69 protein-coding genes (2 of these 69 only partly in view) are annotated in these 115,343 nt (G+C 64.6%); 15 read left to right on the plus strand and 54 right to left on the minus strand.

Annotated features, from left to right (window positions below; translation table 11 throughout):
• From glgC to JMY24_RS08910, 5 genes are all read left to right on the plus strand, one after another.
• On the plus strand, window positions 1-634 hold the 3' portion of the coding sequence (gene glgC, locus JMY24_RS08890) for a glucose-1-phosphate adenylyltransferase (protein WP_128589869.1). Its footprint begins 632 nt before the window's first position; 634 of the gene's 1,266 nt are visible here — the last part of the coding sequence; its start codon lies beyond the left edge, outside the window; the stop codon is at window positions 632-634.
• Between the two features lie 103 nt (window positions 635-737).
• On the plus strand, window positions 738-2,198 hold the full coding sequence (gene glgA, locus JMY24_RS08895) for a glycogen synthase GlgA (protein WP_201701862.1): 1,461 nt from the start codon (window positions 738-740) through the stop codon (window positions 2,196-2,198).
• Between the two features lie 358 nt (window positions 2,199-2,556).
• Complete coding sequence (pdxY, locus tag JMY24_RS08900) at window positions 2,557-3,423, plus strand: pyridoxal kinase PdxY (protein WP_128594793.1); 867 nt, start codon at window positions 2,557-2,559, stop codon at window positions 3,421-3,423.
• 156 nt (window positions 3,424-3,579) lie between these two features.
• On the plus strand, window positions 3,580-4,041 hold the full coding sequence (locus tag JMY24_RS08905; RefSeq protein WP_128585726.1) for a hypothetical protein: 462 nt from the start codon (window positions 3,580-3,582) through the stop codon (window positions 4,039-4,041).
• A gap of 413 nt (window positions 4,042-4,454) precedes the next feature.
• The gene (locus tag JMY24_RS08910) at window positions 4,455-5,606 is read left to right on the plus strand and encodes a branched-chain amino acid ABC transporter substrate-binding protein (protein ID WP_128585727.1); all 1,152 of its coding nucleotides are present in this window, start codon (window positions 4,455-4,457) and stop codon (window positions 5,604-5,606) included.
• Window positions 5,607-5,614: 8 nt separating this feature from the next.
• Here the strand turns inward: JMY24_RS08910 and JMY24_RS08915 are convergent, their stop codons facing one another.
• The 10 genes from JMY24_RS08915 to JMY24_RS08960 form a co-directional block, all read right to left on the minus strand.
• Window positions 5,615-7,540, minus strand: coding sequence for a DUF3857 domain-containing transglutaminase family protein (locus JMY24_RS08915; RefSeq protein ID WP_201701863.1), 1,926 nt, complete (start codon window positions 7,538-7,540; stop codon window positions 5,615-5,617).
• A gap of 24 nt (window positions 7,541-7,564) precedes the next feature.
• Window positions 7,565-8,230: a hypothetical protein gene (locus JMY24_RS08920; protein WP_128585729.1), complete on the minus strand. Its 666-nt coding sequence runs from the start codon at window positions 8,228-8,230 to the stop codon at window positions 7,565-7,567.
• Between the two features lie 763 nt (window positions 8,231-8,993).
• The gene (gene hutG / locus JMY24_RS08925) at window positions 8,994-9,806 is read right to left on the minus strand and encodes an N-formylglutamate deformylase (RefSeq protein ID WP_128594791.1); all 813 of its coding nucleotides are present in this window, start codon (window positions 9,804-9,806) and stop codon (window positions 8,994-8,996) included.
• Between the two features lie 66 nt (window positions 9,807-9,872).
• On the minus strand, window positions 9,873-11,270 hold the full coding sequence (locus JMY24_RS08930) for a formimidoylglutamate deiminase (RefSeq protein WP_128594790.1): 1,398 nt from the start codon (window positions 11,268-11,270) through the stop codon (window positions 9,873-9,875).
• A gap of 15 nt (window positions 11,271-11,285) precedes the next feature.
• Window positions 11,286-12,515, minus strand: a complete 1,230-nt coding sequence (hutI, locus tag JMY24_RS08935; protein ID WP_128594789.1) for an imidazolonepropionase — start codon at window positions 12,513-12,515, stop codon at window positions 11,286-11,288.
• An 84-nt stretch (window positions 12,516-12,599) separates the two neighbouring features.
• Window positions 12,600-13,268 carry a HutD/Ves family protein gene (locus tag JMY24_RS08940; protein WP_128594788.1) on the minus strand — a complete coding sequence of 223 codons (669 nt, stop codon included), beginning with the start codon at window positions 13,266-13,268 and terminating at the stop codon, window positions 12,600-12,602.
• Between the two features lie 2 nt (window positions 13,269-13,270).
• On the minus strand, window positions 13,271-14,959 hold the full coding sequence (gene hutU, locus JMY24_RS08945; RefSeq protein ID WP_128594787.1) for a urocanate hydratase: 1,689 nt from the start codon (window positions 14,957-14,959) through the stop codon (window positions 13,271-13,273).
• Between the two features lie 65 nt (window positions 14,960-15,024).
• Window positions 15,025-15,720 carry a histidine utilization repressor gene (gene hutC, locus JMY24_RS08950; RefSeq protein WP_087753145.1) on the minus strand — a complete coding sequence of 232 codons (696 nt, stop codon included), beginning with the start codon at window positions 15,718-15,720 and terminating at the stop codon, window positions 15,025-15,027.
• 92 nt (window positions 15,721-15,812) lie between these two features.
• Window positions 15,813-17,336 carry a histidine ammonia-lyase gene (gene hutH / locus JMY24_RS08955; RefSeq protein WP_128594786.1) on the minus strand — a complete coding sequence of 508 codons (1,524 nt, stop codon included), beginning with the start codon at window positions 17,334-17,336 and terminating at the stop codon, window positions 15,813-15,815.
• Between the two features lie 353 nt (window positions 17,337-17,689).
• Entirely contained in the window at window positions 17,690-18,604 is a 915-nt protein-coding gene (locus JMY24_RS08960) for a LysR family transcriptional regulator (RefSeq protein ID WP_128594785.1), read from the minus strand.
• 105 nt (window positions 18,605-18,709) lie between these two features.
• On the opposite strand from JMY24_RS08960, the gene JMY24_RS08965 reads away from it, so the two are divergent.
• Window positions 18,710-19,621, plus strand: a complete 912-nt coding sequence (locus tag JMY24_RS08965) for an NAD-dependent epimerase/dehydratase family protein (RefSeq protein WP_128594784.1) — start codon at window positions 18,710-18,712, stop codon at window positions 19,619-19,621.
• A gap of 129 nt (window positions 19,622-19,750) precedes the next feature.
• Entirely contained in the window at window positions 19,751-19,933 is a 183-nt protein-coding gene (locus JMY24_RS08970) for a hypothetical protein (protein WP_128594783.1), read from the plus strand.
• A 36-nt stretch (window positions 19,934-19,969) separates the two neighbouring features.
• On the opposite strand, the gene JMY24_RS08975 is transcribed toward JMY24_RS08970, so the two are convergent.
• The 3 genes from JMY24_RS08975 to JMY24_RS08985 all read right to left on the minus strand — a co-directional run bounded on the left by JMY24_RS08975 (window position 19,970) and on the right by JMY24_RS08985 (window position 22,899).
• Window positions 19,970-20,740: a DUF899 domain-containing protein gene (locus tag JMY24_RS08975; protein ID WP_236597364.1), complete on the minus strand. Its 771-nt coding sequence runs from the start codon at window positions 20,738-20,740 to the stop codon at window positions 19,970-19,972.
• A 99-nt stretch (window positions 20,741-20,839) separates the two neighbouring features.
• On the minus strand, window positions 20,840-21,265 hold the full coding sequence (locus JMY24_RS08980; RefSeq protein ID WP_128594781.1) for an ArsR/SmtB family transcription factor: 426 nt from the start codon (window positions 21,263-21,265) through the stop codon (window positions 20,840-20,842).
• A 251-nt stretch (window positions 21,266-21,516) separates the two neighbouring features.
• A complete protein-coding gene (locus JMY24_RS08985; RefSeq protein WP_201701865.1) occupies window positions 21,517-22,899 on the minus strand; it encodes an NCS2 family permease in 1,383 nt (460 codons plus the stop codon).
• A gap of 476 nt (window positions 22,900-23,375) precedes the next feature.
• Between JMY24_RS08985 and JMY24_RS08990 the strand changes: the two genes are divergently transcribed.
• Both JMY24_RS08990 and JMY24_RS08995 read left to right on the plus strand, forming a co-directional pair.
• A complete protein-coding gene (locus JMY24_RS08990; protein ID WP_201701867.1) occupies window positions 23,376-24,362 on the plus strand; it encodes a PRC-barrel domain-containing protein in 987 nt (328 codons plus the stop codon).
• On the plus strand, window positions 24,359-25,615 hold the full coding sequence (locus JMY24_RS08995; protein WP_201701869.1) for an MFS transporter: 1,257 nt from the start codon (window positions 24,359-24,361) through the stop codon (window positions 25,613-25,615). The genes JMY24_RS08990 and JMY24_RS08995 overlap by 4 nt, the downstream gene beginning before the upstream one ends.
• Window positions 25,616-25,725: 110 nt before the next feature.
• Here JMY24_RS08995 and JMY24_RS09000 read toward each other — a convergent pair whose 3' ends face one another.
• A complete protein-coding gene (locus JMY24_RS09000) occupies window positions 25,726-26,619 on the minus strand; it encodes a LysR family transcriptional regulator ArgP (protein WP_128591921.1) in 894 nt (297 codons plus the stop codon).
• A gap of 97 nt (window positions 26,620-26,716) precedes the next feature.
• Between JMY24_RS09000 and JMY24_RS09005 the strand changes: the two genes are divergently transcribed.
• Window positions 26,717-27,337 carry a LysE/ArgO family amino acid transporter gene (locus JMY24_RS09005; RefSeq protein WP_128594780.1) on the plus strand — a complete coding sequence of 207 codons (621 nt, stop codon included), beginning with the start codon at window positions 26,717-26,719 and terminating at the stop codon, window positions 27,335-27,337.
• A gap of 20 nt (window positions 27,338-27,357) precedes the next feature.
• Here JMY24_RS09005 and JMY24_RS09010 read toward each other — a convergent pair whose 3' ends face one another.
• The 8 genes from JMY24_RS09010 to JMY24_RS09045 all read right to left on the minus strand — a co-directional run bounded on the left by JMY24_RS09010 (window position 27,358) and on the right by JMY24_RS09045 (window position 41,262).
• On the minus strand, window positions 27,358-28,260 hold the full coding sequence (locus JMY24_RS09010) for an endo alpha-1,4 polygalactosaminidase (RefSeq protein ID WP_201701871.1): 903 nt from the start codon (window positions 28,258-28,260) through the stop codon (window positions 27,358-27,360).
• A 13-nt stretch (window positions 28,261-28,273) separates the two neighbouring features.
• On the minus strand, window positions 28,274-29,647 hold the full coding sequence (gene pelG / locus JMY24_RS09015; RefSeq protein ID WP_128594778.1) for an exopolysaccharide Pel transporter PelG: 1,374 nt from the start codon (window positions 29,645-29,647) through the stop codon (window positions 28,274-28,276).
• The gene (gene pelF, locus JMY24_RS09020) at window positions 29,647-31,335 is read right to left on the minus strand and encodes a GT4 family glycosyltransferase PelF (protein ID WP_236597351.1); all 1,689 of its coding nucleotides are present in this window, start codon (window positions 31,333-31,335) and stop codon (window positions 29,647-29,649) included. Before pelF ends, pelG begins: the two co-directional genes overlap by 1 nt.
• Window positions 31,332-32,381 carry a hypothetical protein gene (locus JMY24_RS09025; protein WP_193425021.1) on the minus strand — a complete coding sequence of 350 codons (1,050 nt, stop codon included), beginning with the start codon at window positions 32,379-32,381 and terminating at the stop codon, window positions 31,332-31,334. The genes pelF and JMY24_RS09025 overlap by 4 nt, the downstream gene beginning before the upstream one ends.
• A complete protein-coding gene (locus JMY24_RS09030; RefSeq protein WP_201701873.1) occupies window positions 32,374-33,777 on the minus strand; it encodes a PelD GGDEF domain-containing protein in 1,404 nt (467 codons plus the stop codon). Before JMY24_RS09030 ends, JMY24_RS09025 begins: the two co-directional genes overlap by 8 nt.
• 112 nt (window positions 33,778-33,889) lie before the next feature.
• Window positions 33,890-34,441: a penicillin-binding protein activator LpoB gene (locus JMY24_RS09035; RefSeq protein WP_128594776.1), complete on the minus strand. Its 552-nt coding sequence runs from the start codon at window positions 34,439-34,441 to the stop codon at window positions 33,890-33,892.
• A 76-nt stretch (window positions 34,442-34,517) separates the two neighbouring features.
• Window positions 34,518-38,396, minus strand: coding sequence for a tetratricopeptide repeat protein (locus JMY24_RS09040; RefSeq protein ID WP_201701946.1), 3,879 nt, complete (start codon window positions 38,394-38,396; stop codon window positions 34,518-34,520).
• 37 nt (window positions 38,397-38,433) lie between these two features.
• Window positions 38,434-41,262 carry a sugar ABC transporter gene (locus JMY24_RS09045; protein ID WP_413231238.1) on the minus strand — a complete coding sequence of 943 codons (2,829 nt, stop codon included), beginning with the start codon at window positions 41,260-41,262 and terminating at the stop codon, window positions 38,434-38,436.
• Window positions 41,263-42,515: 1,253 nt separating this feature from the next.
• Here JMY24_RS09045 and JMY24_RS09050 point away from each other — a divergent pair.
• Window positions 42,516-42,677 carry a DUF1328 domain-containing protein gene (locus JMY24_RS09050; protein ID WP_006051149.1) on the plus strand — a complete coding sequence of 54 codons (162 nt, stop codon included), beginning with the start codon at window positions 42,516-42,518 and terminating at the stop codon, window positions 42,675-42,677.
• 194 nt (window positions 42,678-42,871) lie between these two features.
• Here JMY24_RS09050 and JMY24_RS09055 read toward each other — a convergent pair whose 3' ends face one another.
• Complete coding sequence (locus JMY24_RS09055; RefSeq protein WP_201701948.1) at window positions 42,872-43,774, minus strand: LysR substrate-binding domain-containing protein; 903 nt, start codon at window positions 43,772-43,774, stop codon at window positions 42,872-42,874.
• A 98-nt stretch (window positions 43,775-43,872) separates the two neighbouring features.
• Here JMY24_RS09055 and JMY24_RS09060 point away from each other — a divergent pair, with 98 nt between their 5' ends.
• A complete protein-coding gene (locus JMY24_RS09060) occupies window positions 43,873-44,766 on the plus strand; it encodes an EamA family transporter (protein WP_201701877.1) in 894 nt (297 codons plus the stop codon).
• A 115-nt stretch (window positions 44,767-44,881) separates the two neighbouring features.
• On the opposite strand, the gene rfbC is transcribed toward JMY24_RS09060, so the two are convergent.
• The 15 genes from rfbC to JMY24_RS09135 all read right to left on the minus strand — a co-directional run bounded on the left by rfbC (window position 44,882) and on the right by JMY24_RS09135 (window position 68,970).
• Window positions 44,882-45,433 (minus strand): dTDP-4-dehydrorhamnose 3,5-epimerase, encoded by a 552-nt coding sequence (gene rfbC, locus JMY24_RS09065; protein WP_128591132.1) that lies wholly within the window; start codon window positions 45,431-45,433, stop codon window positions 44,882-44,884.
• A 101-nt stretch (window positions 45,434-45,534) separates the two neighbouring features.
• Window positions 45,535-46,530: a GlxA family transcriptional regulator gene (locus JMY24_RS09070; protein WP_027804932.1), complete on the minus strand. Its 996-nt coding sequence runs from the start codon at window positions 46,528-46,530 to the stop codon at window positions 45,535-45,537.
• A gap of 711 nt (window positions 46,531-47,241) precedes the next feature.
• A complete protein-coding gene (locus JMY24_RS09075; RefSeq protein WP_201701878.1) occupies window positions 47,242-48,603 on the minus strand; it encodes a metallopeptidase TldD-related protein in 1,362 nt (453 codons plus the stop codon).
• Window positions 48,603-50,039 (minus strand): TldD/PmbA family protein, encoded by a 1,437-nt coding sequence (locus JMY24_RS09080; RefSeq protein WP_201701879.1) that lies wholly within the window; start codon window positions 50,037-50,039, stop codon window positions 48,603-48,605. Before JMY24_RS09080 ends, JMY24_RS09075 begins: the two co-directional genes overlap by 1 nt.
• The gene (locus JMY24_RS09085; protein WP_128594772.1) at window positions 50,032-51,690 is read right to left on the minus strand and encodes an ABC transporter ATP-binding protein; all 1,659 of its coding nucleotides are present in this window, start codon (window positions 51,688-51,690) and stop codon (window positions 50,032-50,034) included. Before JMY24_RS09085 ends, JMY24_RS09080 begins: the two co-directional genes overlap by 8 nt.
• The gene (locus tag JMY24_RS09090) at window positions 51,687-52,802 is read right to left on the minus strand and encodes an ABC transporter permease (protein ID WP_128594771.1); all 1,116 of its coding nucleotides are present in this window, start codon (window positions 52,800-52,802) and stop codon (window positions 51,687-51,689) included. Before JMY24_RS09090 ends, JMY24_RS09085 begins: the two co-directional genes overlap by 4 nt.
• On the minus strand, window positions 52,756-53,808 hold the full coding sequence (locus JMY24_RS09095) for a microcin C ABC transporter permease YejB (protein ID WP_128594770.1): 1,053 nt from the start codon (window positions 53,806-53,808) through the stop codon (window positions 52,756-52,758). Before JMY24_RS09095 ends, JMY24_RS09090 begins: the two co-directional genes overlap by 47 nt.
• Before the next feature lie 17 nt (window positions 53,809-53,825).
• Window positions 53,826-55,721 carry an extracellular solute-binding protein gene (locus JMY24_RS09100; protein WP_128594769.1) on the minus strand — a complete coding sequence of 632 codons (1,896 nt, stop codon included), beginning with the start codon at window positions 55,719-55,721 and terminating at the stop codon, window positions 53,826-53,828.
• A gap of 115 nt (window positions 55,722-55,836) precedes the next feature.
• Window positions 55,837-56,607 carry an energy transducer TonB gene (locus JMY24_RS09105; protein WP_201701880.1) on the minus strand — a complete coding sequence of 257 codons (771 nt, stop codon included), beginning with the start codon at window positions 56,605-56,607 and terminating at the stop codon, window positions 55,837-55,839.
• Entirely contained in the window at window positions 56,604-57,023 is a 420-nt protein-coding gene (locus tag JMY24_RS09110; RefSeq protein ID WP_006051605.1) for an ExbD/TolR family protein, read from the minus strand. The genes JMY24_RS09105 and JMY24_RS09110 overlap by 4 nt, the downstream gene beginning before the upstream one ends.
• 25 nt (window positions 57,024-57,048) lie before the next feature.
• Window positions 57,049-57,660 carry a MotA/TolQ/ExbB proton channel family protein gene (locus tag JMY24_RS09115; protein WP_020069917.1) on the minus strand — a complete coding sequence of 204 codons (612 nt, stop codon included), beginning with the start codon at window positions 57,658-57,660 and terminating at the stop codon, window positions 57,049-57,051.
• Window positions 57,661-57,772: 112 nt separating this feature from the next.
• Complete coding sequence (locus JMY24_RS09120; RefSeq protein WP_128594768.1) at window positions 57,773-60,475, minus strand: TonB-dependent receptor plug domain-containing protein; 2,703 nt, start codon at window positions 60,473-60,475, stop codon at window positions 57,773-57,775.
• 1,057 nt (window positions 60,476-61,532) lie between these two features.
• Entirely contained in the window at window positions 61,533-67,448 is a 5,916-nt protein-coding gene (uvrA, locus tag JMY24_RS09125) for an excinuclease ABC subunit UvrA (protein ID WP_201701881.1), read from the minus strand.
• A gap of 229 nt (window positions 67,449-67,677) precedes the next feature.
• Window positions 67,678-67,995 (minus strand): single-stranded DNA-binding protein, encoded by a 318-nt coding sequence (locus tag JMY24_RS09130; RefSeq protein ID WP_128594766.1) that lies wholly within the window; start codon window positions 67,993-67,995, stop codon window positions 67,678-67,680.
• Between the two features lie 78 nt (window positions 67,996-68,073).
• Window positions 68,074-68,970 carry a LysR family transcriptional regulator gene (locus tag JMY24_RS09135; RefSeq protein ID WP_128594765.1) on the minus strand — a complete coding sequence of 299 codons (897 nt, stop codon included), beginning with the start codon at window positions 68,968-68,970 and terminating at the stop codon, window positions 68,074-68,076.
• A 115-nt stretch (window positions 68,971-69,085) separates the two neighbouring features.
• Here JMY24_RS09135 and JMY24_RS09140 point away from each other — a divergent pair, with 115 nt between their 5' ends.
• Complete coding sequence (locus JMY24_RS09140) at window positions 69,086-69,829, plus strand: SDR family oxidoreductase (protein WP_128594764.1); 744 nt, start codon at window positions 69,086-69,088, stop codon at window positions 69,827-69,829.
• A gap of 135 nt (window positions 69,830-69,964) precedes the next feature.
• Here the strand turns inward: JMY24_RS09140 and JMY24_RS09145 are convergent, their stop codons facing one another.
• The 3 genes from JMY24_RS09145 to JMY24_RS09155 form a co-directional block, all read right to left on the minus strand.
• A complete protein-coding gene (locus JMY24_RS09145) occupies window positions 69,965-70,990 on the minus strand; it encodes an aldo/keto reductase (RefSeq protein ID WP_201701882.1) in 1,026 nt (341 codons plus the stop codon).
• Window positions 70,991-71,030: 40 nt separating this feature from the next.
• Complete coding sequence (locus tag JMY24_RS09150; RefSeq protein ID WP_201701883.1) at window positions 71,031-72,755, minus strand: tetratricopeptide repeat protein; 1,725 nt, start codon at window positions 72,753-72,755, stop codon at window positions 71,031-71,033.
• A gap of 67 nt (window positions 72,756-72,822) precedes the next feature.
• On the minus strand, window positions 72,823-73,386 hold the full coding sequence (locus tag JMY24_RS09155; RefSeq protein WP_201701885.1) for a DUF4142 domain-containing protein: 564 nt from the start codon (window positions 73,384-73,386) through the stop codon (window positions 72,823-72,825).
• Between the two features lie 316 nt (window positions 73,387-73,702).
• Between JMY24_RS09155 and JMY24_RS09160 the strand changes: the two genes are divergently transcribed.
• Window positions 73,703-74,677, plus strand: a complete 975-nt coding sequence (locus JMY24_RS09160; protein ID WP_020069926.1) for a chemotaxis protein CheV — start codon at window positions 73,703-73,705, stop codon at window positions 74,675-74,677.
• A 39-nt stretch (window positions 74,678-74,716) separates the two neighbouring features.
• On the opposite strand, the gene JMY24_RS09165 is transcribed toward JMY24_RS09160, so the two are convergent.
• The 6 genes from JMY24_RS09165 to JMY24_RS09190 form a co-directional block, all read right to left on the minus strand.
• Entirely contained in the window at window positions 74,717-75,805 is a 1,089-nt protein-coding gene (locus JMY24_RS09165) for an asparaginase (RefSeq protein WP_128594763.1), read from the minus strand.
• Window positions 75,806-75,928: 123 nt separating this feature from the next.
• On the minus strand, window positions 75,929-77,176 hold the full coding sequence (locus tag JMY24_RS09170) for a metal-dependent hydrolase family protein (RefSeq protein ID WP_128594762.1): 1,248 nt from the start codon (window positions 77,174-77,176) through the stop codon (window positions 75,929-75,931).
• A gap of 73 nt (window positions 77,177-77,249) precedes the next feature.
• Window positions 77,250-78,551: an MFS transporter gene (locus tag JMY24_RS09175; protein WP_128594761.1), complete on the minus strand. Its 1,302-nt coding sequence runs from the start codon at window positions 78,549-78,551 to the stop codon at window positions 77,250-77,252.
• A gap of 163 nt (window positions 78,552-78,714) precedes the next feature.
• Window positions 78,715-79,632: a LysR substrate-binding domain-containing protein gene (locus tag JMY24_RS09180; RefSeq protein WP_020069930.1), complete on the minus strand. Its 918-nt coding sequence runs from the start codon at window positions 79,630-79,632 to the stop codon at window positions 78,715-78,717.
• Window positions 79,633-79,720: 88 nt separating this feature from the next.
• Window positions 79,721-80,365, minus strand: coding sequence for a pyridoxamine 5'-phosphate oxidase family protein (locus tag JMY24_RS09185; protein ID WP_201701887.1), 645 nt, complete (start codon window positions 80,363-80,365; stop codon window positions 79,721-79,723).
• A gap of 120 nt (window positions 80,366-80,485) precedes the next feature.
• Window positions 80,486-81,766 (minus strand): MFS transporter, encoded by a 1,281-nt coding sequence (locus JMY24_RS09190; RefSeq protein WP_201701889.1) that lies wholly within the window; start codon window positions 81,764-81,766, stop codon window positions 80,486-80,488.
• 375 nt (window positions 81,767-82,141) lie between these two features.
• On the opposite strand from JMY24_RS09190, the gene JMY24_RS09195 reads away from it, so the two are divergent.
• Complete coding sequence (locus JMY24_RS09195) at window positions 82,142-84,202, plus strand: TonB-dependent siderophore receptor (RefSeq protein ID WP_236597366.1); 2,061 nt, start codon at window positions 82,142-82,144, stop codon at window positions 84,200-84,202.
• A gap of 128 nt (window positions 84,203-84,330) precedes the next feature.
• Here the strand turns inward: JMY24_RS09195 and fhuB are convergent, their stop codons facing one another.
• From fhuB to JMY24_RS09240, 7 genes are all read right to left on the minus strand, one after another.
• Complete coding sequence (gene fhuB / locus JMY24_RS09200) at window positions 84,331-86,322, minus strand: Fe(3+)-hydroxamate ABC transporter permease FhuB (protein ID WP_201701891.1); 1,992 nt, start codon at window positions 86,320-86,322, stop codon at window positions 84,331-84,333.
• On the minus strand, window positions 86,319-87,242 hold the full coding sequence (locus JMY24_RS09205) for an ABC transporter substrate-binding protein (protein WP_201701893.1): 924 nt from the start codon (window positions 87,240-87,242) through the stop codon (window positions 86,319-86,321). Before JMY24_RS09205 ends, fhuB begins: the two co-directional genes overlap by 4 nt.
• 46 nt (window positions 87,243-87,288) lie before the next feature.
• Window positions 87,289-89,481, minus strand: a complete 2,193-nt coding sequence (locus JMY24_RS09210) for a TonB-dependent siderophore receptor (protein WP_128598735.1) — start codon at window positions 89,479-89,481, stop codon at window positions 87,289-87,291.
• 206 nt (window positions 89,482-89,687) lie between these two features.
• Window positions 89,688-96,017 carry a condensation domain-containing protein gene (locus JMY24_RS09215; RefSeq protein ID WP_201701895.1) on the minus strand — a complete coding sequence of 2,110 codons (6,330 nt, stop codon included), beginning with the start codon at window positions 96,015-96,017 and terminating at the stop codon, window positions 89,688-89,690.
• 56 nt (window positions 96,018-96,073) lie between these two features.
• On the minus strand, window positions 96,074-110,371 hold the full coding sequence (locus JMY24_RS38330; RefSeq protein ID WP_413231230.1) for an amino acid adenylation domain-containing protein: 14,298 nt from the start codon (window positions 110,369-110,371) through the stop codon (window positions 96,074-96,076).
• Window positions 110,372-110,462: 91 nt separating this feature from the next.
• Complete coding sequence (locus tag JMY24_RS09235) at window positions 110,463-114,371, minus strand: condensation domain-containing protein (protein ID WP_236597354.1); 3,909 nt, start codon at window positions 114,369-114,371, stop codon at window positions 110,463-110,465.
• A 225-nt stretch (window positions 114,372-114,596) separates the two neighbouring features.
• Window positions 114,597-115,343: the 3' portion of an ATP-binding cassette domain-containing protein gene (locus JMY24_RS09240; protein ID WP_128598291.1), read on the minus strand. Its footprint extends 72 nt past the window's final position; only the last 747 of its 819 coding nucleotides appear in the window; its start codon lies beyond the right edge, outside the window; the stop codon is at window positions 114,597-114,599.

A 115,343-nucleotide genomic window follows, 5' to 3' on the forward strand; every position in this document is an offset into this window, starting at 1 on the left:
GTTCAACGCCGACTACCTGTACTCGCTGCTGGAGGAAAACATCTCGACCGTGGATACCGATCACGACTTCGGCAAGGACATCCTGCCGCGCGTCGTCACGCAAGGCACGGCGATCGCGCATCCGTTCGGCATGTCGTGCGTATCGTCGGACCCGAACGTGGAGCCGTACTGGCGCGACGTCGGCACCATCGACGCCTATTGGGCCGCCAATCTCGATCTCGCTTCCACGATCCCGACGCTCGACCTTTATGACCGCAGCTGGCCGATCTGGACATATCAGGAACAATTGCCGCCCGCCAAGTTCGTGCGTGACCTGAAGGGTCTGCAAGGTTCCGGCAACAATCTGCTCGCATGCGGCGGCTGCGTGATCTCCGGTTCGCAGATTTCGCGCTCGGTGTTGTCGTCGAATGTGAAAGTGAGTTCGTTCTGTAACATCAATGAGGCAGTCTTGTTGCCGCAGGTCACGGTCGGCGCGAGTTGCCGCTTGCAGAAAGTGGTCGTGGACCGCGGCTGCGCGATCCCGGACGGCACGGTGATCGGCGAAGATCCGGTAGCCGACGCCGAACGTTTCTATCGCACCGACGACGGCGTCGTCCTAGTCACGCCTGAAGCGCTGCGGCAGGACCCGACCTGAGTCCCACCGGCTACGCGCCGCTTGCCGTGGCTTCGCCCGGCGCGGCGCGCGGCCAGTATTGCGAGCATTCCCCGGCCATCATTCAAGGAACGAGACCGAGCCTATGACGATTCGCGCCCTGCACGTCGCAAGCGAGCTGTATCCCCTCCTGAAAACAGGCGGTCTCGCCGACGTCGCGGGCGCATTGCCGTCCGCGCTGGTCGAGCGCGGCGCCGACGTCCGCGTGCTGCTGCCCGGCTTTCCCTCGGTGGCTGCCGGCTTGCGCGACGTGCGTCCGGTCGCGCAACTGGGCCGCCGTTTCGGTGCGCCGGGCGTCACGCTCGAACAGGGCACGCTCCCGTCGAACGGACTTATCGTCTACATGATCCGCGCCGCGACGCTGTACGACCGGCCCGGCAACCCCTATCTGAACGACGAGCACGTGCCGTACGGCGACAACGCACAGCGCTTCGCGCTGCTCGGCTGGGTCGCCGCGCAACTCGCGCAACAGCTCGACCCGGCCTGGTCGCCGCAAATCGTCCACGCGCACGACTGGCATGCTGGACTCGCCGCCGCCTATCTGAAGGCGGCCGAACGGCAGCATGGCCGGGCACCGGCGCGCAGCGTCTTTACGGTGCACAACCTCGCGTACCAGGGCGTTTTTCCCGCGCACCAGTTCGGCCAGCTCGGCCTGCCCGACGATTTCTTCAGCATGTACGGCGTCGAATTCTATGGGCAGCTGTCGTTTCTGAAGGCAGGGCTTTACTACAGCGACCGCATCACGACCGTGAGCCCGACCTACGCCCGCGAAATTCAGACGCTCGCTCAAGGCGGCGGACTCGACGCTCTTTTACGCAACCGCTCGCACGACCTGTGCGGCATTCTGAACGGCGTCGACTATACGGTGTGGAACCCGGCCAGCGACGCGCTCCTCGAAAATCGCTACACCGCCACGCGGCTCGCCGGGAAACTGGCGTGCAAGGAGGCGTTGCAAAAACGCTTCGGTCTCGCGCAGAAAACCGACGCGCTGCTGTTCGGCGTGGTGAGCCGCCTCACCGAGCAAAAAGGCCTCGACCTGCTGCTCGAAACCGTACCGGAGATCGTCAAACGCGGCGGGCAGCTGGTCGTGTTCGGCACCGGCGACCCGGCGCTCGAGAACGGCCTGAAACGCGTCGCGCAGACGCATCCCGAATCGGTCGCGGTGGAGCTTGGCTTCGACGAACAGCTCGCACATACGATCATCGCGGGCAGCGACGTGGTCGCCGTGCCGTCGCGTTTCGAGCCCTGCGGGCTGACGCAGCTCTACGCGCTTGCCTACGGTTCGCTGCCGCTCGTGCATTCCGTCGGCGGTCTCGCGGACACCGTGGTGGACGCATCGCTGGAAAATCTCGTCGAAGATCTCGCCACCGGTTTCGTCTTCGAGCACTTCCAGCCGCGCGGTCTTACCGCCGCGATTCGCCGGGCGTTCGCGCTCTATGGCCGGCGCACCGAATGGAAAGCGGCGCAGCGGCGCGCGATGCGCCAGGACTTCGGCTGGGGCGCTTCCGCGGACCGCTACCTGGCGCTGTATCGCGAGCTTGTCTGAGTTGGCGCCCGCCTGAGTTCGTGCCTGCCTGAGTTGGTGCCTGCCTGAGTTGGTGCCTGCCTGAGTTGGTGCCTGCCTGAGTTGGTGCTTGCCTGAGTTGGCGCCCGCCTGAGTTGCCCGGCCGCAAACAGCGCGGCGCCGCGCATCTTTGGTGATGGTTCGGCGCAACAACACGGGGACGGATCAACTGCCTTGCGGCAAACTCATGTATTGTTTCCTGACGATGCAAACCGAGCATTATTCTTGCGTCGTCTGAAGCAGTGCTGCGCGCGAGGCATTCGGCTCATGCCGAAACACCGTCACCGCGCATTCCTCCCGTTTTCACCGATCGCGCACGAACGGCTGCGCGAGCCATACCATGACGAAGAACGTTCTGAGCATCCAGTCACATGTCGTTTTCGGGCACGCGGGTAACAGCGCCGCCGTGTTCCCGATGCGCAGGCTTGGCGTGAACGTGTGGCCACTGAACACGGTGCAGTTCTCGAACCACACGCAGTACGGCCATTGGACCGGCACGGCGATCAATGCCGCGCAGATGGAAGAGCTCGCCGAAGGCATCGGCGCAATCGGCATGCTGCCGCGCTGCGACGCCGTGCTCTCGGGTTACCTCGGCACGCCGGAGCAGGCGCAATCGGTACTGGAAATCGTCAAGGCCGTTAAGGCCGCTAATCCGCGTGCGTGGTACTTCTGCGATCCGGTAATGGGCGCCGCGAGCGGCTGCAAGGTCGAGCCGGGCATCCAGGAATTTCTCGTGAACACCATGCCGGAGATGGCCGACGCGATGGCGCCGAACCATACGGAGTTGCAGCGGCTCGTGGGCCGCGAGATCGAGACACTCGAAGAAGCCGTCACCGCGTGCCGCGAGATCATCGCGCGCGGGCCGAAGCTCGTGCTGGTCAAACATCTGCTCGACCGCAACAGTCCCGCCAACCGCTTCAACATGCTGGTCGTCACCGAACGCGAAGCGTGGATGGGCCAGCGCCCGCTCTATCCGTTCGCGCGGCAACCGGTTGGCGTCGGCGATCTGACGAGCGCAGTGTTCGTCGCACGCACGCTGCTGGGCGATACGATTCGCGCGGCGTTCGAGCACACGCTCGCGGCGGTCAACGCCGTCGTCAAGCTGACCTGGCAAGCCGGGCGCTACGAGCTCGAACTGGTGGCCGCGCAGAACGAAATCGCGCAGCCCCGCGAGTGGTTCGACGCGTGGGTGGCGGAGACCGCATAGCGGCTTCGCTTGCCGCGGGCGGCAACGCGGCGCCGTGCGCCGCACGGAACCTTGGCGGCCTGCCGGTCGTCCTATAATGCGTGCCGCGTGCGGGAAGCAACGACTCACGCGCGCGGCAAACTTTCAGGCACCCGGCATTCAGCAGACGAGGCATCGATGGACGGTTATATCCGCAGCGAGCGGGAAGAGTATTTTGAGCAGTTGTGCATCAGCGTCGACGCGGACGAGGTGCACGAACAGGAAGCCATCGAGTTCTTCGAGAACCAGTTCGACCAGGCCGACTTCGATCCCACGCAGTGGCTCGACATCGCGCTCTACTACTCACCGGCGGTGGCGCGCGGCATCATCGACATGGTGACGCCCGACGACAAGGCGCGCAGCAACATTGCCGAAGTAATCGCCGACAACCTCGACATCTCCTACGGCGAGGACGAGTGCCAGCAGTTTGCCGAGACCATCGAATTCGCGCTGAACAACGGCGTGCCGGTGGATCTCGACCTCGTGCTCGACGGCTGCCAGCGCGCGATCGACGACCTCGACACATGGGCTGACGACGAAACCAAGGCGCCGCTCTTGCGTCTGCGCGAAGAAGTGATGCGCCAGCAAGGCGAGCGCTAGAAACCGGCGCGTCGCTCCGGGCGCAAGCATTGCGTTGCATTGCATTGCTCTTTGCTTACTGCCATTCCTTGCCGCCCAGACGCGGCATCACGCCCGCACATGCCTTAAACGTCCCCCTGTACGTTGCTTGAAGCATGTGCGGTAATCCGCATCCCCGCCCCGCCCCCCGGCATGCGGCCCGCCCACGCGCGCGCGGCTTATGCCGAAATTCTCATTCAAAGCGCAGCGAACTGCCAAGACGGCGGCATATTGGCTTTCTATATTCGCCGCACATGACCAGCGTGCAAACGCGAGTGCGCGTATTCCAGCATTGTGTATCGCGAGCCATTTTCCTTAGTCTCTCGTTGCACGCAGGACCCGCGTCGCAGCCTTGCCGCTTTCATAACCTGGAACTGTCGAAGTAAGGAGAGACCATGAGTCTTAACAACACGCTCAAACCGCTTGCTTTGTTCGTTGGCGCCATGATCGCAGCGGCGCCGCTCGCCAGTTTCGCCGACGACCTGCCGGTCAAGATCGGTTTCGCCGCGCCCATGACCGGGGCCAACGCCGGCTACGGCAAGGATCTCGAGAACGGTGTGCGGCTCGCTATCGAGGAAGCCAACGCGCAGAAGCTCAAGATCGGCGACAAGGTCGCGCAGTTCCAGATCGTCTCGCAGGACGACCAGGCGGACCCGCGCATCGGCGTGCAGGTCGCGCAGAAGCTGGTGGATGCGGGCGTTTCGGTGGTGGTCGGCCACTTCAACTCGGGCACGACGATTCCCGCCTCGCAGGTCTATGAGCAGGCCGGCATTCCGGTGATCGACCCCGCCGCGACGAACCCGATCATTACCGGCCGCGGCTTCGCGAACACCTTCATGGTGATCTCCACGGACGCGCAAAATGCCGGCAACGCAGGCGTATACGCGGTCGAGGTGACGAAGGCGAAACGCATTGCGATCATCGACGACCGCACCGCATTCGGCCAGGGCGAAGCCGACGAGTTCGAGAAGGCCGTCAAGGCGCATGGCGGCAACATCGTCGCGCGCGAATACACCGACAATCACGCGGTCGACTTCAGCACGCAGATCACCAAGATCAAGGCGGCGAACGCGGACCTGATTTTCTTCGGTGGGCTCGACACGCAGGCAGCGGGTTTCGCGAGGCGCATGAAGCAACTCGGCGTGACGGCGCAACTGGTGGGCGGCGGCGGCGTGGAGGACCCCGAGTTCATCAAGCTTGCGGGCGACTCGGCCGAAGGCGTAATGGCCTGGGAATACGGCCGCCCGCTCGCGCAACTGCCGGGCGGCAAGGACTTCTCCGCGAAGTTCAAGAAGCGCTTTGGCGGCGAGATCCTGTCGTATGCGCCGTTCGGCTATGACGGCGCGTGGGCCGCCATCAAGGCCATGCAGCAGGCCAAATCGACTTCGCCCGCCGATTACCGGCCGGCTCTCAAGGCGATCGACTTCGAAGGCGTGACCGGCAAGATTTCGTTCGACAACACCGGCGCGCTGAAAAGCGGCGCGTCGACGCTCTATCAGGTCAAGAACGGCGCGTGGGTTCCGGTCGTGACCAAGAGCGGCTCCTGAGCGCGGCGCTACTTCGCGCTCGCGGCCCCCGCCAGCCTCGCGGCCTTGACGACGATTTGCGCGTCGAGGTCGCGCTCGATCCGCACGAGATCGTCGTTGATCGCGGCAAACTCTGCGGGGGTGCACATCTGGTGTCCGAAGGCGGCGTGCAGTTGCCGCCTGATCTGCAACACGCGCGCTCCTCGGTCGAACACATAGCGCGACGAGAAAGTCAGATACCGGTTCTGCACGTCGGTATCGGCGGGCGTGTCGGTCACCTTTGCGAAGCGCGGCAGCGTGATTTCCAGTGTCTCGTCGAAGTCCCCCCCGATGCACGCCCACGGCTGCGTGCGCACCGGCTCCGCAAGCCACGCCTGCACCTGCGAGCCCATGCCGCCGGAGAAGCTCGTGAGCGTGGGCATTGCCGTCGTGCCGTCGGTCCATACGAAGTGCTCGACCTTGCCTTGCATCCACGTCGCGAACGGCCCGTCGGTTACCGCAACTTCGCCGGTACGTAACTGCGCGGTGCCATGCAGGCCGGTCTGCAACAGACGGTTGCCGGCAATCTGTTGCGTGCGCTGGCGCGACGCGCGTCGAAAGACGTTGCGTTCGATCTCGGCGGTAAAGCCCGCGTCTTCGACCCGGTACGCGTAGTCCGCGGTGCCGCTTTCGTCGACGTCGATCTGCACGCGCGCGCGCCGCTCGCGCGCCTGTGCGGCCGGCGTGCGCGACAGCACGCCTTCGCCGACCAGCAGCACCGGCCTGTCCATCACCGCCGCCGGCAGATAACCGAAGCCCACGCCGCCCGCCGTCGTGTCCGCGTACAGCGATAGATCAGGAATCCATACGATCGCGTGATTGATCGCGCTCGCGCCATAGCCCGGCACGTCCGGCAAGCTGTAGTAGGGCCCGAGATTGAGCAGCACGGCCTCGCTGCGAATGCCGACGGCGGCCAGCAACGCGCTATAAAGCGCGACGTGGTCCTTGCAGTCGCCATAACGGTTACGAAGGATGTCAACCGCCTTGTGCGGAATCGCCGCCGTCTCGCCCAGAAAAAGCGCGACGTAGCGGACATTCATGCGTACCCAGTCGTAAAGGATGTGCGCCTTCTCGCGCGGATCGGCGGCACGCGCGGTGAGCGACTGCGCAAGCTGCACGATTGCCGGATCGTTGAAGGTGGGGTCGGCCGCGGGTCCGCGGTAACGTGCGGCGAAGCTCGCGAAGTCGGGCACGGTCGACACCATCAGACGATCGCCCCAATTCGCGTAGCCGACCGCGCCCGCCTCCAGCCGCGCATACGGCCCGTGCCGGTATTCGAATTCATAGCGTGTGCGGCCGTTCGCCGTGACCGGCGGCAACGCGGTATAGCCGCGCGCGTCGGCGTAAAGCGGCACGTCGGCGGGAAGATCGAAGATCAGGCGCTGTTCCTCGACGGGTTCGCTCGTCGGTTCTACGAGGTAGGCGAAGGTGCCCGCCTGCAACGGCTTTGCGCGCGTCTTGCGAAACGTGAGATGCACGCGGGAACCAGGCTCCACGCCCGGGAAAATCACCGTGCGCAACACGCCGTCCTGAAAGCTCGGCGCGCCCGCCGAGCGCGGCTCCTGAATGTCGCGGATCGCTTCGGGACCGACCGTGTGCGTCGCGCCATCGGCGTCGATCGTTTCGGCCGCGAGCAATTGAACCTGCTCGATGTCCTTGTTGAACCACACATAGCGTTGCGCGATGTCGTCGACGCCGCTCGTCGTGTTCGCGCGCAATACGCTGTCGTCGTGTTCCTCGATCGAACCGTCTTTCTGGATCGTGAAGAGATGGACGTCGCGCTCAGTCGTGTAGGGCGCACGCTCGTCGCCGGATGGGTCCGATACCGATAGCGTGCCTTCAGCAAACGCGGTGGCGGCTGCCGCGCACAATGCGAACGCGGCGGCGATCCGCAGGCACGCCCTGTAGCGCGTCATGAATAATGTTCTCCGCGCCGCCGCTCAATCACCTTCGCCAAGCTGCCCGAGCAAGGCCTGCAGTCTCTCGACATGCCTGAGCAGCAGATGCCGATGCTTCTCGATCTGTTCGAGCCGCCCGGCAAGATCCGCCTGGATCGGATCGTCCGCATCGGCGGCGGCGATCACGTCTTCCACTCTCGATCGCAACGACGCGAGTTCAACCGGCGCATGCACGATATGCCGCTCGAAGCGCCGAACCTCTTGTACCGCGAGTTCACGGACCTTGCGAAAATACGCCTGGCGCCGATGCGCTTCGGCGTCGATGCTTTCGTCCTCGACGCGCCTGGCAGGCGACGCCTGGCCAAAAATCGGCTCAGGCGGCCGCAGCACGGTCTTCTTCCGCACGGGATGCGCGGTGCCGCGAAAGCGCGCGAGGGGCTGCTCGTTGTCAATCGCCTCGCGCGCGTTGGCCGGGATCTCGGCTTCGGTGTGTGGCGTATTCATCCAGCCATTCGGCAAACCCGTCACCGCTTCTATGCCACGCACGAACTCCTCGCTGAATTCGCGCTGGCCGGACAACATCAACTTCAGATAGCTCGCGGAGAAAGTCATCATGCGTGCGAGGCGACTGGCCGCCCCGACCTCGCGCGTCAACAGCACGAGATTCGCGCGCCAGACCGGGAGCAGCAATTCGTCGGAATCTTCCATCGCTGGGTCTTCCATCTTTTGCCCGATGTAAAGACGACGCCGTTGCGAGCGTCATCGTTTTGAAAGGGTAGCCGTTGCAGGGCCTCACTGGCAAGCGGCGCACTCGGTCGCACACGAGGCCATGCATCGACTCTGCTCGCGTCGCTCAACCTCAATGCACATAGCCATTTGCGCCCTTCGCCGCTCTATTCGACACGTTGCATCGGGACGACGTTCCTCCGCCCCGCGCGCCGATGTGGCATGCTTGCGAACCGTGCGGCATAGGTCGTGCTGCACTGCGAGTTTCCCAACACTGATTAAGGGTTTTGTAATGAAGAAAATTGTTCTGGCCATTGCCGCAGCCGCCGCTGCTCTCAGCGCAATCGCTCCCGCACAAGCTTATGAGCATCATCACCACCAGGTGTGCCATAAGGTGCACGTGCATCATCACTGGGAACGCCACTGCCGCTAATCGTTGCCCTCACATCGAGGGAAACGACGGCCGCCGCGAACGCCGTGCGTCGCGCGCATCGCAAGGCCCCGCTACTTGCGGGGCTTTTTTTATCGACCGACTCGCGCGGTGCCAACGGATACGTGAGATGCGGACGCCCATAACGCCATACGTTGTGCGCGAAAGGCGCGGCGCGCAATCGCGGACACACGCTGTTACACCTTCGCGGTGTGAGCCGACGCGAGGGAGCTGTGCGAGATTTACGGCAGCTCCGCGAACCGCGTGGAATTGATGGAAGAGGTATGAAAAAACAACAGGGTTGCGAGGTCGCGGTCAAACGGCCTTGACACGCTCCAGCGCCGTCGCGACCAGTCGCTCGAGCAGCGGCTCGACCTCCGCCGCAAGCGCTTCATCGTACGCGTAAGGCGGCTGTTCCTGCATATAGGTGATCTGCGACAACTCCAACTGCACCCCGTGCACGCCTTGCGAAGGCTGACCATAATGCCGTGTGATGTAGCCGCCCTTGAAGCGCCCATTGGCGACAGCCGAATAGTCGCCATGTCGCTCGACCACAGCCGCCAGTTCCTCGCCCAAACCCGCCACCGCGCTTGCGCCGTTCGAAGTGCCGAAATTGAAATCCGGCAAGCGTCCCTCGAAGAAACGCGGTACATGTGAGCGGATCGAATGCGCCTCCCATAGCAGCGCCTTGCCATGTTGCGCTTTGAGCGCGGCAAGTTCGCCCGCCAGAGCGTCGTGATATGGCATCCAGTATGCATCACGACGGCGGGCCACTTCGGCCTCGTCCGGCAGATGGCCTTCCAGGTACAACGGCTCCTTGTCAAAAGTATCGACGGGCAAGAGTCCCGTTGTATCCTGGCCCGGATAGAGGTTCGCTCCGTCAGGCGGGCGGTTCAGATCGATCACATAGCGCGCGTAAGTGGGTGCGAGAATCGACGCGCCCATGCGTTTCGCAAACGCATAGAGCCGGTCGAGATGCCAGTCGCAGTCGTCGGTGCGAACCGCCACGGGGGTCATCGTCGCGGCGATGTCGGCGGGTATCTGGGTGCCCACATGCGGGATCGAGATCAGCAACGGCAGGCTTCCTCGATGCAGCGTGAAAACCGGCGGAGTATTCGAAGCAGTCATGTCAGTTCTCTTTCGCAGGATCTTTGCAGTAACGCAGGCACGCAATGCACGATGCGCTGCTTTACATCATTTGAGCAGGTCGGCGAGCGCCACGCGATAGCGCGCGTAAGCGCCCTCTTCGTCTCGATGCCGGCGATTGTCGACTACCTTGTCGCCGCCTGCATACACATCGCGGATGGGCGTCTCGCCATGCTCGCAGAATACAACGCCCGAGAGCCACGCGTTCGGCGCATGCTCGGCAATGCTCGCATGATTCGGGTCGAGCACCAGCCAGTCCGCACGATGGCCCGCTTGCAATGAGCCCGTCGCGCGACCCGTTGCGTGCGCGCCGCCTTCGAGCGCCGCATCGAAAAGACGGTCTGCCACATACGGCGTTTGCGCGGACGCGAGCACGTTGCGCTGCCGGCGCGTCAAACGCTGCCCGTATTCGAGCAGGCGCAATTCCGCGCGCCAGTCCACGCCGATATGACTGTCCGAGCCGACGCCAATGCGTCCTTTCGCGTCGAGATACTCCTGCGCGGGGAAAAGGCCGTCGCCGAGATTCGCTTCGGTGGTCAAACACAAACCGGCCACTGCGCCGCTCTTCGCGAGCGCAAGCGTCTCGTTGGCATCGACATGCGTGGCGTGGACGAGGCACCACCGGCTGTCGACGTCGAAACGCTCCAGCAGCCATTGGACCGGACGCGCGCCCTCCGTTTCCACGCAGGCTTCGACTTCGGCAGTCTGTTCCGCGATATGGATGTGAACCGGCGCACTGCCGTCCAGCCCGCCGAGCAGCTCGCGCAACGATTGCTCCGAGACGGCGCGCAACGAGTGCGGCGCCACACCGTAGCGCAGCGCCGCATTTTCAGGCCGCGCGGCGCGCAATGCGTCGAGCAGTTCGAGCAGGCTCCCGGGCGTATTGATGAAGCGCCGCTGGTCGTCGCGCGGCGCGCGCGCGCCAAAGCCGCTGTATTGATAGAGCACCGGCAACATCGTCATGCCGATGCCGCTCGCCGATGCGGCATCCACCACGCGTTGCGCGAGTTCCGCCGGGTTGCCATAACGGCCGCCGTCCGGCGTGTGATGCACGTAATGGAACTCGCACACCGACGTGTAGCCCGCCTTCAGCATCTCGATGTAGAGCCATTGCGCGACGCTAGCCAGCCCCTCGGGCGTGATACGCGCGGCAAAGCGATACATCAGATCGCGCCAGCTCCAGAAGTTGTCGATGGCGCCTGTAGCCGATGCCGCGCGATATTCGGTAAGGCCGGCCATTGCGCGCTGAAACGCATGCGAATGAAGATTCGGCATGCCAGGCATTATCGGGCCCGCCGCTCTGCCCACGGACGCAGGCACGTCGCGCGTGTCGGGCTCGACCCTCGTCAGCATGCCGTTGACGTCCCATTCCAGCAGTACGTCGCGGCGCCAGCCGCCCGGCAGGTACGCGTGCTCAGCGAATAGCGATTGTTTTGCTTGTGTCATATCTCAGGTCCTGCCTCAATTCGCGCCGCGTATCGAAGGGCGATAAACCGTCTCGCCCGCGCGCACGACCCGCGCGCACAACGGACGCCCAATCCAGTAAGCCAATTCCGCGAGCGAATCGACCGACCATACCGCGAAGTCGGCCGCGCGGCCTGCTTCCAGCGAGCCGTGCCGGTCCGCCTTGCCGAGCGCGCGCGCCGCATGCGAGGTCACGCCCTTCAGTACTTCGGGCACGGTCATGCGGAACAGCGTGCTCGCCATGTTCATCATCAGCAGCAACGAGGTGGTGGGTGAAGTACCGGGATTGCTGTCGGTGGAAATGGCAATTGGCACCTCGTAACGCCGTAGCAGATCGAGCGGCGGCAACTGCGTCTCGCGAATGAAGTAATACGCGCCCGGCAGCAACACGGCCACCGTGCCGGCTTCTTTCATTGCGGCGACGCCGGCTTCGTCGAGAAACTCCAGGTGATCCGCGGACAGCGCCCGATGGCGCGCCGCGAGCGCCGTGCCGCCGCCGTTGGACAACTGCTCGGCATGCATTTTTACCGGCAGCTTGTAGCGCGCGGCGGCGTTGAACACGCGCTCGCTCTGCTCGAGCGAAAAGCCTATGCGCTCGCAAAACACGTCGACCGCGTCGACCAGACCTTCGTCTGCGAGCGCGGGTAGCATGTTGTTGCAGACTTCGTCGATATACGCGTCGGCGCGGCCCGCGAATTCGGGCGGCAATGCGTGCGCGCCGAGGAACGTCGTGTACACCGTCACCGGATAACGTTCGCCCAGCTGGCGTGCGACGCGTAACATCTTGCGCTCGCTGTCCAGATCCAGTCCGTAACCGGATTTGATTTCGACAGCCGTCACGCCTTCGGTAAGCAAGGGTTCGAGTCGCGCGGCCGATTGCCGGAACAACTCTTCTTCGGTCGCGGCACGCGTTGCGCGCACCGTGGAAACGATGCCGCCGCCCTGCCGCGCAATCTCTTCATAGCTGACGCCCGCGAGGCGCTGCGCGAATTCATCGGCACGTTGCCCGCCGTACACAAGATGCGTGTGGCATTCGACGAGCCCCGGCGTCACCCACGCGCCATGCAGATTTTCGCGCGGCCACGCCGCGTATTCCGCGGGCAATCCGGCGGCCGCGCCGAGCCACACGATGTTGCCGTCTTCAACCGCTATCGCGGCATCGGGCAGCGTATGTTCGGGATCGCCCTGAGGGCACAAGTTCAGTTGATGCCAGACGGTTTGCTTCATCGCGTGCTCTTGCAGCTCGTTGCGTGTGTATGGAGGTTCCCGCGCATGCGCTGCCGTGCGACGTCACGCACGCGCGAACCATGGTCATCGTTGCGTGTAGCGGATGCTGATTGCGAGCAGCGCGCCCGCGCCTTCCATGTTGCATGGCAGCGCATTCGGCGTGTCGATGCGCAACGCGTCGCCAGTTTGCAGCCACTGCGCGTGTGCGTTGCCGTGCGCGTCGGCTAACGTGACGGCAAGCGGTCCATTTGCGCAGTAGAGCAGCACGACGTCGGCGGACAACGTTCGTTCGTGCTGCGTCTCGTGCTGGGCCGCGCGCCACACTTCGAGCTCGCCCTGCGCCGACTCGCGACGCACCATCAGGTTGAAGTCGCGCGTCGCACCGTCGACGAGCCGCGCGTCGATCGCCGTCTCACCGCTGAAGCGCGCGATATCGAGCGGCCGTGTCAACGCGTGGGTCTTCACCGTGTGGTCCGGTTGGGCTTCATCGAGCAACATGCCCGCGCCGGACAACAGCACGAGCGTGCGATCGATGCCCGCGAATCGCGAGAACGGCCCCGCTTGCGCGACATCCGCCACACTCACGCGCCACACGAACGTGTCGAGCCCCGCGTCCGCAGGAAACGCCGTCACTTCGCGCGTGAGCCCGCCGCCGTTTTTCCACCGTACGGCTACGAGCTCCGCGCCACGGATCAACGTAACGGCGCGCGCCGAGCCGCTCGCCACAGCGCCTGTGCTGTCCGCAGACGTCATGCTCAGCGGCCCAGCATCGGCAGATTGAGGCCCGCTTCGCGCGCCGTTTGCTGCGCGAGTTCATAGCCCGCGTCCGCGTGACGCATCACGCCCGTCGCCGGATCGTTGAACAACACGCGGCCGAGGCGTTCTTTCGCGGCGTCTGTGCCGTCCGCGACGATCACGACGCCCGAATGCTGGCTGAAGCCCATGCCGACACCGCCGCCATGATGCAGCGACACCCACGACGCGCCGCCTGCCGTATTCAGCAACGCGTTGAGCAACGGCCAGTCGCTGACTGCGTCCGAGCCGTCTTTCATCGACTCGGTCTCGCGATTCGGGCTCGCCACCGAACCGGTATCGAGGTGATCGCGGCCGATGACGATCGGCGCCTTCAGTTCGCCGCTCTTCACCATCTCGTTGAACGCCTGGCCCAAACGGTAACGATCCTTCACGCCGACCCAGCAGATACGCGCCGGCAATCCCTGGAACGCGATGCGTTCGCGCGCCATGTCGAGCCAGTTATGCAGATGCGGATCGTCCGGAATGAGTTCCTTGACCTTCGCGTCCGTCTTATAGATGTCCTCGGGATCGCCAGACAGCGCGACCCAGCGGAACGGCCCCTTGCCTTCGCAGAACAGCGGGCGGATGTACGCCGGCACGAAGCCCGGAAAATCGAAGGCGTTTTTCACGCCCATTTCGAGCGCCATCTGACGAATGTTGTTGCCGTAATCGAGCGTGGCGGCACCGCGTTCCTGCAGCGTCAACATGGCTTGCACCTGCTTGGCCATAGACTGCTTTGCCGGGACGACGATCGAATCCGGCGCGGTCTTCTGACGCTCGCGCCAGTCTTCGAGCTTCCAGCCTTGCGGCAGGTAGCCGTGAATCGGATCGTGCGCGCTCGTCTGATCGGTCACGCAGTCCGGCGTGATGCCGCGCGTCACGCAATCGGCGAACACGTCGGCGGCGTTGCCGAGCAAACCGATAGACACGGCCTTGCCCGCCTGCTTCGCTTCTTCGAGCATGGCGAGCGCTTCGTCGAGCGTCTTCGCTTTCTTGTCCACGTAACGGGTCTTCAGACGGAAGTCGATGCGCGTCTCGTCGCATTCGACTGCGATCATCGAGAAGCCGGCCATCGTCGCGGCGAGCGGCTGCGCGCCACCCATGCCGCCCAGACCGCCCGTCAGGATCCAGCGGCCCGCCGGATCGCCGTTGAAATGCTGGTTGGCCACCGAGAAGAACGTCTCGTACGTACCCTGCACGATGCCCTGGCTACCGATGTAGATCCAGCTGCCCGCCGTCATCTGGCCGTACATCATCAGGCCCTTGCGATCGAGTTCGTGAAAATGCTCCCACGTCGCCCAATGCGGGACCAGGTTCGAATTCGCGAGCAGCACGCGCGGTGCGTCGGCATGCGTGCGGAAAACGCCGACAGGCTTACCCGATTGAATCAGCAGCGTCTCGTCTTCGTTCAGATCCTTGAGCGAAGTAAGGATCTGGTCGAAGCAATCCCAGTTGCGCGCCGCACGGCCGATGCCGCCATACACCACGAGCGCGTGAGGATGCTCGGCTACTTCGGGGTCCAGATTATTCTGGATCATCCGGTACGCGGCTTCCGCGATCCAGGTCTTGCAGGTCTTCTCTGCACCACGGGGCGCGCGGATCGTGCGAGTGGGATCAAGACGCGGGTCGATGTGTTTCGGGTTGTTCATGGTGGCCCTCGGAATGCCTGAAGATGATCGGGAAATGTCAGGGAAAAATCAGGGAAAAGCGAAAATCAGAAGTGTCCGGTGAAACGGTAACGGCTGCCCGGATGCCACAGATTCGCGATCGAAGCGACCTGGCTTTGCGACCACGTTCGCCGATGCAGCACGAGGCAAGGCTCGAGTTCGTCCATGGTCAGAAGCTCGCGGGTGTCGCCGTCCGCCGCCAATGCCTCGATGCGATACTCGACGCGCTGCAACGGCGCGACCCGCACGAGATACTGGTTCGGCGTGGTGTTCGTGAAATCCTGCAACGCATATTCGGGTGCGACAGCCGGATTGACCCAGCGCTCTTCGAGCTGCACCGGCTCGTCGTTTTCGAAATGAAGCACACGCGAATAAAATATCGGACTACCCGCGCTCACCTGCATTTCTTCAGCGAGCGCCGCATCGGCGATGCTCGCGCCAATGTGCAACACCTTCGCCTGATAACGATGACCGCGTGCGACGATTTCGTCGGAAATACTGCGGATCGCCACCAGCGTAGATTCGTACTTGGGACGCGCCACGAAAGTGCCCGAGCCTTGCACACGCGTAAGCACCTGCTCCGAGGTCAACTCGCGCAGCGCGCGGTTCACCGTCATGCGAGCGACGTTGAATTCGCGTGCAAGCTCGTTCTCGGAGGGCACCTGGTCGCCTTCGCCCCATTCGCCCGCGTGAATGCGCGCGAGGATGAAGTCCTTGATGCCCTGATATGCGGGTGCGTTCATTGGCTGCTGGGTCTCATGGTCCGATCGGGGCGCTCAGGTGCACCTGGGGCGCTTAGAGGCGCTCAGTTGCACGAGGCCCCGCACGGATTCGCTTACTGTTCGGACACGAAGGAAAACGGGCTCAGCTTCGCGATCGTGCCGTTCTGCACGAGACGCGTAACGGCCGCGATGTCCGGCGCGAAGTAGTGATCGAGCTCGTAATGCGCGACGTCCTTTCGCACCACGTCCATCGCTTTCTGCAAACTCGGGCTTGTCTTGTGCGGCGCGCGCAGGTCCACACCTTGCGCGGCGGCGAGCAATTCGATCGACAGAATGTTGGCCGTGTTTTCGGCGATGTCGCCAAGCTTGCGCGCAGCGAACGTGGCCATCGAAACGTGATCTTCCTGGTTCGCGGACGTGGGCAGCGAATCGACGGAGGCCGGATGCGCGAGTGTCTTGTTTTCCGATGCCAGCGCGGCAGCCGTCACATGGGCGATCATGAAGCCGGAGTTCACGCCGCCGTCGCGCACGAGGAACGGCGGCAGGCCCGACAGCGTCGCGTCGATCAGCAACGCGATGCGGCGTTCGGCCAATGCGCCGATTTCCGCGGCGGCGAGCGCGAGATTGTCCGCGGCGAATGCCACCGGCTCCGCATGGAAGTTGCCGCCGGACAGCACTTCACCGGTGTCAGGGAAAATCAGCGGATTGTCGGACACGGCATTGGCTTCGAGCAGCAGCACGTCGGCGGCGTGACGCATCTGGTCGAGACATGCGCCCATTACTTGCGGCTGGCAGCGCAGGCTGTACGGGTCTTGCACCTTGTCGCAATCGGCGTGCGACACGTTGATGCCCGAGCCTTGCAGCAGTGAGCGATATGCCGATGCCGCGTCGATCTGGCCTTGATGCCCGCGCAATTCGTGAATGCGCGCGTCGAACGGCTTGACCGAACCGGCCGCCGCATCGACCGACAACGCGCCCGCCACCAGCGCAGTGCGATACAGGTCTTCGATCGCGAACATGTTGTAGAGCGCGAGCGCAGTCGACGCCTGCGTGCCGTTCAGCAGCGCGAGGCCTTCCTTCGCTTGCAACGTGAGCGGCTTCAGACCGACCAGTGACAGGCCTTCGGTGGCCGGCAGGCGTTCGCCCTTCGCGAACACTTCCCCCACGCCGAGCAGAACCGCCGACATATGCGCGAGCGGCGCAAGGTCGCCCGATGCGCCGACCGAACCCTTCACCGGAATTACCGGCAACACGTCGGCGTTGTAGAGCGTGATCAGCGCTTCCATGACTTCGCGGCGAATGCCGGAATGGCCGCGGCCGAGGCTCGACAACTTCAACGCGATCAACAGGCGCACGACCGGGCGCGACATCGGCTCACCCACGCCGACCGCGTGCGACAACACCAGATTGCGTTGCAGCAGTTCGAGCTGGTCATGCGGGATATGCGTGCTGGCGAGACGCCCGAAGCCCGTGTTGATGCCATACGCAGGCTCGCCCTTCGCGGCGATGTCCGCTACCGCTTTCGCACATGCGTCGATGGCCGCGTGGCTCGCGGGATCGAGTCGCAGCGGCACGTGTTCGCGGGCGATCTGGCGCAGTTGCGGGAGAGTCAGGTGGCCGGGCTTCAGAGTCATCATGGTTGTTGTCCTGTCTATACAATTTGAGAGAAGTCTAGCTGCGCCGTCTTGTATATACAACTTGTTTTTAATGCTTCGGAGACCAGGGCTTTCCACTAAGGCCTTCTGCGCCGCATCACAACGCGGTGCGGTCTCCGCTTGCTGCAGCGCCCGATGCCGGGCGGAACAAACCAGGTGCGCCCCGTTCACCGCCAACTTGTATATACACGTTCAAAAACCAGGTCGCCAAGCGGACAAAAACATCGCCTGCGTTAAGGAGCCGGCTGGAGAAACATCAGCTCATAACGCAACGAAGCCCGCCGACTCATGCGAGCCGCGGGCTTCCGTCAGGAGCGGTGAGTCGCAATGCGCCGCTACAACCGCACTCTTGCCGCCATGAAATCCAGAAAACACTGCACACGTCCGGCGAGCGACGCGCTCTGGTAATACACCGCGCTGACCGGCTGGCGCTCGTCGAGAAGCACATTGCCGAGAATCGGCACGAGGCGAGCCTCGCGGATATCGGCGGCTATCATGAACTCAGCGAGGCACGCGATACCCCAGCCCGACAGCGCGAGTTGCCTTAAGGTCTCGCCGCTCGATGCGGTGATAGCCGGTTCGATTTTCAATGGCTCTGCGTTGCCGCTGCCCTTGCCCTTACCTTTGCTGCGCTCCCGCAACGGCCAGCGGTTCAGATGCTCCGGCGCGGTGAATCCGATCAGCCGATGCGCGCCTAACGCGTCGACCGTTTTGGGTTCGCCGTGCTCAGCCAGATACGCGGGACTCGCGACCACGCGCAGTTTGCTGCTGCCGAGCGCGCGAGCATGCAGCGTGGAGTCCTGCAACGCGCCAATCCGGATTGCGATATCCACCTTCTGCTCCAGCAGATCGACGATCCGCTCGTTGCTCGTCAACTCCAGCCGGATCTCGGGATAAAGCTCGGAAAACGCCGTCATATGCGGGGCAATGCAGTGAAGCATGAACGGCGACGCCGCGTCGACGCGCAAGCGCCCCGAAGGCCTGCGGCGCTTTCGCGTGACGGACTCCTCGGCTTCTTCCATGGCGTCGAGAATGGCGCGAGCGCGCTGCAGGAAGCTTTCGCCCTCTTCGGTCAATTGCAAACGGCGTGTCGTGCGCCTCACCAGCGCCGTGTCGAGCTTCTTTTCGAGGCGCGTGAGGGCGCGGCTCACGCCCGACACGGTCTGCCCGAGCTTTTCCGCAGCCGCCGTGATCGAGCCGCTGTCGATTACGGTGACGAACACCAGCAACTCGTCGGTTGAGGTTTTCATTGTTGATTCACAGTCAAGATTGATTTGAGACTAACACGCTTTTTGCGAGAATCAAGACGGCGGATACTGCTTGCCTGTCATCGTGTTTCCACTCAGGAGAAGCTCTTGAAGATTTTCATTACAGGCGCGGGCGGTTTTATCGGCGGTTCGATTGCGGCGCATCTCGTGCGCGCCGGTCATCAGGTGCGTGGTCTGATCCGCAAGCCCGAACATAGCGACGAACTCAAACGGCTCGGCATCGAGCCGGTTATCGGCACGCTCGACGACCGCGCGTTGCTGATTGCCGAGGCGCAAGCCGCCGACGCCGTCATCAATGCCGCCAGCAGCGATCACGAAGGCGCGGTGAGCGCGTTGATCGAAGGACTCTCGGGCTCGGGCAAACCGTTCTTGCACACGAGCGGTTCGAGTATCGTCGGCGACGCATCCGGCGGCGAAGCGGCCGAAGCGCGCATCTATCACGAAGACGCTCTGCCGGAGCCGACCGCCGACAAGGCCGCGCGCGTCGCGATCGACCGCCGGGTCCTCGAAGCCGCGCAGCAGAACATCCGCTCGGCGGTGCTATGCAATACGCTGATCTACGGCCACGGCGCGGTAGCGGGCAGCGCGAGCGTGCAGTTGCCGCGCCTCGTGCGACAGGCGCAAAAGAGCGGCGTGGTGCGACACGTGGGCAGCGGCGGCAACACGTGGTCGAACGTGCATATCGACGACGTCGCGGAACTCTATCGTCTCGCGCTGGAGAAAAGCCCGGCCGGCACGTTCTACTTCGTCGAAAGCGGCGAAGCGTCGTTCCGCGAGATGAGCGCGGCCATCGCGCGCGCGATGAAGCTCGGCGAGCCGCAAGACTGGCCGCTCGAAGAAGCGCAAAAGGAATGGGGCTACGAAATGGCTTCGTACGGGCTCGGTTCGAATAGCCGCGTACGCGGCGAGCGCGCACGCGAGCTGTTGGGCTGGCAGCCCAGGCGCACGTCGGTGATCGACTGGATCGAGCACGAGATGATGTCCGGGCCTGCGGCGTAAGCTCGCGGTTTTCTTCGTAATTTGTGTAAGCACCGGCGTTGCAAATCCGTAAGCTCGGCTCGATAAAATCCTGCTCATCTGACCCGCGCGGCTCGATGCTCGAGCCGCACACGAGCCCGGATTTGATCGATGACCATGGCGTTGAATTTCGACTGGCTGACCAACCTGCTGGCGATCCTGTTCGTCGTGGCGTGCCTTTACGATGCACGCTACGACGAATACGGCACGTTGACGCTGTCGGCGGCCTTGATGGGTCTCGCCGTAATGGCGATCGAGCTCTTTCTCAAGCCCGCGTTCGACATGGCGCTGTAGGCGCGCGGCGCTCCACTCGCCCCTCTTGCAGATTCACTAACCGCAAGCGGCGCAACCGCCGCCGTCCGAGTGCGCTTGCTTCTCTTCATACCGGTCGTGGTGCTTGACCCAATCCATAAGACTGCTCGCTTCATTGCGCCCTTTCGGCGTAACGTCCAGATGCGCGTACGTATTGATGAACCGCTCGTCGCCGCGGCCATAGCAGGAATACGTGTGATAAACGTCGCCGTCCGCGTCTTTATAGAAGACGCTGTGGCCGTGTAGTTCATCGATGCCGACGTCCTGCTCGGTGAAGTTATAGAAGGCCTTCTTGCTCGCCAGTTGTTCGGGCGTGAACGACACGTGGTAGTCGAAATTGAAATCGCTTCCGTCCGACGACACCCACGGAAACGTCCAGCCCATGCGTTTTCTAAACGCTTCGATCTTCGCGAGCGGCGCATTCGAGATAGTCACATACGACACATCGTGATGTTCCAGATGCGTGACGATACCGACCATGTGATCCGATAGGAATGAACAGCCAATACAACCCTCTTCCCAGTCCGGCCCAAGCATGAAGTGGTAAACGATCAACTGACTGCGCCCGTCGAAGAGATCGGCAAGTGTCTTGCGGCCCTGCGGCGTATCGAACACATACGTCTTGTCCACCTTCACCCACGGTAATTCGCGGCGCTTGCGAGCGAGTTCGTCACCGGCGCGCATGTGCGCTTTTTCTTCCACCAGCAGCGCCCTGCTCGCCTCCAGCCATTCCTGCCACGAGCCAACCCGGTGTTGCGGGTCTTGCTGAGATTGCATTGGTGATTGCATCGGTTCCATTTGCGGCTCCTTTACAGTGACATACACGGCAGTAAATACGCGGCATATGCAATTCATCGCCGACTCGCGCACAGCAAACCGGAGTGCGCGTCACGAGTCGCTCCGTTTCCTTCGGGACGGCGAAGATTTGCGCGGCCGGGTTGTGGACAGTGCAGCGACGCGGCGAGCCGGCTTTCGCGCGCGCGGCGCTTCGTCTTCCTCGACGAAAGCGGCCAGACGATCGAGCGATCCGGCCCAGAAGCGCTCGTAGCGGCCGAGCCACGCCATTGCTTCTTCCATCGGCTCCGCGCAAAGGCGGCACGCGACCGTGCGGCCGTTCTTGCTACGAGTGACGAGGCCGGCCCCCGCGAGAACGTCGAGGTGCTTCATCACCGCCGGCAAGGACATGGCGAACGGCTCGGCAAGCTCACTCACCGACAGTTCGGTTTCGGACAAACGCGTGAGCAGCGCACGCCGTGTGGGGTCCGACAACGCCGCAAAAGTGCGATCGAGTAACGTTTCATTAAACTTAACCATGAGGTTAAGTTTAGAAGCGAACTCGCGAATGTCAAGGACAGGTACGCACTTTTGGCGGAGCACGCAGAAAACCAGCGCACGCAGAGAACAAAAAGAAACGCGGCGCGTCGCAGATCGAACGTTGCAACGCAGCGCGTCAGGGGAGAACAACCGACTACGGTTCGAACCGCGGCACGCCAGGATACTCCGTCGTGCTCGCGTTACGGTAATGAATCAGCGTGCCGCGAGTGCACCGCCGCATCCTTAGCGAATCAGATCGCCCATCCGCCGAGATAGAACCCGACCAGCACGATCGCAATCGCCACCGTGCCCACGTTCAGCTTGCGGTATTCGCCGCTCACCACGCGGCCGATCACGAGCGTCGCGAAACCGAGCATGATGCCGGTCACGATATTTGCGGTCAGCACGATGAACACCGCGCACATGAGACCCGACATTGCGTCGACCATGTCGTCCATATGCAGCTTGCTGACATTCGACAGCATCAGCAGCCCGACATACATCAGCGCGGGCGCTGTCGCGTACGACGGCACGAGGCTCGCGAGCGGCGAGAAAAACATTACGCCGAGAAACAGCAGGCCGACCACCGCCGCCGCCATGCCGGTCTTCGCGCCGGCCGCCACGCCGACCGTCGATTCGATGTACGCCGCGGCCGGCGCGCCGCCGAGCAGGCCCGAGAAAATCGAGCTGATCGAGTCGGCCGTCAGCGCGCGGCCACCGTTGATGATGCGGCCGTTTGCATCGAGCTGGCCCGCCTGGCCGGCCACCGCGCGGATCGTCCCCGTGGCGTCGAACACGGCGGTCATCACGAGAGCGAGCACGCTGGGCAACACTGCCATCGACAGCGCGCCCTTTATATCCATCGCACCGATCAGCGACTCGTGCCCCGGCGCACTCAACGACGGCACGGCGAATACGCCATGAAACGACACGGCCGGATCGACGAGCAGTGCAATTGCCGAAATCCCGACGATCACGATCAGAATCGAGCCTGGCACGCGGCGGCGCACGAGCCCGAAGATCGCGGCGAGCCCCGCGACCGACATCAGTGCAGGCAGTGCGGTGATATTGCCGAGCGAGACCGGCAAACCGGCGCCTGGATTCTTCACGACGAGGCCCACGTCGTTGGCGGCGATCAGCAACAGGAACAGCCCGATGCCGATGCCCGTGCCGTGCGCGATGCCCGTCGGCAGGTTGCGCAGAATCCACGAACGCACGCCCGTCACCGAAATCGCGGTGAACACGACACCCATCAGAAATACCGCGCCGAGCGCGACTGTTGGATGCAAGCCCTTGCCGAGCACGAGACCGAACGCCGTGAACGCGGTCAGCGAAATCGCGCAGCCTATCGCGATCGGCAGGCGCGCCCACACACCCATCAGTAACGAACCGAACGCGGTCGTGAGACACACGGCGACGAATACCGCGCTCGTATCGAAGCCCGCTTTACCGAACATGCCCGGCACGACGAACACGGAATAGACCATCGCGAGGAAGGTCGTGATGCCCGCGACGATTTCCTGACGCTGCGAACTGCCGCGCGATGAAATTTCGAAGTAGCGGTCGAGAAAGCCCTTTGTGTCGAATGATTCGGCGCCGGCTTCGGAAAGCGGCTGGGCGTGGGGTTCCATCATGATGAGTGCCTCCTTTATCAGCATGCTGAAACGGCCGTCGAAGTGGCCGTCATCAGGTTCGTCTCTTTACGTTGATTTAATGTGCGCCGCGCGCTTTGTGTCTCGTTTCTGTCTCGAAATGTAGGCCAACCCAAATATATCGCCCATCGCATGAATGGCATGCCGGGCATGTCGCGACTCTTATATCGTCCAAGCGACGGTAAAGCGCATCGGCAACCCGCGCGTTAACACCTACGGCTCACCTATGGCTCGTCGCGCTTTCTCATCGGCCTATGAAAGCGTTTTGAGAGCTTGGCGGAAGCTGCAAGATGCCCATCGCGCGCGAGAGTCGTACGCGTCGCGGCATGAAGCGTGCTTGGCGCGTATCGGTCACATGGCCCTCAAAAGCGGACCGCCCGACGTCGCGGGTTAAACTCTGGGCCGTACTGTCTAATCGCGGCGCTCTTCCGCCGCACCGGTCCATGGAGTTTTTCCCGATGAGTGGCGGCTTTTCGCTTCCTGCCTGGCGTCATACGATCCTCGCGGCGTTCGCGCTGCTGGCGCTCCTTGCGCTGTCCGGCTGCAGCAGCCTGCTGTGGGGAACGCAGCAGGCGCCGATCGTCGAAGCCACGGTCATGCCGGTCGAAGCCGCGAGCGCGCCGGTGGCCGCTTCCGCGCCCGAGCCGGTCGAGACCGAAGCCGCCGAGCCCGAGCAGCCGAAGAAGCCAAAGAAGCCTGTCGTCAAGCCGCACAAAGTCGAGCCGCCGCCGCCCGTCGTCGCTGCGCCGCCTCCACCGCCGCCGCCCCCGCCGCTGATCGTGCTGCGCACGATCGAGCGCAACGACGCGCATACGCTGCTCGACAGCGAGGTGCAGAAACCGGACGGCAAAGTGGTCGGGCGAGCCGTCGACATGATCGCGGACGCGGGCGGCAAGCCGCGCGAAGTCGTGGTGAATCTGCAAGGCTTCCTCGGGGTCGGCGATCGCAAGGTCAATTTCGCGTGGAACGCGTTCCGCTTCACACCGACCGCGAAAGCCGCGCCGATCACGTTGAATCCGTCGGCGACTCCGGTGAATCCGGCGAAGGCGAATGCCGCGATGCTGTTGCCGCTGATCGACGCGACAGTCGAGCGCTCGAACGGCGCCAAGGTCGGCCGCGTGATCGACGTGCTGATCGACGCCAATGCGCAGCCGCAGGCAGTCGTGCTGGACGTCAACGGTATGGTGAGCACGGAGCGGCGCACGATTGCGGCGAACTGGTCGGCGCTGCGCTTCGTCGCGAAAGACAAGGAACTACATCCGCAGATCGATTTGAGCGACGCGCAGATCAATGCGACGCCGCCATACGCGAACGACAAGCCGATTCGCGCGGTGTCGCCCGCGCCGCCCGCCCAGCCCGCGCCCCCGCCCGCCGCCGCTGCCGCTGCCGCGCCTGCGTCCGGGGCGACAGCCACGGCCGCTTCCAACGCACGGGCGGTCCGATGACAGGCCGCACTCTGGTTACTGCACGAAGCCTGCGCGCGCTCGATTGGCTGAACTTCTTCGTCGCCAATGTGCAGACGGGTTTTGGACCGTTCATTGCGTCATATCTCGCGTCGCATAAGTGGACCCAGGGCGAGATCGGCATGGCGCTGTCGGTCGGCACGATCAGCGCGATGGTGAGCCAGGTGCCGGGCGGCGCCGCCGTCGACGCGTTGCGCAACAAGAAGGGCGCGGCCGCCTGGGCGATCTTCGCGATCATCCTGAGCGCGGTGTTGCTGGCAACGAGTCCGACGGTGCTGCCGGTGATCGCCGCCGAGGTCTTCCACGGCTTCGCCAGTTGCATGCTGACGCCGGCACTGGCGGCGATCTCGTTCGCGCTCGTCGGACGTGCGAATCTCGGCGACCGGCTCGGGCGCAACGCGCGCTGGGCGTCGATCGGCAGCGCTGTCGCGGCCGGGCTGATGGGCGTATTCGGCGAATACTATTCGCCGCGCGCGGTGTTCTGGCTGACCGCGGGGCTCGCCGTTCCCGCGCTGTTCGCGTTGGCGATGATCCAGCGCACCGACACGATCCAGTTGCCGAAAGCGGCGCCGACGCCGCAAGAGACCGAGCGGCGCGAAAGCCTGCGCGAGTTGCTGCGCGACCGGCGCATGTTGCTGTTCGCTGCATGCATCGTGTTGTTCCATCTGTCCAATGCAGCGATGCTCAATCTCGCCGCCGGCGAAGTGACCGCCGGCATGGGCGACAACGTGCAGCTCGTGATCGCCGCGTGCATCATCGTGCCGCAAGCGATCGTCGCGATGATGTCGCCGTGGGTCGGCCGTTCCGCCGAGCGTTGGGGACGCCGGCCGATCCTGCTGCTGGGCTTTTCGGCGTTGCCAATCCGCGCGCTGCTGTTCGCCGGAATCAGCAGCCCCTACCTGCTCGTGCCCGTGCAGATGCTCGACGGTTTGAGCGCCGCCGTGTTCGGTGTGATGCTGCCTCTGATCGCCGCCGACGTGGCCGGCGGCAAGGGCCGCTACAACCTGTGCATCGGCTTGTTCGGGCTCGCGGCCGGCATCGGCGCGACGTTGAGTACGACGGCGGCCGGATTCGTCGCCGATCATTTCGGCAATGGGGTCGCGTTTTTCGGGCTCGCTGCCGCGGGTGCGCTGGCTGTCCTGTTGGTGTGGGCGGCGATGCCGGAGACGCGCGATGCGGCAGCGGCGGAAGACAGCGCACCGGTGGCCGACGGCGGTGGGTCGGCGGTCAGGTAAGCCGCGCTGGCTCGGACTGCGGCGCTGTTGCACCGCAGTCCGAACCAGGGTCTCGAATCAATCGCACTGCCCGCCGTCCTGCACATGCCGGGCCGTGCCGGCGCGGACGCTCAATCCAGAAACTCAGCCGCGCGCATGCGCAGCACCGCGCTGAAGTCGTCGAGCCAGCCAATCGACAGGCGCCAGCTCTGCCAGTAGAGATCGACGTCGATATGCTTACCTCGCGCCATGTCCACGAGTTCGCCGCTCGCCAGATGTGACGCGATCATGCGCTCGGGGCACATGCCCCAGCCGAGACCCGTCACGCACGCGCGCAGAAAGCCGGCGACATGCGGAATCCAGTGCAACGGCGGATCGACCTCCGCTCGCGTGATGCGGCGCATGAAGCGCTTTTGCAACTGGTCCTTCGGATTGAAATCCACGCAGGGCGTGCGCCGCAAACTGTCGCGCGTAACGCCGTCCGCGAAATGACGCGCGAGAAACGCCGGCGAGCAGACCGCGAGATACCGCATGCGCCCAAGACGCGTCGAGCGGCACCCTTGCACCGGCTCCGCTTGCGTGGTGACCGCGCCCTGCACGCTGCCGTCGCGAATCCGCTGCGCGGTGTGATCCTGATCGTCGATCACGAGGTCGAGCAGCATTTGACGCTCGGCGCAAAACGGCGCAACCGCGTCGATGAACCATGTGCCGACACTGTCGTCGTTTACTGCTACCCGCAGCGTCGGCCACGCTTCAACCAGACCGCCTGGCAGTGCGGGCACGCGGCCTGTCAATTCGGCTTCGAGCAGTTGCACGCGTTCGGTATGACGGCACAACAACGCACCAGACGTTGTCGCGACGCACGGCTGACCGCGCTTGACGAGCACACTGCCCACACGCTCCTCGAGCAGCTTCACCCGCTGCGATACCGCCGAGGGCGTTACGTTGAGTTCGCTCGCGGCGCGGTCGAACGAGCCATGGCGCACGACGGCCGCGAGTGCGTCGAGCAATGCATAGTCGAGCATTAGCGTTCCTTAATCGGCGTTAGCCGAATTAGCTTCTCTTACGAAGCGTAGAACCGCAGACTAGCCATGTTCGCTTCTCCCGTCTACTGGATCCGCTATGAACTGGCTGTCTTTTTCTCACGGCGCGGCGTTATGTGCGTCGCTGATCGTGACCATCGGCGCGCAGAACGCCTTCGTACTGCGGCAAGGCATCATGCGCTCGCATGTGGGCAAGATCGTCGCACTGTGCGCGGTGTCGGACTGCATTCTGATCGGCGCGGGCGTCGGCGGCGCTTCGGTGCTGATCGAGCGCTACCCGGTGTTCGTGCATGTCATGCTGTACGTGGGGCTCGCCTATCTCGCGTGGTTCGGCATCAATGCATTGCGCCGCGCAGTGCGTCCCGGGCATGCGGTGATGGACGCCGACGCGAACCGTGGCGCCCAGCCCGCGCAACGCGCGATGCCCATCGTGCTCATGACGCTCGCCTTCACGTGGCTGAATCCGCACGTTTATCTCGACACTTTCCTGCTGGTGGGTACCGCTGGCGCACGGGAACCCGAGGGCGCACGCGTCGCGTTCGCCGTCGGTGCGATGGCAGTGAGCTGCGTCTGGTTTATTGGGCTGGGTTACGGCGCGCGTGCGCTCGCGCCGCTGTTTCGCCGGGCAAGCGCATGGCGTGTGCTGGATGGCGCGATCGGCAGCATGGTGTTATTGCTGGCCGTCACGCAGTTGCGTTGAAGCAGACTATCGAAGCCCGATCACTGCCTGGCCGCGCGAGCCGGCCCCACGCCGACCGTCTGCAGGCCGCCGTCCGTCACATACGGAACAATGCCCGCAGCGCTGATCCTGTTGACGGTGTCGGCGGCGCAGACGCTGTCGGCCGGCGCGCAATAGTCGATTGCGAGTACCGGCAGCCGGTATTGCTCGCGAATCGTTTTCGCCTGCCCCAGTAGCCACTCGCGATCGGCCTGCGGGATCTCGGTGTAGCGCTTCCCCGCCTGGTCCCAGCCCCGGTAGAGCGATTCGAATGCGACCGCGTACACGAGCGAGTGAACCTGCGGCAATATCTCGAACCCGCGATTGAAAATCAGCCGTGCACGCGGATAGCGCGCCTTGATCGCGCGGACAACGGCAACAAGACCACGCTCCTGCCGCGCTCTCGCCGCGTCCGTTTTTGCGACGATCTGATAAGAATCCAATGTGTCGAGGAAAAAGCCGCGATAGCCTTTCTTCCACAGCGGAGCGATGACATGCTCGACGTAGAACGCGGGCCAGTCCGCCGCGTCCTGATTGATCACCCTCGCCCCCCACACCGCGTTGTCGCCCAGTTGCCAGGCTTTCGGAATGGCGGCGTAATACGGACGCTGCGGCTCCACCTCTCCCACGCTCACATAAGCGAACCACGCGGTGCCCGGAGTTTTGTGCTTCAGCGGCTCGAAGCCGCTGTCCGGTTCGACCACCGCGACGTCGAAGTTGCGCAACTGGCTGACCGGCGGCTGCGTGCCATAAAAGAGCGCAATGGAGGGCGCAGTTCCCGCGTCGGCCCACACGCGTTCGTGTGCGATCGACGACAGCAGGCCCACCAGCACGAGACGCGCCGCGCACACTGCGCGCCGATAAAACGCGCACAGGTCGTGGCGCTGACGTCTTCCGATACTCATCCGCGAATCCCGCCTAGTTGCGCAGCATGTAAGTCTCGTACTCGAGCGACGCGAATTTGCGGTCGAGCAGAGTCACGGCAGCCATCACGACGAGCAGCAGCGCGAGCGCGAAACCATAGCCGTATAAATCCGGTCCGAGCCAAAGGGTGATGCCCGTGAACAGTGCGTTCAGCACGACGAACGCCGCCGTGAGTTTGAGCACGGCTCGGCGTGCGTCGAGATAGAAGAACACATTGAGCAAGCCGAGCAGCAGCACTTGCAGACTGGCCGAGATGACATCCACGATGAGCAGCGGCAAATACAGCGTCGAAATTCCCAGTGCTTCCAGCACGAGGTGCCCGAACGCGAGGATCAACAGCAGCACGACCGTCTGGACCTTCACGATCTCATACAGCCCTGCCCGCACGCTGCCGACCATCATGTCGCGCATATCGTTGATATGGCGCAGCGTGGCGCCGCTGCGCACCGCGTCGTAGAAGCGATCGTAGTACTCGACGAAATCCGCCTCGATCCGCACGAGAAAGGTCGCCATGCCCGGCATCACGCATACGTATGCAATGAAGACGGGGATATCGTAGATCACCGACGCATGCAGCGGTCCGATCACGCGCGCGCCGGTGTCCGGCGCGTACCAGAACATGAATTTGTCGACCCACACGCCAAGATTGAACAGCAGCCCGACGAGCGCAAGGCTCGGATACGCAAAGCGTTTTTGCAGCACCTCGAACGAAATGAAACGTTCGCTGCGGTAGTTGCGATAGATAAGCCCGGACAGTCCGGCGAGCAGCACGATATGACCCGCCACGAAGCCGCCGAGCAGCCCCGGCAGTCCGTGACGGTTAAGCATCAGCGCGAACGCGACGGTGCAGCCGTAGCCGAGCGCGAACACATAGAGAATCTGCCGATACTGCTTGACGCTCGACAGAAAGATCACCGCGATCCAGATATTGCTGACGACCACAAAGCCCGCCACCATCAGCAGGCGATAGATCAGCGGCTCGCCGCGAAAGCCGAATGCGACCGCGATCACGCCGAGCAGGCCCGAGGCCGCCGTTGAAATCAGCACGACGCCGTTGTAGTTCGACAGCACGAGGTCGTCGCGCTTTTCGAACAGGCGGTCGGAAATGAAGCGCGTGAAAGACAGTTGCAGCGGCCCGGTCAGAATCAGGCTGCACGCAACGAGGTAAGTCACCGACACCTGGAACTGCACGATCGCGTACTTGGGAATCACGAACGCGAGGCTCAACACACCAATGATCAGGATACCGAAGATCGACAGAATGAGCGGCCCGGAGCTGATCAGCCCCGCATACGCATAGGCGCGCGCAACGCCGAAGAGCGTCTGGTGCTTGAGTATCTTGCGGAGCTCGAAACCGATGCCGGCCATCAGCGCACCTCTTGCGGTTGGGTCCGCGCGTTGCCGTCCGGCGCAACGGCATCTTTGGTCGCATGCCCGGCGCCCGCTGGCGCGCCGTGATGCATCGGGCAGCCGCCGCGCGCGGCGGCCGAATTGCCGCTCTCGCGACCGTCACGCGTGGGCGCGGCCGTCAGGCGTTCATACAACACGCGGTATTGATCGATCATCTGCTTCTTTGTATAAAAGCGCCGAACCCGCGCGAGGCCCGCCTGCTGCGCCGCGAGCCAGCGCGGTTCGTCGCCGAGCAGATCGAGCACGGCCTGCGCGAACGCTGCCGGATTCGCGATGGGCACGACGCTGCCCGCCGAGCCCAGTGCGCCGTCTTCGTCACCGTAGCCGTCTATCAGTTGACGGCACGAGCCAACGTCCGTCGTGATGGCAGGCACGCCAGCCGCGAAGCCTTCCAGCACGACGAGCGGCAACGCCTCGCTGATCGACGTGAGCGCGATGACGTCCACTTGCGGCAGGATTTCGTCGATGCGCTGGAAGCCGAGAAATTTCACGTTCTTCGCGAGCCCGAGACTTTGCACCAGCGCGCGGCACTCGAGGGCGTAGGCCGCATCTTCTTCCTCCGGTCCGACGATCCAGCCTTCAATATCCGGCATGGTTCGCGACGCGATAAAGAGCGCGCGAATAAAAGTCTTGATGTCCTTGATCGGCACCACGCGGCCAATCAGCGCGACTACGTTGCGCGGCCGTGCGACGCGTTGTTCGACGAGCGGCGCCAGTGCGTCGACGTCCACGCCGTTCGGAATGTTGCGCGTGCGCGAAGCGAGTGCGCCGTCCGCGATCTGCCGTTGCCGATTGGTCTCGTACAGCGCGACGATGTCGTCGGCGGCGTCGTAGGCGAGCTTGCCGAGCGCTTCGAAGAAACGCACCCACAGTTCGCGGAAGTAACTGATCTTCGAGATGTCGCGCTCGAATGCGCCGCGATTGTCGCGTATCCACTGGCTTTGCAGCAGATCGATCTTACGTTCCTTCGTATAGATGCCGTGTTCCGACACGAGCAGCGGCCGCCCGCTCCGGTAATGCAGCAGCGCGCCGAGAAAACCCGCATAGCCCGTCGACACGGTGTGATACACCTTCGCCGGCGGCACTTGCTCCGCGACGCGCGCAAGCTGCCACAACGGTTTGTGCATGATGCGCACGGTCCAGAAGTAGTCGGTAAACGACGGGTCCGTGCAATACCGATCGTACTGATCGACGATAAAGTCCCACGCGGCACGGCTCGACAGGAACTGCTCCTCGTTGAGCGGCCCGTTGTCGCCGATCAGTTGCACCATGTCGGCCATCAGCGCGCCGGGGTTCGACGCCGGGTCCGAACTGCCGCGGTTGCGCCATGCGTCGTGCAATGCGGCCGAGCGCGCGAATGCCTGCGGGTCGCCGGGAATTTCACGCGACGCGTCTTTATCGGCATGCGCCGCTTCGTACAGATAGTGGGCTTCGAAATGAACGACGTTATCCGGCAACGCATACGCCGCGCCTTCATAGTCTTCTTCGCGGCTGCCGACGAACACTATCGAAAAACGCAGCTCCGGATACGAGCGGATCATGTCGTTGACCCAGCTCGACACGCCGCCGCGCACATAGGGGAACGTGCCTTCGAGGAGCAGGCAGACATCGGCGTCCGCGGCGCGGCGCAGCAGTGAGGGTTTCATGTTGACCAGTAACGCGCGACAGGTTTGAGCATGGGCAGCGTCGCGGCATTACCGAGCGACGCCAACAGTTCGGATACGCGTGCAAAATCCCCGCGCAGGAATTCGACTTCGGCAAGCCACGGCACCAGACGCTCGCGCGGAAAGCCGAGTGCCTGGGCACGCGCCATGTAGTCGGCCGCTTCGTCCGCGGCGCCGTTCGCGAGCGCGAGGCGGCCGCGAATCATCCATAGCGCGGCGTCGCCATCGTCGATCTCGAGCGCCGCGCGCGCATGGCGATCGGCTTGTTCGAGCGTGTGCCGGTAGACGGCGCCTTGCACCAGGTTCTGATAGATCAGCTCGAAGTACAGCTCCGCAAGCTGACGATTGATCGCGTGACGCTGATCGTCGGTGCTTGCCGTCTCGAGACTTTGCCCGGTTTGGAAAATGCGCTGCGTCACTTCGTTTTCCGCCTGATCCAACGTGCCGTAAGCGATCAGGCGCACGTCTTCAACCGGGTCCGCAAGCAGTTCGCGCAGCAGCGTTCCCGTGGTCCGCGTCGGCATGCTTTGAATCGCGACGAGTGCCGACAGACGATCCGACGCATTCACCTGCGTGTTGACAATGCGTGCCTGCAAGCGCGCGCCGCCGCCATGAGAGACGCGCGACATCAGATGCGTGACGAATTCGGGCGCAGGCACGTCGTCCAGTTCCTCGCCGCTGTGCGAACGCGGGTAGCAAGCGGCCCACGCGCAGCTCACGAGTACGACGAGCCCGCCGAACAGCGGCACGAATGCGCACCCGAGCCACAGCAGCAGCAAGCTCCAGCCGCGCGGCTCGCGATAGCGCAGCGGCAACAGCGCGCGAAACAGCAGCGCCTGAAACACACCGCCGGCCAGGTCGATCGCGACGACGGGCAATAGCGGGTCGAACGCGGCCTGCCCGTTCGCGATGCGCCAGACCAAAGCACATTGCACCAGCACGACGAGCACGATGCCGACGAAAGCGGCGACGGCGCGAAGTACGCTCGACGCGCGGCCTATGGATTGAGGGCGCATGGTTCTAGACATCGACGCCGCTGCGCACGAGAAGACGCTTCAATGCCGGACCCGGCTCGCCGCCGAGATGCAGCGTATGCACGCCGATGCGCGCGCCTTCGAGATCGAGATTGAACTGCGCGCGCAGGCTTGCTTCGATCCGCGCGAGATAACCGTCCACGCCGGTCGCATCGGTCGCCGGCATCAGATTGATCAGCACCGACTGCCCCGCGGCCTTGACCGGCCACATCAGATCGAGAGCACGGCGGCGACGCATCACATGCTCGAAGAACGAGTCGCCCTCGTCGTCGTGCGGGAACACCAGCGCGACGAGCGACGACGTAATGCCCGCCGCGTGTTCAAGGCGCGTGAGGCGGCTCACGTCGAGCGCAAATTCGTATGGGCAGTCGGGCAACGCATTGAGGATGGTGCGCACCTGCTGCGAGTGTTCGACGCCGTCGGCGTAATAACCGAGCAGCACCAGCAGCAATTGCAGGTTGTCGAAGTTCAGCGACAGGAACGGCATCCGCTTGATCGCCAGCACGGCGATGAGCCGCCCGTCCGCTGAGATCATCGGCGCGCACACGAGCAGGCCCGTGTTCGTGAACGGATGCTCGCCGCTCTTCAGATGCGCGACGGCTTGGGTTTCGAGCGCCCGGGCGACGAGTTCGTCGCCCGGCTCGAGCTCGAACGCATCGCCGATGCGAGCGAGCGCTTCACGCGCGAGCTTGCCGTCGTGCACGGGGTACAGCGCGGCCACTTCGATCTGACATGCCTGCGCGACGAATTCGAGCAGCGCATGCGCGCCCGGCAGACTGTCCGACGGCACTCCCTTCGCACTATCGAGCCCATGCGCGACCGACAGACGGCGCAGTTCGGTAATCGAATCGCGCAGCGTGGTCGGCTTCGACAAAAGATCTTTTTCGAGCCGCTCGTGCGACAGGCGCATCAGGTAATGGCTATTCGTAATCGCGACGAGCCGGTCGTTCAGGTAGTCGTTCAACGCGTTCGCCCGTTGCGCCCGGTTGCCCCACGTATCGCCGAAGTGCCCGGCAACGATGGTCTGCAACAGGCCGCCGATGAAGAACAGCGTCGGCCATGCGTCGGGGCTGCCGCGCATCAGCACCTGCCATGCGCCGATCAGCATCGCGCAGGCGAGCAAGCCGAGCAGCGTGCCGTAGCGCAGCGCAACGATCAGCGGCGCGAACCATAGCCACGGGAAACCCGCATGCAGCAGGAACGGATCGTTGCGGTCGAGCGCCCAGCTCAACGCGCCGGCCGCCGCAACGAACGCGATCGTCTCGACGATTGAAAACGGCCGCGCCACCGCGGGCGCAACGATGCGCCGCAACGCGCTCAGGTTGCCGAGCGGATTCGAATGGCGCGGCTTCGCTGCACTGGCGGCGGATTGCGCGGTGACGGTATTCACAGCCGACTCCTCATGACATCTCGAGATACGAATGACAGCGTGCTTGCGCAGCGCGCGACGTCACGCCAAACGTGACGCCAAACGTGACGCAAAACGTGACGCAACGCGTGCATCAACCGCGCGAGCGCAGCGGCGACAACAGACTGCCGATCAACGACGAAGCAACGCTAGCAAGACTCGAGCGCGTCCAGCCGCTCTTCGAACCCGTGGCGCTCCACACGACCTGGCCCGATGCGACGTCGATCAGTTCGAAGGTGACGCCCGCTACCGGCTCGCCGTCCACGCCGACCTTGTAGCGCCACTCTTCCACCGCGCCGGTCAGCACGTATTTCACGTGCTGCTCACGCGCCCAGGCGAGCTTTTTCTCGCCGAGCTCGCGCTGCGCGGTATCGAACATCGCGTTCGCCGATGCATCGACGGGAGCGATCCGCACGTCCGTCAGGCCGTTCGCGCGCAGCGTGTTGGCCGCGATCGCAGCCGCGCTGCTGCCCGCTGCCGGCGTTTCGGTGAAGTTCGCCATCGACACGACCGCAACCGAGTCCTTGACGCCGAGCGCCGGCGAACCCGTTTGACGGATAGAACCGCACGCGCCGAGCACGAGTGCCGTCGCCGTCACCGTCGCGGACCATTTGACGAGGCCGGACCATCTTTTCATGTTGTTCATCGAACCACTCCTCAGTAACGTCGTTATTCGTCGCAGGCGCGATGCGCCCGCGGTGTCAGTCGAACAGAATCGGTAATCAGTAGTACCAGCTATAGCGCGCGCCCAGCACCGTGACAGGCGTGCCGATCTTCGAGACGCGCTGGTGCTGCAGGAACACGGCCGCGTGATCGCCGCCGAACACGGTGCCCGCGATACCCACGCTCATTTGCGGCCCCCAGCCCTGTATCGAATCGTGCAGCAGGCCGACGTCGAAGAAAGGCCGCCAGCGGTGCGTGTACTGTTCGAGAAGATCGTTGCCCGCGCCGAAGAAGAAGCCGTATTGCGTGTAGGTGTCGGGCATGAAGTCGCGCGGCGTGGCCGGTTGCAGCGCGACCGGCAATAGACGCGAGATCAGGCCGTCGGCCTGGCCGCTCGCGCCGTAGCCGCCGTGCGTAATGAGCGCGCGCAGCGTGTAATCCGGGTACTGCGTGCGAATCCGGTAACTCACTTCACCCGTCGACAGCACGCCGCTTCCCAGATAGGTGCGCGCCTGGCTATAGAAACGGTCCGCCTCCACACTGCCCGTGACCGTGATGTGCTGCGTCATGCGATACGTGAAATCGCCGATCACGTTGTCCTTCATGCCGCCGACCAGCAGCGTCTGGGTTTCGTCCGCGACCTGATTGCGGCCGGCGCGCAGCCCGAGCGTCAGGGCCGAGTTGCGGCCCACCTCGCCCGCCACATCGAGCGTGTAGAACGAGCTCAATGCAACGCGCCGCCCGCCCGTGATCGTGAACGACGTGTCGCGCGTGCGCCGCTCGCCGTAGATGTTGAGCCAACGGTCCACCGAAGGCACGTTGACCAGCTGGGTGATGTCGGTCGAATGCTGGAAATGCTGTACTGAAGTCACGCCAACCAGATAACGCTCGGCGATCTTGCGGCTGCCGGCGAGCGTCGCCTCGACGTAATCGAGCGGATGCTCGACGTAGTTCGTGACATTCGCGTCGATGGATTGCGGCCAGTCGAGCGCCGTCTCCGTAACCCGCGTGTGAAGTTCGGTGTCTTCGGGCGCGCCGCCAAGGGCGTCGAACGCAAGCTGCTGCGCGCGATCGGGGTGGTCGACGGCGATCGTCGCATCGATGCGGTCGTAGACCGGCAAGCGCGAGCGTTCCAGGTCGAGCAGGCGCTCCATCTCGCCTACGTTGTTCTCGGCGAGCGCGATGGTGAGCCGCGCGTCGGCGGGACGCGACAGGCGTTCGGCATACTGCTGCGCGAGCCAGCGCTTCGCAAGCGGATTGCTTTCGTGCGACAGCGCCCAGGCAACCGCGACGTCCTTCGCGACCGCGCCGCGCACTTGCGCGTTTTGCGGCAGATCGGCGCCTTGCATCGGCGCGCCGCCGGGCAAACCCTTCGCGTTACCGATCAGGGTGCGGCGCAGTTGCGCGATGTCGGCCGGTGCTGCGTGCGTGGACATGAGGTCGTCGAGCAATGCGGCGGAGACGTCCCCCGTTGCAAACTCCGTCGACAAGGTCACACGCCGGCCGCGCAGATCGGCCGCAGTCTCGGCGTCCTGCGCGGCGCGGCCGCGCATCGACGCGCGTTGCGCGCCGTGAAGCTTCGTGAGTTTCGCCTGCTCGTCCTGCAGTTGCAGCCACACCTTCTTACGGATTGTCCAGGCAAGTCCCGCGTGCCCCGACTGTTCCTGTGCGTCGGCATAGGTGAGGAGCCAAAGCGGATCGCGCGACATCATGCCCGCCTGCCGGCGCAGATAGTCGAGCGCAGCGACGGGCCGGTTCAGCCGCATTTCAGCGGCGGCGAACGGGCCCCACAGCGCCGAGCTTTGAGCGGCGCTGCCGCGCCAGCGCTTGAGCGCGGCGCGCAGGTCCGCGTCGCTGCCGTAGTCGACGAGGGTCCACAGATACGCGGCGCTCACGTCGGAGCCCGCGCCAGGCAGATCGACCGCACGCGTCAGATCGGCAAGCGCGTTTTGCGGCTCACCCATCAGGCGATAGTATTCGGCGCGCACGCCGAGCAATGCGGGCGACGCCTCGGCGGTCTTGCGCTCGTCCGGCGTCAGATTCGCGAGGAGCGTCGCGATCCGGTCCAATGCCTGGGCGTCCAGGTAGTAGTAAATCGCGTCGCGCAACGCACGCGCCGTGTGTTCGCGATGAAAGCGCAATTCGGCGATGCGGCCCGCGTCGATCGGATATGGATCGTAGAAATCCGTCATTTCGCCGAGGTCTTCGCGCGTCGCCACGCCGTTCGCGAGCAGGTGGCGATACGCTTCGTTGGCGTCGTCGTCGCGTTGCTGCAGCCGCGCCAGTTCGGCGTAGTTGCGCCAGAAAACTTCGTCGCTGTCTTTTGCGCCGGCGCGCGCGGCGGACAACGCGGCGAGCGAGGCGCGATAGTCGCCCTTGCGGTACAGCACACTCGCGGTGCGCAGCGCAGCCGTTGCGTCGTTCGGATGACGGGCCTGCACCGCACGGTATGTAGCAAGCGCCTCGTCGTCGTGCCCTGCTCGCTCGGCAAGCCCGCCTATGCGTTGATCGATCGCATCGCCGTTCGCGCCGCGCGGCAGCGAACGCAGGAACGCCAGACCGTCGTCGGGACGGCCAAGGCGTTCATAGGTGGCGGTGACGCTGTCGACGAGTTTCATGTCGCCGGGCTTCGCGCGCGCCTGGTGAACCAGCGCGACGAGATACGCTTCGTCGTCGTTGAGCATGGGTGCGATACGCAGCACGTTTTGCCAGCCGACAGGATCGTTCGACATCTGCGCATATTCGAGCCACGACTTCAGCGCGAGCGACGGGTCGCGGTTCCATTCCGCCACTTCAGCGAGTCGCTTGACCCACAGTGCGGAGCGCGGGTCGCGCCGCACCTGTTGCGCGGCGATTTTTTGCGCGTTGGGCAGGTCGCCGGATTCGACGAACGCCTGGAATACGGTGTTCGCGATGCCGGAGTCCGGGTTAGCCGGGTTAGTCGGGGTCGCTGCGCTTGCCGGGGTCGCAGCAGTCGCGACGCGAACGACGTGCACCGTGCCAGGCTTTTGCGCCTCGCCGCGCATCGCCTCGCGCAGACTCGCGAGCATGAAGCCACCGTGCCGCGCGACAGGCCCGTCCATATACGAATATTGCGCGCGCTGCGAAGGCAGTGCTTGCGGCGGCATCTCACGCAATTCGTTCGACGTGTAGCGCGCCAGCATCTTCGCGTAGCGATCGACGGCTTGCGGACGATTCGCGGCGCGCGCGAGATTGAGCAGCACCACCAGCGTCGCCGGGTCGTCAGCGAGCGTGCTGCCGTGCGTGTCCGCCGCGGCAAGCGCGTCGTCGAGCAGATTGCCCGACTGCAACGCGCGCAGGCCGGCCACGAAACAATGGCGCTGTTCGTCGCGCGTGCGGGCTGCTGCCTGCTGACGGAACCAGGCATCCGCAGCCGCTCGATAGTCGCCCACTTGCAGCGCGTAGCGCGTGATCTGCGTGTCCCACTTGTTGCGGCCATCGGGATCGTTTGCCGACAGCCGCGCGTAAAGCTGCACCGCGAGATCGGGCAGGCCGACGGCAGCCGCGCGCTGCGCGAGCCATTCGAGGTCCTTCGGCGCCCACTGCAGCTTGGCCGCTTCCTGCAAATGCACGCGCAGATCGCTCAGCTCGCGGGCGCGGCGCGGATCGTCTTCGGCAATCGCAAACGTGCGTTGCTCCGCCACCGAAAGACGCAGCATCGTCGCGGTGCGATGCATGTCGTCGGTGCCGAGCGCATCCATGCGCGCGGCGATCCGCTCGGTGTCGGCGGTGCGTCCCAGATACGAATACTGCGCGCCGAGCAAGGAGAGAAACTCCTCGTTATCCGGCCGTACCTTCGACCATGCTTCCAGATACGCGACGCTCAGGTCGCTGGGCGCGCCGACCGACGCCACGCGCTGGCGCAAGCCGCCGCGCGGCGACACGCCGTATATCGTCAGCAGTACGACGCCTGCCATCAGACAGACGAGCCAGGTCGGTGCGATACGGGGACGTTTAGCGCTCACAGGAAATCTCGACGGGCTGATAGTTCACCTGCAGACCGGCGGAGGCCGGCGTATCGAAGCGCAAGCCCGCGGCGTCACGGTGTGTGGCGACGGGACGTCCGGCGACACTCACGCTGCAAGTGCCCGCGTGGGCGAGTCTGACGAACGGCTGGTAGTAGCCCCCGAATTCGAACGACATGCCGTTTGCGTTGCGCCTGAAGTTGCGAACGAAGCCGTTCGCTTCGGCGATGTAGGGCAATGCGGCTGCTTTCGGAAGCGCTCCGGCGGAGCTATCGCGGGCATCGGCACCGTTGAACGACACGCGAGCGGCGCCGTCAGCGATGTGGATATACGTGCCGTCCGGGCCGCTCGAATAGCCGGTGACACCGGCCGATGCGTGCAGATCCGGCGCCGTCGACAGCGGCCAGTGCAACTCGCGCACGTCCCCATTGCCGCGCACGATCCAGTCGCCGTCCACGGGCTTCCCGGCATTGGCACCCGCTTCCGCATCGACGTCGCCACGCACCGCGCGTGCGACCGCGAACGAACGCCAGTCGAGCACCTTCTGCGTGTAGTCGGTCATCTGCACGGGCAGCACGGCTTGCTTGAGCACGGCCGTGAAAATCTGGTCTAGCGCGTGCAGCGAAGCGACCTTCGTGCCGCTATACATGTGGTAGTACAGGTCGATCGGCTTGAAGCGCAACGGCTTGTCGGTCATGTCGAACGTTTCGAGCACGCGCGTGAAGCCGTAGAACGGGCCCAGCCAGTCGTTCGTGTAAACGTTCTCGTCCTGATTCGGCGCGTACACCTGATACGCACCCGGCCCCTTGTCGACGCCGATCGGCGCGATGTTGGTCCAGCTGCTCGCGCTCTTCGTAATGACGGTGTCGCCGCCGTTCACGTTCGCGACGCCCGCCGCATAAACCTTGCGCACGACCAGCGCGGGCGGCTTGCAGTTGCCGGGCCATTGCAGGATGGTCGTCTTCTTGCCGGGAGGCGCAAGGCGCGTGTTGATGTAATCGATCGAGCCCGTTACCTCCCGGTCGATGTCGAACGTGTAGTTCGGAATGTTCAGCGAGAACGCAGTATCGCCACCTCCGCGGTCCACACGTTCGCCCGTCTTCGCGTCCACGCTGCCCCAGTCGAACGGATGCGAGTAGGTATGAGTGCCGATTGCGACGTACGGCAGCGCGAACATCTTGCGAGCGATCTCTTCCAGGCGCGGCGAGATTTTCGGGTAAAGACCCGTCGGCCCCACTTCGCCCTCGATGACGGAGAGCGTCATCGGCACCTTGTAACGCGTAAAAATCTGCTGATACAGCGCTTCGCCCGAATAGTCCGCGCCGGGGAATTCAGCGCGCGAGGCGAAACCGTCACCGTCGACGTGCGACATGAAGAGGCGCCGCCCGTTTTCCGTGGTAACGCTCGGCGACGGCATCTGTTGCAGACGCAATGCCGCGGAGAGGAACGAAATCGGTTGAATGGCCCAGCGTTCCTGGTCGATGCCGTTGAGCGACACGACCGTGTACGGGCTCATCGCGAAGCCGCCCCATGGCGTGATCGCGACCGGGTCGAGCGTCGCCTGACCGCTCTTCACGCGCAGCAGCGGCCGGCTCGCGGCGCCGACCTGTACGCCCGTCAGATCGCGCGGGCCGAGCTTCGGATCGATCTCGAAGCCGATCATCGGATCGCGCGAGACGACGTCCACCTTGTCGCTGAACGGACCCGGCACTGCCTGCAGATCGAGCGCGCGCCCTTCGTCCTCGGCCGCGTCGAAACCGAACTGGCCAAGAAACGCGACGGGAATGTGCGAGGCGATGCGCGCATCGACCCATCTGCGCCACAGGGCGCTGTCCTGCGTGCCGCTGCCCTGTAGCCACGCAACGACGCCGGCGTAGCGGTCGGGCGTAATGTCATCGGGAAGCGCGCCGTTGACGTTCGCGTACTCGACGTCATAGCCGAGATAGTTCAGCGGCATTGCCAGGTCGCGTACGCCGGGGGTTTCGTCAAGCAGCAGGTCCTCGCCCGTGTCCTGCACGACGAGCACCTTGCGCGGCAGCACCTCGATTGCGCCGATGCCGACCACGTCGCGCGCCACGTCTGTCACGTAGGGCGTGACGCCCGCCGCTACCACTTGCGCGGCCGTCCTGCGCGCGCACGCGCGGTCATCGGCGGCGCAATATTCGATCGACACGACGGGCACGCCCGTCTGCCGCATAAACGCTTGCGCAGCGGCGACGCGCGCCGCACGGTCGTCCGCGGAAACGACGATCTGTCCGGCACCGCTCGCGCTCGCGCCGCTGACGAGCGACGGACCCACCACCGCATACAGCCCTTTCGCATGCGGCATGGCGAGCTTCAGCGCGTCATCGCCGCCGATCACGATTCGCGCGTCGGGGTGCGCCGCGCGGATCGCGTCGATCGAAGCAAGCGCTTGCGGCGTGTCGAGCAGGAACCCGCGATAACCGCGCTGCCACAGCGGTTCGATTGCGCTCGCGACGAATGCACTGGGCGTGCTGACAGCGGCATCCGCACGGGTGCGCGCGAGCCATACGGTATGGCGCAACGAGTTCGCGGACGGATCGAAACCACGCGAGGGATCGACGACGACGGCGTCGAAGGCTTGTAGCAGATCGACCGGCACATTGGCGCCGTCGAAAAACGCGAGATTGACCGATGGCGCGGGACGCGCTTGCGCAGTGCGCGCTTCTGCCTGAGCTAGCGGTTGCGCGGGTAACGTCGCGGATTGGGATTGAGATTGCGGTTGGGTCGACTGAGCGTTCGCGCTCCCGTAGACAATCGCGAGCGCCGCCAGGACAGCGCACTCAGACACGCGCATGAGCCGCGGGCGAGCACGTCCACGTTCGAGACGCGTCGGCCTCGGCTCGCCGGCCGGTGCGTCGCAAAGCGCCAGCCGCGCACCACCAATCGTTTGAATCCCCAATGGCATGTGATTTCTTCTTCGGTTTATTGCTCTTTTACCGACCGCTTTGAACGCGGCTTTTCTTTGGGTTTTACCGCAGCCCACTCGATTGACCGCCCCGATTGACCGCCCCTTTTGACGCGCTCTCCGCCGACCTTTACAACGGTGTAATGAAACACCGTCAGCACCCCCTCTGACGTTAAAAGCCGACCGCGTCCAGGCTGCGCATTCTAATGGCAGTGTTTTCAAATTGCACGAGTATTCTGGGGCTCGGGTTTTTTACCAACAATCGCCAAAAACGTCCCAAACATCAAAGAACTAGTGTGCTACTCAACTCTATATAAGGCCGCAAACGTTTTACGTCTTCACGATCCGCAGGGTCGAAAATCATTTGGCCTGACAACAATTAACAATCAGGAATGATTTACCGTTTTCAGCGGGATCGTTCAAGCAGGGTTAAGCGGGCAACCTTAAGGCGGATGCCGCCGGGTACGGTGCCAGGTACGGTGCCAGGCCCGGTGCAAGCGGAATCGTCACCGCAGGACATGGCTATTTAGGCGCCTCCTTGTGCAAGGAAGGGTCGCCAGCATTTTGCCGTTTCCGTTTTGATGAAGCACTTTTGCAATCGCGCCAATCAGATCCGGCCGTTGCGTCGCGAGTAGCTGACGTTGATTTGACGGCGGGGCTTCCCGTTAATGCGGCTATGTCGGGCGCATTTTGTTTCAAAGATTGGGCAGACAGCGGCCCAAGATTTAGCGATTTCTACGTCATGACACCCGCAGCAAGCTTTCACTCTGCTGCACTTTATTAACTGCAGATTAACTATTTTTCATTTGACACGCGTCGTTTCGCCGGGCGCACATAATTCCACGCGTCGATCGGCTCCACTGCACGTTTATTGACTCGCGCAAACGTTATCGTCAGCGAATATCCGTTTCGCCTGAGACGGTCCGGGGCGCACATGCCGCAAATCTACGATCCGCGAGTGACAAACTGGCCTTCGACGTGTCGTTGCAGTGAAGCAACAGCGAGACCGCCACCGATAGCCGCTGGCACCAGGCACGGCCATTGCTCAACATCGCTCGCCGGCAGATCGCTCGCTCACGAACCTGTACACGAGGCGAGCCGCCGTTCTACTTCAATCCAGCAATTCATCCGTGGGAGGCCTCATGCTTCGATACGCTGCAATCTTCTTCGTCATCGCTATCATCGCCGCGGTATTCGGCTTTGGCGGAATCGCCGCCGGCGCGACGGAGATCGCCAAGGTGCTGTTCTTCATCTTCGTGGTGATTTTCCTCGTCACCTTGCTGATGGGCGTGATGCGGCGCTGATCACCGCATCGACTGTATAAGCGGAGGAATACCCGCCCCGGCGCGTGCGAACGACCTGTTGCAATACCTGCCACGGTGTCTTGCAATAGTTGCCGCTCCCGCCGGGCTTCCCCGCAACGCAGCACGCGCATCGCGCCATACGTGTACTGCGGCTTTTAATGCCCCGCTCCTGCATTCCTTCATCCTGATCTGCTTCATTCTTCCGACAGCACGCGCGGCTCGCTCTCCCGCATGCCCAGATGCAACTCCTCGCATAGAAAACCTTGCAATGTCTGCACGGCTGCCTCCTGCGCGCCCGCGACCTCGCGCATGAACAGGCCGAAGTCCGCAGCCGGCGCATCGGGCAAGCCATCGGCGCGACCCAACATTCTCATGGACTCCGAACGAATATTGCCTTCGAGCAATACCGACACGCCGAGACCCGCTTCGACCGCCGATTGCACCGCCGGCAAACTCGTGCTCGTACACACAACGCGCCAGCCGATGCCCGCGCGGCGCAACGCCGTCAACACATTCTGTTGCCACAGACACGTGCCGCCAAACGCGACCAACGGCAAGGGCGCTTCGGCGTCGCGCGCATAGCCGCGCGCGCCGACCCAGAACAACGGTTGGGTCCATGTGAGCAAAGGCGTGCCGTCCACCAATGCGGGATCGGCAACGACCACATCGAGGCCGCCGTCCGCGAGCCGCTTCGACAAAGTGGCGCTGCTGTCCACGACGATTTCCAGCGCGACGCGCGGATAAGCAATCGAAAAACGCCGCAACGCGCGCGGCAAGCGACCGACGGCAATGTCCTCGAGCATGCCGAGCCGCACGCCGCCCGACACCTGCCCCGCGCTCAGCGCACGTCGTGCATCGGCACCCGCGCCGAGAATCGCGTGCGCGTACGGCAGCAGCAGATGACCGGCTTCGGTGAGTTGCACGCCGCGTGGCGAGCGGTCGAGCAGCCGCTGGCCAAGGTCTTCTTCGAGACGGCGCAACTGCATGCTCACCGCCGCCTGGGTGCGTGCGAGACGGCTTGCGGCCACGCCCACCGCACCCGTCTCCGCGACGGTGACGAACGCGCGAAGCAGACTGCTATCGAGGTCACGGGTCATCACGATTGTTGAAATCGACATAAGAAATATCAACTTATCTTAGTAGCGCTGGAGCCGATAAGATAGCGTGAACATTCCCACAGCGACACCAAAACACTATGCAGGACACGACGATCAAGTGCGCAGCCGTCCCCGCCGACCCGGCCACGGCGAAACCTGCGCGCGCTGCAGCCGGCGCAGCGTTGCTGTGCGTGCTGTCCATGTCGAGCGTGCAATTCGGCGCCGCGCTTTCCGAACCGACCATGTCGGTCTACGGCTCGCTCAGCACCACGTGGCTGCGGCTCGGCTGGGCCGCGCTCGTCCTCGCAGTGCTGGTGCGACCGCGCGTTCTGAGCTACTCGCGCGCGCACTGGTTCGCCGCGGGCGCGCTCGGCGCTGCAATGGCCGGCATGACGTTGTGCTTTTTTGCGGCGCTTCAACGCATTCCGCTCGGCCTTGCGGTGGCGATCGACTTTCTCGGGCCACTGACGGTGGCAACCCTGGCCGTGCGCCGCGCGCGCGCGCTTCTGTGGCCCGCGCTGGCGATTGCGGGCGTCGTGCTGCTTTCGCGCGATCGCGCCGGCTGGGTGGGCGAACCGCTCGGCGTATTCCTTGCGCTTGCCGCCGCTTGCGGCTGGGGCAGCTACATCGTGTTGATGAAAAAGACCGGCAAGCTATTTGCCGGACTGGAAGGCCTGTCGGTCTCGCTGATTGCGGCGGCGCTGGTCGCCACGCCTTTTGGCCTGGCGCAGAGTGGCATGCACGTGGCCACAGGCCAGCTCGCGGCGACCGCAGGCCTCGCGATACTCGTTCCTCTATTGCCCTATGCGCTGGAAATGGTGGCACTGCGTCACATGCCCGCCGGTTCGTTCGGTATCCTGATGAGTGTAGAGCCAGCCATCGGTGCGGTGGCGGGCTTTGTCGTACTGCATCAGCCGATGGGCATTCTGCAGATCGCGGGCACTTTGTTCGTGGTCGCCGCGAGTGTCGGCGCGGTGGTGGCCGCGCGGTAGCGACGGCGCAATGCCAGCCACCAAGGGCGCGGTGCGCATGCAGTAACGACAATGCAAGGTTGACAGCGCATCGCCGGAAGCGCCGCGCCGCGCAGCGCCAATAACGCGTGCGCCGCTAAGCCATGTTCTCGGCTTCGTACAAACGCCGCCCGGCAGCATCCTTCGCGCCGACAATCGGCGCGAAATCGATCGGCCATTCAATGCCGATGTCCGGATCGCTCCACAAGATGCAGCGCTCCAGTTCGGGAAACCAGTATTCGGTCGTTTTCCACAGGCACTCGGCGACGTCGGAGAGCACGACGAAGCCGTGCGCGAAGCCCGGGGGCACCCAGATCTGCCGATGGTTTTCCGCGCTCAGGTGCGCGCCGCACCACTTGCCGAAGTTCGGCGAATTGAGCCGCACGTCCACGGCGACGTCGAAAATTTCGCCCGCCACGACCTGCATGAGCCGGCCTTGCGGACGCTGGACCTGATAGTGCAGTCCGCGCAGCACGCCATGCACCGCGCGCAGATGCCGGTCTTGCACGAAGTCGAAACCGCGTGCGATGTCGTCGCTGAACTCGTCCGCGGCAAAGCTCTCATAACAGAAACCGAATTGGTCGCCAAACACCTCGGGCTCAATGAGTTTCACTTCCGGCAGTGCCGTTGCCAACACCTGGTTGCCCATGCCACTGTGCCCGTAAGAAGCTGCTCGACAAAGAACGGGAAACCGCCGCGCACTCGCGCGGCGGTCCTGAAACGCGCCTGCCCTACAGGCGCGCTCAACTGTCAGAGCTCCGAGGAGGCAAGCCGGCTGCGGGCGCGATATTCGGTTGGCGACAGCGCCATGCGCTTGCGGAAGATCTTCGCAAGGCGGTCGCCGTTGCCGGTGCCGCTGCGCCGCGCGATCTTGTCGACCGGCAGTTCGGTTTCAGTGAGGAAGTTGCAGGCAATGCGCAGGCGCACCTGCAACAGGTAGTCGGACGGCGTGACGTGCATTTCATGCTTGAAACGCCGCAGGAAATTGCGCTCACTCATGGCCGCGACCTGGGCTGCGTCGGCAACCGACACCGGACGGTCGCAGTTCGCTTCCATCCAGCGCGCCGCCGCGCGGATCTTTTCCGCGACGCTCAGCGTGCCGCCCTCGGCGGGCAGCGGAACCCACGTCGCAGCCATGCCCGGCATCACGCGTTCGGCGACGCTGCGCGCGAGTTCCGCGCCGAGATCGCGCTTGATGAACATCAGCGCGCTGCGGGCGCAGTCGTTGCGATCGTTGGACGCGCTGAGGATGGCGTCCGCTCCGCCCCGGCCATAGCGGCCGATTTGCAGCGCCTCCGGATCGCCCGGATTGGCCGCCTCCAGCACGAGCCGCCCTTCGCCGATGGTTTCGATCGCACGGGTGCGCGCCTGCACCGAGCGCAGCCAGCCGAGTAGCCGCTGGTCGCGGGCCGCCTCGTGCGCGCCGTGCCCGCCGGCAATGAAGAGGACGTCGAAGCCGGTTCCATAGCGCGTGTCGATGCGATCGGTCCAGATGCGCGCAGCCGACGAGCTTGGCACGCTGCCGCCGTCGAGCGACAGGAATTGCACTTCATACGGCGGCTCTTCGCCTGGGCGCGTGCCGGAGAGTTCGTTCGCGGTCTGGAACATTTCGACGACCGTACCGGGGCCAAGCAACCAGAAACCGTCGAACAGCAGCACACCAATTCGCCGCGCCGCTGTGCGCACATTGACAGCGGGCGTGTGTAACCAGGTAACCCTCGCGGAATCGACGTGGATGTGGGACATGGTCTTCCTCAAAATGTCTACGTGGTTGGACGAGGACGCGCGTTATCCGACGATATGGATCAACTGATAATCTCTATTCAACATCGGTGAACGCCGTTTCACGCATTATCAGCGATGTTAGCCGAATGAATCGCGTTAGTAAATTTGAAAACAACGGAATTAGCCAGGCATTTAACGTATGACGAAATTTATTCTCATTTGATGCAAGTAATAATTATCCGACGCGTGAATTGCGAGCGGAAAAATCTACCGCGTGCCGGAGAGCCTGCGCTGCGAGCCATGTGCGGCGCGGGGCCGCAGCCTGCCCTGCTTACCTCCCCGAATGCCGTACGCATAAGCGAAGTGGGCTGTTGAGCATTGGAGCGATATGAAAACGTTTCAAAGCTGAACACACCGGTGCACCGCAATGGCCCTTTTAATTGGATTTGTTATTCGCACATTCGGAATGTGCCTCGTCAGCCGTGGTAATTAGCCCGTAGCGATTCTAATCGCGCGATTATCTGGTTATGCGGGGTTTTTAAAGGCGCCGAAAACGTTTCATTTCTGAAACATGATCCGTTTATTCTTCTGATTAATTGCGGCGTTTCAGAGTCGTGTCACGCGTGATCTGCTTATTCATTAGACAATTGGCGCGGCTTCGCGGATTTGCATTCCGGTACGCCGGGAAGCGGGCGCGCGACTCGCCTCGAACGGCGAGCCGCGTCGCAGCACTTATAGGGTCAGCTCGAACGACCTCGCGAGGATGCCGGGCAATTGCATCCCGCCCGTCGCCCGCTCTCCCCACGTCCCGTCGCTCAGGAGCAATTCGGCTTGCGCGCCGATCTGTTCGAGTTCGCTGCCAAGCAGGCGATACAGGCTGTCGTCGAAACGCATGGCTTCGAGTGGCGCCACGATCTGTCCGTTCTCCACCCAGAAGGTCGCGAAACGCGTCATGCCCGTGAGTCGGCAATTCATCCGGTCCGAAAAGTTCACGTACCACAAATTGCCGATGTAAAGACCGGTACCCAGTTGCGCGAGTACGTCCTCGTCCATCAGTTCGCCGGGCTGCATTGCGAGCGACGCCGGCGCTTCTTCGGCGAGCGCGCCGTTCGGCGTCAAGCCGTATTCCCTTGCGCTGCGTGCATTGGTCAGTTGCCCGGCACTGCGGCCCGCCGCGATGAGCGCAACGCTGTCGCGCAAGTAGCCGTCGTCGTTGAAGCCTGGCGTGATGCCGAGGCTGAGTTCTTCGCCGAGAGTTACGCGAGGATCGAGCGCGATCTCAGCCACGTGCAGCTTATACAACTCGCTGCGCGAACTGGCCTGCGCGCGCGCCGAAAAGCCGCGCCACGCGGTCACGCCCAATAGCTCGGCAAGCGCCGCCGGAGCGAGCCACGCGCGATAGCGTCCAGGCGCGAGCGCTCGAGGCGCGCGAGCGAGCACGGCGAGACGCGTGGCGGCCTGTTCCACCTTGCCTGCAAAGACGGCATCGCTCCAGTCGTCGCCAGCGTACGTGGTCTTGATTGCGCGACCGCTCGGGTCATAGAGCGACCAGCTGAAATTGAAATTGTCGACTTCGTACCAGCCGCGGCTGCCACGCGTCGACGCGAACCCTCGCACGATGGTGCCGCCCGCATAAAACCCCACGAAATCGAGGCCCCGCGCGCATTCGGCGACGACGCGCAACAAGCCGTGCGGCTCCGGCAATCTGCCCGAACGCCGCGTGGTGCGCTGCCATGAGGAAGTATCGAACAGCAGGTGCGGATCGTCGGCGGCATCGCGCAGACCCTCGCGCAGCGTGGCAAGCGCGGTGCGCACTTCGTCGACGTCCTGCTCCAGATCGCCGCACACCGTCAACGTGGAATACGCCTGACGCGCTCCGTCGATCAGACGCAAGGTCAGCTTGCCTTGCGACACGGTGCCGCTTTGCCGCACCTTGCCCGCGTTGAAGCGGATGAAGTCGGACTGCTCGCCGGCAAACGAACTGAGCGTGGTTTCGCCGCCTTGCTGGAGACGCTCGATCGCATCGGCGAGCGACGTGAAGTGCCGCTGCCAGTCCACGGCATGCGTGGCGCGCGGTGACATGAAGCCGCTCATCATGCGCCTCCGAACACGTCGACATTGCTGAACACGCAAGCGGGCGACGCGTGGCCCACGCGAATGATCTGCGCCGGCTCGCCCTTCCCGCACATCGACGTGCCATACACTTCGCGCGTCGCCGCGTTGCCGACCGCGCTCAAGCTGCGCCAGAAATTCGCGGAAATGCCGCGATAGTTCGGCTGCTTGACGATCTGGGTGAGCTTGCCGTTTTCGATCAGTTGCCCGAATTCGCAGCCGAACTGGAATTTGTTGCGATGATCGTCAATCGACCAGGACGTGTTCGTGCGCATCAGAATGCCGTGTTCGATGTTGCCGATCATCTCGTCGAGCGAACTGTCGCCCGGCTCGATATTCAGATTCGCCATGCGGTCGATCGGCGGCCGGTTCCAGTTCGACGCACGCGAATTCGCCACGCCCGGCATGCCCGCGCGTTGCTGCGAAAGCGCGCCGCCAAGCGGTCGCTCCAGCACGCCGTTGCGAATCAGATATTCCTTGTGCGCTTCGGTGCCGTCGTCGTCGAATGCGTAGGCCGCGGCTTCTTCGCGCAACTCCGGGTCGAAAGTCACGTTCAGCAGTTCGGAGCCGTAGCGGTAAGAGCCGAACATGTCCGGCTTCACGAAACTCCAGCCCGCGAAATTGCGCTCGTCGCCGAGGATCCGATCGAGTTCCAGCGGATGGCCGATCGACTCGTGAATCTGCAGCATCATCTGATCGGGCATCAGCAGAAGGTCGCGCTTGCCCGACGGGCAGTTCGGCGCGGCCAGCAATTGCAGCGCCTCGGCGGCCACGCGCGGGCCGCAGCCGTCGAAACCGAAGCGCGCCAGCACGTCCATGCCGCCCTGACCGAGCGTGCCGTAGTTGCCGCCGAGTGTGCGCTCCTGCGTGTCGCCGTTCGCATGCGCGGCCACGCTCAACTGCGGCATCACGAAGCGGAACCGTTGATCGATACGTATGCCGTCGCCCGTCATGTAAAGCTGATCGGTGTGAATGATCTGCACCGCGGCCACGCGCTCGACGATGCGCGAATCCAGCTTCGCCGCCGCGCATTCAGCGCCGAGCCGGTCGATCCATTCGGCTCGGCCCGGCAGCGTGTGCTGCGCATTCGGCGACACATACTCGCCGCTAGCCGACGGACGCGCCACTTCGCGATGATCGATCAACGACAATGCCGCGCTCGCCTCGGCGCGTGCCGTGGCGAGATCGAGCGCCTGCTGCAACCCCGCCGCCGACAGATTCGCCGTCGCCGCATAGCCGGCTCCCGCGCCGACCCACGCGATGAGCATCGCGCCACGATCGCGCACCGTGCGCAGCGGTTGCGCGATGTCGTTGCGAACCTCGTGATCGTCGATCCGTTCGTCGACTATGCGCAGCGACCAGAAGTCCGCGCGGCTCGCAAGGGACCGGGCGGCCTGCGCCCAGCGTTCGTCAATCATTCACACTCCGTAGGGTTTGCGCGGAATCCGGCCGCGCCATCAGCAGCGACGAAGCCAGAAGCGAGCGCGTATAGGGATGCGACGGCGCTTGTAAGACTTCGAGCGTGTCACCGGCCTCGACGACCCGCCCCGACTTCATGACGATCACACGGTGCGCCATGGCCCGCATCACCGCGAGATCGTGCGTGATAAGAAGGTAGCTTAGCTTGCGCGTTATCTGTAAATGTACCAGCAGAGCGAGCACCTGCTGCTGGATCGACACGTCGAGCGCGCTCGTCGGCTCATCGAGCACCAGCAGTTCCGGTTCCACGGCAAGCGCCCGCGCAATCGCGATCCGTTGACGCTGCCCGCCGGAAAACTCGTGCGGATAACGGGGCATCGCATCGGCGGGCAGACCCACTTCCTCCAGCAGGCTGGCCACGCGTGCGCGCCTCGCCTTTGCGTCGATCTCGGGCCGATGCACGGCGAGGCCCTCACCGACGATCTGCTCGACCGTCATGCGCGGCGACAGCGAACCGAACGGGTCCTGGAACACTACCTGCATGCGCGAGTACAACGCCCGCCGTGAAGCGGCCGTCTTCAACACCGACAACGGCATGCCGTCGATATGCACATGGCCCGCGGCAGCTCTGTGCAAACCGAGTACGGTTGCGGCGAGCGTCGATTTGCCCGATCCCGATTCGCCCGCAACGCCGAGCGTTTCGCCGCGCCGCACGCTCAAATCGACGTCATGCACCGCGCGAAACGTGGAGCGCCCGAACAGCGACCGCCAACCCTTGGCGGGCGTGCTGTAGTCGACGGAAAGCCCTTGCACTTCGAGCAGACGGCGCGCGCCTTTTTCGAGCGGCGCTACCGAGCGGCGCGGTTCGCTGTCGAGCAAACGCTGCGTGTACGGATGCCGCGGATCGTCGAACAACGCTTGTGTCGTATTCGTTTCGACGAGCACGCCCTTCTCCATTACCGCGACGCGCTGCGCGAAACGCCTGACGAGATTCAGGTCGTGCGTGATCAGCAGCACAGCCATGCCGCGCTCGGCGGCTTCCTGTTCCTGGAGTTCGATCAACAGGTCGACGATCTGCTGGCGCACCGTCACGTCGAGCGCGGTAGTGGGCTCGTCGGCGAGCAGCAGGCGCGGCCGGCACGCGAGCGCCATCGCGATCATTGCACGCTGGCGCTGGCCGCCTGACAACTGATGCGGAAAACTGTCGATGCGACGCTCCGGCTCCGGAATGCCGGTGCGCCTGAGCAACTCGATGCCCCGCGAGCGTGCCGCGTTGGGCCGCAAGCCCTCGTGCAAGCGCACGCTTTCCGCAATCTGCTTGCCGATGGTGAAAAGCGGATTGAGTGCGGTCATCGGTTCCTGAAACACCATGGCCACGTCCGCGCCGCGCAGGCCGCGCATTTGCTGCTCGGTCTTGCGCAACAGGTCTTCACCGTCGAGCAGGATGCGCCCGCTCAATTGCGCGTGATCGACGAGCCGCAGAATGGACAACGCGGTGACGCTCTTGCCCGAGCCCGATTCGCCGACGAGCGCAACACGCTCGCCGCGTGCGATGGAAAGGTCAAGCTCGCGCACCGCGAGCTTGTCGCCGAAACGCGCGGAAAAGCGCTCGATTTCAAGCAGCGGCCGGTCGGTCGACGTGATGCTCATCGCGGTGCCCCCCCGAATGCGGAACCGCGCGAACGGGTGTCGAGCGCATTGCGCAGCGCGTCGCCGATAAAGGTCAGCAGCAGCAACGTAACGACGAGCGCGGCGAAAGCCGACACCGAAATCCACCATGCGTCGAGATTGTTCTTACCCTCCTGCAATAACTCGCCGAGGCTCGGCGTCGGCGGCGGCACACCGAGCCCGAGAAAATCGAGGCTGGTGAGCGAGAGGATCGCCGCGCTCATCCGGAAAGGCAGGAACGTGATAACCGGCGTGAGACTATTCGGCAACACATGACGCCAGATGATCTGCCCGTTCGACAGCCCCATCGTGCGCGCGGCTTTTACGTAGTCGAGCGAACGGTTGCGCAGGAACTCCGCGCGAACGTAGTCGGACAGCACGAGCCAGCCGAACATCGACAGAAGAATGAACAGGAGCCACAGGGTCGGCTCGAAGATCGACGCGAAGATGATGAGCAGATACAGGTCCGGCATCGAACTCCATATTTCGATCAGCCGCTGGCCGATCAGATCGGTGCGCCCGCCGTAAAAGCCCTGCACCGCGCCCGCCGCCACGCCGATCAGCACGCCCGAGACCGTGAGCGCGAGCGCCATCGACACCGACAACCTGAAGCCGTAGAGAAGCCGCGCGAGCACGTCGCGTCCGTATTGATCGGTGCCGAGCCAGTTCGACGACGTGGGCGGCGCCGGATACGGATGCGCGGCGAAATAGTCGATCGTGTCGTAGTGAAAGCGGTTCGGCGGATAGACCGCGAAGTTGCCGTTCGCCTCCAGCCGCGAGCGAATATACGGATCGAGGTAATTCGCGCGCGCCGGAAAATCGCCGCCGAAAAGCGTCTCCGGATAGTCCTTCACGATCGGAAAATAGTAGTGCCCGTCGTAGCGGACGACGAGCGGCCGGTCATTCGACAGCACTTCGCCCAGCAGGCTGAGAACGAACAGCGACGCGAGGATCATGAGGCTCCAGTAGCCCAGACGCTGCCGCCGGAAGCGCAGCCACGTGCGCCGCCACGGAGACGGGACTGTCCGGCGCGGCGCGCCGGACGCGTCATCGGTCAAGCCGGTTGAACTGGATACGCGGGTCGACGAGGACATAGCAGACGTCAGCAATGAGTTTGGTTATGAGGGCGATCAACGTGAAGAGAAAGAGCGAGCCCAGCACGACCGGGTAATCGCGGCGAATCACGGAGTCGTATGAGAGCTGGCCCATGCCGTCGAGTGAGAACAACGTTTCGATCAGCAGATTGCCGTTCAGGAACGCCCCGACGAAGGCCGCCGGCAAACCGGTCAGCAGCGGAATTGCCGCGTTGCGCAGCACGTGTTTCCACAACACGTCGCGCTCGGTCGCGCCCTTCGCGCGCGCGGTCAGCACATACTGACGGCCGATCTCTTCGAGAAACGTGTTCTTGGTGAGAATCGTGACGATCGCAAAATTGCCGACCACCGAGGCCGTGACCGGCAGCACGATGTGCCATAGATAATCGAGCAGCTTGCCGAATGTGCTCAGTTCCCCGAAGTTATCCGACGTGAGACCGCGCATGGGGAACACTTGCCAGAAGGTGCCGCCGCCGAACAGCATCAGCAGCAGAACCCCCAGCACGAAGCCGGGAATCGCATAGCCCGCGAGCACGAGCACGCTCGTCACGGTGTCGAAGCGCGAGCCGTTGCGCACCGCCTTGGCGATGCCGAGCGGCACCGAAACCAGATACGTCAGCAGCACCGTCCAGAGCCCGAGCGTGATCGACACCGGAAGCTTCGAGCGGATCACGTCCCATACTCTTGCGTGCTGATAGTAGGACTGTCCGAGGTCGAAGCTCGCGTAGTGTTCGAGCATCAGCACATAGCGCTCGAGCGGCGGCTTGTCGAAGCCGAACTGCTTCTTGATCTGCTCGATCTGCTGCGGATCGACACCCTGGCTGCCGTGATAACCGCCGCCGCCCGCCCCCGTGTCTCCGCCACGGCCAGCGCCGTGGCGGAGTTGCGTCATCACCTGCTCGACCGGCCCACCCGGCACGAACTGCGTGACGATGAAAGTAAGCGTGACGACGCCGAGCAAGGTCGGCACCATCAACAGCAATCGTCTGAGAATGTAGGCAAGCATGTCGCTTCTCGATGAACTCAGTGGGACGCGCCCGGCCGTTTGGCGAACCAGTAGTCGATGACCCAATCCTCGTACTGGTACGAGGCCGGCACGATCGTCGGAAAACCCAGCGTGGTCTTGTAGCCAATGCGCGCGCCCGGCGCGTAATACTCGGGCACGAGGTAATAGGAGTTGATCAGCACACGGTCCAGCGCTCGGGTTGCTGCCTGCAAATCTTCGAGCGTGGTCGCGGCGAGCGCGGCATGTATCAGCGAGTCGACCGCGGGCGAGCGAATCCCCGGGTAGTTCTCGGAGCCCACCTGCGAGGCCGCCGCGCTGCCGAAGCGGCGTTCGAGTTCCACACCGGGAATGGTGACCGGCGGATAGATGTACGTGGTCATGTCGAACTCGAAGTTGTCGATCCGCTTCTGATACAACGCACTGTCTATCTCGCGCAGATGCGCCTCTATCCCGAGGTTCGCAAGCGCCTGCATATACGGAAGAATCAAGCGGTCCATGCCGGGCTGGTCGTCGATGATCTCGATCTTCATCGGCGTGCCGCTCGCGTCGCGCAACGCGCCGTCGCGATAGTGCCAGCCGGCTTGCGCGAGCAGGTCGCGCGCCACGCGCAGGTTGCCGCGCAGCGAATTCGGCGGCAGCGTATCCGGCGGCTTCACCATCGGGCCGAAAACTTCCGGCGGCAAACTCGCACGGTACGGTTCGAGTAGCGCGAGTTCCTTCGCTCCCGGCATGCCGCTCGCACCGAACGGGCTCGCAGCAAAATAGCTTCCGGTGCGGCGGTACTGGCCATAGAACATCATCCGGTTCATCCAGTCGTAATCGAACGCCATGGTCAAAGCATGGCGCACCCGCACGTCCTGGAACATCGGCTTGCGCAGATTCATCAGCATGCCTTGCATCTGCGCGGGGCCGTCCGCGAAATTGCCTTTCTTCAGCACACCATTGTCGAAGTTCTTGCCCACGTACTTGCGCGCCCATTGCGTCGCGCTGTATTCGACGATCGCGCCGGCGTCGCCGGCCTTGAAGGCTTCGAGCTGCGTGTAGTGGTCGCGATACAGCTTGAACGTGATGTGCGCGAAGCGGTACATGCCGCGCCTCGACGGCAGGTCCGCCGCCCAATACGCCGGATTGCGCCTGTAGGTGATCTCCTTGTCGTTCTTGCGCGATTCGACGAGATACGGGCCGCTCGAAACCGGCACCTCGTTAGCGATCTGGTCGAACGGCGCTCGCGTGCCGTCGGCGCGCATCCCCCATTTCGGCGAGAACACCGGCAGGTCGCCCGCAATCAGCGGCGCGTCGCGCTCGGCATGCTTGAATTCGAAGCGCACGGTGGCCCGGTCGACCACGACCGCGCGCTTGATCACCGCGAATTGCGCGTTGAACATCGGCGACGCCTGCGGGCTCGTCAGCGTGTCGAACGAATATTTGACGTCGGCTGCGGTAATCGGATCACCGTTCGAGAAGCGCGCGGCCCGATTGATGTGAAACGTCGCCGACGACAGATCGGGCGCGACTTCCACGTCGTCCGCGATCAACGGATACTCCGACGCAAGTTCGTCCCAGCTCCGCTGCATCAGCGTGTCGAACATCAGATGCAGCACGTCAGGTGCGGGTGCGCCACGCACGAGGAACGGATTCATCGAATCGTAGCTTTGCAATTCGTTGTAGTTCTGAAAACTGAGCGTGCCGTCCGCGGGTGCGGTGGGGTCGGCGTAGTCGAAGTGCGTGAAGTTCGCCGGATATCTCGGCTCGTCGTATTGCGATATGGACGGCCTCGCGTACGCGCATGTCATGCCGAACGCGAGGCCGATGCCGACCGCGCGCGCCCACAACGAGGCCACGCCCGAGCCGGACCGCGGCAGATGTGCGAGCATGCGCAACGCGCGCGGCCAGCGAAACTTCACAGGTCTCATTTCTTCGAAACGCTAAAGGTCGCGCGCCGGTTGCGAGCCGGCGCGCGGTACGTCGAATCGCGCGAGGATGGTTCTGGCCATCGCCCGCGCTCCCTTCTCCACTGCGGCTGCCGCCTTACTGGTCGTCGTCGCTCGGTGCGGTCTTGAACGAGAACGCAACTTCGCCGACGTACGGCTCAGCATTCTTCTCGCAACGGTACGACCTGGCAGCGGTGATGACCGCGTCGTTGAAGACCGAGGTCGGCGGTGTCACGCGCACGATCTTTACGTCGCTTACGCTGCCGTCCGGACTGATCGACAGATGCGCGATCACCGTCGCCGAAAGTCCTTCTTGCAACGCCCGGCGCGGAATTTGCGGCTGCACGGCCTGGCAGTGGCCGCGTCCGTCGACCACGCCGTGCAACGCCGGTGGCGCCGCCGGCGCGGGCGGAGCGGCAGGCGCCGTGGCTGGACCCGGCGTCGCATTCGCCGTGGCGAGCGCGGGCGCGTTCGCGCTCGGATTGGCGGCGGGTGCGATGTTCGCGGGTTTGGGCGTCGCCGACGGCATTGCCGGCGGGGGCTTCGGCGCCGGCTGCGGCTTGGGCTGCTGCGGTTTGGGCGGCGGCTTCACCGGCGTCGGCGCGGGCGGCGGCTCGAGTTTTTTCACTTCGGGCGGCGGCGGTGGCGGCGGCGCCATCGTCACTTCCATGATCTTGCGCGGGGCCGGCGGCTCCTGCTTGAAGCTCACCTGCGAGAGCCCCGCGACGATCAGCAGTTCGACGACGAGCGCGGCAGCCAGCGCTGTCTTCATGGACATGCGGCCATGATGCGCCGGATTGGACGACGCCCAGAGCGCGCCGCTCAGGCGGCTTTGCGGGTCTTTCATGTCGATTACCGGAGAGCTCATGTCGTCGGATTGGTGGCGAGTGCAACCGAGCTGATGCCCGCTGCGCGCACGAGATCCATCACCTTGACGATGTTCTTGTAGCTCGTGCCTTCGTCGCCCGCGATCGCCACGTCGACCTTCTTCGAATCATGCACGAGCCCTTGCAGATGCGCGGTCAACTCCGTGGGCGTGACGGGCTTCGCGTCGAGATAGATCTCGTCGGTCTTCGTGACGCCGATCGACACCTTGACTGTCTGCTGCAGCTGCTCCGCCGTGCTCGATTGCGGCAGATCGAGTTTGATGCCCGCGCCCTGAATCATCTTCAGCGTGGCAAGCATGAAGAACACGAGCAGGAACATCATGATGTCGATCATCGGAATGATCTCGATGCGCGCCTTCTCTTCCGCGCCCAGGTAATGGCTGCGATGGTTACGCATGATCCTTCTCCTTGGAAGCGGATGGTCAGGCGGCGAACCGCGACACGAGCAGCGACTTGATCAGATCGAACTGATTGACCGTCATCCGGATACGCTTGTTGAAGTAGTTCAGGAAGATCACGCAGATAATGGCGATCGTCAGGCCGCAGGCGGTAGCCGTCAGCGCGTGGCCGATGCCGCCCGTCACGCCGTTCGGATTCGCGGTGCCGCTCGTGCCGAGCACGTTGAACGACTCGACCATGCCGATGATCGTGCCGAGCAGGCCGAGCAGCGGCCCGAGCGTCACTGCCGTGTCGAGAATCCACAGATTGCGGTCGAGGCGCGGCATCTGGAACATGATAGTCTCCTCCAGTTCGCGTTCCACCACCGCTTCCGGTTTGCCTTGCACCTTCAGCGCACTTTTGACCAGCTCGCCCTGCACGGTTGCTTTGTAGTGCTCGGCGACTTTCTGTGCGTCGGACAGATTGGCCGGCTCCACCATCTTCAGATCATGTTCGAGCGTCTTGCCCGCCTTGACCGCTCGCGAGAAGAACATGAAGCGCTCGACGATGATCGAGATGCCCAGCAGGAAGATGAAGGCCAGAACGGGAATCAGGCCCATCGATTGAACTGAATAGTTGATAAGGGTATTGAGCACGGGGAACTCCAGTTACGTCTCTAACAAAGTTGGGCCGCTTCGGTCCCGAAGACCGGAGCCGAAGCGGCCGACCGACTAAACAGACTGCTCTTCAAAGACAGACATCGAGAACTTAGAAGCGGTACGTCGCGCCGACCTGGAAGAAGCGGCCGATGTTGGTGTAAAGCGACTGGTCATAGCCGGTGATATCCGGCGTGGCCTGCCACTCGACGTCGAACGGCGGCTTGCGGTCGAAGATGTTGTTGATGCCGCCGTAGATGGTCCAGTGCTTGAAGCCGCGATACGTGGCCATCAGGTTGAACTGGCTGTAGGACGCCACCGACAACGTGCCGCCGTCGCCGAATTCGGCCGCCACCGCATTCGTGTAAGGGCCCGTGTACTGCCACGTGAGCGTGGTGGTCAGCTTGCGATAGTCCCAGCTCAGGCTCGTGTTGCCCTTCCAGCGCGGGTTGCTCGCGCCGAACGGTTGCAGCAGCGCAAGGTTGTTACCCGCGAAGTCCTGCGTCGGTGCGCCGGGGCTGTTGAGCTTGAAGTGCCACACATAGGCCCAGTCGCCAGCGAGCGTGAACGTGCCGTACTTCGTGCCGACCGACTTGCGGAAGTTCATGTCGAAGCCGTCGGTGTCGAGCGAGCCGAGGTTGACGAACTGTTCCTTGATGTAGGCGACCGTGCCGTCCGCATTGCGGATCACCGTCGAAGGGTCGTTCGCGTTCATCACCGCATTGGGATCGTTGGTGCCGATCACGCCGTCGATGTGAATCTTGTAGAACGCGGCGCCGATATCGGTCGACGAATCCGGCGAGAGCTGGAAGCCGATGTTGTAGTTCTTCGTACGTTCGGGCTGCAAGCTCGGATTGCCGTTGACCTGTTCGGTCGTGAAGTGCTTGGTCGGCACGCCGCTCGGGTCGTTCGGATCGACGAGGTTCTGGTGCGCGAGGTAGGTTGCCTGCGAGTTCTCGACGAGAGTCGGCGCACGGAAACCGCGGCTGTACGACGCGAATGTCGTGAGCGCCTGCACCGGCTGGAAGCGCAGCGCGAAGCTAGGCGAGAACGCGCCGCCGAAGTCGCTGTAGTGGTCGTAGCGGCCCGCCTGCGTGAACGTCAGGTTGCGGATGATCGGAATATCGACCTGGTAGTACACCGCGGCCACGTTGCGCTCGCCGTCGACCGTCTGCACGTTGGCCGGCGCGGTGATGCCCTGCACGGTGTACGTGCGTGAATTGATCAGCGAACTCTCGTGGCGGAATTCCGTACCGAAGCCGACGCCGACCGGTCCGCCCGGCAGATTGAACAGATTGCCGGTCGAGGTTTTCGCCGTCACGCTGTCGAGTTTCGAGATGGCCTGCTCGTAGTCGTTCTGGAACACGCCGTTCAAGCCGTTGGGCGTTGCCGACGGATTCGAGAAATCGTACACGCCGTTCTGCAGAATGTTCTCGACGCCCGCCACGTTCAACATGTTCCTGTAGGTCGTGTCGACGGTGCTTTGCGAATGACCGTAGTCCGCGGACCAGTCCCAGTCACCGAACTTCTGCGTGGTGAACGAGCCCTTCACGCCGGTCATCGCGCGCCAGAAAGTGGAGACCGTGTCCGCCGAAATGGTGTTAGGGAACGTGTAGTTGATCTGCGCCGGCGCGCCGAACGGGTTGTACGGATTGGTTGCCGGGACGGTGCGCGACAGCGGCAGCGCCGAACCGGTGGCCGGATTGTAGGCGTTGGTGGTGCTTGAAAGTGCCGCGGGGCCCTCGTTCTGCACGGTTTCGTTGCGGCTCACCCACAAGTCCGCGTAGGCCTGGACGTCGTCGTTGATCTTGAAGGTGCCGTGCACCTTTGCGTTCAAACGCGTTGTAGAAGGAACCAATGAAGTCGTGCTCGCGGGATTCGATTTGCACTCGGCGCCGCCGTCCGCCGACACGCTGCCGGGCGGGCACGGGTTGAGCGCGGTCTTGGTGCCGTCGGGCGCCGTCCAGTACGACTGCTGGTTCGGCCCGAGCGGGCCTGCCAGACCGCCGGGGAACTGGCTGAAGTCCTGGTTGGCTGTCATTGAACGATCGGCGAGCGAGGAACCGGTGTCGCGGTAATAGCTCGCCGCAGCCGTTACGTTGAAGCGATCCGAATTCAGATCGCCGAAGCCGCCGAGCACACCGAAATTGCCCTGCGCGTCGCCCGGATGCTGCGCCTTGCCCAGTTGACCGTCGAACTGCAAACCCTGGAAGTTCTTCTTCGTGATGATGTTGACCACGCCGGCAATCGCGTCGGAGCCGTACACCGACACGGCGCCCGTCTTCACGATGTCGATGTGATCCACCATATTGAGCGGGATCGAGTTCACGTCGAAGAACGTGTCGGTGAAGTTCACCGCCTTGCCGTAATTGGCGACGCGCTGACCGTCGACCAGAACCAGCGTGTACTTTTCGCTCAGACCGCGCAACGCAATGCCGCCACCGCCTTGCGCCGAACTGTTCATCGTCGTTTGGCCCCAGCTGCTGCCCGAATTAGCGGAGGTGCCACGCAGAAAATCAGCCACGGTCGTGTAACCGCTTTGCTGGATTTCCTTCGGCGTGATGGTCTGCACCTCGGTATTGCCGACCTTATCCGACGTGCGGATCAGCGAGCCGGTGACTTCCACGCGCTGCATCTTCGTTACATTGCCCGAGTCCGTCGCTGCCGGAGTGGCTTCCGACGTCGTAGTGGCCGCGGTACTGCCGGTCGTCGCCGGCTGGCTCTGTGCAAACGCCGGTGCGGCAATAACCGCCGACAAGGCGAGTTCTGCCCAAAGTATTCTTTTGATGGCCAACGCCAATGCCCTTTGTTTCATTTTCCCCTTCTCACTTGTCAGTAAGACCACACCTGTTGTGCAAGAAAAGCCTTATGAACTTCTCTGCCCTTTTCACGACGACGACGCACCACGCTTTACCGAATATGCCCAGCATTAGTGCAAATAAGTCCAAAATGATTAAATTGTGTTTGATCCGATCTGGTGAAAACGGCAATACGGCTTCAATTCAATTTATTGAATATGGACTACTAATTTCCTAACAGAAATGAAAGCTTTTCTATTTGTGCAATGTTCATGTCGATGTGAACTCGTCCGCTTTCGCGGCACGCCACTTTCAGCGCGGCTCAGTACGTTCACGGAAAGACAAATACTTTGGATGCCTAACTTTGCTTCACCCCGCCAGCATCCTGGCGAGGGTACTTCCGCTGCGAGCTTCCTTCCGCCCGACCGGTCTGTCAGTGAGTTGAAAGATTCACCGGATGGGGAACACTATTGCTGCTGAACCGCTTACCCTGCAAGGCAGACCTCGAGTGGCGGCCGTGTCATTGGGTGGCTGAAACATAGCAAGCCAGAATCGCGTAGTCAAAATTTGTTTGATATAAGCAAATATTGTTTCGCGCGACGCTCGCTGCTCGTCCGATTGCTATTTCCCGAAGTCGGACCGCCGCTTCGTCCGCTCACGGCAACCAATGACGGATTTCGAGCGCGAGCGAAAGCGGCGGCCGAATTACGGACGCGTGACTTTCAGTCAGGCTGGAAAAGCGTGGAGACGAATCCTGCGCGTGTCTCCCGCCAAGGCGCCAAGTGTTATGAAGCACTCAATGGACAGCGACAATAACAAATCAAAATCGGTCGTCAAACTTTTTTTGATGACACTGTTTCAATCTGGCACTGCCCGATCTTTAGACGGGGCGTTCTAAAGTTTTTCGAATTCGCACGTGCGTCGACCCCGTCTTGCGATATTCGACGATTTGACAATGCACTAAACAGAACGCCGTCTTGAGCTAAACATGCTCGAGTGGAATGGAAAAGGCCCGCATCGCCTGATTGGCAATGCGGCCCTGTCTTTTTGCTGCTGCGCGATCTGAAGTATCTATTACCCGTTGGTGCCTTCGCCCGCTTCGACGGGCACAGCGCGAGTGCCGCCATTCGCGGCCCGGTCGAGCACAGGCTTTAACGCTGCGCCGGTGTGGCTCGCGCGAACCTGCACGATTCCTTCGGGGTCCGTAGCAGCGACGATGGTTCCGCCACCCACGCCGCCTTCGGGACCGAGGTCGATGATCCAGTCCGCCTCCGCGATCACATCGAGGTCGTGCTCGATCACCACGACGCTATGGCCGCCGTCAGCGAGACGATGCAGCACGCGAATCAACTTGGCGACGTCGGCCATATGCAGGCCCACCGTCGGCTCGTCGAGCACATACAACGTATGCGGCGGTTTTTGACCGCGCCGCGTAATGTCGTCGCGCACCTTGCTCAACTCCGTGACGAGTTTGATGCGCTGCGCCTCGCCGCCAGACAACGTAGGCGACGGCTGACCGAGCGTGAGGTAACCGAGCCCCACGTCTTTCATCAACTGCAACGGATGAGCAATGTTCGAGATCGGCGCAAAGAACTCGACAGCCTCGTCGATTTCCATGGTGAGCACGTCGCCGATATTCTTGCCCCGCCACGTCACTGCGAGCGTTTCCGGATTGAAGCGCTGCCCGTGGCAGACATCGCACGGCACCTTCACATCCGGCAGGAAGCTCATGCCGATGGTCCGCACGCCTTGCCCTTCGCAAGCTGGGCAGCGGCCCTCGCCTGTGTTGAACGAGAAGCGCGATGCCGTGTAGCCCCGCGCGCGCGCTTCGAGCGTGCCGGCGAACAGCTTGCGAATTGCGTCCCACACGCCGATGTATGTGGCGGGACACGAGCGCGGCGTCTTGCCGATTGGCGTCTGATCGACTTCGAGCACACGGTCGATGCTTTCCCAACCCGTGATCGAATCGCAGCCCTGCCACGCATGCGTGACGTTCAGCGGAGCACGCGGTGCGGTGCGCGCGAGCACGCTCGAACGACGGTTCGCGGCGGGCTTCTCTTCAGCCGCCGCTCGCGCGCGACGCGTAGCCGGCGACGACAATACCGAGCGCCCAACCGCGTCGAGCAGATTCGCCATGAGCACGTCACGCGCGAGCGTGGACTTGCCCGAGCCGCTGACGCCCGTCACCGCGACGAGCCGCGACAGCGGAATGCCCACGGTGACGTTGCGCAGATTGTGCAACTTGCCGCCGTGTACGGTCAGCCAGTTCTCAGGCACCGCTGCCGCGCGCTTGCCTGGCGCGACGACTTTGCGACGCGGCTGCAACGGATGCACGATCGGCGTTGCGAGAAACTGCCCCGTAAGCGATTCGGGCTGCGCGGACAGATCCGCCACGCTGCCCTGCGCGATCAGCGTGCCGCCGCGCTTGCCTGCGCCCGGCCCGATGTCGATGATGTGATCGGCCCGCCGGATCGTGTCTTCGTCGTGCTCGACGACCACGAGCGTATTGCCCTTGTCGCCAAGCTTGCGCAGCGCGTTCAGCAGAATCTGATTGTCGCGAGGATGCAGCCCGATGGTCGGCTCGTCCAGCACATAGCAGACACCTTGCAGGTTGCTGCCCAGTTGCGCGGCGAGGCGAATGCGTTGCGCCTCGCCGCCCGACAGGCTCGGCGCCGCCCGGTCGAGGCTCAGGTAACCGAGCCCGACCTCTTCGAGAAACTGCAAACGGCTGCCGATCTCGCTGACCACGTCGCGCGCGATCTCAGCGTCGCGGCCTGTCATGTGCAAACCGTCGATCCACGCACGCGTGTCGGAGACGGTCCATTGCGCGACGTCTGTAATGGCTTGCGCGTCGAATGTGACGGCGCGCGCGGTGGGGTTCAGACGTGTGCCCACGCAATCCGGACACGGTTCGTCGACCAGACCTTCGGGCTCCTGCTCTTCCGACGGCAAACTCTGTTCGCGGCCACGATTGTCGTCGACGACGATCGTGTCGTCGTACGCGGCGCGTTGCTCGCGTGTAAGCGCGAGCCCCGTGCCCACACAGGTCGTGCACCAGCCGTGCTTGCTGTTATACGAGAACATGCGCGGATCGAGCTCGGGATAGCTCGTGCCGCAAACCGGACACGCGCGCTTGGTGGAGAGCACCTTGACTGCGCCGAGCTTCGCGGTAGGCTGCCCGCCGTTTATTGCGTCATGCAGACCGTCGAGCGGCGCGAGCAGATGCATCACACCCTTGCCGACCTCGAGCGTCTGATCGAGCGCGTGCCGCAGTTCCGCTTCGTTGTCCGCCGACACGATCAGGTCGGCGACCGGCAGTTCGATAGTGTGCTCACGGAAGCGGTCGAGCTTCGGCCACGGGTCCACCGGCACGAACTCACCGTCCACCCGCAGATGCGTATTGCCCCGCGCTTTTGCCCACTTCGCGAGATCGGTGTACACGCCCTTGCGGTTCACCACGAGCGGAGCGAGGAAGCCGACGTGCTGCCCCTTATGGTCACGCAGCAATTGCGCGGCGATGGACTCGACGCTCTGCGACGTAACCGGCGTGCCGTCATGAATGCAATGCTGCAAACCGAGCTTCACATACAACAGCCGCAGGAAATGCCACACCTCGGACGTAGTCGCCACCGTACTCTTGCGGCCACCGCGCGACAGACGCTGTTCGATCGCGACCGTCGGCGGGATGCCGTACACGGCGTCGACCTCGGGCCGGCCGGCGGGCTGCACGATGGAACGCGCGTACGCATTGAGCGATTCGAGGTAGCGGCGTTGCCCTTCGTGGAAAAGAATGTCGAAAGCGAGCGTCGATTTTCCCGAACCCGATACACCGGTGATGACATTGAACTTGCCATGCGGAATGTCGACGTCGAGCGCTTTCAGGTTGTGTTCGCGCGCATTGACGATGCGTATTACGTCCTCGCCTTCGATTGCGCGGCGTGCGCGCGCCGCGCTCAGCGCCTTCTGCAACGGAATGCCTTGCGAAGCCGCCTCGGCAGGCTCCGCGGCCGCGCTCATTGCGCGGTCGTAGTGCAACAGCGCTTCGCCGGTATGCGATTCGGGGCAGCCCTTGACGTCTTCCGGCGTGCCGGCGCACAGCACGCGGCCACCGCCGTCGCCGCCTTCGGGACCGAGGTCGATGATCCAGTCGGCGGCACGAATCACGTCGAGATTGTGCTCGATCACGATCAGCGAATGGCCGCTTGCCAGCAGCTTGCCGAAGGCCTGCATCAGCTTGGCGATGTCGTCGAAATGCAGGCCGGTGGTCGGCTCGTCGAACATGAAAAGGCGTTTGGCGACTGCCTGCTTCGCGCCGCGCGCGGTGCGCGCCTGCGCGGATTCGGCGAGAAAGCCCGCGAGTTTGAGCCGCTGCGCCTCGCCGCCCGACAACGTGGGCACTGGCTGACCGAGCTTCACATATTCGAGGCCCACGTCGACGATAGGCTGAAGCACGCGCAATACTTCGGCATCCTTCGAAAAATAGGCGACGGCTTCACTGACGGTCAGTTCCAGCACGTCTGCAATGCTCAACGCACGCGCCGGTTCGCCGCGCTCGATCTTCACTTCGAGCAGTTCCGCGCGATAACGGCGGCCGTCGCAGTCCGGACAGCGTAAATACACGTCGCTCAGGAACTGCATTTCGATGTGTTCGAAGCCCGAGCCGCCGCACGTCGGGCAGCGCCCGTCGCCGGAATTGAAGCTGAACATGCCCGGGCCATAGCCGCGTTGTTGCGCGAGCGGCGCCTTCGCGAACAGCTTGCGGATTTCATCGAACGCGCCGACGTAGCTGGCCGGATTCGAGCGCGCGGTCTTGCCGATCGGCGACTGGTCGACGAACACGACGTCGGTGACCTGGTCCGCGCCGGTCAGGTTGCGAAATGCGCCGGGTGACTCGGTGGCGAGACCGAAGTGCCGCGCCATGGCCGGGTACAACACGTCTTGCAGCAAGGTGGATTTGCCCGAGCCCGACACGCCCGTCACGCAGACGAGCCGCTGCAACGGAATCTCTACCGTCACGTCGCGCAAATTATGTTCGGTCGCGCCTTCGAGCACGATGCGCGGCGTGCTCGCGTCGACCGGGCGCTGCGACCAGTGCGCCGCGTCCGCCACGTGCCGGCGGCCGCCGAGGTACTCGCCGGTGAGCGTGCCCGACGAGCGAATCGCCTCGGGCGGGCCGTCGTAAATGATCGAGCCGCCACGCTCGCCCGGCCCCGGACCCATGTCGATCAGACGATCCGCCGCGAGCATGACCGACGGATCGTGCTCGACCACCACCAGCGTATTGCCCGCGTCCCGCAGACGATGCATGGCTTCGACGATCCGGTTCAGATCCCGCGGATGCAGGCCGATGCTCGGCTCGTCGAGCACGAACAGCGTTTTCGTGAGCGACGTGCCGAGCGCCGTTGTGAGATTGATCCGCTGCACTTCGCCGCCCGACAGCGTGCGGCTTTGGCGGTCGAGCGTCAGATAACCGAGCCCGACGTCGCACAGATATTTGAGACGCGTGCGCACTTCGGCGAGCAGCAGCTTGAGCGCGTCGTCGAGCAAAGCACTGGGCAAACTGATTTCGTCGAAGAAGCGGCGGATGCGCTCGATCGGCATCAGCATCAGGTCGTGCACGGTGAGGCCCGGCAACGCTTCCAGCTGCGCGCGGTTCCATTCGACGCCGCGCGGCATGAAGCGCTGCGGGGGCGTCAGCACTTCGTCCGCATTCGTCTTGCTGCCGAGACGCCACAGCAGCGATTCGGTTTTCAGGCGCGCGCCGCCGCAGGTTTCGCATGGCGTGTAGCTGCGGTACTTCGACAGCAGCACGCGGATATGCATCTTGTACGCTTTCGATTCGAGATACTCGAAGAAGCGTTTGACGCCATACCAATGGCTTTGCCACTTGCCGTTCCAGTCCGGCGAGCCGTTGATCACCCAGTCACGCTCGGCGTCCGTGAGTTCGCCCCACGGCGTGCCGCGGCGGATGTCGGCCTTCGCCGCGTAGCGCATCAGATCGTCCTGACACTCCTTCCATGCCGGCGTTTGCATGGGCTTGATCGCGCCGTCGCGCAGCGTCTTGCGCGCGTCTGGAATCACGAGGCCCAGGTCGACACCGATCACGCGGCCGAATCCGCGGCAGACCTCGCACGCGCCGTAGGCCGAGTTGAACGAGAACAGCGCCGGTTGCGGGTCGGCGTAGCGCAGATCGCTCTCCGGGCTATGCAGGCCAGTGGAGAAGCGCCAGATTTGCGGCTCGGGCTGCTGCGCCTCGGGCGCCTGCTGGAGTTCCGAAGCCGGCGGCAGCACGTAAATATTCACGCGCCCGCCGCCGCGCTTGAGCGACGCCTCGATCGCCTCGACTACGCGCTGCTTGTCCGTCTGGCGGAGGCGGAAGCGGTCCGCGACGACATCCAGCAGTTTGCGCTTACCGGTAGGCGAATCGACCTCGCGCTGCGCCTGCACGCGCGTGTAGCCGCTTGCCGACAGCCATTGCTCCACTTCCTGCTCAGACGCCGACTCCGGCAACTCGACCGGAAACGTGACGACGAGCCGCGGATCGTCCTGCCCCGTGCGTTCGAGCAGCTCGGCGTAGATCGTTTCGGGCGTGTCGTGACGCACCTGATGCGCCGTCTTGCGGTCGAACAGTTCGGCCGCGCGCGCGTAGAGCAGCTTCAGGTGGTCGTTGAGCTCCGTCATTGTGCCGACGGTGGAGCGCGAACTACGCACCGGATTGGTCTGGTCGATCGCGATGGCGGGCGGCACGCCGTCGACCCGGTCGACTTGCGGCCGGTCCATGCGATCGAGGAACTGCCGCGCGTAGGCGCTAAACGTTTCGACGTAGCGCCGCTGCCCTTCCGCGTAAAGCGTGTCGAACACGAGGCTCGACTTGCCGGACCCGGACGGGCCGGTAACGACCGTCATTTCGCCGGTTTTCACGTCGAGATCGACGTTTTTGAGGTTGTGCTGGCGCGCGCCGCGAATCTTGATGATGCCGTTGGATGACAATTTTTCGACCGTCTGAATGAGTGGGCCACCTCTTACGGACGCCTCGCGACCGCGCAAGTTCAGTGCAAGCGGGTGCTAAAGCGCTGACGCCGCGCCCCGCATGCAGTTGAACACTATACTGTATATTTATACAGTTTTCCACGAGGCGCACCGGCCGTGTTTGGCGCACGTCGGATCGGCGCGCCGCGTCACGCGGCCGGCGCCACGCTGTGTCATGCCGGGTGCAGTGTCAGGCGTCGCCGTCCTTGCGCCCTTCATAGGCCGTCAGGAGTTTGTGAGCGACCATGTCCACGGCCGGTTTGACCAGGCCGTTCTTGTCGGTCCACACCTTGGGCGTGAGCGCCCCGCTCAGCGCGACGCTGTCCGCGTCGCTCAACGCGAGCAGCGCGGTTTGCACGGCGTTATCGAACGCAATCACGTTGACGAAAATCGTGTCGCCGTCATTGGTGACCGCGCGCACCTTGCAGGTCACGAAGCGCGTACCGTTTTGCCCCGTGCGAAGCTGCGCCTCGCCATACAGACGCCCGCTCACCAGTCCATCGATCATCTTGCTGCTCCCTTGTTTGCAGGTCCCGCACCCGATGTGCGGCGCACATCATCCCACGAGAGTCGCGCCGGCGCGTGCTCACGCCGTGCCCGCCGCCTCGAAGATATCGCGCAGCCACGTCGCAAACACGCGCACCCGCGACGACAGTTGCCGATTCTGCGGATACAGCACGGACACCGGCATCGGCGGCGGCGGAAAATCCGCGAGAATGATCTTCAGACGCCCGCTTGCCAGTTCATCCGACACGCGATAACGCGGCACCTGGACGATGCCAAGCCCCGCCACCGCCGAGCCCGTATAGAGTTCGACGCCCGTCACCGACACCGCGCCGGGCAACAGCATCGGCGTATTGCGGCCTTCGATGTCGAACTCGAGCGGCACCGGTTTGCCCGTTGCGCTCGACACGTAGTTGACCGCGCGGTGCGTGGCGAGCATCGACGGATCGGCGGGCTCCCCATACTTCTCCAGATAGGCCGGGCTCGCCACCGTCACTTGCTGCAGTTGCGCGACGCGCCGCCCGACCATCGACGAATCCTGCAGCGTGCCGGCCCGCAGCACGCAGTCGATGCCTTCGCGCACCAGGTCGACCAGGCGGTCGTCTTCGCCGATTGTCAGTTCGATATCGGGGTAGCGTGCAAGGAACGCCGGCAGCGTCGGCACGACGAAGTGCCGCGCAAGCGTGCCTTGCAGATTCACGCGCAACAGGCCTTTCGGCGCCAGGTTCGAGAACGAGCCCTCGGCCTCTTCCATATCGGCGATCAACCGCACACAGCGGCCGTAATACGCCTGCCCGTCGGGCGTCAGGCGAACCGTGCGCGTGGTGCGCTCCAGCAGTCGCGCGCCGAGCCGCTCCTCCATGCGCTTGATGAGGTTCGTGACAGTGGCGCGCGGTATCTGCAAGTCGTCGGACGCCCGCGTGAAGCTTTGCCGCTCGGCCACCCGCACGAACACACGCATTTCTTCGAAACGGTCCATATACCCGCGATTGTTAAAGAGAATCGAATGATGATGGCCAGTCTAACCCGATTATCTCGAAGCAGAAAGCGTCCATCATTCACCCACCAACCCAATACCGAAAAGGAAACGCACCATGAAAACGATCAGAAACGCACCAGTCGCTATCGTTACCGGCGCATCACGCGGCATTGGCGCCACCATTGCGCGACGGCTCTCGACCGATGGTTTTGCGGTCGTCGTCAACTACGCGTCCAGTTCCAGCGAGGCCGACACGCTCGTCGCCGAACTCAACGCGGCGGGTGGCCGGGCGGTCGCCGTGAAGGCCGATGTGTCGAAGGCCGCCGACGTGCGTCGCATGTTCGAAACCGCCGAGCAGCAACTGGGCAAAGTGGACGTGCTGATCAACAACGCCGGCGTGATCAAGCCGACGCCGCTCGCCGACACGAGCGACGAGTTGTACGACCGCACGTTCGACATCAACGTGCGGGGCACCTTCAATACGTTGCGCGAAGCGGCGGGCCGCATGAACGACGGTGGACGCATCATCAACTTTTCGAGCACGACCGTCGCGCTGAACATGCCCGGTTACGCAATCTACAGCGCGAGCAAGGCCGCGGTGGAAACGTTCACGCACGTGTTCGCGAAGGAATTGCGCGGGCGCAACATCACCGTGAACGCGGTGGCGCCAGGACCGGTTGCGACGGCGCTGTTCTTCGACGGCAAGACCGACGAGCAGATTCAACACTTCGCGAAGATGCCGCCGCTGGAGCGCCTCGGGCAACCGGAAGACATTGCGTCGGTGGTGGCGTTCCTCGTGAGCCGGGAAGCCGGGTGGGTCAACGGCCAGGTGCTGCGGGCAAACGGCGGATTGGCTTGAGGTAGGCCGGGCGCGGCTTCAGCAGCTTGAAGCGGCTCAAACCAGCGGCCTGAACGGATTTGCAGCGCGCGTTAGTCCGGGCACTCGTAACGAGCCGCCGAACTAACGCGTTAGAACTCGCGGCGAACGGTCCGCTTAAACCGGTTTCGGATTGCGCTCGGCGAATCCTTCCTGATGCCAGTACGGATAAGCCGGCCGCACGGCGCTTGCCGCATCGAGCCTCGCGACCTGCTCCGGCGTCAGGTTCCAGCCGACCGCGCCCAGGTTCTGCCGTAACTGCTCCTCATTGCGTGCGCCGATCAGCACCGTCGACACCGTCGGACGCTGCAGTAGCCAGTTCAGCGCGATCTGCGGCACGGTCTTGCCGGTTTCCACGGCGATCTCGTCAATCGCGTCGAGCACGCGGTACAAGTACTCGTCCGGCACTGGCGGCCCCATGTCGGCGGTCTTATGCAAACGGCTCGTATCGGGCAACGGCTGGCCGCGCTTGATCTTGCCGGTCAGACGTCCCCAGCCGAGCGGGCTCCACACCACGGCGCCCACGCCCTGATCGACGCCTAGCGGCATCAGCTCCCACTCGTAATCGCGTCCCACGAGCGAGTAGTACGTCTGGTTCGCGACATAACGCGGATAGCCGTAGCGGTCCGCCGTGTCCAGCGACTTCATCAGATGCCAGCCGGAAAAGTTCGACACACCCGTGTAGCGGATCTTGCCTGCGCGCACCAGGTCGTCGAGTGTGGACAACACTTCCGCGACGGGCGTTCTGGCGTCGAAACCATGCAGTTGGAAGAGGTCGATGTAATCCGTTTGCAAGCGCTTGAGCGCTGCGTCCACTGCCTGAATCAGATGAAAGCGCGATGAGCCGACGTTGTTCGGACCGTCGTCGAAACGAAAGGTCGCCTTGGTTGAGATGATCGCCTTATCGCGCTTGCCCTTCAGCGCTTCGCCGAGCACCGACTCCGAAGCGCCGCGTGAATAGATGTCGGCGGTGTCGAACATCGTCACGCCCGCATCGAGGCAAATGTCGATCAGACGCCGCGCTTCATCGACGTCGGTCGAGCCCCACGCCTGAAAAAAATCGCCCTTGCCGCCGAACGTGCCCGTGCCGAAACTCAGCACCGGCACCTTGAAACCGGATGCACCCAGATGTCTGTATTCCATTGATGAATCTCCGTGGCATAGCCGTCGTTTAAACGGAGGTTCAGTCTACGCCGGTCCGCGCGAGCGCGTGGTCGGCGAGCGCTGCGCGCACGGTTTCCATCACACTGTCCCAATCGCCCAGCGAAGGTTGCCTGAAGAGCCTTGCGCGCGGATACCAGGGCGTGTCGCTGCGTTCGAGCATCCAGCGCCAGCAGGTGTCGAAGCGGTTCAGGATCCACACCGGCCTGTCGAGTGCGCCGGCGAGATGCGCGGTGGACGTGTCGACGGAAATGACCAGATCCAGGTTCGCGACGAGCGCTGCAGTGTCGGCGAAATCGTGCAGCTCGCCGGTGTGGTCCACGACATGCGCGGCCCATTCGCTCGCCGACAATTGTTGCGCCGCCGGTCCTTTCTGCAGGCTGAAGAACTGCACGTTGGGCAGATCGAGAAGCGGCGCGAAGCGCGCGAGCGTGACCGAACGGCGCGCGTCGTTCTTGCGAAGCTCCGCCACGTGCGGGCGGTTGCCGCCGGCCCACACGAGGCCGACCTTGAGGCGGCCTTGTGCGTCGGCGTCGACACGCTCACCCCATGCGCGCGCCGCAGCGGGCTCGGCAAAAAGATAAGGCGTGGACGACGGAATACTGGCTAGATCCGTCCTTAGCGCGAGCGGCAAGCTCAATAGCGGACAGTGACAATCGAACGGCGGCAACGGCTCGCCGGCTTCGACGATCTGATTGACGCCGTCGAGCGTGGACATCAGCCGCCGCAATTCAGGCTGCACTTCGAGTACCACTTTCGCGCCGAGCCTCGCAACCATCGCGGCATAGCGGCAGAACTGCAGTGTGTCGCCAAGCCCCTGCTCGGCGTGCAACAGAATCGTCTTGCCCGCGAGCGAGAAGTCGCCGAGCCAAAACGGTTGCGCCATGACGCGCCGGCTCGCCTTGATGCGGCTGCGCTCCCAGCGCCATTCGTACTTCTGCCAGCCCGTTTCGAGCTGTCCCATTTGCAGCAGACACAGCGCTTCGTTCCAATGGGTCTCGGCGGCCTCGGGATTGAGCGCGAGCGCGCGCTGATAGCTGGCAAGCGCCTGCGCATGCTGGTCCTGATCGATCTGCGTAAGGCCGAGGTTGTTCCATGCGTCGACGAAGCCCGGGGCCAGTTCAAGCGCGCGCTGGTAGCTGCGCTCGGCTTCATGCGGCTCGTTCATGTCGGAGAGCGCATTGCCGCGATTGCTCCATGCTTCGGCGTAACCCGGCTGCAACGCGAGCGCGCGATCGCAGCTGGCCAGTGCATCCGCGGGACGGCCGAGATCGCGCAGCACGCACGCGCGATTGTTCCAGGCCTGCGCGAAATCGGCAGCGAGTGCGATCGCGCGGTCGAAACTCGCCAGCGCGTCGAGCGGCTGATCGAGGCCAGCCTGCGCGTTGCCGCGATTGTTCAGGGCATCAGGAAATTGCGGCTGCAAGGCGAGCGCGCGGTTGGCACTGGCCAACGCTTCATCGAAACGATGCAGCGCGTTTAGCGCGTACGCCAGATTGGAATGAACCGCGGACTGTTTCGGATTGACCGCAAGCGCCTTGGAGAGCAGATCGACGCCCTCTTCGATGCGGCCGCCCTGCAACGCCAGCGCGCCCAACAGTTGCAGCGCGTCGAAATGACGAGGCTTGAGTTCGAGAATCTCGCGATAGAGTTCCTGCGCCTCGGCGAGTGCGCCGTTCTGTTGAAGCGCGACGGCTTGCCTAAGCATATGGTCCAGCTGTTGCGCCAGATTGGCAGGCTTCTTCATGCGATGAATCCGGAAAAAACGCGTGCCGCGCCGCTTTCCTCCAGCGAGGCGGCACGCGTGCAGTGCTTTACTGCGCCGCCGCCGACAGATGCTTGTGTTTGGCCAGTTCCTGCGCCATCGCGTAATGCTCCTGAATGGTCGGTAGCGCCTTTTTCGCCGCATCCTTCAACTGCGGATCGCGGCCCGAAGCGATTTCGGCCTGGAACGCCGACAACGCCTTCTGCTCGCCGGCGAGCGCGACCTGCTCGATATAAGCCTTGTCGAACTCGGCGCCACGCAGATTGTTGATGCTCGCGAGCACGGCCGTGTCAGGGTCGTTCTTCGGCACGTCGACGCCGCGCGGACTGGCCGCACGAAGCGCGTCCGAGATCTTAGCGTTATCGGTGGAGACGCGCTCGGCGAATGCCTTGACGTCGCGGTCCGTGGAACGCGAGTTGGCGATGCGCGCGGCATCGCGTTGGGTGGCGACGGCCTTGGTGCCGTCGGCGATGAACGTCTGGTCGGCGGCATGCAGACGGCCCGCATCCGGCGCGGCGGCCGCCGGCGCCGTCTGGGCGCTGGCTGCCGTGGCGACGGCCAGCAGGCCCGCCATAGAGGCGCTGACGATAGTGGCGAGAGGCAAGCGGATCATACGTTCTCCTTGGATTGAAAGCGAAACGGCAACGAACCGCGCGGCGCCCGTGCGGCACCGCCGTTCATCGCGGGGAGATTCTAGAAGCGGGGCCCAGCGTCGTGTGATACGACGCTGTGGCTTGTGTAACGTTAGGTAACCTTCACACGAATGACGCCGTCTCGTGAATGAGATCGAGTGGCTCACCCAGGGATTGCCAGCAGAATTCCGGCAAAGCGCTGAATTTTTCGGCAACCGCGCCGATAACAAAAAGTAAGAGGCGCGTCGGCATCCATCCATGCGAGCGCGCCACGCACCGCAATCCTGGAGAGATTCGATGGCAGCAGATAACCGCGCGCACGACGAACGCAGCAACCTGACGAGTTCCAACAAATTCGAACTGCTGCTGTATCGGCTGGGCTCCGTCCCCGGCAGTGACGCGCATGAGCTTTACGGCATCAACGTGTTCAAGGTCCGGGAAATTTCGACGATGCCGCCGGTCACGCCGATCGCCGGTTCGTCGCCGTTCGTGATGGGCGCCGTCGACATTCGTGGGCAGATCATTCCCGTGATCGACTTGCCGCGGCTGATGGGCTGCGAGCCCACACGCGGCCTGAATATCCTGCTCGTCACCGAATTCGCGCGCTCCACCCAGGCGTTCGCGGTCGAGGAAGTGGACGACATCGTGCGCCTCGAGTGGAATCAGGTGCTCTCCGCGGAAGGCGCGGCGGGCGGCAATCTGGTGACGAGCATTGCGCGGATCGACGGCAATACGGGCGATTCGCGGCTCGCGCAGGTGATCGACGTCGAACAGGTGTTGCGCGACGTCTTCCCCTCGCAGCATCCGAGCGTAGACCCGACGTCCGTGGGCGACGCACTCGGCATTCGTCCGGGCGCGAAGATTCTTGCCGCCGACGACTCCGGCTTCGCCCGCAAGCTGATCGAGCAGGCATTGACCGCGATCGGCGCCGAATACGTGATGACCAAGACCGGCGAAGAGGCGTGGCAAACCTTGCAGCAAGTTGCCGACGAAGCACAGAGCAACGGCGCGCGCGTCAAGGACAGCATCGCGCTCGTCCTGACCGACCTTGAAATGCCCGAGATGGACGGCTTCATGCTGACTCGCCAGATCAAGGCGGACGAGCGGACCCGCGACATTCCGGTGATCATCCATTCGTCGTTGACGGGCGCGGCCAACGAGGCGCATGTGAAGAACGCCGGCGCAAACGGCTATGTCGCGAAGTTTCAAGCCAGTGAACTGGCAAGCGCGATACGCAGTGCGCTGATGTCTGCCACAGAAGCCGCGGCCTGACGACATCGCGTGAGTGCCGGGCGTTGCCCGGCCCTCGTCCTATCGGGACGCTTCGAGCGCAACCGAGAAGACCCGCCGGCCGGTTGCGACGCCCATGGTGTTGAGCATTCTGGGCGCATGGAAAGAGTCGAGCTTCGCGCGCTGTTCGGCGGTCCCGATGTCGAGTAGCGCCAGCACTTCGGCAACCACCGCGTACAGCACGCCGACATTGCCGTCCTCGATTTTTACGGCGATGCCGAGCGCGCCTGGTGCGCCCGTTGTCGCAGTGTGGACGGCAGTCTGGTTTGACGCGCGCACGCCTATCGCATAACTACCGTCCGCACCCAGCTTGCCGACGAGCGCGCCGTCGAACGCGTTCATCAACATCGTGCAGAAGCGGCCCTCGCCCCCGACCAGTTCCGGATAAGCCGTCATCGCGCGATAGATGCGCGCGAGCGCCGCTGTCCGCGCAGTGGGCGCTGCCACGGACGACGAGACCTCGTCCTGCGCGGCGGCCAGCTTCGCAAATAGGCGTGCGAGACGATCGAGCGGAAACGCCGGCGTGGGCAGATTGCAACCGTCAGTGGCCCATTGCACGCCGTCGTCCGGCAGATCGCAGACGTCGGCGACCGTGTGCTTCACGCGGATCTGCAACGGATGATCCGGCTGTTCATAACCGCTCAGCGCCGCGCCGATCGAACGCGCGCCGGCCAGCATGCCCGCATGCTTGCCCGAACAATTGCTGCATACCGCGCCCGGTTTGAAATCGCGCTTGATCCAGTCGACATACACCGCATCGGACAGCGGCGGGTGCCCGCCGCAGCGCAGGTCGGTTTCGCTCGCCTGCACTTTGGCGAGCATCTGTCGCGCACGTTCGATATGACGCGGCTCGCTGCTATGCGAGGCGCACATCAGCGCGAGGTCTGCTTCTTCGAAACCGAAGCGTTCGAGCGCCCCCGTTTCGAGCACGGCCAGCGCTTGCGCGGGCTTGGCGGCGGAGCGCGCCAGCGTCACGCGCGACGGGTCGCCGAACGAATACAACAGGCCGCCATTCGAATCAACGACCGCAACATGCGCGCGGTGCGTGTTTTCTACCGAATCGCCGCGATAGACGGTCGCCGCAATCGGCCCGGCCGTGTGCAAAGTCATGCCCGTTCTCCTCGTGATCGCGCAAATGGTTGCGCTGGCAATCAAGCGTTGTGCGCCACGATTCTACGTAACGAGCGCACGGGCATCAATTGCACGGGATCGGGCAGACATCGGCACGCTGCCTCAGCGCGAGACGACCACGCCGCGCTCGCTCACTACTTCGCCGCGCTGCAACACATACGCGAGACGCTCGCCCTGCCCGGTCAGCGCGCCGATATCGTCGAGCGGGTTGCCCTCGACCACCAGCACATCGGCGATCGCGCCCGCTTCGATCGCGCCGAGCTTGCCCTTCTGCGCAACGATCTCAGCGGCGATCGTGGTTGCCGAGCGCAGCGCTTCGAGATTGCCGAGCACTTCCGCGCGAATGCGCAGCTCGTCACTCTGGAACGTGTGCATTTCGCCGAGCAGGTCGGAGCCGAAACCCATCGGCACGCCGGCGTTCGCGTAGATCTGCAGCGAATCGCGTCCTGCTTGACGGACCGTTTCGACCTTCGCGATGGAATCGGGCGGCAAACCGTAGTCGGCGCCGTGCTTCGCGAGCGCGTCGTAGGTGACGAGCGTCGGCACGACGAACGCGCCGTGCTCGTGCATCAGTTTCGCGGCGGCTTCGTCGACGAGATTGCCGTGCTCGATAGTCCGCACGCCGCAGCGAATCGCCCGCGAAATCGCGCGGCCGGTGTACGCATGCGCCATCACATAGGTGTTCGCAGCTTGCGCTTCGGCGACTATCGCGCGGATCTCGTCCTCGGAATACTGCGTGTTGCCGATCGGATCGGTTGGCGATGCCACGCCGCCCGATGCCATGATCTTGATCTGCGTCGCGCCCTTCTGGATTTCTTCTCGCACGGCGAGACGCACGGCATCCACGCCGTCCACCACGCGTGCAATTGCGCCGGCGCGGAAACAGCACGAGCACGGCTCCAGCATATCGCCCCGCGGACGGAAATCGCCGTGGCCGCCCGTCTGCGAAAGCGCCTTGCCCGACGGAAAAATACGCGGCCCCGGAATCAGGCCGTTTTCGAGCGCCTGCGTCAAACCCCAATCCGCGCCGCCCGCATCGCGCACGGTCGTGAAGCCGCGGCCTAGCATCGCCTTCAGAATCGGCAAAGCGCGGATCGCTGTGAGGATGTTCGGCTGCGTTGCGTTCGCACCGAGGTTCGCACGCGAAGCGAGCACGTGTACGTGACAATCAATCAGACCGGGCATCACCGTCTTGCCGCGCGCATCGATCACGCGTGCGTTCGGCAGATCGACGGGACGATCGGTGACTTCGACGATATGGCCGTTTTCGATCACGACATGGTGATGTTCGAGCAGAATGCCCTGCTTCAGATCGAGTACGTTGCCGCCATTGATTACCGTAATGCTCATGGAGATAGTCCTGACTTGCTGACTTGATGAGAATTCCATGCGGTCGCAAGCGTACCGCACGCGCTACCCCGATTCAGTGCCGCTGCGGATCGCGCACGAAGAACGTGCCCGTCAGGCTGATTGCGGCGGCGATCATCACGTAGAACGCGGGTGCCATATTGCTGCCGGTCGACGCAATCAGCCATGTAATGAAGAACGGTGCGAAGCCGCCGAAAATCGTCACAGCGAAGTTGTAGGCGACCGACAGTCCCGTTGACAGCACCTTGGTCGGAAACAGTTCGGAGAACGCCGCGAGAATGGGGCCGGTGTATGCGGCGATCAGCAAACCGAACACGCCTTGAAAAACGATCAGCGAAGCGAGGCCCGGCGCCCGGTTGATGTAGGCGAACATCGGCCACGCCAGCACGAGAATCAGCACGGCCGCGCCTGACAGAAAGCGGCGGCGCCCGTAGCGGTCGGCGAGTTTGCCGACCACCGGAGCAAAACACATGATCATCGAGCCGCCGAACATGCCCGCGAGAAATCCGGTGGATTGCGGCAGATGCAACGTGCGGACCGAATACGTCGGCATGTAGAACAGCAGCACGTAGGTGCAAACGGTCCACAGAATCACCATCGAAAAGCTTGCAAAGGTTTCGCGCGGGAAGCGGCGAAACACTTCGGCGAGCGGTGAATCGTCCTTCGCTTCTTCGGCCACTGCGCTGAAGGCGGGCGTTTCGTCCATGCGGCTGCGAATGAAATAGCCGACAGGTCCAATCAGAATGCCAATCAGGAACGGCATTCTCCAGCCCCACGAATGAAGCGCTTCGGTGCTCAGACTGCTGGTCGCGAACGTGCCGACCGCTGCGCCCAATAACACCGCAAAGCCGATGCTCGACTGAATCCAGCTCGAGTAGTACGCGCGCTTGTTAGCGGGTGCGTACTCGGTGAGGAACGCAGTCGCGCTGCCCATCTCGCCGCCCGCCGAAAAACCTTGCAGCAATCGCGCGACCACGATCAGCACGGGCGCCCACAGGCCGATCTGCTCATAAGTCGGCGCAATGCCGATTAGCGCCGTGCCGCCCGCCATCAGCAGAATGGTCAGCGACAGCGCGGCCTTGCGCCCGACCTTGTCGGCATACACGCCGAGCACGATGCCGCCCACCGGACGCATGAAAAAGCCGACGCCGAACGTGGCGACGGCAAGCAGGAGCGAGCTCAGGTCATTGCCGGTCGGAAAGAACAGCTTCGCGATAATGACCGCGAAGAAGCTGTAGACGGTGAAGTCGAACCATTCGAGCCCGTTGCCGAGCACGGTCGCGATAATGGCGCGCCGCCGCTGACGCGCGAGCGTGTCCACGGAGAGCGGGACGTTGGATGAAAGCGTTCCTTGCATGGTCTCTTTCCTCATCTGGCTGCCTGTCAGGCAAAGTGTCGGCAACGCGCCACGCCGTCATCGCGGCGTTTTCGCATGCATAACGCCGATCGTAGAGAGACCTGAATTGTTTTCGAAACGAAAGATTCGCATGCACGCATGCGTGCAGCGCATGCGAAGCCATTCAGGCCGCCGCCCTGCCCGTCTGCGCTTCGGCCTGCTCGAAGAGCCACCGCGTGAACACGCGCGCGGCCTGGTTCTGTGAGCGGTCGTTCGGCGACACCACGTAGTAGCCGCCGCCGTGACTTGCGGATGCGTGCGTAGCGCGCACCAGCAGCCCTTCTTCGAGACATCGGTCGATCATGTGCCGCCAGCCGAGCACCACGCCCTGGCCGAGAATCGCCATTTGCACGAGCTGCGGATAGTGGTTGACCATGACTGCCTGCGGTGCGACAGGCATTTGCACGCCGTTGATGCGAAACCATTCCGGCCACGACATCCATTGACGCTGGCCGTCTTCCTGAATCAGCAGTGTTTCCTGCGCGAGATCGGCGGGCTCCAGCACGCGGCCGGCGAGATAGGCGGGCGAGCACACCGGGTACACCTCCTCGTCGAAAATGCGGCGGGCGGTGTAATGCGGCTCGGCATGCTGGCGTATGTAGTACAGGCCCACGTCGAATTCGGCAGGCGACATCGAGGCGAGTCCGTCGCGCACGATCATTCTGATTTTCACGTTCGGGTAAGCGGCACGAAACGCACCGAGCCGCGGTGTCAACCACAACACGGCGACGCCCGACGAACACGCTATCGTCAACTCCTGATCGCCGTAACGTTTCATGACGTCGAGCGTCGCTTCGGAACAGTTCGCGAGCAGCCATTGGACGCGCTTGGCGTAACCCTCGCCGGCGATGGTCAGACGCAACGCGCGATGCTCGCGCACGAACAGCGACCGGCCGAGAAATTCCTCGAGTTGCTGGATTTGCCGGCTGACCGCGCTTTGCGTCAAATGCAGTTCTGCGGCGGCTTTGGTGAAGCTTGCATGCCGCACGGCCGATTCGAACGCGACCAGACATTGGAGCGGTGGTAAAGGAGCAATACGCATGATGAAATGAGCCGAGTCGCGATCGCACCATGATAGCGGGTGCCGCTCGGGCTCAGATCACCCTCAGATCACCACCCGCCATCCGCTATCAAGCGCCCGAGGCAGATGAGAGGCGCTTGAGTTCCGCCACTTGCGCTTCCAGTTCCTTGATGCGCTCGTCGCGCTCCTCCAACGCGGCAGCCACGTCCGCAGCCTCGAAACGCTGCGGAATATGCTTAGGGCAATTGACGTCCCACGCATGCACGCTCATCACGACCACGCGTTCTCCGCGTGCCTTGTAACCTTCCGGCATCAGCTTCGCGAGCAGCGCGGCATCGTCGTCGATCACGCGCGCCTCACCCCATATCTTGATGCGCCGGCGATGCGCATAGTCGACGAGAAAGAGATGCGCTTTCGAGTTGTCCGCGAGATTGCCCGCCGTAACGTACTGACGATTGCCGGCGAAGTCGGCGAAGGCAATGGTGTGGTCGTCGAGCACGTGCAGGAAACCCGCAGGGCCGCCGCGATGCTGGATATACGGCTGCCCTTGCGCGCTTGCGGTCGCGAAGAACACACTGGTCTGCTGCTCGATGAAACGCGCGACGTCAGGCGTCAGGCGCGTTTGCCAGCCGTGCTCTTCTTCCATGCGCGCATACGCGTCGCGCGAACCGTTGCGGCTTTGCAGTGCCTTGACGGTGGGCGTGAAAGCAATGTCGCTCGGATAAGCGTGCGGTTGCGACTCGAGGCGTGTCATGAAGCGGCTCCTTCGCGGGCTGTCCCGCAGGTGACGCGTCAACCTTAACCGTTAAAGCCTCTCTGGAGAACCCGGCCGGATCGAGAACCGGGTTTCCATCAATTGAGAATAGCGCGCCGCTCAGGTGCTCGGCACCAGTTCCTCTTCGCGTTCGAGCGAACGCGTGTTCCTCAGTTCCGGGAAGAGCTTCATCCACAGCAGGGCGACGGTGATGGTAGCGATGCCGCCTACCAGCACGGCCGTTCGCGCGCCCCACCAGCCGGCCGTCACACCGGATTCGAATTCGCCCAATTGATTCGACGTCCCAATGAAAAGCGAGTTGACGGCGCTCACGCGTCCGAGCATTTCATCCGGCGTGCGAAGCTGCACGAGCGACAGACGCACGACCACGCTAATGGTGTCGGACGCGCCAAGGGCCATCAACGCAAGCAGCGAAACGATGAACTGATGCGACATGCCGAACACGAGCGTGGCGATGCCGAACGTGATCACGCCGCCGAACATGGCCGCGCCGGGCCGGTTGCGCAGCGGGAAATGCGCCAGCCAGATGGTCCCGGCGAGCGCGCCGATGGCCGTGCCCGAGCGCAACAGGCCGAGCCCGAGCGGCCCCGTATGCAGCACGTCCCGCGCGAACACCGGCAGCAACGCGGTAGCGCCGCCGAATAGCACCGCGAACAGATCGAGCGACAGCGCGCCCAGTATGACCGGCTCCTTTCGAATGAACGCGATACCGGAGAACACCGATTCGAGCGTGACAGGCGCGCGGCTCGCCGGCTTCGCGCGTAGCGGAATGCTCCACACGGCCGTGGCTGCGGCAGCGAACGACAGCATGCACGCGAGATAAGCGGCGCCCGGCCCGATGCCGTACAGCAGACCGCCGAGCGCGGGACCGGCGATCTGCGCGGTCTGGTTCGCAGAAGTGGCCCATGCCGTCGCTTTCGGCAACTGCGCGCGCGGCACGACGCCCGGCAGCAGCGAAGCCACCGCCGGCGATTCGAACGCGCGCGCCGCGCCCACGCATGCGGCCAGCGCATAGATAACCGGCGCGCTGATCCATCCGCCAAAGGTGCCGCACGCGAACAGCAATGCGGCGACGCTTTCGAGGCTCTGGCAGATGGCCGCGATGCGCCGACGATCGTAGCGGTCCGCAAAATGGCCGACCACGAGCGTGAGCAGGAACATCGGCAGGAATTGCGCGAGACCGACCAGGCCGAGCGCGAACGCGCTGTGCGTTAGCGCATAGATGTGCCAACCCATCGCGACCGCGAGCATCTGGAACGACAGCGACGAAAGAATGCGCGTGCACCAGAAGCGTTGAAACGCCGGTTGCTTCGGCAGGCTGACGGTCGAGGAATCGGTGGAGTCTTTGGGATCGTTGGAATCGGCGGGAACTGGAGGCATCGAGGTCGCGGTGTCTGATTGGGCTGGGCGTGGGCGGCAGCTAGTTTAGAGCAAGCATGCTGGCTTTGCTGGCGCGTGCCTTCAACGCCGCCGCGCAAGCAAGGCCGGCCCATCGGCCCTCCCACCGCTGTTTTGAGGTCTTCATGGTTTTGATGCTTTTCATTTGATAACAATTCTCATTTACATTATCCTCTCGCATCCTTAATAAAAACTGACGCCGCCGGGCATTCTCGACCGCCTTGGTGCGGGCGTGCCGCGTCGGCCGAACCATCCATGCGCTTCGTAAAAACTTCCGCACCACCCGGCCGCTATCGCCGTTCCGGCATCGGCCTGCCTCTTTCGATGTTGATGTACATGGCGGCCGCGCCCGCCGCGATGGCCGCCGCTTCCTCCGACGCCGTGAACGCCCAGCCCACCGCTTCGACCGAATTGCCGGCGGTCGCCGTGCAAGCCGCATCGATCGCTGATCCGACCGTCGGTTATCGTCCGCGCACGAGCGAAACGGCGAGCGGCATCGCGACGAAGATCAGCGACATTCCGCAGTCCGTCGCGGTGGTCAGTTCGACCGTGATGCAGGACCAGCAGGCGCGCACACTCGACGACGTACTGGGTAACGTAAGCGGGATCACGCAGACCAACACGCTCGGCGGAACGCGCGACGCGTTCATCAAGCGCGGCTTCGGTTCGAACGACGACGGCTCGATCCTCGTGGACGGAATCCGCTCGCCGGTCCCGCACAACTATCTGGCGACGATCGACCGCGTCGAAGTTCTCAAAGGCCCCGCCTCGCTGCTCTATGGCATTCAGGAACCGGGCGGCGTGATCAACCTGATCACGCGCAAACCGGAAGACACATTCCACGGCTCGGTGTCGGCGAACTATACGAGCCACCACGGCAGCGGCACGGGCTTCGACCTGACCGGGCCGATCGGCCAGCCGGGACAGGTCGCGGGCGGTACGCTCGCCTTTCGCCTGACCGGCGAGTACAACACGGCGCGCTACTGGCGCAGCTTCGGACGTCAGCGCGATTCGCTGATCGCACCGTCGCTGTCATGGCACGACGCCAATACATCGATCGACGTGAGCTACCAGTACGTCGATTACACGACGCCCTTCGACCGGGGCACCGTGCTCGTCAACGGCCATCTCGACGATGCGTTGCGCTACACGCGCTACGAGGAACCTTGGGCGCAAAGCTCGGGCGAGCAGGAAACGCTACGGGCGAAGATCGAACATCGCTTCTCCGACGAATGGCGCGTGCGCGCGACTTACGGATGGAGCCGCGACCGCTACGACCAGTACATTACGCGCGCGACGGCGTTCAACAGCAGGACCGGCATCATGAGCCGCTCGTCGGATGCGAACCTGCAGCGCAACGACTCGGACGAGATCGCCGCCGTGGGCGTGATCGGCAATCTGAATCTCGCGGGCATGCGTCACGAGCTGTACGTGGGCGGCGAGTACGAACGCCAACGCAGCTTTCGCGGCGACACGATTCGCGGCAAGGCAGTGTCCGGCTTCGATCTGTACGAACCCGTCTATGGAACGCTGTCTCCGGGCGGCACGCCGAGCGCGACGCAAAGCGACAGCTTGTCGAAGGTCCACACCTACTCGGTCGTCACGCAGGACACCGTTCATCTGACCGACAGGCTGATCGCTGTGGGCGGCGTGCGCTGGGAGAACTGGCAGCAACTGTCGGGCATGGGCCGTCCGTTCGTGATCGCCGATGACTCGCATGGACAGGTATGGCTTCCGCAATTCGGCCTTGTGTACCGGCTGACGCCGGCGCTTTCCGCGTATGCCAACTTCAGCAAGTCGTTCGTGCCGAACGTCGCCACGCAAGTGAACGAGCCGCTCGCGCCGGAGCATGGGCGCGTCTTCGAGACGGGCCTGAAATTCGACGCGAACGGTATCACCGGCACGCTTGCGGTTTATCAGATCGACAAGCAGAACGTCGCGGTAACCGTCGGCGATACGACCGAGACAGTGGGCAGCGCCAGGTCGCGCGGGATCGAACTCGACGTTGCCGGACGGCTCACGCAGCACGTGAGCGTGATCGGCAGCTATGCGTATACGAACGCGACGGACCGCGACGACGGCACGCGTCTCGCCAATGCGGCACGTCATACGGGCAGTCTCTTCGCCGTCTACGACACGATGCTGCCGTACCTGCCGGGGCAATGGCGCTTTGGCGGCGGCGCACGGCTCGTGAGCAAGCGGCCGGGCGATACGGCGAACAGCTTCACGCTGCCGGGCTATGTGGTTGCGGACCTGTTTGCCGCGTACGACACGAAGATCGGCAAGATTCCCACGCATGTGCAACTGAACGTGAAGAACGTGTTCGACAAGACGTACTATCCGTCGAGCAACAGCAATCTGATCATCGCGGTCGGCGAGTCGCGGCTCGTGATGCTGAATACGACGTTTTCGTTCTAAGGCGGCATTCGTCGCGATTCACGAGGCCGCACGAATCGCGTGCGGCTGGCGTGCAAAAAGTCAGGGAGCCAGCGGCTGCCTGACTTCTTCCCGGTTTGCGTCGGGATCGACCCGACCGAACCGCTGCATCAACGACGCAACAGCCACATCAGATAGGGCCCGCCCAGAAGCGTCGCAATCACGCCGGCCGGCATCTGTTGCGGGAAGATCATGTTGCGCCCGAGCCAGTCCGACAGCACCATCAGCAAGCCGCCAATGAGCGCCGCGACGAGCATCTGCGAACGTGCACGCGGAAAGCCGAGCAGCCGCGCGAGATGCGGCGCCATCAAGCCGACGAACGACATGGGGCCGATCACGACCGTCGCTCCCGCCGTGAGGATCGCGGCGACCGCGAGCAGCAGCAGCCGCGCACGCTGTGCGCCGACGCCGAGCGCGTTCGCGACGTTGGCGCCGAGCGGAAGAATTTCCAGCCAACGCGCGCCGAGATACGCGACGAGCACGGCGGCGACCGTGCACACACCGACGGCGACAGCGGTCGCGGGCACGATCAGATAGGTCGAACCGTACTGCAGCGGACGCAGCAGGTTCGCATAAGCGCCGCCGCTCGCCGTCGCGAGCATGACGACTGCTTGCGAGAACGCACTGATCGCGATGCCTGCGAGCAACACGTGCTCCGGCGCGAAACCGCTGCGGCGTCCGAGCGCGACGATCGTCAGCAGGCAGATCAGTGCACCCGCCGCCGACCCCGCGAGCAGCACGGGCGTCGACGGCGCCGTCGCGACGACCGCTGCTACCAGCATGCCGAGCATCGCACCGCCGCTCACGCCGAGCAAATCGGGGCTGGCCATCGGATTGCCGGTAACTCGTTGCAGGATCGTGCCCGCAAGCGCGACCATCACGCCGGCGCCGAGCGATGCAGTCAGCCGCGGCACTCGCCAGAACCATACGTCGCTCCAATGTTGCGCGTCTGTCCATTGCCAGCCGTGCAGCGTCACCGAAAAACACAGCGATACGACGACCGCGGCGGCGAGCAGCCCGCCGAGCAGAAGCGCGGGCACACGCAACGCGCGGCGCGGCGTTGCGCTTTCCGCCGTCGACGGACGCGGCGCCTCGATGTGCACACGGCGCAGCATCCACAACAGCAGCGGGCCGCCGCAGAGGGCTACCGCGGCACCCGTCGGCAGCAACTCCCCCAACACGCTCGGTAAGCTCTGCACGGCCTGGTCGGCGATTGCGAGCAACAGCGCGCCGACGAGCGGCGCCCACAGCAACTGGTCGCGCAGCCGGCGCGCGCCCATCAGGCGTGCGAGCACCGGACCGCCGAGCCCGATGAAGCCGATCACGCCGACCGCGCTCGCGACGAACGCACTTAGGATCACCGCGATGGCGAGCGCGACGGGCCGCGCCCATGCGAGCGACATACCGAGCTGGCTCGCGCTGCCGTCGTCGAGAGAAAACAGCGTGAGCGGCCGCACCAGCAGCGCCGCAGCCGCACCGCAGGCAAGCACGCGCGGCAGCAGCCAGACGACGCTATCCCAGCCGTTTTGCACGAGCGAGCCGCCGCCCCAGATGAATACGGACGTGAGCGAACGCTCGAACACAATAGTTAGGAGGACGGATAGTGCGCCGCAATACAGGTTCACGACCATCCCGGCCAGCACGATCGACACGGCGGCGAAGCCTTTGCGCCACGTCATCGCCATGGTCGCAAGCATCGCGAGTGCGGCGCCCGTCAGCGCAACCGTGAAGCGCATGTCGGCGGCCAGCGCGGGCGCGACGACCGCGGCTATCGTCAGTGCGAGATAGGCTCCCGCCGACACGCCGAGCGTGAGCGGTTCCGCAAGCGGATTGCGCAATACCTGCTGGAACACGACGCCGGCGAGCGACAACGCCGCACCCGCTATCAGCGCAATGGCGACGCGCGGCAGCCAGCCATAGCGGACGACCAGTTGCGGCAGCGTTGCGTCGGTGCCCGACAGTACGACGCCTGGCCATTGTGCGAGCGGAAGCCGCGCAGACAGTGTGTGATAAACGAGCCACGCGGCCAGCATCAGCAGCAGCGCGGGCAGCCACCAGGCGCGAGGAGCAGCAAAGGCGACGGTCGCCATCGGGCGGTTCATATGGTGACTCCTTGCAGCGCGTTCGCGAGGCTATCGGCAAAACGCATCGACGCAACGACGCCGCCGAGCGCCGGCAACGGTCCGATGTGCTGCACGCGGTTCTGCCTCACGAACAGCAGCGCGCGCCATAGCGGGCTTCGCGCAAGTTGCGCGGCGACGCCGGGCGGCACGCCGATCGTGACGACTTGCGCATCGGTGTGTTGCGCGAGCGCGCCGAGGTCCGCTTCGGTCATACCTTGCGGATCGGCCATGCCCTGCCACGCATTGTCGATTCCGAGCGCGCCGAGCACACCGCCGAACAGGCTGTTCTTGCCGAACACGGCGATATGCCGGTCATCGATTGGACGTAGTAAATAGAGCGGGCGTCCGGTCGCGCGAAAGGCCGCGAGACGCGCGGACGCGTCCGCAAGCGCGGCGTCGGCGCGCGCGAACAACGCATCGGCCGCGGCATCGCGTCCTAGCGCGGCGGCTAGCTTGCGGGTCGCGGCATGAACCGCCGGATAGACGTCGATGCCGGGGCCGAACAGTTGCACCGTCAGCGTCGGCGCGATCCGTTCGAGCAATGCACGCAGCGGCGCATGCCATGGCGTGATGACGATAAGCTCGGGTTTCAGCGTCTCGAGCACCTCGAAGTTGGGCTGATACAGCAAGCCCGTGTCGACGACCGAAGACGGCAACGGCGGAACGCCGTCGAGCTTCGCATACCACGAGGGACGCGAAACGCCGGCGGGCACCACGCCGAGCGACAGCACGACTTCCGTCAAGGGCCAGTCGAGCACGACGGCGCCTGCGGCCGCACGCGCATCCGAACTCGCGACCGCCCCACTTGCAAACGTAGCGCCCGATGCCGCGAGCGTCGCCGCGCCCAAACCCGCGAGCGCGAGGCGCCGCTTGCTGCTAAAGCGCAGACCTGCCGTCATGACAACGCATGCCGCAAGCCATCCGTGCAGCCCTTCGTCATGGCGATCACCATTGGTAGCGTGCCGTTCCGAGCACCGTACGACTCGCGCCCCAGTAGCAAACAGACGCTGTCGTGCAGTACGAGATGTACTCGCGGTCGAACACGTTGTTCAGGTTGAGCGACAGTCGCCAGTTCTGGATGTCGTAATGCGCGCCCAGGTCGACGAGCACGCGCCCCGGCACCGTGAACGTGTTGGCTGCATCGCCCGCCGAACTGCTCATATAGCGCACGCCCGAGCCGAGGCCGAAGTTGCGCAACGGTCCGCGGTGGAACGTGTAATCCGCCCACAGCGAAGCCGTGTTGCGCGGCGCGATCGTTGGGCGCTTGTTCAGGCTGCTAGGCGTCGTGGTATTCGCCACTTCCTGGTTCAGGTACGTGTACGACGCGATCACCTTCACGTCCGCGGTGACGTTCGCGTGCGCTTCCAGTTCGACGCCGCGCGAGCGGATCTGGCCGGTCTGTAACGCGCTGCCCAGATGGTTCGGATCGCTTACCGACACGTTGTCCTGCGTGAGGGTGAACGCGGCGAGCGAGAAGAATCCATCGAACCACTTCGGCTGATAACGCACGCCGGCTTCTACCTGCCGGCCTTTGGTCGGCGCGAACGGCGCGCCCGAATACGTAGCGCCGAGCACCGGCTGGAAAGAACGCGAATAGCTGATATACGGCGCAATGCCATTTTCGAACTCGTACGCGAGACCCGCGCGCCAGGTGAACGCGTGATCGTTCGAGTGGTAGGTCGTGCCGGTTCCCGTGGTAAGCAACGTGGTCTGCTGGTTGCCTCCTGTCCAGTCCTCACGAACGCCGAACGTCAGCACCCAGTTGCGCCAGCGCGCCTCGTCCTGCGCATAGACGCCGACCGTGCTCAACGAATAGTCGAGGCGCGTGTTGGCCTGCTGCGTCGGTAGCGAGGAGAAGTTCGGGTTGTACAGATCGACCGTGCCGAGGACGGAGTTGCCCTCGGTGTCGCCGAGCATCGAGCGCTGATAGTCGAGACCGAAAAGCAACGTGTGCTGGACGGCGCCCGTCGTCACCTTGGCCTGCGCGTGTGTGTCGACCTCGAACTGCGTGTAGTGCTCGTTATCGACGTTGCCCCACATCGACACCGTGCGCTGATTGCTCCCGAGCGCGCTCGTTACCGACGTCTGGTAATAATGCTGGTCGATGTGCAGATAGCGCAGGTTCTGCGACACGCTCACCTTGTCGTTGATCGCATGATCGAACTGATAACCGAACCAGTACTGCGTGCGGTGCATGCCGTCGCGATCCGGGTCGCCGAAGTATTTGTCCGGTCCGAGTTGCCCATTCGGATTACTGAACAGTGTCGCGCCTGCCGGAACCGGATTGAAGAGGCCGCCGTTCGGGTCGCGCTGAAAACTGCCCTGCAGCGTAAAGGTGGTGTCGCGGTTCGGGCGGATCGTGACCGACGGCGCGATCGCAAGCCGCTGGTCCTTGATCGCGCTCACTTGCGTCTCGGCGGTACGGGCCACGCCCGTCAGGCGGTACAGCACGGTGCCGTTCTTGTCGACGGGACCGCTCAGATCGAAACCCAACTCATAGTTGTTGTGGTTGCCGATCTGCATCATCAGTTCGTGATACGGCTGCTCCATCGGCAGCTTGCTCACGTAGTTGACGAGGCCGCCCGGGCTGCCCTGCCCATAGAGCACCGAGGCCGGACCATGCAGCACTTCGATGCGCTCCATGAAATAGGTGTCGATGCGCGGCGTCGCGAAGCGCGGCGACTGGTATAGATGCAGGCCGTCCAGATACGAGTCGAGTGCGAAACCTCGGCCGTAGAGCTGGTCGAAACGAATGTCGGTGCCGTCCTGCGAATACACGCCCGGTGTATAGCGCAGCGCCTGGTCGACGGTCTGCGCGCCCTGATCGTCCATCTGCTGACGCGTGACGACCGACACGCTCTGTGGATTCGTGAGCAACGCGGAATCCGTCTTGGTTCCGGTCGTAGAACGTTTGGCTACGTAGCCGACGCCTGGCCCCGCCGGGTCTTCAGCTGAACTGCGTACCTGGACCGCGGGCAATTCCTTCGAGGCTTCCGTGCCCGAGGCCGCAGTTGGTGACCCTTGCGCGTGCGCCCCAAAGCCGGCACCACTGAGTATCAACGCGACGTAAATCGGGCGCAGGTGCGGCAAGCCGCGCTCCCGTAGAGAACTGCTTTTCCCTGCCTGCTCTACCTTCATTCTTCTTGTTCCCCATTCTTGTATCCCCGAGTCAGGGGCGGCGTCGCCCGCGGCCCCTGGTGCCTGATGATTCTCTCAAGACAGGATGTTAATGTAAACAATAATCGTTCGCATTCAAGGTTAATAAATCGTCGCGGTCATGCGACAACACGCGCTGAACGACAGTCGTGCAGCGCGTGCGGCGGGCCACGCAGAACGCCGACTGCTCAGGGCTCGCGGTGCAAAGACGCGGATGGGTCGTCGTGTTGTGGAAGCGGCTGTGCGAACCACTGCGCAAGCTGAGTCGCGAGAAGCGGATGGTGGACGATGCTGGAATGAGTCGCGTCGATGTCAAACTCGTGCAGCCGGCCGCGCGTGCGGTCCGCCCATGACATCCTGCGTCGCGGATCGGCGATGCGCCGCGCGCGCCACACGTGTAGATCGCAGCCGACGCGCGGCAGCACATGCCGGGACATCAATTCCGCGTGCATGGAGTCAGCGGCAAGCGCTTTGCCGAGCAGCGACGGCTCCGCCCCATCGAGCAGCGCCAGTTCGAGCGCCGCGCCGCGGCTCTCGTCCGCGACGGGCGCGGCGCCGTCCACGCGATGCGTCGCCGTATCGACGATACCGACGAACGACACACGCGCGCCGCGCCGCTCGAAATGATCCGCGATGGCGATTGCGAGCCGCCCGCCGAACGACCATCCGAGCAGCGCGTAGTCGCCGTGCGGCTGCAGCGTTTCGATGCACTGTGCGTAGTGCGCGGCGAGCGCTTCGAAGGTGTCGCCTCGCCACGGGTCGCCACGCAGCGCCGGCGCTTGTATCGCGATCAAAGTCACGCGGCCATTGAGCGCTTGCGCAAGCGTGCGATATTCGCCGACCATGCCGTAGCCGGGATGCAGACAGAACAGCGTGGCGGGCGCGCCGAGCGCGTTCAACGGCACGGCCGGAGACGGCACGGCACACGCTCGAGCGTTCGCGTCTTGCGGCAGACGCCGCGCGAACCAGCCAGCCAGCGCGTCGGCGGACGGCACCGGGAGGCTGGCCTCATAGACGGCACGCGCGGTCCAGCTTGCGGCGACGGTGTCGTGCCGAGCATGCGTCTCAAGTGACTCCGGAACCGCCCTCAGCGAAGCGGGCGACTGCGGCTGAGGCGCGGCCGCGCTCAAATGGGCCAGCAGTTCGCCGAGAGCGAACTCGAACGACGCGAAGAGTTGTTCGGCAAGCGCATCGGACACGAACTGCGGCGCGTAGCCCCAGTTCAACGCCAGCGCGTCGCCTGCAATCCAGCCATTGATATCGAGCGCGCGATCGGGAAGCCGCGCATGCGGCGCGATGGCGTCGCCCGACGATTCGAGCGCGAAGCCGAAGCGGCTTTCGCCGTCGAACGTTTGATCGAAGCGGCCCAGGTAGTTGAAGCCGACTTCCGGGGATGGCAGCGCGCGCAGCGCCGAGCGGCTGGCTGCGTCGGCGCAACAGGCTAGCAGGCCCCAGCCGAGACCGCGCAGCGGCACTGCGGCAAGACGCTCGCGCACGCGCAGCAGCGAGTCGGCAGCGCTCGTGCCGCGCGGCAACGCGAGCGGGTATTGGGTGGTGAACCAGCCGACCGTTCGACTGAGGTCGGCGCCGTCGATCACGTCTTCGCGACCGTGGCCCTCCAGTTCAACCAGCACTTCGTCGCGCGCAACGGTATCGCCGATGGCGCGCGCGAGCGCGGCAAGCAGCACTTCATCGACACGCATCCGGTAGGCGCGCGGCGCTTCGCGCAGCAGCGCGGCGGTCATGTCGGGCGATAGTTTTTTCAGCAGCGTCTTTTGCGGTTGAGGATGCGCAGAAAGCGGCAGGAACAGCGGGCCGGCGCGCAACGCGGGCGCGTCGAGCGCAGTTTGCCACCACGCGAGTTCGGTGACGCGCTCAGATGATTCGGCATACTGATGGATTCCGCGCGCCCAGGCTCGCCATGACATCGACGGCGCCGGCAGTGTGATGGGTTCGTCGCGTTCGGCCTGTTCATAGGCGGTTTGCAGTTCTTCGAGGAGCACACGCCAGGAGACGCCGTCAACCGCCAGGTGATGGATCGCGATCAGTACGCGCGTTTCGTCCGGCGCCTCGAAGTGGCCTACGCGCCAGATTGGGCCGTGCTCGATGTTCAGGCTCGACTGGATGCGGTCGCAGGCCGCTTTCAGCTCGGATAGCGAGGAGAGGTGGTCGTGGCGCAGTATGGCTGGTGGTGATGGCTCGCGGGCCGGTGATGGGTGTGATGGGCCGGATGCCTGCGAGGTGGGCGATGCTTGTGGTGCTTGTGGTGCTTGTGGTGCTTGTGGTGCTTGTGGTGCTTGTGGTGCTTGTGGTGCTTGTGGTGCTTGTGAAACTTGTGAGGCATATGAGGCTCGCACTGCTTCTGCTACTCCTGCTGCCTCTGTTGCTTCTGCTTCTGCTTCTGCTTCTGCTTCTGCTTCTGCCGCTTCTGCTGCTTCTGCTGCCTTCACCGCCATCTGCTTCCACCCGCCCGCCTCCTTCACGAACCGCAGCCGCAACGCGTCGTGCCGCGCCTCCAGCGCCGCTACCGCGCGCTCCAGCGCCGCCGGCACGAGCCGACCCTTCACTTTCAGCAGCACCGCCTGGTTCCAGTGCGACTCCCCTTGCGGGTAGCGCTCGAAGAAAAGCCGCTGGATCGGCGTCAATGGCAGCGCTGCGCCGTCGTCGACCTCGTGCACCGCGCCCGGATCCAGCCGCTGTGCGCGCTGCGCGAGACCCGCCACGGTCGGATGTTCGAACACCTGTCGCGGCGTGATCCGCCAGCCCGCCTCGCGTGCCCGCGCGATGATCTGCAGGCTCTGGATCGAGTCGCCGCCGGCTTCGAAGAAGTTGTCCGTCACGCCAAGATCATCGCGCCCGAGCACTGCCGCCCAGATCGATAGCAGCGCCGATTCGACCTCGTTCGACGGCGCCACCCGCTCGATAGAGCCCGCCTGCGGCGCGGGCAGCGACGCGCGATCGAGCTTGCCGTTGGGCATCCACGGCAGCCGCACGAGCACCGTCACCGACGACGGCACCATGTAGCCGGGCAGCTTCTGCTCCAGTTCGCGCTGCAAACGCTGGAGGTCGAGAGGTTGCAGGGCTGCCTGGCCGACGTCGTGTATGTCACGCGGCATATTGCCTCGCCCACTGCCGGACGCACTGGCCGGTGGACGGCCGAAAGCGCCATCGCCTGCGACAGCGTGTGGGATGTTTCCCGATGCGTCGCCCAACAGGTTGCCCGCGGCATCACCGGAAGCACTGTCCGACATGTCACCCGCCACATACGCCGCCAGCCGCTGCTTCTGTCCCTCGCCCACCACAATTACCGCGGCATCGCGCACGCCCTCGCACTGGCGCAGCACCGCCTCGATCTCGCCCAGCTCGATGCGCTGGCCGCGCAGCTTCACCTGCTGGTCCAGCCGTCCGAGGAACTCCACCGTGCCGTCCGCGCGCAGCCGGCACAGGTCGCCGCTCCGATACACGCGCGCCCCCGGCGCGCCGTACGGGTCCGGCACGAACCGCTCCGCCGTCAGCGCCGCCCGTCCCAGATACCCGCGCGCCAGCGTCGGCCCGCCGATGCACAGCTCCCCGAGCCCGCCCACCGGCGCCTCGTCGCCGAACGCGTCGAACACGCGCGCCGTACGGCCCGGATACGGATGTCCGATCGGCACCGTCACCTGCCGTGCGTCGTCGGCCCCGGTGCGGCGGTAGAGCGCCGCCACCGTCGTCTCGGTCGGTCCGTACAGGTTATCGAGCCGGATATCCGCGAGCGGCCCCTCGCGCCAGCGCGCGAGCGCGTCTCCCGGCAGCGCCTCGCCGCCCACCGTCACCTGGCGCAGCGCGAGTTGCGCGCGCGGCGGCGCATGACGCTGCCACTGCTGCCACAGCGCGGTCGGAATCCGCGCGAAGGTCACGCGCCGCTTCACCAGCCGATCGCTCAGGCTTTGCAGATCCCACGGCTGCGCCCCGCGCATTTCCACCGTCGCGCCGCGCAGCAGTGCCGATAGCGTCTCGTGCAGCGCGACGTCGAAGTTGATCGTCGACGAGTGCAGCACGGTGTCCTTGCCGTCGATGCAGTAGGTCGCGAGGAAGTCCTGCAGGTGAGTCCACAGCGCGCCGTGGCTCACGCCGACGCCCTTGGGCCGGCCTGTGGAGCCCGATGTGTAGAGCACGTAAGCGAGCTGGTCGGGGTGAAGGGGGGCGTCGGGGTAGTCAGTTGCATGCGTCTTCATGCTTGTGGTTGCCGTTGCCACTGCCCGTTGCTCTTGTCCTCGTCCCGCCGCTGTTGCCGCTGTTGCCGCTGTTGCCGCTGTTGCCGCTGTTGCCGCTGTTGCCGCTGTTGCCTCTGTTGCCTCTGTTGCCTCTGTTGCCTCTGTTGCCTCTGTTGCCTCTGTTGCCTCTGTTGCCTCTGTTGCCTCTGTTGCCTCTGTTGCCTCTGTTGCCTCTGTTGCCGCTGCTGCCGTTCCTGTCGACGCCCCTCGGCCCGTCTCTTTCTCCGCAATGGCGTCCGTATCCGTGCTTAACGCCCTATCCATCCGAGTCGCCAGCCCGGTGTCCCCCACCACCGCCCCGACATCAACCACCTCACACCCCGCCAGCACCCCAGCCACCTGCTTCGCGCTAGCGCTGTCGGCGACCACCTGCACGATGCCCGCATCGTCGATCATCTGTGCAAGACGCGCTGCCGGATACTCCGGATCGAGCGGCACGAACGCCCCACCCGAGCGGATAATCCCAAGCAGCGCCGCAATCAGCGCCGGACCACGCGCCACGCACAGCCCCACGCGCTGCTCAGCGCCAACGCCTCGCGCAGCCAACCGTGCAGCCAGCGTCGAAGACCACGCATCCAGTTCCGCATAGGTGAGCGATTCATCCTCGCAGCGCAGTGCAATCGCATCCGGCGAGCGCTTCGCCTGCGCCGCGAGCGCCATCCCGAGCGATTCGAACGCATAGCGCCGCAACGGCGCCGCTTCATACCCCGCAGGCAACGTCACCGATCCCACGCGTCGTTCGACACCATCGGCCATGTGCTCCAGAATCGCTTCGTACTGCAATGCAATCTGCTCGACGGTGCCCGCATCGAACACATCCGCCGCATAGTTGAACATCAGGCGCAAGCCGTGCCCGTCATCCACCACGTTCAGCACAAGATCGAAACGCGCCGTGTCAGTGCCGCCCGCCTCCGGCTCCACGACGAGCCCCGGCATTGCAACGGATGCCTCGCTCGTCGCCTGCTCGAGGTTGAACATCACCTGAAACAGCGGCGAGCGCCCGAGATCGCGCTCGATCCGCAATGCGTCGAGGATGCGTCCGAACGGCGCCGCCTGATGCACATGCGCTTCGAGCACGCGCGCATGCAGTCCCGCGAGCAGCGTGCCGAACGGCATGCCGCCGTCCACGTCCACGTCGATCACGAGCGTGTTGACGAAAAAGCCGATCAGCCCTTCTGTCTCGCTGCGCTGCCGTCCCGCCGACGGCGCGCCGATCCGTACGCCCGGCTGCCCGCCATAGCGGTACAGCAACGCGGCATACGCGCCTAGCAGCACGGTGAAGAGCGTCGTGCGCTGCGCGCGCGCGAGTTCGCGCAAGCGCCCGGCGAGCGCCGGACCGACATCGCGCCGCGCGCGTCCGCCTTCGATGCCGCGCACCGCAGCGCGCGGCCGGTCCAATGGTAGTTCGAGCGCGGGACGCTCGGCGCCGAGGCGTTGCGTCCAGTACCCGAGATCGTCGACGAGCGCGCCGTCCTGCCATTCACGCTGCCATGCAGCGACGTCGCCGAAATGAATTTCGACGGGCGGCAGTGCGCGACCTAGCGCCGCGCTTTCGCCCGTGAACGCCGCACGATACAGCGCCGCAAGCTCGCGAACGAGCAACGACTGCGACCAGCCGTCGGACACGATGTGATGGACGACGATCGACAGCGCGTGACGCTGTGCATCAATCGCGATGAGCTCGACACGCAGCAGTGGCCCTTGCACGAGATCGAATGGCTCGCGCGCGGCGGCACGCAGCGTGTCGCGCAATTGAGCAGGGTCCTCAAGCGCGTGTTCACGCCAGAGGTAGTGCGCGCCATCGGCAATGTGCTGGACCACCACACCGCGCGTCTCCACGAAGCGCGTACGCAGCGCGCCATGGCGTGCGACGAGCTCATCGAATGCACGGCGCAATGCGGGCACATCAAGACGTCCCGTCAACCGGAGCGCGCGCGACAGGTTGTAGGCCGGGTTCTGCGGATCGAGCCTCCACAAGAACCACAGGCGCTCCTGCGCGGGCGCGAGCGGGTAAAACGCGGAACCGGGCGAAGCAAGCAGGCCGTCCAGATCGTTCGCGTCGCCGGCCTCGCGCGACAACGGCACGATCGGCAGACGCGCGGGATCGATCCCCTGCTCGCTCGCTTTCTCGCGAAAACGGCGGCGACGCTCCGGCGATAGCGCCGCGTACTTGCGCGCGATCGCGAGCGCCTGGCTCGGCGCGTCGCTAATGGCTGTTGAGGAAGCCGGCGCGGCGGCCGTTTCGTTGCGGGTCGTGGTCAGCATGATGTCAGTCTGAATAGGTAAGCGAGCGCGTCGCGCCCGCGCATGGTGTTCGCTTCTCAGTCCAGCGCGTCGAACAATCCATCGAGCGCCTGCAACTCATCGTTCGCGGTCTCCCTCTGCGACGCGTCACGCTGCGGGTCCCCATCCGCATCGCCCGTGAGCAGTCGAGCCAGCAGCCTCGGCGTAGGACTGAGGAACAGCGCGGCAAGCGCAACCTTGCGTCCGAGTTGTTCCGACAGTCGGGCGATCAATCGCACCGCCGCGAGCGAGTGACCGCCGAGCGCGAAGAAATCGTCGTCGGCGCCGACACGCGCGAGCCCCAGCACATCGCCAAACAGCCGCGCGATCAGCACTTCGATCTCGCCCGATGGTTCGACCCACGGCGCCTCGCTTTCCGGCGACGCCTCGAACCGCGCGAGCGCGTTGCGATCGAGCTTGCCGTTCGCGGTGCGAGGCAACTCGCCGATTTCGTAGAGCGCCGCCGGCACCATGTAGCCCGGCAGACGTGCGGCAAGCGTCTGGCGCCAGCCTGCCGGCACCGCGCGCGATTGGCCCACCACATAGCCGACGAGCCGCGCTTCGGCGTCGCCCGCCCCCGGCACGAGCGCGACAGCGGCGTCGAGCACGCCGTCGCAGCCGCGCAGTGCCGCCTCGATTTCGCCCAGCTCGATTCGATAACCGCGCAGCTTGACCTGCTGGTCGATCCGGCCGAGGCATTCGATCTCGCCATCGGGCCGCTCGCGGCACAGATCGCCTGTGCGGTACATCCGCGCGCCCGGCGGTCCATATGGGTCAGGGACGAAGCGCTCGGCGGTGAGCCCGGCGCGACCCAGGTAACCGCGCGCGAGATTGTCGCCGCCGATGCCCAGCTCGCCGACGCCGCCTTGCGGCGTCAACTGGCCGCTCGCGTCGACGATGCGCAGCGCGTTCGCACGCAGCGCGCGACCAACGGTGACCGCTCCGCCTTGGGGCACCCGGACGCAAGTCGACCAGATCGTCGTTTCGGTCGGGCCGTAGAGATTCCACAAGTCGACGCCGCGTTGCGCGAGTTGCGCCGCCAGGTCTGCAGGCAACGGCTCGCCGCCCGCGATGCCGGTGAGTCGTCCACGCGACGCTCCGCGCCAACCTGATTCGATCAGCAGGCGCCAGCCGCTAGGTGTTGCCTGCATGAGGCTCGCGCCGCTTTCGTCGATAAGACGCGCGAGCGCGGCACCGTCGGCGACTGTGGCGGCGTCGGCCATTTCGACGCAAGCGCCTCTCGTCAGCGGCAGGCATAATTCCAGCAGAGAAATGTCGAACGACGGCGTAGTGACCGACAATAGTACGTCATCCTTATCGATTCCCATGACGATACCGACACTAGCGAGCAGCCTCGCCAGCGCGCCGTGAGAAACCGCAACGCCCTTCGGCCGGCCGGTCGAGCCTGACGTGTAGATCACGTAGGCGAGTTCCGAGCCGGTGCATGGCAATATGGGTGGCGGCAACGTTGCGGCCTTGACGAGGGCGGCTTCGGAGACTTCGGCAGCCCCGGTGGCTTTGGTGGCTTTGGTGGCTTCAACAACTCCGGCAACTTCCGCAACTCCAGCCAGTCCGCCGACCCCACCATCCATCACGATACGACCATTAAGCGCGTCGCCGAGCCGCGCGCGCCCTTCTTCGTCTGCGATGACCCGCGTGATCCCCGCGTCGTCCAGCATGTCGGCGAGGCGCTCGACTGGGAATGACGGGTCGAGCGGCACATAGGCCGCGCCGCTGCGCCACACGCCGAGCATGCTGGCGATCAGCGCCGGCGAGCGGCGCATGCAGACGGCTACGCGCTCCTCCCGCGCGACGCCGCTCGCACGCAAACGCGCGTCGATCGTCGCGGACCAGCGGGCGAGCGTCGCGTAGTCGAACGCCTCGCCGTTTTGCCGGATCGCGATGCGTTGCGGCATGCGCGCGGCTTCAGCGGCAAAGCGTTCGTGGCACGCGAGGGGCGCGGGTTCTGGCAACGGCTCCGCGTGCGGCGCACCTCGCCGCACCGCAAGTTCGCCGACGAAGCGCGGCGCGTGCTCGCCCTCGCCGGCGAGTTGATCGAGCAGCCCGAGATATTGCCGCTGCAACTGCTCGGCCTGAGTGCGCGTGAGCCGCCGGCTGTCCCACTGCCATTGCAACTCGATGCGCGTCGCCGGCAGGATCGTCAGCGTGAGCGGATAGTGCGTGCGCTCGAACGAATCCACGCGCTCGACGCGCAACGCGTCGGTTTCCGTGGATACTGCACGGGCCGCAACCGGATAATTCTCGAACACGATCAGGCTGTCGAAGAGCGCGTCGCCGCTGCGGCCCGCCCACTGCTGCAGCGACGATAGAGCCGTATGCTCGACCTCACGCATCTGCAGGTTATAGGCCTGCAAATCGTCAAGCCAGGCCGATATCGTCAAGTCGCCGTGCACCGCTGCGAACACGGGCAGGCTATTGATAAAGAGTCCGAACATTTCTTCGGACCCAGCCAGAGATGCGGGCCGCCCCGACACCGTGACACCGAAGGCCACCGACTGCTTGCCGCTCAGCCGCGCGAGCAGCACGGCCCACGCGCCCTGCATCAACGTATTGAGCGTCACACGATGCCGCTGCGCTGCGCGGCGCACCCGCGCATCGAGCGGCGCCTCCAGTTCGAGCGCGATCTTGCGGGGCACGCTCGCTGCCTCGCTCGAATGTGTGTCGAGTGGCGCGATAAGGCTGGCTGTGAGCGTGCCGGTATCGTCGGCGGCGGGGATCCGCTCGCTCCACCAGTCCCGTGGATCGGGCTGCACCGCGAGCCACTCGACGTAGCGCCGGTACGATGGCGGCATGCCCGCGGCGGCGCGCGCACCGTCGCGCGGCGAAACGCCCAACGCACGCTCGTAGTCGTCGAATACTTCGGCGAGCAGACGTGCACCGCTCCAGCCATCGGTCAGCACATGATGATGGGTGCGCACGAGGTCGAAGCGGCCATCCGGACGCCAGAACACGTTCACGCGCATCAGCGGCGCGCGCGACGCATCGATGCCGGCAGCGATGTCGGCCGCGCGCCATGCGGCGAGGCGCGCCTCGTAGTCCTCTGCATCGCGCCAGTCGTGCCCCGCGAACGGCAGCATGGCTTCGCGCTGGACGATCTGCAACGCCGCTTCGCCATGACGCCACTCGAAGCGAGTGCGCAACATGTCATGCCGCGCGATGGCGGCCTGCCAGGCACCGCGCAGCGCGGCGGCGTCGAGGCGGCCGTCGAGCGTCAATTGCAACTGATTCACATAGACGCCCTCGCCTTGCTGCAATTCGCTGTGATAGAGCAAGCCCTGCTGCAACGGCGTGGCCGGATAGATGTCCGCGACGCCGCCAAGCGGCAGGCGCAGCGCGCCCAACTGCGCCTGATCGAGGCCCGAGAAGGGGAAATCCGACGCCGTCGCTCCCGGCGGCGCGGCGACGCAGTGCGCGATCAGTGCGTCGACGTGCTGATCGAAGGATGCGACGATGCGTTCGACGCTTTCCCGCTCGATGCGTGCCGGGTCGAAGCGCCAGCGCAGCAGCAGCGTGTCGCCGGTGACGATGCCGTTGAGGTCGAGCGCGTAATCGACGCGCGCGCCGGCTCCGTGGCTGCTGCCTGCATCGTCGGAGCTAAAGGCGAAGCGCGACGCCGGATCGAACGACTGATCGAAGCGCCCGAGATAGTTGAAGCTGATCGCCGGACGCTGCCGCACGCGGCTCGCGTCGAGCAGCCCCCTGTGCAGCCCTTTATTGGGCACGGCACGCACGCGCTCCTTGACGGCCACGAGCGCATCGCCAGGCGCTGCTGGAGTTCCTGGAAGCGCGACCGGGAAGCGCGTCGTGAACCAGCCGACGGTGCGGCTGAGGTCGGCGCCTTCGATCACGTCCTCGCGGCCATGGCCTTCCAGTTCGACGGCGATTTCAGCCGCGCCGCTCCACGCGCCAAGCGCTTGCGCAAGCGCGGCGAGCAGCAACTCGTCGACGCGCGTGCGATAGGCGCGCGACGCGTTTTGCAGCAGATCGCGCGTGCGGCTTGCGTCGAGTGTCCAGTCGATGGTTTCGCTTTCGGCGACGCGCGTGCCTGCGGGTGCACGCAACGGGAGCTCGGAAGCCCTATCGACGACGCTCAGCGCACTCTGCCACCAGTTGGCTTCGGACTTAACTGCATCGGAGTACGAATATTTATCGAGCGCGCGCACCCAGGCTCGCCATGACATCGACGGCGCCGGCAGTGTGATGGGTTCGTCGCGTTCGGCCTGTTCATAGGCGGTTTGCAGTTCTTCGAGGAGCACGCGCCAGGAGACGCCGTCAACCGCCAGGTGATGGATCGCGATCAGTACGCGCGTTTCGTCCTGCATCTCGAAGTGGCCTACGCGCCAGATTGGGCCGTGTTCGATGTTCAGGCTCGACTGGATGCGGTCGCAGGCCGCTGTCAGTTCGGATAGCGAGGAGAGGCGGTCGTGGCGGACGATGGCTTGTGATGATGGCTCGCGGGCCGGTGATGGGTGTGATATGTCGGATTCCTGCGAGGTGGGCGATGCTTGTGGTGCTTGTGGTGCTTGTGGAACTTGTGAAACTTGTGAAACTTGTGAGGCATATGAGGCTCGCACTGCTTCTGCTGCTTCTGCTGCTTCTGCTGCTTCTGCTGCTTCTGCTGCTTCTGCTGCTTCTGCTGCTTCTGCTGCTTCTGCTGCTTCTGCTGCTTCTGCTGCTGCTGCTTCTGCTGCTTCTGCTTCTGCTTCTGCTTCTGCTGCTTCTGCTGCCTTCACCGCCATCTGCTTCCACCCGCCCGCCTCCTTCACGAACCGCAGCCTCAACGCGTCGTGCTGCACCTCCAGCGCCGCTACCGCGCGCTCCAGCGCCGCCGGCACGAGCCGACCCTTCACCTTCAGCAGCACCGCCTGGTTCCAGTGCGACTCCCCTTGCGGGTAGCGCTCGAAGAAAAGCCGCTGGATCGGCGTCAATGGCAGCGCTGCGCCGTCGTCGACCTCGTGCACCGCGCCCGGATCCAGCCGCTGTGCGCGCTGCGCGAGACCCGCCACGGTCGGATGTTCGAACACCTGCCGCGGCGTCAGGCGCCAGCCCGCCTCGCGTGCCCGCGCGATGATCTGCAGGCTCTGGATCGAGTCGCCGCCGGCTTCGAAGAAGTTGTCCGTCACGCCAAGATCATCGCGCCCGAGCACTGCCGCCCAGATCGACAGCAGCGCCGATTCGACCTCGTTCGACGGTGCCACCCGCTCGATAGAGCCCGCCTGCGGCGCGGGCAGCGACGCGCGATCGAGCTTGCCGTTGGGCATCCACGGCAGCCGCGCGAGCACCGTCACCGACGACGGCACCATGTAGCCGGGCAGCTTCTGCTCCAGTTCGCGCTGCAAACGCTGGGGGTCGAGAGGCCGGACAGCCGCTGCGTCGGACTCACCCGCCACATACGCCGCGAGCCGCTGCTTCTGCCCCTCGCCCACCACGATCACCGCCGCCTCGCGCACGCCCTCGCACTGGCGCAGCACCGCCTCGATCTCGCCCAGCTCGATGCGCTGGCCGCGCAGCTTCACCTGCTGGTCCAGCCGTCCGAGGAACTCCACCGTGCCGTCCGCGCGCAGCCGGCACAGGTCGCCGCTGCGATATACGCGCGCCCCGGGTGCGCCGTACGGGTCCGGCACGAACCGCTCCGCCGTCAGCGCCGCCCGTCCCAGATACCCGCGCGCCACCGTCGGCCCGCCGATGCACAACTCGCCGAGCCCGCCCACCGGCGCCTCGTCGCCGAACGCGTCGAACACGCGCGCGGTACGGCCCGGATACGGATGCCCGATTGGCACCGTCACCTGCCGTGCGTCGTCGGCCTCGGTGCGGCGGTAGAGCGCCGCCACCGTCGTCTCAGTCGGTCCGTACAGGTTGTCGAGCCGGATATCCGCGAGCGGCCCCTCCCGCCAGCGCGCGAGCGCGTCTCCCGGCAGCGCCTCGCCGCCCACCGTCACCTGGCGCAGCGCGAGCTGCGCGCGCGGCGGCGCATGACGCTGCCACTGCTGCCACAGCGCGGTCGGAATCCGCGCGAACGTCACGCGCCGCTTCACCAGCCGCTCGCTCAGACTTTGCAGATCCCACGGCTGCGCCCCGCGCATTTCCACCGTCGCGCCGCGCAGCAGTGCCGGTAGCGTCTCGTGCAGCGCGACGTCGAAGTTGATCGTCGACGAGTGCAGCACGGTGTCCTTGCCGTCGATGCCGTAGGTCGCGAGGAAGTCCTGCAGGTGAGTCCACAGCGCGCCGTGGCTCACGCCGACGCCCTTGGGCCGGCCTGTCGAGCCAGATGTGTACAGCACGTAAGCGAGCTGGTCGGGGTGATGGGGGGCGTCGGGGTAGTCAGTCGCTTCCATCTTCATGGTTGTGGTTGCCGTTGCCACTGCCCGTTGCTCTTGTCCTCGTCCCGCCGCTGTTGCCGCTGTTGCCGTTCCTGTCACCGCGGCTCGGCCCGTCCCTCTATCCGAACTGGCATCCGTATCCATGCCCAAAGCGGTATCCATCCGAGTCGCCACCACCGCCTCCCCCACCACCGCCCCGACATCAACCACCTCACACCCCACCAGCACCCCAGCCACCTGGCTCACGCTGGTGCTATCGGCCACCACCTGCACGATGCCCGCGTCGTCGATCATCTGTGCAAGACGCGCTGCCGGATACTCCGGATCGAGCGGCACGAACGCCCCACCCGAACGGATGATCCCAAGCAGTGCCGCAATCAGCGCCGGACCGCGCGCCACGCACAGCCCCACGCGCCGCTCCGCACCAACGCCTCGCGCGACCAGCCGCGCGGCGAGCGTCGAAGACCACGCATCCAGTTCCGCATAGGTGAGCGATGCATCCTCGCAGCGCAGCGCGATCGCATCCGGCGAGCGCTTCGCCTGCGCCGCGAGCGCCATCCCAAGCGATTCGAACGCATAGCGCCGCAGCGGCGCCGCTTCGTACCGCGCAGGCAGCGTCACCGATCCCACGCGTCGCTCGACACCATCGGCCATCTGTTCCAGAATCGCTTCGTACTGCAATGCAATCCGCTTGACGGTCTCACGATCGATCCGCTCACCGTTCCACGCCCATTCGAGCGAAAGCGCCCTTCCGCGCGGGATGATCGCCAGCGCGAGCGGGTAATGCGTCGGATCGACGGAATCGACCGACTCCACCTTCAGGCTCGCGTCGCCATCGCGCGCGGCATCGACGGGATAGTTTTCGAACACGACGATGCTGTCAAACAGCGCGTCGCCGCTCCGTCCGGTCCATTGCTGCACGCGCGCGAGCGGCGTGTGCTCGTAGTGGCGCAGTTCCGTCAGTTCGCCTTGCAGCTTGCGCAGCCATGCGCCGAGGTCCTCGCTTGCGTCGGCGTCGATCCGCACCGGCAGCGTATTGATGAAAAGTCCCAACATCCGTTCGACGCCCGGCAGATGTGCCGGCCGTCCCGCGAACGTCGTACCGTATGCAACCTCGCGCCGATGTCCATAGCGCGCGAGCAGCACCGCCCACGCGCCCTGCATCAACGTATTGAGCGTGACCTCGTGACGACGCGCCGTTGCATGCAAACGCGCGACGAGCGCTTCGTCGAGCGCGCGGCGCCGCGCATGGGCGCCCGGTTCTGCTGCGCCCGGCTCGCCGAGACTGGCGGTGAGCGTCGCGGGATCGTCGGCGCGCGCGGTCCATGCGCGCCACCACGCCTCGGTCGCGGGATCGTCGGCCGCTTCACGAATCCACTCGACGTACCGGCGATACGGCGGCGCCGCTTCGAACGTCGCCGCGCCGCCGCTCGCGCGCATCCGGTAATCGCGCAAGATCTCGGCGAACAGCAGCGAAACGCTCCAGCCGTCGAGTAGAAGATGATGATGCGTCCACACGAGGTCGGCAGTGTGCGCGTCGCGAATGAAGAGCGCGATGCGCATGAGCGGCGCGTCGTCCGGCGCTATGCCATCGGCGAGATCGCGCGCGCGCCAGTCGGCGAGGCGCGCGTCGTAATCGGGTGCGGCCGACCAGTCGTGCGTCTCGAACGGCAACGCGATGCTGCGATCGACAATCTGCATCACCGAGCCGCCGTGCTGCCACGCGAAACTCGTGCGCAGAATCGCGTGACGCTCGAGCGCGGCCTGCCACGCGGCGTGCATTGCGGCGACGTCGAGCGCACCCGACAATGTCGCGCGCATCTGATTGAGATACGCGCCCTGTTGCGGCTCCGCGAGCGTGTGATAGAGCAAGCCACTTTGCAGCGGCGTGGCCGGATAGACGTCCTCGACGTGCTCAGGCGTGATGCCCAGCGCGCGCCACACATCGGACGACGCCGACGCGCTAGTGCCAGGTGATGGTTCGACGACTGCGGTCGATGTCGATGTCGATGTCGATGTCGATGTCGATGTCGATGTCGATGTCGATGTCGATGGAGCGGATGCAGACACAGGTCGTGCCGCACGCGCAAGCTGCTGCACGGTCGGCGCTTCGAACACCATGCGCGGCGTCACGTGCAAGCCAGCACTGCGCGCCTTTGCCACGATTTGCAAACTCAGTATCGAGTCGCCGCCGATGACGAAGAAATTGTCCGTCACGCCGATTTCGTCGCGCCGCAACACGGCACGCCAGACGGCAAGCAAGGCGGCCTCGGCGGGCGTCGACGCGGCGACGGCCTGCTTGGCGTTCGCCACCGCCTCGGGCGCAGGCAATGCGCGGCGGTCGAGCTTGCCGTTCGGCGTCAGAGGAAAGCGTTCAAGCTCGACATACGACGACGGCACCATGTGCCCCGGCAGACGCGCGGCCAGCCACGTCTGCCAGCGCCCGGCATCGGCGGTATTGGCTTCGCCGCGCGGCACGACGTAGGCAATGAGACGCCGGTCGCCCGCGTCGTTCGCCTTGCCGTTGCCGTTGCCGCCGCCCAACACCAGCACGGCCGCATCCCGCACCTCCGGATGCGCCCGCAGCGCCGCCTGGATCTCGCCCAGTTCGATACGGAAACCGCGGATCTTCACCTGGTCGTCGTTACGGCCCAGGTATTCGAGGTCGCCATCAGGGAGCCGTCGCGCGAGGTCCCCCGAGCGGTACAGACGCGCGCCCGGCACACCATACGGATCCGGCACGAAGCGTTGTGCGCTCAGCGCGGCGCGTCCGAGATAGCCGCGCGCAAGGCCCGCGCCGCCCACATACAACTCGCCCACCGCGCCCACCGGCACGCGGTTCAGGTCCGCGTCGAGCACGTGCAGCGTGAGATCATCGAGCGGCGCACCGATCACACTGCGCGCCTCGTGCAGCGCAGCTTCGTCCAGTGTCCGGTGCGTCACGTGCACGGTCGTTTCCGTGATCCCGTACATGTTCACGAGCGCCGGCAATACACCCTTGCGCCGCGCGCCCTCCGCCCATCGCGCAAGCGAGGCCGGCTCCAGACGCTCGCCGCCGAAGATCACCGCGCGCAGCGAGTCGAGCGTGTTGCCGTCATCGGCCTGGATCAGTTGAACGAATGCCGACGGCGTCTGGTTCAGCACCGTCACCTGCTCCTTGCGCAACAGCGCATGAAACGACGTGGGTTCGCGCGCGCTCCAGTGCGGCACGATCACGAGCCGCGCGCCATGCACCAGCGCACCAAAAATCTCCCATACGGAGAAGTCGAATGCGTATGAATGGAACAGCGTCCAGACGTCCTGTGCGTCGAATGCAAAGCGCGACTGCGTTGCGTCGAAAAGACGCGCAACGTTCTCATGCGTGACGCCCACGCCCTTCGGTACGCCCGTCGAGCCCGACGTATAGATCAAGTACGCAAGCTGTTGCGGATGCGGGCGCGCACCGGCATCGCTCGTGTCATTGCTCATGTCATCGCTCACGTCATCGACAGACACCGCATCGCGCAGCGCCACCGCATCGACCGTGGGCCGCGAGCCGAACAGCGACGCATGCTGCGCCAGGCTCGACGCATCGGTCACGATCAGCCGAAGCTGCGAATCGTCGACGATATGCGCGAGGCGCCCGGCCGGATACGACGGATCGAGCGGCACATAAGCCGCGCCCGCGCGCAGCACGCCAAGCAGCGACGCAACGAGCGCCGCTGAGCGCTGCATCGAGACGCCCACGCGCACTTCCGCCGTCGCGCCAAGACGCCGCAACTCATGTGCGATTGCGCGCGACCAGGCATCCAGTTGCGTATACGTCACGTGCTCATCGCCATCGACGAGAGCGACTGCTTCGGGCCGCGCGTGCGCCTGCGCGGCAATCCGCGCCGTCACCGGCTCGTAGGCGAACGCGGCTGGCAGACGTGGCGGCGTTGTAAATGGAGTGGCGTCGTCGGTTGGCAGATCGCGCAGCCGCACGTGCGGGTCGTTGCCTTCGACGAGCGCGGTCGCGAGGCAGTCCAGCATCCGCTCGAAATACTCCACGATGCGAGCGACGCCGTCCTCGGACGCGCGCGCGGCATGCCTGTGCCACTCCAGCCTCAGCGCGTCGCCGCCTCCCACATGACGCGGCGCGACGACCAGCATCAGCGGCAAATGGCTGCGGTTGTGCGCGTCGACGGCGCGTACGCGGGGCACGTCGCCGAGCGCTCCGAGCGCGTCGTCGAGCGGATAATTTTCGAACACGATAAGGCTATCGAACAGCGCATCGACGCTCGAGTTCGCCCATTGCTGCAAGCTCGCGAGCTGCGTGTGCTCGACCTCGCGCAACTCCGCGTTTTGCCGCTGCAACCCGGCGAGCCACGAGCGCACCGTCGCGTCGGATTTAACATCGATCCACAACGGCAAGCTGTTGATGAAGAGACCGACAATCGATTGCGCGTTCGGCAGATCGACGGGGCGGCCAGACACCGTCATGCCGAACGCCACTTGCGTGCGCCCGGAGAAACGCGCGAGCACGAGCGCCCACGCTGCCTGGACAAGCGTGTTCAGCGTGACCTGCGCACGCCGCGCAGCGCGCTGCAGCCGCGCGTGAGACGGGCCGTCGAGCTCGCGGATCAGCGTTTGTGCCGCTGCGCTATCGGCGCCCTTTTCGGACGACGGCCGCGACGTACTGCCGAGCGCGTCGGCGAGGCGCGCCGGTTCATCACGTGTCGCGAGCCGCGCGCGCCAGAATGAAGCCGTATCGGGTTGGCAGCGCAGCCAGCGGACGTAATCGGCGTAAGGCGCCGCCGGCGACATATCGAGGACGCCGCCTGCCTCGAGCGCCGCATACGCGCGCGCGGCTTCGCTCACTACCTGCGCGGTGCTCCAGCCATCCGTCAACGCATGATGGTGAGTCCACAGCAGATCGTGCGCGCCGTCGGGGCGCTCGAAAACGTCGACGCGCATCAGCGGCGCGACGCCCGGCTCGAAACCGCACGCGACGATCGCCTCGCGTGCGGCTTCGTATGCGGCGTTGTAATGCTCTTCCGTCGACGCCGCCGCGGTGAGCGCAGTAGGCACAACAAGCTTATTACGTGCATGCAATTCGAACGGCATGCGCACGCGCCGCTCGACGATCTGCAACGGCTCGCCGCCAGCCGGCCACACGAAGCGCGTGCGCAAAACCGGGTGGCGGGTGATCACCGCGTCCCACGCCGCGCGCATGGTGTCGATCTTCAACGCGTCGATCGTGAGACGCAATTGCGATACGTACATGCCCGGCTCGCCATCGAGCATGCCGTGGAACAGCAGACCCTGCTGCATCGGCGTGGCCGGATAGACTGCGTCGACGGCGTCGCGCGAAACACCGGCTTCGGCGAACCACTGATCGTCGTCCGCGGACTGCGTCGTGTGCGGCGGTGTTGCGGCGGCATGCGCCGTTCGGTGACTCGCGCTGGCGTCGGCGCTGGTCCGCTCGCTTGTGCCGGTACTCGCCCTCGCGCTCGCCGGACCGCTTACGCTCGCACTTGTCTGCGGGCTTGTGCCTGCACTTGTCTGCACGCTTGTACCTGCACGCGTCTGCTGGCTTGTGCCTGCACGCGTCTGCTGGCTTGCACCTGCACTTGTCTGCTGGCTTGTATCTGCACGCGTCTGCTCGCTCGTATCTGCACGCGTCTGCTCGCTCGTATCTGCACGCGTCTGCTCGCTTGTACCTGCACGCGTCTGCTCGCTCGCGCCTGCACTCGTCTGCTTGCTCGCGCCTGCACTCGTCTGCTTGCTCGCGCCTGCACTCGTCTGCTCGCTCGCGCCTGCACGCGTCTGCCCGCTCGTACCTGCACTCGCCTGCTCGCGTGTACCAGCGCTTGCCCACTGCCTCGTCCCGGCGCCTCTCTCCCCGCCTGCTCCAGCGCTCCCATGTGCGGACGCCACCGCCATCGGGACGGCGACGCGCGCCGCCGCCTCGATCGTCGGGTGGTCGAACATCTGTTTTGGCGTGAGCTTGAGTCCCGCGCCGCGCGCCTTCGCGATGATCTGCAGGCTGAGAATCGAATCCCCGCCGATTTCGAAATAGTTGTCCGTTACGCCAATGTCATCGCGCTTGAGCACGAGCTTCCAGATTCCAATAAGCGTGCTTTCCGCGTCATTGCGCGGCTCGACACGCGCGGCGCCCGCGGCGTTTTCCTGCAGCGGCGCCGGCAACGCGGCACGGTCGATTTTGCCGTTCGGGGTGAGCGGCAGCGCGGCCAGCACCTGAAGCGACGACGGCACCATGTAGTCCGGCACTTCCCCGGCGAGACGGCCACGGATCGCTTCGACGTCGAGCGGTTCGGCGGCACTCAGGTACGCGACGAGGCGAGGCGCAGCGCCGTCGCTATCGGCGTAGGCGATCACCACCGCGTCGCGCACGCCTTGCTCTTCGCGCAGACGCGCTGCGACCTCCTCCGGCTCGACGCGAAACCCGCGGATCTTCACCTGGTCGTCGAGTCGGCCGAGGAACGCGTATTCGCCGTCCGGCAGACGACGGCTCCTGTCGCCCGTCCGGTAGAGCCGCGCGCCGTTACCGTCGGGATCGGGAACGAAGCGCTCCGCCGTCAGCGAAGGCCGGTTCAGGTAGCCGTGTGCGACGCTCGCGCCGCCGATGCACAGCTCGCCAGCCGCACCTTTGGGCACCGCATTACCGTCGGCATCGACGATGCGCGCCTTCACGTGCGCCAGCGGCTTGCCGAGCGGCAGTGTCGCCGCGCGACTTTGCGCGCCGGCGCGCGTGAGTACGCCGACTGCGGTCTCGGTCGGCCCATAGTGGTTGATCAACTGGCATTCAGGCCGCAACGTCGCGATGCGCTCGGCCAGACGCGTCGGCGCGGGCTCGCCGCCCAGCACGACACAGCGGCGCGGCAGCACCCGTTCGGCCGACTGCGCTTGCAACAGAGCGTCGAGATGACTCGGCACGATCTTTAGCAAGTCGATCGAATGCGTGTGCATGTAGGCGGCAAAGGCGTCCGGATCGGCGGCGACGTCGGCGTCGATCAGATGCAGGGTCCAGCCGTGCCACAGCGCGCCGAACAACGACGTGTGACCGAGATCGGCGGCGGGCGTCGACAGATACACTGCGCTTGCAATACCTTCGGGTAGCCGTTCGGAGACGCCGCTCAGATAGGCGGCGAGCGCTGCGTGGCTGAGCACGACGCCCTTTGGCCGGCCCGTCGAGCCTGAGGTATAGATCACGTACGCGGGCCAGATGAGGATGCTGTCGTCGGGCTGTGCACCAGACACCGCGTGGTGAAGGGTTCCGCCGCTCCGGGCGTTGGTTGTGTCGACCACGTTGGCCGCGGCATCGTCGGGGGAGCGGAACGCGTGCGGATCGAGTGTCGTCACGCCCTCGGGCAGCCAACTGGGGCCGTCGGTTCTGGTTGCGGCGTTGGTTGCGTTGGCTGCGTTGGTTGCGTTGGCTGCGTTGGTTGCGTTGGTTGCGTTGGTTGCGTTGGTTGCGTTGGTTGCGTTGGTTGCGTTGGTTGCGTTGGTTGCGTTGGTTGCGTTGGTTGCGTTGGTTGCGATGGTTGCGTTGGCCGTGTTGGCCGTGTTGGCCGTGCTGGTCGTGTTGGCCGTGTTGGTCGCATTAGCCGCGTTGGTCGCGCTGACTGCTACACCTCCAACCACCGCATCCCACCCCCCACTTCCCACCGCAGCGCCCATCACCATCACGCGCGCGCCGCAGTCCTCGGCCTGCCAGCGCAGCCGCGCTTCCGGAAGCGCCGGATCGAGCGGCACGTAACATGCGCGCACCCTCCACACTGCGAGAATCGCCGCGACGAACGCCGCGCAGCGCGGTAATGCGAGCACCACGCGATCGCCCGGCTGCACGCCTTCGGCGACGAGCGCCGCGGCGAGCCTGCCGGACCACTGCCACAAATCACGCCAGGCCAGTGGACCCGTGCTGTCCACAAGCGCAACGGCATCCGGCCGTTCGATGGCAAACCGCGCGACGCGGGCGGGCAGAAAATCGGTGTCGAAATAGGTAGCTTGCATGGTGTCCGTGGTGTGATCCAGGTGTCTTGCACCCACGCGGGCAAGCGCGGGCTCGATGCGTCGATGCGATGTCAAGACGACGACGGCGCCCTCATATCGCGTAGGCCCCGGCGACCAGCGCAATGCCGTCGACCGCTTCATCGTCGTCGAGGTTGAATTCGCCGATCGCGCGCTCCGGAGCGTCGGCGATCTGTTCCAGCAGACCGACGTAGTGCCGCGCAAACTGCGCGATAAACGCGTCGTCGTATAGCTCGGCGGCATACGCGAACACGCAGCGCAGTCCGCGCGCGCCCTCGCGCAACACGTCGAGCGCGAGTTCGAACCGCGCGTCGCTCGCGTCGGCGTCGACCAGCGCGCAACGCACGCCGTCGAGATCGAGCGCGCTGTCGAACTCGTCGTGCAGCACGAACTTGATCTGCGCAAGCGGACTGACGCCTGCGCGCCGGCCAAACTGCAACGAGGCCACGACGCGCTCGAACGGCACGTCAGCGTTCGCCTGCGCGTCGATGCTGTCGTCGCGCACTTCACGCAGCAGCGTCGCGAACGGCTTCGCACCCTTCACGGACGCGCGCATCGCGAGCGTGTTGACGAAGAAGCCGATCAGCTCCTCGGTTTCGATCCGGTCGCGGCCGGCGACGGGCACCGCAATCGCCACGTCGAGCGCGCCGCTGTAACGCGACAGCAGCGCGGCGAATGCAGCGAGCAGCACCATGAACAACGTGGCGTTGTGTGCGCGCGCGAGTGCCTCCAGACGGCTCGCGAGCACGGCCGGGATGTCGGCGCCGATACGCTCAGCGCGGGGCTCATAGGGGCGGCCCCGCTCATGCAAGGTTGGCAGATCGAGCAGAGCGTCGTAGCCCGCCAGGCGGCTCTGCCAGTAGTCGAGTTGCGCAGCGAGTTGCGCGCCGCCGTGGCCGTCGTCGGAAAAGCGCGTGCGTTGCCATGCGGCGTAGTCCGCGTATTGGACCGTCGGCGCCGGCAACGCCGGCATGTCGCCGAGCCGCGCCGCGCGATAGCCAGCCGCGAAATCGCGCAGCAGCACATTGATCGACCAGCCATCGCACACGATGTGATGCATAACGATATGCAGCACATAATGATCAGGGTCACGAACAAACAGCGCCGCGCGAAAGAGCGGGCCGAGCGTCAGGTCGAAGGGCTCGCGAGCGCGTCGGCGCAACTGCGCGTTGAAGTCGTCGGTGCTGAGTTCCAGCGCGTCGACGCATTCCCAGCGCCAGGCATCGGCGGTGTCAGCGGCGGGCGTGATCAGTTGACGCGGCACGCCGTCGACATCGGCAAAGCGCGTGCGCAGCATCTCGTGGCGGCGTACCAGCGCGTCGAGCGCGGTTCTGGCTGCATGCGCATCGAGCGGACCCGTCAGCGAAAGTGCGGCCGAAATGTTGTAGGCGGGGCTGTCCGGATCGAGTTGCCACAGCATCCACAGCCGCTCCTGCGGCAACGATAGCGGCGCCTCGCCGCGCTCGCTTTCGGCGCGGCGTGCGAGCGGCGCAACGGGGGCAGCGGCGTTCGACGGCGTTGACCAGCGAGCATCGAGCGCCGCGGCAAGATTGGCGAGCGTCGGGTGGCTGAACAACAATCCGACTGGCACCTCGCGCCCCAGCCGAGCGCGCAGCCGCGACGCGACCTTCGCCGCCAGCAGCGAACGGCCGCCGAGCGCAAAGAAATCATCCGAAGCACACGGCGTCGGCACATCGAGCACTTCGCTCCACACTTGCGCGATGGCATGCGCGGTGGGCGTCAGCATGTCGCCGCAATCGGCAGGCGAAACTGCGTCCGTCGGAATGCGCTGCGACCGCTCGGACCTGGCGTCGCGCACCGCGAACGGCACGAGCGCGCCGCTTTGCCACGCTGTCATACACGCGCTGCGCTGCAGTTTTCCGCTCGACGTACGTGGCAAATCGCCTGGTTCAAGTAACAGGATCAACGCGGCTTCATACTGGAACGCGTCGCCGAGCGCTGCCGCGATCGCGGCGAAGATGGTCTCGGGCGCCACCTGTCGAGCCCTGCCGCGCGACACTTCGGCGGCCACGCCGATGGCCTCCGCGCCGTCGGCCGCTTCAACCGGGAACGCAGTGATGCGCCCGCGCCTCAACCATTCGACGCGATCGGCCAGCACCGTTTCGAGATCCTGCGGATACACGTTTTCGCCACGCAGCACGATCAGGTCCTTGCGGCGTCCGCAAAAGAACAGTTGACCGCGCTCGACGAAACCGAGGTCACCGGTGCGCAGCCAACGTCCCGGAAAACCCGGCGCGTCGTCGAGAAACACCGCGGCGCTCGCCTCGGCATTGCGCCAGTAGCCGCGAGTGATGCTCGGGCCGCTGCACCAGACTTCGCCGACTTGCCGATCCGGCAAACGCTCGCATGTATTCGGGTCGACGATGGCGAGCGCATGGCCCAACGCGGTCACGCCGCAACCGACCACGGCCTTCGTGTCGCCGCCGCTTTCGCCATTCTTTCCGCTGTCGTTTCGGCTGTCGTTTCCGCTGTCGTTTCCGCGGGTGGCCGGCACCGCGACCGGCACGCGCCGGGCGAGTGCCGATGCGCAGAAGCGCGTCTCGGGCGCGCCCGTGCCGACCTCGACGCCCGTGAAAAACAGTGTCGCCTCGGCGAGCCCGTAGCACGCATACATCGCGCGCGGATTAAGGCCGTGCGTGCTGAAACGCGCGGCGAAACCGTCGAGGGTAGTCTGGCGAATAGGCTCCGAACCGCAGAACGCGACGCGCAGCGACGACAGGTCGAGCCCGGCGAGTTGCGCATCGCGCACGCGGTCGGTGCACAGGCGATAGGCGAAGTCCGGGCCGCCTGTCACGGTCGCGCGTTCGCATGCGATACCTGCGAGCCAGCGCGCCGGACGCTCCAGAAAATGCGACGGCGAAATCAGCGTGACCTGGAAGCCGCACACGACCGGCATCAGCACGCTGCCGATCAAACCCATGTCGTGATAGAGCGGCAGCCAGGAGAACATGCGATCGCCGGCGCGGCATCCCATGCCGCGCGACATTGCGCTGACGTTCGCGCATATGTTCGCATGACTAACCATCACCCCTTTCGGCGACGACGTCGAGCCGGACGTGTATTGCAAAAACGAAATCGCATCGGGCGCCGCGCTGTCGATGCAGAAACCGTCGTCGCTGCCGCCAACGTCCGTGTTCGCGGCGTCGGGCGACAACAGCGTCACGCCGTGCAACGCAAACTCGGCGCTGGTGTTGGTGCTGGCAAACGACGCATGCGAAGCCTGATCGAGAACCGCGATCCGCGCCATGCAATCGCCCGCGATGCGCCGCAGCCTCTCCAGGTGGCCGCTCTGCAGCGCTTCGGGCGGATACGCGGGCACCGCGATCATCCCTGCGTACTGGCAGGCGAAGAACGACACTACGTAATCGAGCCCGGTTTGCAGCATCAGCAGCACGCGATCGTTCGGCGCGCCATGCCTGCAGAGGACGGCCGCGAGACGCCGCGCGCGCTCGTCGAGCGCCGCGTAGGTGAGTTCGCGCGCGTCGGCGTCACCGTCGGCGAGGAATCGCACCGCCAATTGATCGGGGCGCTGGCCAACGTGCAGCTTCATCACCGAGACGAGGTCGTTTTCCGGTGCTATGGCCCAGCTCGGGGTGTGAGGCGCCGTGTCGGCCGTTGCGCTAGTGAGCGTTGCGGCGTGGGCCGTTGTGTTGGACGTTGTGTTGGCCGTTGTGTTGGCCGCTCCGTTGGCCGTTGTGTTCGCCGTCGCGTCAGTTCGCGTAGTGGCCGTCGCATTAGCCGCAACATTGGCCGCCGTGCTGGCCGTTGCGTTGGCCGCTCCGTTGGCCGTTGCGCTGGCCGTCGTGTTCGCAGCGCTAATATCCGCAGAATTGGCACCCGTAACCGCCGCGGTACCGCCTGCGCCACGATCCGCCCTATCGTCTTCCGCGTTGTCCGCGGCAGCCGCATGCGCCGCGTGCAGGTCCGCGCCATCCTGGCGCGGCGTATTGATAACAGACATCCTCGCCTCCCGAGATTTACCGCGCGCCGCGCGGTTGTCATCTCCGTGCGCCGCATCAGCGCGGCTCACGGAGACCGTCGCCGACGCGTGCTTGCGTCGGCGGCGTGAATTTCGTCATTGCGGGGAAAGCAAGGCGTCTCTTGGGAACGCCGTTATCTGCTGTCGGTCATGCGATGCCGGCAGCAATGCATCATGACGATGCATGAGCCGGCACGCGGATGCCGGTCAATATGCGAAGCTGATCGGCATGCCGCCGCGCGGATGGGCTACCGTGCCCATCGGCACGCCGTAGATCGCGCCGAGCATCTTCTCCTCGATCAGCTCCGGCGCGGTGCCACTCGCGAGCAGGCGGCCGCTCTTCAACGCGATCAGGTCGTCGCAGAAACGCGCAGCCATGTTGATGTCGTGCAGCACGACGACCACGCCGAGACCACGCTGCTGACTCAGCGTGCGCACGAGATCCAGCACTTCAATCTGATGCGCGATATCGAGCGCGGAGATCGGCTCGTCGAGCAGCAGGCACTGGCTATCCTGCGCGATCAGCATCGCGATCCATGCGCGCTGCCGCTCGCCGCCCGACAGGCTGTCCACAGCACGATCCGCGAAACGGGCGATGTCGGTCAGCTCCATCGCCTCATGAACCTTCTCACCGTCGACGCCGGTAAAGCGACCGAGCGCGCCGTGCCACGGATAGCGGCCGAGCGCGACCAGCTCGCGCACCGTCATGCCGCTCGCGGCCGGCTGCTGCTGCGGCAGATAGGCCACCTGCCGCGCAAACTCGCGGTTCTCCCACTCGCGCAACGGACGGCCCGCGAAACGCAGCGTGCCCGCCGTCGGCAACTGTTGACGCGCGAGCAGTTTGAGCAGCGTCGACTTGCCCGAGCCGTTATGACCGATCAGACCGCACACGCGTCCTTTCGGCAGTGTGAGCGCGAGTGGATGCAACAGCACGCGCTCGCCGATGCGAAACGA

The sequence above is a fragment of the Paraburkholderia kirstenboschensis genome, from assembly GCF_904848585.1.
In the GTDB taxonomy this organism is placed as follows: Bacteria; Pseudomonadota; Gammaproteobacteria; order Burkholderiales; family Burkholderiaceae; genus Paraburkholderia; species Paraburkholderia kirstenboschensis.

What these genes read in the sequence shown, in the direction of transcription:
- JMY24_RS09070 (WP_027804932.1), bottom strand. Translation starts at nt 46,530, where the DNA reads ATGTCCCACATCCACGTCGATTCCGCGAGGGTTACCTGGTTACACACG.
- JMY24_RS08970 (WP_128594783.1), top strand. Translation starts at nt 19,751, where the DNA reads ATGACCATGGCGTTGAATTTCGACTGGCTGACCAACCTGCTGGCGATC.
- JMY24_RS09035 (WP_128594776.1), bottom strand. Translation starts at nt 34,441, where the DNA reads ATGAACAACATGAAAAGATGGTCCGGCCTCGTCAAATGGTCCGCGACG.
- JMY24_RS09145 (WP_201701882.1), bottom strand. Translation starts at nt 70,990, where the DNA reads ATGGAATACAGACATCTGGGTGCATCCGGTTTCAAGGTGCCGGTGCTG.
- JMY24_RS09205 (WP_201701893.1), bottom strand. Translation starts at nt 87,242, where the DNA reads ATGACGGCAGGTCTGCGCTTTAGCAGCAAGCGGCGCCTCGCGCTCGCG.
- JMY24_RS09050 (WP_006051149.1), top strand. Translation starts at nt 42,516, where the DNA reads ATGCTTCGATACGCTGCAATCTTCTTCGTCATCGCTATCATCGCCGCG.
- JMY24_RS09210 (WP_128598735.1), bottom strand. Translation starts at nt 89,481, where the DNA reads ATGAAGGTAGAGCAGGCAGGGAAAAGCAGTTCTCTACGGGAGCGCGGC.
- JMY24_RS09010 (WP_201701871.1), bottom strand. Translation starts at nt 28,260, where the DNA reads ATGAGTATCGGAAGACGTCAGCGCCACGACCTGTGCGCGTTTTATCGG.
- JMY24_RS09045 (WP_413231238.1), bottom strand. Translation starts at nt 41,262, where the DNA reads ATGCGCGTGTCTGAGTGCGCTGTCCTGGCGGCGCTCGCGATTGTCTAC.
- hutC (WP_087753145.1), bottom strand. Translation starts at nt 15,720, where the DNA reads ATGAACGCACCCGCATATCAGGGCATCAAGGACTTCATCCTCGCGCGC.
- JMY24_RS09095 (WP_128594770.1), bottom strand. Translation starts at nt 53,808, where the DNA reads ATGCTTGCCTACATTCTCAGACGATTGCTGTTGATGGTGCCGACCTTG.
- JMY24_RS09025 (WP_193425021.1), bottom strand. Translation starts at nt 32,381, where the DNA reads ATGTCTAGAACCATGCGCCCTCAATCCATAGGCCGCGCGTCGAGCGTA.
- JMY24_RS09100 (WP_128594769.1), bottom strand. Translation starts at nt 55,721, where the DNA reads ATGAGACCTGTGAAGTTTCGCTGGCCGCGCGCGTTGCGCATGCTCGCA.
- JMY24_RS09150 (WP_201701883.1), bottom strand. Translation starts at nt 72,755, where the DNA reads ATGAAGAAGCCTGCCAATCTGGCGCAACAGCTGGACCATATGCTTAGG.
- JMY24_RS09105 (WP_201701880.1), bottom strand. Translation starts at nt 56,607, where the DNA reads ATGAGCTCTCCGGTAATCGACATGAAAGACCCGCAAAGCCGCCTGAGC.
- JMY24_RS09180 (WP_020069930.1), bottom strand. Translation starts at nt 79,632, where the DNA reads ATGCGTATTGCTCCTTTACCACCGCTCCAATGTCTGGTCGCGTTCGAA.
- fhuB (WP_201701891.1), bottom strand. Translation starts at nt 86,322, where the DNA reads ATGAACCGCCCGATGGCGACCGTCGCCTTTGCTGCTCCTCGCGCCTGG.
- hutG (WP_128594791.1), bottom strand. Translation starts at nt 9,806, where the DNA reads ATGACTGCTTCGAATACTCCGCCGGTTTTCACGCTGCATCGAGGAAGC.
- JMY24_RS08985 (WP_201701865.1), bottom strand. Translation starts at nt 22,899, where the DNA reads ATGATGGAACCCCACGCCCAGCCGCTTTCCGAAGCCGGCGCCGAATCA.
- JMY24_RS08905 (WP_128585726.1), top strand. Translation starts at nt 3,580, where the DNA reads ATGGACGGTTATATCCGCAGCGAGCGGGAAGAGTATTTTGAGCAGTTG.
- JMY24_RS08960 (WP_128594785.1), bottom strand. Translation starts at nt 18,604, where the DNA reads ATGAAAACCTCAACCGACGAGTTGCTGGTGTTCGTCACCGTAATCGAC.
- JMY24_RS09140 (WP_128594764.1), top strand. Translation starts at nt 69,086, where the DNA reads ATGAAAACGATCAGAAACGCACCAGTCGCTATCGTTACCGGCGCATCA.
- pelF (WP_236597351.1), bottom strand. Translation starts at nt 31,335, where the DNA reads ATGAAACCCTCACTGCTGCGCCGCGCCGCGGACGCCGATGTCTGCCTG.
- JMY24_RS09195 (WP_236597366.1), top strand. Translation starts at nt 82,142, where the DNA reads ATGGCCGCCGCTTCCTCCGACGCCGTGAACGCCCAGCCCACCGCTTCG.
- JMY24_RS09190 (WP_201701889.1), bottom strand. Translation starts at nt 81,766, where the DNA reads ATGCCTCCAGTTCCCGCCGATTCCAACGATCCCAAAGACTCCACCGAT.
- pelG (WP_128594778.1), bottom strand. Translation starts at nt 29,647, where the DNA reads ATGGCCGGCATCGGTTTCGAGCTCCGCAAGATACTCAAGCACCAGACG.
- JMY24_RS09130 (WP_128594766.1), bottom strand. Translation starts at nt 67,995, where the DNA reads ATGATCGATGGACTGGTGAGCGGGCGTCTGTATGGCGAGGCGCAGCTT.
- JMY24_RS08975 (WP_236597364.1), bottom strand. Translation starts at nt 20,740, where the DNA reads ATGCAATCACCAATGCAATCTCAGCAAGACCCGCAACACCGGGTTGGC.
- JMY24_RS09175 (WP_128594761.1), bottom strand. Translation starts at nt 78,551, where the DNA reads ATGCAAGGAACGCTTTCATCCAACGTCCCGCTCTCCGTGGACACGCTC.
- JMY24_RS09160 (WP_020069926.1), top strand. Translation starts at nt 73,703, where the DNA reads ATGGCAGCAGATAACCGCGCGCACGACGAACGCAGCAACCTGACGAGT.
- JMY24_RS08910 (WP_128585727.1), top strand. Translation starts at nt 4,455, where the DNA reads ATGAGTCTTAACAACACGCTCAAACCGCTTGCTTTGTTCGTTGGCGCC.
- JMY24_RS09185 (WP_201701887.1), bottom strand. Translation starts at nt 80,365, where the DNA reads ATGACACGCCTCGAGTCGCAACCGCACGCTTATCCGAGCGACATTGCT.
- JMY24_RS09085 (WP_128594772.1), bottom strand. Translation starts at nt 51,690, where the DNA reads ATGAGCATCACGTCGACCGACCGGCCGCTGCTTGAAATCGAGCGCTTT.
- JMY24_RS09075 (WP_201701878.1), bottom strand. Translation starts at nt 48,603, where the DNA reads ATGAGCGGCTTCATGTCACCGCGCGCCACGCATGCCGTGGACTGGCAG.
- JMY24_RS08930 (WP_128594790.1), bottom strand. Translation starts at nt 11,270, where the DNA reads ATGACACAAGCAAAACAATCGCTATTCGCTGAGCACGCGTACCTGCCG.
- pdxY (WP_128594793.1), top strand. Translation starts at nt 2,557, where the DNA reads ATGACGAAGAACGTTCTGAGCATCCAGTCACATGTCGTTTTCGGGCAC.
- JMY24_RS09055 (WP_201701948.1), bottom strand. Translation starts at nt 43,774, where the DNA reads ATGACCCGTGACCTCGATAGCAGTCTGCTTCGCGCGTTCGTCACCGTC.
- JMY24_RS09040 (WP_201701946.1), bottom strand. Translation starts at nt 38,396, where the DNA reads ATGGCAGGCGTCGTACTGCTGACGATATACGGCGTGTCGCCGCGCGGC.
- JMY24_RS38330 (WP_413231230.1), bottom strand. Translation starts at nt 110,371, where the DNA reads ATGCAAGCTACCTATTTCGACACCGATTTTCTGCCCGCCCGCGTCGCG.
- JMY24_RS08995 (WP_201701869.1), top strand. Translation starts at nt 24,359, where the DNA reads ATGACAGGCCGCACTCTGGTTACTGCACGAAGCCTGCGCGCGCTCGAT.
- JMY24_RS08920 (WP_128585729.1), bottom strand. Translation starts at nt 8,230, where the DNA reads ATGGAAGATTCCGACGAATTGCTGCTCCCGGTCTGGCGCGCGAATCTC.
- JMY24_RS09170 (WP_128594762.1), bottom strand. Translation starts at nt 77,176, where the DNA reads ATGAGCATTACGGTAATCAATGGCGGCAACGTACTCGATCTGAAGCAG.
- JMY24_RS08915 (WP_201701863.1), bottom strand. Translation starts at nt 7,540, where the DNA reads ATGACGCGCTACAGGGCGTGCCTGCGGATCGCCGCCGCGTTCGCATTG.
- JMY24_RS09155 (WP_201701885.1), bottom strand. Translation starts at nt 73,386, where the DNA reads ATGATCCGCTTGCCTCTCGCCACTATCGTCAGCGCCTCTATGGCGGGC.
- hutI (WP_128594789.1), bottom strand. Translation starts at nt 12,515, where the DNA reads ATGAAGCAAACCGTCTGGCATCAACTGAACTTGTGCCCTCAGGGCGAT.
- JMY24_RS09060 (WP_201701877.1), top strand. Translation starts at nt 43,873, where the DNA reads ATGCAGGACACGACGATCAAGTGCGCAGCCGTCCCCGCCGACCCGGCC.
- JMY24_RS09215 (WP_201701895.1), bottom strand. Translation starts at nt 96,017, where the DNA reads ATGCTGACCACGACCCGCAACGAAACGGCCGCCGCGCCGGCTTCCTCA.
- JMY24_RS09135 (WP_128594765.1), bottom strand. Translation starts at nt 68,970, where the DNA reads ATGGACCGTTTCGAAGAAATGCGTGTGTTCGTGCGGGTGGCCGAGCGG.
- JMY24_RS09090 (WP_128594771.1), bottom strand. Translation starts at nt 52,802, where the DNA reads ATGTCCTCGTCGACCCGCGTATCCAGTTCAACCGGCTTGACCGATGAC.
- JMY24_RS09235 (WP_236597354.1), bottom strand. Translation starts at nt 114,371, where the DNA reads ATGTCTGTTATCAATACGCCGCGCCAGGATGGCGCGGACCTGCACGCG.
- JMY24_RS09165 (WP_128594763.1), bottom strand. Translation starts at nt 75,805, where the DNA reads ATGACTTTGCACACGGCCGGGCCGATTGCGGCGACCGTCTATCGCGGC.
- glgA (WP_201701862.1), top strand. Translation starts at nt 738, where the DNA reads ATGACGATTCGCGCCCTGCACGTCGCAAGCGAGCTGTATCCCCTCCTG.
- JMY24_RS08980 (WP_128594781.1), bottom strand. Translation starts at nt 21,265, where the DNA reads ATGGTTAAGTTTAATGAAACGTTACTCGATCGCACTTTTGCGGCGTTG.
- JMY24_RS09120 (WP_128594768.1), bottom strand. Translation starts at nt 60,475, where the DNA reads ATGAAACAAAGGGCATTGGCGTTGGCCATCAAAAGAATACTTTGGGCA.
- JMY24_RS08990 (WP_201701867.1), top strand. Translation starts at nt 23,376, where the DNA reads ATGAGTGGCGGCTTTTCGCTTCCTGCCTGGCGTCATACGATCCTCGCG.
- JMY24_RS08940 (WP_128594788.1), bottom strand. Translation starts at nt 13,268, where the DNA reads ATGACGTCTGCGGACAGCACAGGCGCTGTGGCGAGCGGCTCGGCGCGC.
- JMY24_RS09000 (WP_128591921.1), bottom strand. Translation starts at nt 26,619, where the DNA reads ATGCTCGACTATGCATTGCTCGACGCACTCGCGGCCGTCGTGCGCCAT.
- hutU (WP_128594787.1), bottom strand. Translation starts at nt 14,959, where the DNA reads ATGAACAACCCGAAACACATCGACCCGCGTCTTGATCCCACTCGCACG.
- JMY24_RS09110 (WP_006051605.1), bottom strand. Translation starts at nt 57,023, where the DNA reads ATGCGTAACCATCGCAGCCATTACCTGGGCGCGGAAGAGAAGGCGCGC.
- rfbC (WP_128591132.1), bottom strand. Translation starts at nt 45,433, where the DNA reads ATGGGCAACCAGGTGTTGGCAACGGCACTGCCGGAAGTGAAACTCATT.
- JMY24_RS09005 (WP_128594780.1), top strand. Translation starts at nt 26,717, where the DNA reads ATGAACTGGCTGTCTTTTTCTCACGGCGCGGCGTTATGTGCGTCGCTG.
- hutH (WP_128594786.1), bottom strand. Translation starts at nt 17,336, where the DNA reads ATGATGACTCTGAAGCCCGGCCACCTGACTCTCCCGCAACTGCGCCAG.
- JMY24_RS09080 (WP_201701879.1), bottom strand. Translation starts at nt 50,039, where the DNA reads ATGATTGACGAACGCTGGGCGCAGGCCGCCCGGTCCCTTGCGAGCCGC.